Here is a 115,343-nt window from a genome sequence, read left to right on the forward strand (position 1 = left end):
AATTTCATTAATTAGGTGGTCTACTTTATACGCAGGAAAAATGGCCAAATATAAGGCATTTATTTAATAACTAGTTGTTCTAATTATTAAATAAATAACGCAGTAGTTGGTTATTTTAACCAGTAAAAATGATCAGATAATTAGTGAGATTGGTATAACTTGTGCCTAGATGCACCTAGCTAGTTATTTTTTATTTATATTCAAAAATTTACTGTTGGGATTAAACAGAAAAACGCTCATCCATGTGAACGTTTTTTATTCATTATTTTTTATTCATTGTTATGCGGTTTAAATACTGACTCGACGATATTGACGATATTGAGGTGTCCAAAAATTACGCTCAATATTTTGCATCAGTTGTTCATCCGATAGTGGCAAGGCTAGATTTTGCTCAAAAGCGACTTTACCAACAGCAAAGGCTATTTTTTTACTTAAAGCAGCAATTTCTACTAAAGGAGGTAACAACTCACCAGTACCGGTATTAGCTAACGGTGAGGCTTGCGCTAACATGGCGCTTGCTGCCATTAACATTTCATCGGTAATGCGATTGATCTTTGCTGACACCACACCTAAACCTATACCTGGAAAGACGTAACTGTTATTACATTGGGCGATAGGAAACATCTGACCTTTATATTCAACCGACTCAAACGGGCTACCTGTGGCAATAATCACTTCACCTTCGGTCCAGTTGATCACTTGCTCCGGTGTTGCTTCTACCTGACGACTTGGGTTACTCAGTGGGAAGATTATTGGCATATTACAATGTGCTTTCATGGCCTTAATCACGGCTTCAGTGAACAAACCCGGCACACCAGAAACGCCAATTAAAATCGTCGGTTCAGCGCCATGCATAACCTCCAGTAAAGAAGCGTAGTCACTTTGGACATTCCATGGTGCTACTGCTGATTTTTGCTGGACCAGTTTTTCTTGAAAGTCACGTAAACCCGGCATACCTTCAGTTAATAAACCCAGACGGTCGACCATAAATATTTGGCTACGCGCTTGTTGCTCACCAATCCCTTCACTGACCATTTGTGAAATAATTTGCTCGGCAATACCGCAACCCGCAGAGCCGGCACCAACAAAAACTACACGTTGCTCTGATAAGGCTGATTTTTTGGTACGACAAGCCGCTAATAAGGTACCGACAGTAACCGACGCTGTACCTTGAATATCATCGTTAAAACAACAAAGTTCATCACGATAACGGTTTAGCAAGGGAGTGGCATTGGGTTGAGCAAAATCTTCAAACTGTAATAAAACATCAGGCCAACGATTTTTAACAGCGTTAATGAACATAGCTAAAAATTCGTCGTATTTATCTTGTTCAATACGACGATGACGCCAGCCCATATACATAGGATCGTTTAATAACTTTTCATTATTGGTACCCACATCAAGCATTACAGGCAAGGTATAAGCTGGGCTAATACCACCACAGGCCGTGTAAAGCGACAGTTTACCTATGGGTATACCCATGCCACCAATACCTTGGTCACCTAAACCCAAAATACGCTCGCCATCAGTCACCACAATAACTTTAACTTTGTTTTTTGTCGCATTACGCAAGATATCGTCAAGCTGATGACGTTGGTCATATGAAACAAACAAACCCCGAGAGCTGCGATAAATATCTGAAAACTGCTCACAAGCATCACCCACAGTTGGGGTATAAATAATTGGCATCATCTCAGCCAAGTTCGCTTGCACTAACTTAAAAAACAGGGTTTCATTGTTATCATGAATGGCGCGTAGGTAAATATGCTTATTTAAGTTAGTTTCAAAGCTACGATATTGCATGTAGGCACGTTCAACTTGCTCATCGATAGTTTCAAAACGTGGTGGTAATAACCCAGTTAAATTAAAGTGTGAGCGCTCTTCTTCGCTAAATGCGCTACCTTTATTTAGTAAAGGTGTTTCTAGTAAACTAGAACCTGCGTAGGGGATATATAATGGCCGTTTATTTTTTTCAGATGTCTTTTCAGATGTCATAGTTGCATGCTTTTTTTATATATTGAGTGAATGACGAAGATTCATCATAAGAATAATGATGATGGGCACATTATAGCCAAATATCACCTTTTGAATAGAGATAAAGTTTAATCATTCAGTTTTAATTACCTATTATTGCTGCTAAATAGTTAAACCTATAGTTAAACCTGTAGTTAATCAGCTTCTGAAATCCAGGCTAACTGAATAGCTTCAAGTATGCGTTCGCCGCAATGTTTAGGGTCATCGTCAAAATTTTCTAACGCTAACACCCATTGCATTAATTCTGGAAAATGTAATTTCATCGGGTCTACATCAGGATATGCTTCGATTAAATCAAGTGCAATCTCAAGTGAGTCGGTCCAACGATAAGTCATAGTATTACCTCTTTATTTTGTTAGTAAATAATTAAACCAAGTTGATTAATTATCTGCTCATTTTAAATGGTTAACATGAAAAACCACCGCGTTATAAAATTTATAAGTAACATCACTACTAACTAAGTTTTATGTCTTATATTTAGCTATTTTTCCTGATGAAAAAGGTGATCACTTGCTGAGTCAAATGGGTATTAAACCAAACCACAAATTATCAGCAATTAACATCAACGCCAACCATAAAATAATCATTCTTGATTTACGGCAAAACGAACAGTCTGTTTGCCACCATTGCTTAAACGACGATTTATTCACAGTGTTATACTTAAATTAGTTTTCATCTGCTGAGTATATACCCCAATCACTGTAATATATTCACTTCAGTGGTCATTAAACACGATTTAAACAAGGCAATTGTTTTGAGGTATTGTCATTTGCTAATCAAAAAATCAACATCGCATAAATACTTTTTACATCCTAGTGCAAGGGTTATCACAGGAATATACTTTCTGCGTTATAGCATTTAAAAATGCAGCAACATTGACGTGGTAAAACAGAGTAACGCAGGAGCACATTTCTGCAGTGCTAGTCCTTAAAGTTAGGACCTAGTAAAAGGAACAAACATGCATCTTGCAGTGACTTGAGTATAATGCCAATTAATTAGGTCATTTGTTATTCTAGGAAAACGTATTTATGTCGCCAATAAAATTTACCCGCACCGAAAAGTCGCTATTAGTCGACAAGCTACAAGGCTACTTTACTAATGAATTAGAGCAAGATTTAGGGCAATTTGATGCTGATTTTTTACTCGACTTTTTTACTGAAGAATTAGGTGCTGTATATTACAATCGCGGTTTGTATGATGCTCAAACATTGATGGCAGAAAAACTGGAATTAATTGCTGAGCAGATTGTTGAATTAGAATTACCCGTATCCAAATAACCATTAAAAATATTAAATAACAATCCTTTACTTGATTTACCCCAAAGTAATACTGATTAATTGCTTTATGATGACCACAAGATAAAAATTTAGGATGGCACCTGTGACGCAACTTTCTGATTTAGAAAAAGCTGATTTAGCTGATTTAGAAAAAGAACAGCAAATAATACCCTTATTTAGACTCGGCTTTCGTCCTTTCTTTCTCGCTGGTACGATATTTAGTATTATCGCTATGCTCTTGTGGCTAATGCTCTACCGAGCTGAGCTAAATTTTCAGCCTTTCGGTGGTGGTTACTGGTGGCATATTCACGAAATGATTTTTGGTTTTGGTTGTGCCATCATTGCCGGTTTTCTATTAACCGCCGTACAAAATTGGACTGGGTTGCCCGGTGTACAAGGCAAAATGCTCGCCGCTTTATTTTCTTTGTGGTTACTCGGCCGAGTTTGCTTAATTTTTCCTGATTTACTGGGCACAAGATTAACCACAATAGTAGATTTGGCCTTTTTGCCTTGTATCGCTTTTGTTTTAGCCAAGCCGATATTGGCGGTTAAACAGTATCGCAACTTATTCTTTGTGCCTTTATTAACCATTTTCACTATCGCTAATGTCCAAATGCACGCTAGCCTATATTACCCAAAATTGGTCTCTATTCAATACGCAGGCTATGCCGGTGTAATGTTAATGACTTTACTTATTTCAGTGATGGCCGGTCGCGTAGTGCCCATGTTTACCGCAAATGGTACTCAAACACCCAAAGCAACCACGCTACCTTGGCTTGATAAACTCACTAATGGCTCGCTCGCCCTGATCACTATACTGCTGCTACTGCAGCCAGCTGTTGGCTTAAACCATTTTTATCTCGGTGGCCTATTAATTTTTGCTGGCATTTTTCAAGCCATCCGATGGTATAGATGGCGCCCTTGGATCACCTTAGGCGTGCCATTACTTTGGTCATTACACTTGGCAATTAAAGCCTTGGCCTTTGGTTTGATATTGCTTGGCCTGAGTTATTTAATCCCTGAAATTCCCAGTAGCCCTATTTGGCATTTAATAACCGTAGGCGGGATCGGTGGTGTTATTCTTGCTATGATTTCACGGATATCTTTGGGCCATACAGGCAGACCATTACAAGCGCCTAAGCTGATGTCATTGGCTTTTGCTACGCTAATATTAGCAAGCTTAGTACGGTGTTTTGGCCCTTGGGTATTGCCAGAAAAAACCATGATATTTATTGATATTAGCGGCTTACTTTGGATGGTCAGTTTTATGCTGTTTGCCATCTGTTATGGACCTATGCTGTTAAAAGCACGGGCTGATGGCCGCTCGGGTTAGAGGTTGTAAGCGGTTGTTCGGTGCGTTTAAACGCCTTAATTTGCTGTTTTCATAACTTGCTATTTTATTAATTTTCTATTGATAGTCAGGCGTTGAGCTTTAATGTAATAAAATAAGCATTGATTGAGTCGCGCATTAGATGTGATATAAACTGAGTAAAATTTTCATCTTGAGTAGATAACATGCGCGCGGTATTTTTAGACTATCAAACCTTTAGCCCTTCACTTGACTTATCTGTGCTTCGTCAGACGGTTAGCAAGTTAGATTTATACCCGGTCACAACACCAGCACAAGTATTGCTACGTAGTATCGACGCTGAAATTGTTTTAAGTAATAAAGTGATACTTAACCGTGCAATATTAAGCCAGTTACCCCATTTAAAACTCATTTGTATCACAGCCACGGGCATTAATAATGTTGATATTGATGCCGCGCGTGAGCTTGGCATTGCGGTAACTAATGTCAGTGGTTATGCAAAAAACTCTGTCGCTCAATATGTATTTGCTCAACTACTGGCCTATTACAGCCAAATAGAAGATCACAATAACAATACCCGTACTGGCCAATGGCAAGCTAGTGATACCTTTTGCATGCACGGTAAAGGCAGTGATGAATTAGCAGGAAAAACCATGGGGATTATTGGCTACGGCGCATTAGGCAGCAAAGTAGCGACAATCGCTCGCGCTTTCGATATGCGTGTACTCATTGCTGAAAGGCCTAAGGCAGTGACAATACGTATCGACCGAGTGGCGTTTGAGCAGGTAATTTCTCAGGCTGATATCATTAGTTTACATTGTCCACAAACAGCTGAAACTGAAGGCTTGTTTGATAAAAAAATATTCAACGGCATGAAAGATAGCGCAGTACTTATTAACACCGCCAGAGGCGCTTTAATTAATAATCATGACTTATTAGCGGCATTAAATAATAACCAATTGGCTTGTGCTATTTTGGATGTATTAGAGCAAGAGCCGCCACCAAAAGATCATATCCTGTTAGCGGCACAGTCAACTAAATTGAAAATAACCGCGCACATCGCTTGGGCAAGCCAACAAGCACAGCAAGCCTTACTTAATTTAGTCGCCGCGAATATAAAGGCATTTAAACAAGACGAGCGCACTAACCGCATCGATTAAACCTGAGGTAAAAATTTACTTTACAGTTACCACGCTAAAACCAAGGGTCTTTGATTTTAGCTCAATGGGCACTTAAAACCACTGATCTTTTATTTTACCGTAATGAAAATAGCCCCATTGCCCTGCTCGTCGTAATGGAGCAAATGGAAATTTAGGTAGTGCTTTATTATACAGAGGTAAATTAGGCACTGGCTTTTCAGCCACTTTTTCAGCTAAACGTTTGCCTGCTTGTACCGAGAACGATACGCCACTGCCACAATAACCCATGCTGTAAAATACCGATTGTTGGTCATTTTGATGAATGTGTGGCAAATCGTCCAACGCCATACAAATCCAGCCTGACCAAGCGTAACTATAAGTGATATTAGCTAACGCTGGAAAGCTGGTTTTTAATACCGTCAGTAAACGTTGTGCATAATAAGGGTCGTCAGCACCTTTACCGGTTATAGCCCCGCGGCCACCAAATAATATTCTATTGTCAGGTAACTTACGGTAATAATATTTTAATGCTCTCGTGTCCATCACCACATTCGAGGTTAAGAAATTACACGCGGCTATTTGCGCTGCACTCAACGGCTCGGTAACGATAATTTGTGAAAGTACCGGCAATGTTCTATCGGTTGTTAAGGGATGAAAGTTTTTTGGAGTGTAACCGTTGGTAGCTATCACCACTTTTTGTGCACTAACAATACCATTAGGCGTATGAAGTTGTTGTTTATTGCCTTGTGATTGCCAGTGGTTAACCGGTGTCGCACAATGCACTTTAGCGCCTGCTTGTCGCGCCAACTTTTGGTAGCCCCAAGCAAGTTTTAACGGATTTAAACCAAAACCGTCTTGATAACGAATAGCCCCATAAGCATTACGATCGTCCATGTATTGCTGACGTACTTCGTTTTGTGAAAGAATTTCAACATCATAGCCAAACATTTTCTGCTGCAGTTTTGCTAGCTCAACTAATTCTTTGAGTTTATTAGGTTTATGGGCAACTTTAATATAACCCGCACTTTGCTTATCGCAGTCAATGCCTTCATTTATCAGTGAATTGACGGTTTCAACACCCGCGGCCATTTCTTGATAAATGCCGCGCATAACCTCTTCACCCCATTGCTTAGCCATTTGGCCATAAGACTTGCGACCTGAAGATTTCAAAATAAAACCAGCATTACGACCGCTGCAACCCCAGGCGGTTTGGTTAGCTTCTAACACATGAGCTTTAATACCATGCTCACGAGCCAAATGTAGCGCGCAAGATAAACCGGTATATCCTGCACCAATAATAGCCACGTCAACATCAAGATCAGCGATAACGGCGCCATCGTGTTCCGGTGCTATGCCTGAGACATTAGCCCAATAACTCTCGGGGTAGGCCTGATTACAGCCGGGTGATAAATCGTGTAAAGGATCGTACATTTTCACATCCAAAACCTAATAGGTTTTTATATTAATTTTTTATCGTGTTTTAAACACTAGCGCGCTTAAAGTATCTCAAAAAAAACAGTACAATGCTGTAATAACTCACCCAATAAAAATAATTTTATGACCATCACCCTCAACTATCAAGCATTAACCCCTGCTGACTTTGATAAAGTTATTCAATTAGCTACCGAGGTTCACGGTGCCGGTTATCTTGATCAAACCAGCATGCAAATTTGGTACGATAAAGGACTTAAAAATGGTATTAACGCCGGTTTTGTGGTTTATCATGATGAAAAATTGGTTGGCTTTAGAATTACTTATGCCTCGCAGCAATGGCAGATAGACAAATGGTGTTCTACTGAACTATGGCCAGTGCCTGCCGCACAAGTTTGCTATTTTAAGTGTAATACGGTTGATGAGCATTACCGTGGCCATGGTATTGGTGGTGAGCTACTAAAGCGCTCAATTACAGCCGCTATGCAACAAGGTGCCATTGCCGGCGTTAGCCACTTATGGAAACAAAGCCCAGGCAATAGTGCGGTAAAATATTTTACTAAATCGGGTGGTATATTAATTAAAGACCACCCAGACCGTTGGCATGAATTAAGCTTAGCAGGCTATGAATGTACGATATGTCATCATAACTGTCATTGCGAAGCTGCTGAAATGATGGTTGTTTTTGAGCAATAATACTATGCCCGAAAGAAATTCTGCTGGGTGATTATTGTTATTAATCACCCATCAACCTTTAATCCTTTAATCCTTTAATCCTCTAGCCAAATATTTTCCGTAATATTGATGGTGTTTCTCGCACTTTATTTCTAACGGCTGAGCCAGGTTCTGGTAAGGCATTAAAGTCAGATAAACTCGGAAAATCAACCTCTGGTTTACCATGTTCGTAGTCACCAGACGCTGGGTTAAAGCGGTACTCTTTGCTCCATAGCGCTATATTTTCAGTCACTTGATTAATGGCCTCAACCACAAAGGCAACTTCTTTATCTGAGGTGGTAGGATGAAATGAAGCTCGGATCCAACCGGGCTTTTCGGCAAAGTCACCTGAGTCGATTTGCTGGGTTATTTTTGAGGAGGTATCTTGGTCCACCTTTAATAAAATATGACCATAAGTACCAGCGCATGAACAGCCGCCACGGGTTTGTACGCCAAATTTATCATTCAGTAACCGCACGACTAAATTATAATGAGCACCCGGCACATAAAACGAAACAATAGCTAAACGCTGACGTATATTAGGCTCAAGCATCACCACATGTTCATTCTTAGCTAAGTTATCCATAACATATTGGCTGATTTGAGCTTCACGTTGCTGAATGTTTTCAACGCCCATGGCATCTTTTAATTTGATCGCTAGCGCGGTTTTAATACATTGTAAAAAGCCGGGGGTGCCGCCATCTTCCCGCAGCTGTATATTATTAAAAAAACTGTGTTTTCCCCAAGGATTTGTCCAGGTTACTGTGCCACCACCAGGGTGATCTGGCACTTTGTTTTTATAAAGTGCTTTATTAAAAACCAATACCCCTGAGCTGCCAGGACCACCTAAAAATTTATGTGGCGAAAAGTAAATCGCATCTAATGCTTGCTTAGGATTACTCGGATGCATATCAATATCAACATAGGGTGCAGAAGCCGCAAAATCAACAAAACACAAACCACCCTGTTGATGCATAATTTCTGCAAGCTGATAATACGGGGTTTTAATACCGGTAACATTTGAACAAGCAGAAAAAGAGCCTATTTTCACCTTACGGTTTTGGTATTTTTCTAACAATGATTCTAGGTGCGTTAAAGAAGGTAGACCCTGACTATCAGGCTCAACAATTTCCAAGGTGACATCGCATTCATACCAAGAGGTTTGATTAGAATGATGCTCCATATGGGTAATAAAAACCACAGGTCTATCGTTTTCTGCAAACGCCACTTGCGCTTGCATACGCTCAGGAATTCGCAAACCTAAAATTCGTTGAAATTTATTAACAACAGCCGTCATACCCGCGCCAGCTGTAATCAACACATCATTGTCGCAAGCGTTTACATGGCGTTTAATAATATGTTGGGCGTCATGATAAGCATGGGTCATGGCACTACCGGTTAGATTAGTCTCAGTATGCGTATTGGCGACATAAGGTCCTAACTCTTGGGTCAAATAGTCTTCAATGGGTTGGTATAACCGACCACTTGCTGTCCAATCTGCGTAAATAATATCAAGCTGTTGACCATTAATTTGATGTTGTAAATTTTTACCAATGACATGTTGGCGAAAGGGTAAAAAATAATTTTCCAATGACATGCTGTATACTCTTCACTTTCTATAATGAAAACATACTAGCACCATTGCTACTTTGTAAAAATAAAAACCAATAAAACAAGATTAATAGCAAATTAAATTTACAAAAAAACATATTACTAAAAAAATTTACCTTTAATAATTGATTTTAAGCCTTATCTGAAAATAAATGTTAGTAATCGATATAAAGTGAAATTATTTTCTTAATAGCGAACAATAATAATGACTTTTTAATCGCTAATTTGCCAATTGATGGCGGTTTTATTCTGTGCTTTTAACCATAGGTTAGCTTTAGAAAAATGTTGGCAACCGAAGAAACCTCGATAAGCGGAAAGTGGCGATGGGTGTGGCCCGTTTAACACTAAGTGTTTTTGCTGATCAATATTTTTACCTTTTTTCTGCGCATGACTGCCCCAGAGTAAAAATACACAGCCGGTATTATGCTGATTAATTTCAGCAATAATTTTATTGGTAAACTCTTCCCAACCCAATTTAGCATGAGAGTGTGCTTGTCCCTGCTTAACGGTCAGCACAGTGTTAAGCAGTAAAACACCTTGTTGTGCCCACTCATTCAAATAACCATGATGGGGTGTGCTAAAGTCAGTAATATCTTGCTTAAGCTCCTTGTAGATATTAACTAAAGAAGGTGGCACTTTAATGCCTTTTCGCACCGAAAAAGCTAAACCATGTGCTTGTGACTCACCACTTTTACCCAGGCCATGATAAGGGTCTTGGCCTAGAATAACCACTTTCACATTGGCTAAATCAAGGGTAGAAAAAGCATTAAAAACATCCTCTTCAGCTGGCAGTATCACCTCACCATTCGCTCTTTGCTGAACAATTTCTTGCGATAATTGTTGAAAATAATCTTGTTGTTGCTCATGAGCTATTATTTTTTGCCATTGCGGTTTTAACTGAGACATATTATTACTCTTTAAGTAGCGAATATTTTAAATGACGTGCGAACAGGCACTCATATCGTAACGCCACGTATGGCAATGAATAATGCAATCATTGTTTTATAGCCTATTGAGCGGTATGACTAGCTACATGACTAACGGTATCACTACCGGCATGGTTACCTGCATAACTACTGGCATAACTACCGGCATAGATAGCGAGCTACAATAAGCTGCCTTAAACATCAATTGGCCTTATTTTGCTTAGCTGCCTTTGGGCACTAAAGCCTATTTGTCTACAAAATGAAAAAGCCAAAGAATACATTCTTTGGCTTTTCTAGTGATAGGTTATTGACTGATTATTAGCTTAATAAAAAATTAGCATCATACAAGCCCAAGCCGCAATACCCGCGACTATATCGTCAAGCATAATACCAAGTCCACCATGGCAATTTTTGTCAATATAGGAAATTGGCCAAGGCTTGAGAATATCGAAAAAGCGAAATAAGATAAAACCCACCAGTATTGTTTGCCATGTTAATGGCATCAAGAACATAGTGATCAAAAATCCAACAAATTCATCCCACACTATCGCGCCATGATCAGGAACCCCTGCATCGGTTGCTGCTTTACCACAAATATAAATACCTGCGACACTCATCACCACCAACAAGGTTAAATAAAGCGTATAGTTAAGCGGTGCAAACAGCAAAAATAATGGAATTGCGGCTAAGGTACCAAAAGTACCCGGTGCTTTAGGTGCTAAACCACTACCAAAACCTAGCGCCAAAAAATGGATGGGATTTGATAGTCTAAAATTTGCCGTAGAATTTTTCATCATCACTCTTTAGTGCTAGAAAAGTGTTCAAAGCTTTTAGTCTTAATAGCGACAGCTTTACGGTTTAAAGTGGTGGTTATTTTTTCACTACGATTAATCTGACCAATGCACGTTATAGCGTTACTGGAATTTGCTAAAGCCGTTTCAATGCCGACTTTGTTGTCTTCAGATACCGTAAATAACAATTCATAATCATCACCACCCGTAAGTGCCATTTCAAAGGCTTTTTCCATCCCAACCGTAGCTTGTAATGCCTTAGAAATTGGCAAGTGATCTAATACAATATTAGCACCTACCTTAGAAGCGCTACAAAGATGACCTAAGTCTGAAATAATACCGTCCGATAAATCTATCGCCGCACTGGCATAGCCACGAAGTGCCTGTCCAGCCAAGATCCTCGGTGTTGGAAAATCTAAACTGTTCTGCACACTTTCTCGATATTCAGGTGCAACATTTACCTCATGTAAAATATGCTTTAGGGCTAATGCCGCATCACCCACTTCACCAGTAACATAAATCCAATCACCAGCTTTAGCGCCTGAACGGGTCAAATGCTTATTTATCGGTACTAAACCTTGGGCGGTAACAGTAATACTCAAAGGCCCTTGCGTAGTATCGCCACCAATGAGTTGCACATTATAATATTCACACAACTCAAAGACACCAAGACAGAAGTCTTCAATCCATTTTAGATCGACTTCTGGCATGGTGATCGCCAAAGAAATCCAACTAGGTTCAGCGCCCATTGCCGCTAGGTCTGATAGATTCACTGCTATTGATTTATGGCCAATAGCGCGAGCGCTAGTTTCATGAGGAAAATGAACGCCAGCGACTAAGGTATCTGTGGTTATTGCAATATTTTGACGCTCAGCAGGACTGACTATAGCGCAGTCATCACCGATACCAAGTACCACATCCTTGCGTTTGATCACCTGCTCACTAAAGAAGTGTTTGATCAATTCAAACTCTTTCATATTACAACCAAATTATGACTATTCGTTCGGGCGAACAAGCTTAACCACTTTATCTAAAACACCGTTGACAAACTTATGACTATCATCTGCACCAAATGATTTTGCTAACTCAATGGCTTCATTGATAATGACACGATAAGGTACATCTAGGCATTCAGATAATTCAAACACAGCGACGCGTAAAATCGCTTTTTCAACCGGGTCAACATCTTTTAGTGGACGGTCAACATGAGGAGATATTTTTTCATCAATACTGCTAATTTGTGCTGAAATTCCACGGAACAGTTGTTGAAAATAGGGAATATCAAAACGACGAGCACTATTTTCAGTCAAAAAATTCAGTTCAATTTCAGCAATGTTGTTGTTACTTAGTTGCCAAGAATACACTGCTTGTACTGCTAACTCTCTGGCTTTTCTTCTAGGTGATGGTTTCACAAAAATATCCTGTTATAACTTATCGAGCACGTTAACCATTTCTAAAGCACTTAATGCTGCTTCAGCGCCTTTATTGCCTACTTTAAGGCCGGCACGGTCAATAGCTTGCTCAATAGAGTCGGTGGTAATAACACCAAATGCTACTGGCAGAGTATATTCCATAGCAACTTGTGCTAGGCCTTTATTACATTCGCCAGCAACAAAATCAAAATGCGGCGTTCCGCCACGAATAACGGCACCAATAGCAATAATGCCATCGTATCCACCTTTCGCAGCAACTTTTTTAGCCGCTACTGGTAACTCATAGGCACCAGGAACACGGATGATGGTAATGTCACTATCGGCAACATTACCATGGCGTTTAAGTGTATCTACGGCGCCTTCAAGTAAGTTTTCAACAACAAAACTATTAAAACGAGAGACAACAATCGCGAATTTCTTACCGGTTGCATCAAAGTTAGCTTCTATGATATTCATTTAAAAATCACCTACTGATAAAAATTGTCGCAATTCTAGCAAATTGCGCGCGACTGAGGAACTCGTTTTGACAATTTTATCAGAAACTTTGCATCTAAAGTCGATATTTTACCTTTCTTAACCACTGATGTAGCTTAGGCTCAAGACCATCGTTTTTATTTAGTATTTCTACAGGGACTTGTCGGCTAATTTATCCGCTCACTTAATGGCATAAATCTTGGTTTACAAATAGTGTTGAGGGAAGTTTTAAGTGATTAGCGCTTAGCTTTCAGTCAGGCTTTAGTGCTCATAATGACGAGTTCTATTATAACAATGTTTAGTGTGCTTTACTGATAGCTCAGCGTTACTTTTTTACTGCTCGCTGCTAACTTAAAGTTTACCGCTATCTTTTTACTGTTAGCTTTGTACTGTTAGCTTTGAGTTAAAATAAACAGCAACTATATTAATAAATCACTCACTATCGTATTTGCCCATGGCACATTTAGTGTCATTTTTGTATGATAGCCCTACCTATAGTTTGAGCGCATATTTATTTGAAATTTTATGACTATTTATTTTTCTACCAATAAAATACCAGCCTTGCAGGTATTTAGCTTACATCAACGACAAGCTATTCTAGCCTTAGCACAAGCAAAACTGTCTCCGCCTGAAAAGTTTATTTTGAATATGATTAAGTTATCACTGCTGATACCACCATTTTTCTTTATCGCAAATCTACAAGGTTTTGCCTTGGCAGCATCCGTTGTAATAGTGCTGATTGCCTATTTTTTGCTGTTAAGACCTATTATGTTATTTTTTACCCAAAAGCACCTAGATAACGCCGTTGCTCAATACCAAAAAAGCGAACTTTAGTTCGCTTTTTCTTCAGTTTATTCCTAGCATCAGTCTTGATTAAAAATATTAAGGCTGCATATTTTCAAGCTCTTCTAGATAAGCGTCAATATTGGCCTCTTCTGCTTGGTTAACTTCAATAGGTGGGTTTCCATCATAAACTCTAAACTGCATATTTTGAAAGTAGGCATTTTTAACAAACTCATAAGGATCTATGGCGTCATTCAAAATAGCTTCTTGATCAGCAAACGACGCTCGGGCTTCCAAGCCTAAAACGCCAGCGCGTAATATATTAGGCCAAAAATCGATAACGGCAAGTGGCCAGTAATAGCGGTCAACAAAATCACCTACCTCTTCACGTACCGATGAAGGACCAAGCGCGGGAACAACCAAGTAAGGACCGTCACCTACACCATAACTGCCAAGTACCTCGCCAAACTCTTCTTGTTTTCGGTTCCAACCAAAATCACTTGCTGGATCAAAAAAGCCTAATAAGCCGATGGTAGAGTTCAAAACAAAGCGTCCGGTGGTCTTTGCTGCATCAGTAAACTTTGCTTGTAATAAATCATTAATGATTGTTGAAGGTTCATTTAGATTCAGTGCCATATTATGAACACCTCTGCGCAAGTCTGTCGGCATATATTCAACATAACCTTGCGATGCCGGTTTGAAGACGTATTTATCTGCATAATCCCAAGTAAAAGTCCAAAAAGGTCGGTTAATCACTTCTAGCGGATCTTTTGGATCAGATAGCGTTTGCTCTGACGAAGGCGTTGTCGAACAAGCCGTTAAAAAAAACGAAAACATTAGGGTTAGCAAGAGTTTTAAGCTAAGTATTGATCGGGTTTTCAATGCAACTTTTTTTATTCTGTTCACTACAGGATCCTTGTCTTATAACCATTAAACAATATATAAGTTATAAAGCTAAAAATAAAATTTCTCTATCGTGCAGTTTATCACGAGAGCGTTTAAGGTTTTACGTAAAAATGTAACGTTTAAATACGGTATTTTATAGTAATGGTACTATTTTACAGCTTTTCTTTGATGAATAGAAAGCAACATTTCAGCCTCAGCTCTAGGGATATCACACTCTCGTATTATTTCAGCAAGATCTGCACCCAGCTCAACCAATTTTTGTGCTCGAGTGTATAATTTATCTTCAGGTTGCTGATGTAACACTTGTTCGATACTTTGAAATTGATTACTAAACTGTTCCTGAGTCACTTTAATACGGTGTTCTAATTGCTTGCTAACTTGTTCGTTTTCTATTTGCGACTCAGTACAGTGTCGTTGATTGATTTCTAACTGCGATTGCTGTCTGGCAAGTAAATCTTGTAATTCTAACAGTTGTATTTCTTGACTATTTACTTGTTGTTGTAATTCATCTATTTGTTGGGCAAAACGATTTTTTCGCGCCAATATTCGCGCCACTAATAACAGGACAAGGAGTATCACAATGACGAATGTAATTAAGCTGATCAGGTTAGTAGATATATTTTCCATAAGTTTAATTGGCTTCGCTGGAAATAAAGCCTACTTATAGCAGGCTTATTGGCTAAAATTAGAATTGCTTTAGTTCATCCCACTCTTCGTCAGAGAGTAATTGATTTAGATCAACCAAAATTAGTAATTCACCATCTCGGTTAGACACGCCTTGAATAAACTTAGCGCTTTCGTCATTGCCAACATTGGGTGCTACATCCATCTCTGATGATTTTAAATAAACAACTTCCGCAACGCTATCAACTAAAATGCCAATAACTTGTGTTTCAGCTTCAATGATCACGATGCGAGCATTGTCGTTTATTTCAGCCGACTCAAGCCCAAATCTTATACGAGTATCAATAACGGTAACAACATTACCACGCAGGTTAATGATACCCATAACATATATTGGCGAACCCGGTACAGGTGCTACTTCAGTGTAACGTAACACTTCTTGCACTTGCATAACGTTGATACCGTATGTTTCTCGATCGAGTTTAAACGTTACCCATTGTAGTATTTCATCATTGATGTTTACACGTTCACTTGCATTGCGTCTTTCATCAGACATACTGCTGACCTCTTTAAATTTTAGTTATTATTCTAATGACCAGAACACTTAGGCTCTTAGTATACTGGCAAGTTTACATTCATCAATTATTCTTGAGTTATATTTACGCCTTTTTCCAATAACTTAATTAAAGATTCAACGTCTAACAGCACACACATCCGGTTTTTTACTAACCCTGCCAGCCAAGGACGCTTGTTTTGGGTATCTAACCATTTAACATCTTCTTGCTTGAGCGTTACCGTATCAACCAACTTCTCAGCCGACAAGCCCCAAGATGAATCATTTAACATGATAATATATTGGTAGTTAAGTGCTGAAATTAATGCTTCATCACACTTTTCAGGCATAACCCATAAAGCGGTATCAACCACATTAACTTTTGCTGCTCGGTGAAGCATAACACCTTTAAACCAATCAGGCTTACCCATCAGCGGTGTGATTTTATCTGTGTTATGAATACCACCTAACTCGATTAGCGGCACGGCAATCATTAAGCCAGCAACCTCGAAAAACATCACCTGAAAGTCGCCCTTGCGATAACTCTGTAGTTGAGTATCTAACTCTGCATCAGTACTTTTACGGGTTGTAATTAGCTTTTCATTAAGGTCAGCTGGGTTTATTACTGGCTGTCTCAGTGCAACTTTAGCTGCTACTTTTTCCGATATTGTTTCCCCCCCTGCATGACTTAAATCACTTATATCGCTTTGGCTAATCGTAGCGTCTTGAACTGAACTTTGACTGTCAGCTTTAGTTGCACTTAATTTATCGATATCGTTTGATGCAAAAACCTTTGGAAAAGTAGCACTACTCAGTAACTTTTCAAGTGGCTGATATTGTCTTTCTTTAACCGGCAGTGCTGGTTTTTGCTCTACTTCTTCTTCAGTAAGCAATTCTGACAAATAAGTCTGCATAAGTTTTTTACTTGCAGCTAAAGACTTTGGCATCGGCTTACTTACTCTTTGTGTTTAAGTTAATGAGATATTTTAATAAATTTTTATAAGCAATTATACCACGAGATTTTGCGGCATAATCTGAAGGTACCTTCTGAGCGACACTGGCATTACGAAAATTAGTGTCAATTGGCACAACTGAGGGCCAAAGAAATTCACCGTAAAGGTTTTGCAATTTTTGGTAAGTCATTCTTGATGCTTTAGTGCGTTTATCAAACATGGTGGGGACAATGGTATATTTAAACGGCAAAGGATGTTGAGCTTGCATAATTTCTAAGGTTTTCATCATCCGGTCTAAACCTTTTAGTGCCAAAAATTCAGTTTGAACTGGTACTATAATTCTATCACTAGCCGCCAATGCATTTACCATCAACACCCCTAAAATGGGTGGGCAATCAATCAATACATAATCATATTCACCTTCGATCGCAGACATCACTTTTTTTAGCACTAAGCCCATGCCGCCTTTATTGCCAAGTGCGCGGTCAAGTGTTGCTAAACCCATTGTGCCAGGGAGTATGTCGATATTACTATAATGCGTAGGACATAAACTTTGCATGATCTGTTCTTTGGTAGACACCTGTAAAAACAAATCATAAACACTGAGCTCTAGGTCTTCAGACTCGATACCAAAATAATAACTTAATGAAGCATGAGGATCGGTATCAACTAAAAGCACGCGCTTTCCTTGCTCGGCTAATAAACCGGCTAAGGCAATAGCTGTGGTCGTTTTACCCACACCACCTTTTTGATTTGCAACTGTCCAAACTACCAAGTGGAATTCCTATTATTCATTAGTTTTTTCTTGTGATGGCTTAGTGGCTTCATTTTTAGCGTTAGTCTCAGCTCGAGTGGTGATGCGAATACCACCATTATCAAGTTCGATAACACGGATTTCATCATCGGCCATTGGAGTGCTATTACGGTTAATTACGGCTACATTTTCTGCTGAAATAGTGGGGGTGGCCACTACATCGGCTTTTTCTAAACCGTATTTAGAAAGCGCAATAACGACACGACGATTTTTGGCCCGCCCTGCAGCTGTAGTATTGTCAGCACTTGGATAATACTGACCGTAACCTTCAATAGCCATTCGAGCCGGGTTTAAGGTCAAGGCTTCTAAGGTCCGTAAAATTGCAGTTGCTCTAAATACTGATAATTCCCAATTAGAGGAAAAAATTTCGGTCTTAATCGCTTGATTATCGGTATAACCTCTAACCCTAATATAGTTGTTAGTATCGGCAATAACTTGATAGATAACCAATAAAATATCTTTTGCGCCATTGGTCGGTGACGCCGAGCCACTTGGAAACAATAAACTGCTGTTTAATTCAATTTCCAACCAATCACCATCAATTAACAGTTGCGCGTAACCGGACTCTACTAGTTCATATAAGGCTTCATGAAGATCTTTTTCTAAAGAGCTTAAACTGCTACCCACTTGAGTACCTGAGACAGTAGATAAATTTATCTTACCTGAAACAATGTCAGGTTCAGCGACATCTACAATAGCATCACCAAATAATATCTGCTTAGTTTTAGCACTATTAACCGGTAAGATGTCATCGCCATGACCACGATTTTTAGTTTTTTCTTCCTGCGCTTGAAATACACGACCTAGAGATTCTGTCGCGGTTTCAAACGGTTTTTCATTGACGATCGCCATGGCATATAACACAACAAAAAGCGCAAACAATAAGGTCATATAGTCGGCATATGATATTAACCAACGCTCAACATTTTCATGCTCTACTAGGTGACGTCTTGCGCGTTGGCGGCTCATTGCTCTAACCGAAATGCCGACAGTTTATTTTCAATGGCATGTGGGTTTTCTGCTAAGGCAATAGCAATCAAACCTTCGGTCATCATTTCACGATACATAGTTTGCTCGTGTACTATGGCTTTTATTTTATTAGCGACCGGTAAATAAAGTAAGTTGGCAAAACCTACGCCATAAATAGTGGCAACAAATGCGGTGGCGATGCCTTGCCCCAATAGTTGTGGGTCAGCCAAATTCGACATGGCATGGATTAACCCCAGCACAGCGCCTAAAATCCCTATGGTTGGACTATACCCCCCCATAGACTCAAAAACATGAGCCGAGCGTAAATTATGTTCACGATATAAATCTAAATCAAGTTCTAATGAAACCCTTAGGTTGTCAACCTCTACACCGTCAACAAGTAAATTTAAGCCTTTGTTAACGAAAAAGTCATTTTCTTCTTCGGCAATATATTCTAATGACAAAAAACCAGATTCTCGTGCTTTTTCAGCCCAAAGCACAATCGATTCAATACCCTGTTCAATGTCGTATTTAGGGGGCACAAACAACCATTTTAGTAAGCTTATGGCGTGAAAAAACTGACTTTGTGATGACTGCAACATAACAGCCCCAAGCGTACCACCAAAAACAATAATGAAGGCGGGCAGTTCCAGCAATGAAGATATAGCACCACCATCAATAACAAAACCGAAATAAATAGCGAAAATGGCAATAAGAAGCCCGGCTATACTCAGTTTATCCATGCTGAATTTCCTTAAGAATTGCCGCTGGAAAGCTTTCAAGGCTCAATGATAGTTCAGAGATCCCGGCAACCTTAACCGCTTGCGGCATTCCATAAACAACACAAGAATCCTCATCTTGTGCCCATATAGTTGCGCCTTTATTTTTTAATAATCGTGAGCCTTCGCGACCGTCCGCACCCATTCCCGTCAATATAATACCTAAAACATTGCCACCAAAAATTTTAGCCGCTGAAGCAAAACTAATATCTACACTCGGTTTAAAAGCCGTTCGTTCAGAGTTATCTTCAAGTATTCTTAATTTTGCAGCATTTCCTGTACCATCAATGATCATTTGCTTACCACCTGGCGCTAAATAGGCATGACCAGGTTTTAAGATGTCACCTGAATTCGCTTGGCTAACCTTTATCTTGCAGATATTATTTAAGCGGTTAGCAAAAGCTAAGGTGAATGCAGCCGGCATGTGCTGCACCATAATGATAGGTAGCGGGAAGTCTTCAGGTAATTGAGTTAACAACTTTTGTAATGCTACAGGGCCTCCAGTTGAAGTGCCTATGGCAAGTAATTTATATTTTTTGCCAGAACTTTTTCTAAAGGTCAGGTTTTGATGTCTGATAGTTGTTGTGGCCACCTTTGGGCTAGTTGCATGACTAACCTTAGCTTTTTCCTCAACAACAGCCTGTGAGCGAAAGTTTGAAACTCGCGCGGCTCTAGCCATTTTTTTTCTAGCTAATTGCTTAACGCGTTGACGTAATACACTACTGGCGTCTTCGCTAGTTTTAGCTATTTCGTTAAATTTTTTCGGCAAAAAATCTAACGCGCCTGCATCTAATGCTTCAAGCGTCGCTTTAGCGCCGTCATGGGTTAATGAAGAAAACATAATAATGGCCGTTGGTGCTTTTGCCATGATCTGTTTAACCGCTTCAATGCCATTTAATAACGGCATTTCTATATCCATAGTGATTACATCAGGCTTTAAAGCAATAGCTTTTTCTACTGCATCAATACCATTAATAGCAACACCGATAACCTCAAGGTTAATATCTTTATTGAGGATATCTGTTACTCGGCGTCGAAAAAAACTGGAGTCATCAACTACTAATACTTTAAATGACATTTACAATCTATTTCCTGTCATGATTATGTGTTTACCACAGGCTATTACCCATGGATATTATGAACGTAACTTATTATTCACTGACGCTTTTTTTGCGTAAAACTTAAGCATATTAGGTACATCAATAATTAAGGCAATACCTCCGTCACTGGTTATTGTTGCTCCAGCCATACCTGGCGTACCATTTAATAATCTGTCTAGTGGTTTAATAACCACTTCTTCTTGACCAATTAAACTATCAACAACAAAGCCAACTTTCTGGTTGCCTAACTGCACAATAACGACGTGACCCAGCTCTCGTGGTTTTTCAACATAATTACGTACTAACCACTGATCAAGATAAAATAATGGGATGGATTTTTCACGAACAATGATCGTTAACTGTCCATCAACTACATTAGTTTTAGTTAAATCAAGGTGAAATATTTCATTAACCACGGCCAAGGGTAAGGCAAAAGTCTGTTGACCAATCACCACCATTAAGGTTGGCAATATGGCTAACGTTAATGGCACTTTAATTTCAAGTATGGTACCAACACCCATTTCTGAGTCGATACTGATGGTGCCATTTAGCTGAGTGATTTTTGTTTTCACCACATCCATACCTACGCCACGGCCTGATACTTCTGAAATTTCGGTTTTTGTTGAAAATCCAGGGGCAAAAATTAAACTAAAAGCTTCTTTATCAGACATACGCGCTGCAGCGTCGGTATCCAAAACACCACGATTTATGGCTATTTCTTTTAATTTTTCAGCATTCATGCCAGCGCCATCATCACGAATGGTGAGCAGAATATGGTCGCCTTCTTGTGATGCTGACAATAGCACAATACCTTCTCGTGGCTTACCAGCGGCTTCACGTGTATCAGGGGCTTCAATACCATGATCAACCGAGTTGCGCACAAGATGCACTAAAGGATCGGCTAAAGCTTCAACTAAATTTTTATCTAAATCGGTTTCTTCACCTTCAAGAATAAGTTTAATTTCTTTATTGAGACTACGGGCTAGATCTCGTACCACACGGGGAAAACGTCCAAAGACTTTCTTAATGGGTTGCATACGCGTTTTCATTACCGCGCCTTGCAAGTCAGTAGTGACCGCATCTAGGTTTGACAAGGCCTTAGTTAATTCTTCATCTTCTTTTGTCATGCCTAGACTCGCTAGGCGGTTACGCACTAAAACTAACTCGCCGACCATGTTCATGATCTGATCTAGTCGTTTGGTATCAACCCTCACCGTTGTTTCGCCTTGAGCGGGCTTTGCCGGTGCGGTTTTTTTGTCAGCGCTTGCTGATGCTTGATTTATTGCCGGTTTAGCCGCAATGTTATTCGTCGCAGGATCACTTGTCGCTTTTGTAACGGCAGTAACAGCTCCAGCAGGTTTTGCTGGTACTTGAGCTTTAGGTCGTTGATTTTTGCCGTGCAGTTCATCTAATAACGACTCAAAGTCATCATCATCTATTTCATCAGCCGATGCTAAATTTTCGGTGCTAACTTGCGCTGGAGTCACCGCAGGAGCAAATGCACCCTGACCATGCAATTCGTCCAGTAACGATTCGAATTCATCATCCGAAATATCATTACTACTATCACTATCACTACTAAATGTTGTTGGCTGCTCAACTACAGGCGCACTGGCTTTTTTTACACCACTACCATGAAGTTCATCTAATAGCCGTTCAAATTCATCTTCTGACATTTCGTCACTTGAATTACTATCCGCTGCCGGTATATTTTCCTCAGACGTTCCAAGCGCATTTTCTGCCACAGACTCTGCTTGTCCTTCCGGCTGAGATAGTCGATGTAACTCGGCTAACAAACTTGGCTCTGCCGGGCTTAATGGCGCTTTATTTTGTACTTGAGCAAACATTTCATTAATGGTGTCAAGCGCTTTAAGAATAACATCCATTAATGAGGAGGTAACTGATCGTTGCTGATTTCTTAAGGTATCAAAAACATTTTCCGCACCGTGACAGGCATCAACTAACTCGGCAAGTGACAAAAATCCAGCACCACCTTTTACTGTATGAAATCCTCTAAAAATAGCATTGAGCAATTCCGCATTTTCAGGATCATTTTCAAGCTCAACTAATTGCTCTGACAAGGTCTCAAGTATTTCCCCAGCTTCAATTAAAAAATCCTGAAGAATTTCATCATCTTGTGCAAATGACATTTAGTAACTCCTATTAAAAACCTAAGCTTGATAATAAATCATCAACGTCGTGTTGATCTGAAACAACATCCTTACGATTTCCAAGATTAACGATCGGACCTTCAACTAAGTTTTCACCTAATTTTGGTAAGTAATTCGATTGCTCTTGTTTGGAATCCATACCAAAGGCTGTCAGCATATTGATTAAGCTGTCTTCAACCTCACAAACTAAATCGATAACTTTGCGAATAATTTGGCCGGTAAGATCTTGAAAATCTTGCGCCATCAAAACATCCGTCATTAAGCCATGAATTTTGCTGGTTTCTTTTGCTGTTGTTGTCAGTAAAACATCGATATCTCGACATAATACTTTAAAATCAGTAACATCAAGATCATTGTGCATTAGTTTATGCCACAACGGATTAACGTTATTGATTTGTTGTTGAATATTACTAACCACCGGAAAAATTGATTCAACAACATCCATGGTTTTATTAGCCGCTGCTTCGGTACGATCAATAACAAAATTCAATCTTTCTTTAGCGTCTGGAATGTCCGCAGTCGCTAAATCATTCAAACGTGAATCAAAATGAAAGTTATTCAATGAATTATGCAATTCGCGAGTTAACTTACCTATTTCTTCAAACAATGCAGTTTGAACTGGATTTTGAATTTCTGCAATTAACTCATCCGCTTTGTTTTGCTGATCTGCCTCAAGGTATTTAACCAACAATTTAGCCTGCTCTAAAGAAACATGGATACTAGTATATTTACTCATATAACAGCCTTGTGTAAAAAAGTTGGTGACTAACCAAGACGTTGGAAGATTTTATCAAGCTTGGCGCTTAACGTTGCAGCCGTAAAAGGTTTAACGATATAACCATTAACTCCGGCTTGAGCTGCCATGACGATTTGATCTTTCTTCGCTTCTGCAGTCACCATCAATACCGGAATATGAGATAATTTTTCATCCGCTCTAATGGCTTTAAGTAAATCTATCCCTTGCATAACCGGCATATTCCAATCGGTAACAACAAAATCAAAATCACCAGTTTTAAGCATTGGCAGCGCGGTATTACCATCATCTGCTTCTGATATATTGGTGAAACCTAAGTCGCGTAACAAGTTTTTAATTATACGTCTCATCGTTGAAAAATCGTCAACAACAAGCACTTTCATATTTTTTTCCAAGACACCCTCCGGTGATAGCATTTAAAATTTTACAATATTTTTAATATTCTACTTAACTTTGCCACGATTGCATACGAGCTTTTAATCTATGCATCGCTTGACTGTGTATTTGACTTACCCGTGATTCGCTCACATCCAGTACTTGGCCTATTTCTCTAAGGTTTAGCTCTTCGTCATAATACAAAGACAGTACTAAAGCTTCACGCTCGGGTAAAGAAGAAATACACTCGGCTAATGACTTTTTAAAGAAACTCTGTTCAATGTTAGCGTAAGGTTCATCTTGCTGATGACTGTGGGCTATTTCAATCACATCGTCACTAACACCTAAATCATCAAGACCGAGAATTTTCCCTGAACTCACGTCATTAAGTATTTGATGGTATTCATTGATTGAAATTTCAAGTTGTTCAGCAACTTCAACATCGGTAACATCGCGGCCATATTGCGCTTCTAAGCTTTTGATGGCTTCGCTGATCATACGACTATTTTTATGCACTGAGCGGGGAACCCAGTCACCGCGACGAATTTCATCAAGCATGGCACCACGAATACGAATACCCGCGAAAGTTTCAAAGCTAGCACCTTTGCTATTATCAAAATTATTTGACGCCTCAAGTAAGCCTATCATGCCTGATTGAATAAGGTCATCAACCAAAACACTGGCCGGTAGTCGGGCAAGTAAATGATAAGCAATGCGCTTCACCAGTACTGTGTGTCGCTCCAGCAAAGCCGATTTATCAACACTATAAGTATGTACTTTTAACACGATAACTCACTTGTTAGTTAAATAGGGCCTGTAGATTTTTCATTGTAGTCTCGGCTATAGGTCACGTTTCAGTTAACAAGGCGACAGGAGTATTAGGTAGATATGCTAGTTTTCACTTGTCAACGGTATTAGCTAAAAATTAACTATAGACATTTAACCGGCGATAAAAAATCTACACTATTGGCATAGCTAAAGCTTGCTTAACTCATGCCAAAAAAAACACCACAGATTGTTCAATTGCAACCCTGCTTGTAGTTATGTCCATACATAACTACAAGCTAAAAGCTCAACAGCTTTAGTGTTCTAGTAATTGCTCAATAAAGAATTCTAAATGCCCAGAGGCTTGTTGTGGCACTGGCCAGCTAACAATATTTTTGGCAAGAGCTTTAAGGCCAATTGACGCTGGCGAGTTAGGATATGCCTCGACAATCGCTTGTTGTTTTCTAACAGATTTACGAATATTTTCATCATAAGGTATAACGGCAACCAGCTCTAAAGTGACATCCAAAAATCTGTCAGTGACTTTCGCTAATTTCGCAAATAAATTTTTACCTTCATTCGGGGTGCGCACCATATTTGCCACCACTTTAAACTTGAATAACCCGTGATCTCGGCTTAACAATTTCATTAAGGCATAACAGTCAGTAATTGAGGTGGGTTCGTCACACACGACTAATAAAACATCTTGTGATGCACGGCAAAAACTTAATACCATATCTGAGATACCTGCAGCGGTATCAACAATTAAAATGTCAAATTTGGTTTGCATATCACTGAAAGCACGAATAAGCCCGGCATGCTCAGCTGGGGTTAAATCCACCATAGATTGAGTGCCTGATGTCGCAGGAATAATATTAATGCCGGCAGGACCTTGAATAATAATATCATCCAATTCACATTCGCCCGATAGCACATGCGACAGGTTACGTTTTACGCGCAAACCTAGCATAACATCAACATTAGCCAAGCCTAGATCGGCATCTAGCACTAAAACCCGCTTACCTAATTTAGCTAAAGAAATTGCAGTATTTAATGAGACATTAGTTTTACCAACACCCCCTTTACCACCAGAAACGGCGATGACTTTTATGTATTGGGGATTTTGCATTTTTCTTAAGCCACTCGCTTGATCTATCATCTATATAACTTCTCTATGTATATCAATTGCAATAAATATATGCTCTTGAATATTTATGCTAACTGCTTACTTATAACTGCTTACTTAATTCAATTGGTATAATTGCTCTGCCTAACTATACCGCGACGGCTGATACCGGATTACGCCAAGAAACAGTCCCTGAGTTTTGATACTTAGCAGCCATTCTTTCAGCTAGCGTAACCAATTTTTCAGCATTTGCAACCTTAATATCTTCCGGAACTCTTTGTCCATCAGTAAGATAAGCAATAGCTAAACCGTTTTGTAATGACGTGGTTATAATTTCACCCACACTTAGGCTTTCATCTAATTTCGTATAAATGCAGCCCGCTAAAGGAATATGTTTAAAGCGCTCAACATTTTCTTGCATAACACGCTGCTGCGTATTGGCCGCTAATACTAAGTAATTACGAATTCTAACACGTGCATTTGAGATTAAGGTAGTCAAATGCTCAGTTAGACGCATATCTCTTTGTCCCATACCAGCAGTATCGATCAATATTAATTTTTTTTGTGAGAACTGTTGTAATAAGCTATCTAGCTCTTTACCGTCTTTAGCCAACTTAACCTGGCAACCAATAATACGACCGTAAGTAGCAAGTTGTTCAAAACCAGCAATACGATAACTATCTGTAGAAATTAATACCACTTGGTCGGCGCCGTGAATCTGAGTAAAGCGGGCCGCTAATTTCGCAATAGTGGTGGTTTTACCCACGCCTGTTGGCCCAACAAGAGAAACCACGCCACCACGTTGAATAATATCATTGTTAGTGGTGTTTAATTGTTGCGCTATAATATGTTTTGCTTGCTCAACTGCATCTTTTTCAAGGCTATTGGCTGGAATGTAACCCGCAATTTGATCAGCCACTTGTTCATTAAGACCCATCGCCATTAATTTATTAACTAACACAGCGCGCATCGGATCTTTTTGCGCCATATCTTGCCACATTAGCCCTGACATTTGATGTTCTAACAGCTGACGAATAGATGACATTTCTTTTTGCATATTATCAAATTCACTGCCACTTATTTGACGTTCGCCACCCGAAGCCATTTGCTCAGGTTCAGGTGTTGATGAATCAAGCGAGTTAGTAACCTTTGTACTATTTGCCCCATGCCCAGAAGTATCTGCTCCTTGGTTGCCCGCGTGATCAGCTGAGTCTACGTCAGTAGTTTGCGCTAAACGCGTAGTGAAATTTTTAAACTGTTGTTCAATATCTTGTGGTGCAGCACCAGGCTTGTTGTCCGCTTGATGATTAACCTCATGAGTTGAGCTGGCTATTTGACTATTAAATGCCTGGGTTGCTGGCGCTTTGTCATAGCCATTTTGTTGTACTTGTCGGCTTAGCAACGCGGCTAAGCTATCGGCTGGCAAAGTTGTTGACGCTTCTGCTGACTGAGGTGCGCTACTAATGGCTACCGTATCTTCAACACTGTCGAATCGATCAACGCGATCAGTCGGCTGGGTATTGGTAGCCGTATTAGCTTTGCTGTGCTCAGATACTGATGATTGGGCAGGCTCAACACTTTCGTTATAGTCAACCGCTGCCATTAACTCGACACCTTCAGCAATTTTTTTATTAGACATAATCACGGCATCAACACCCAAATCTTCTTTAATTTGTGCGAGTGCGCTTCTCATATCTTTTGCTACATAACGTCTGATTTTCATCGCCAACCCTTATAATTCAGTACAACTTACTTTCAAGTGTTTTTTACTGGCCGATAGCGCTAACAATTTTGATTTGCTTATCATCTGGAATTTCTTGATAAGAAATCACCCGTAATCCCGGGATGGTATATTTAACAAATTTAGCTAAAACTGCACGTAAAATGCCTGACGTTAATAAAATTGGTGTGTCGCCAGCCATTTCTTGCTGTTGTGCACCATCGGTCAAAGATTTCTGTAGTCTTTCTGCTAAACCTGGTTCGATACCTGCGCCATCATCTCCAGCCATTTGCATAGACTGATGCAACATTTGTTCCAACTCTGGTGACAAAGTTATGACAGGTACCTCTACCACAGGTCCAACTAACTCTTGCACGATGAATTTTCGCAAGGTTATCCGAACCGCCGCCGTTAACACTTCAGGGTCTTGAGTCTTAGGACCATACTCAACTAAGGTTTGAATAATGCTACGCATATCACGTACAGGCACCCCTTCATTCATTAAGTTTTGTAGTACTTTTACAATAGTGCCTAATGGCAATACATCAGGGATCAGACCTTCAATCAATTTAGGATAACTCTTAGCTAACATATCAAGTAAGTTTTGAACTTCCTCATGCCCTAATAGTTGCGCCGTATTATTAGTTAAAATTTGACTTAAATGTGTTGCTAATACCGTGGCTGAATCAACCACCGTATAGCCTAATGATTGTGCGTGTTCTCGTTGCTCTTTTTTTATCCACACAGCATCTAAGCCAAACGCAGGGTCTTTGGTTGCAACGCCATCAAGCTTGCCAAATACTTGACCTGGATTAATAGCCAGTTCTTGATCGTGGCGAATTTCGGCTTCACCTACCGTGACGCCCATCAGTGATATCCGGTAACTGTTAGGATCTAAGTCTAAATTATCGCGAATATGAACGGCTGGTACCAAAAAGCCAAATTCTTGCGAAAGCTTTTTTCTCACGCCTTTAATGCGATTAAGCAGCTCTCCACCTTGAGCTTTATCCACCAAAGGAATTAAGCGATAGCCTATTTCGAGGCCAATAATATCAACATGATTGACATCATCCCAACCTAGGTCTTTAACTTCGGCTTCTTGTTGCTGATTTTCAACTTCGGCCGCCTGACCTTGTTCAATTAATTGTGCCGCCGCCGCTGCTTTATATTTACTATTAAAAAACGCCACCCCCGCGATTAATATCGCAAAGGTTAAAAAAGCAACGTGTGGCATTCCAGGCACAATGCCCATAACAAACATCACACCTGCGGCAATATAAAGTGATTTTTCTTGGCCAAGTTGACTACTAACTTGCTCGCCCATGTCTTGAGAGGTGTTTTGGCGGGTAACCACGATTGCCGTGCCTACTGATAGCAATAGCCCTGGAATTTGTGCAACTAAACCGTCTCCAATCGTCAGTAGGGTATAAATTTCCACCGCACTGTCAAACGAAAGATCATGCTGCACCATACCAATAATTAAACCACCAACAATATTGATAAAGAGAATTAAAATCCCCGCAATGGCATCACCTTTAACAAATTTACTCGCACCATCCATTGACCCATAAAAGTCGGCTTCACTGGTGACCTCAACTCGGCGTTCTCTCGCTTCATCTGCGGTTATAAAGCCGGCATTTAAATCAGCGTCAATCGCCATTTGTTTACCTGGCATAGCGTCTAAAGTAAAGCGCGCAGTTACCTCAGCAATACGGCCTGCACCTTTGGTAACAACCACAAAATTGATGATAATCAAAATAGCAAAAACGACTAAACCAACCGCATAATTGCCTCCAATAACAACCGAGCCAAAGGCTTCAATAACTTTCCCTGCTGCATCGGGGCCTTCATGACCCTCAAGTAATACCACTCGGGTACTGGCAACATTGAGCGCTAAACGTAAAATAGTCGCAATCAGCAATACCGCTGGAAATGAACCAAACTCAAGCGGTTTTAAGGTATAAACCGTGATCAATAAAACCACCAGAGACAAGGCAATATTGAAGGAAAATAGAATATCCAACAAAAATGCCGGCATAGGCAAAATCACCATACCGAGCGCCGCCATCACGAGGAATGGCGTACCTAAACCCGAAAGTAGGTTAAGTTTTTGTTTCTTTAACTTATTAAAAGTTGCGGCTAACTGCATGAGTGCTTAAGATAATTTTTTGACGTGTCTTGTAATCAGCAATAATCAGACCAATATTAATATTTCTGTAATTTAATCGTTTTTATTTTACATTGTTCAGTATTATCATCTATCAGTCCTTGTTCATATAAAAACAAACAGTAATGCATAAACGACAAATTTTTATTGTAGGCCACATATTGTAGGTCGGCAGTTATGCCAAAAATGGTTGAATTTCATTTAACTAGATGGACTAAAGTCCAAACTAGACAGCGCCTATGGCTGCTCATGTGGATTTAGGTGCTTGGTGGCTTAACACTGTCCAATATTTTTTACTGACAGCTGATGGTTAATTATTTTACTAACGGCCGACAGCGATGTTTTTTTACTGCAAGCTGAAAGCTAAAAGCTAATCCCAACCTTTTTACCTAAGCTTGTTTAAGTCAAGATTAATAGCGAAATTCATCTGGAATAGGTAAGTTTTTGGCTACAGGTTTGGGTCGGCGCGCCTGACCTTTTTTATGGGCACTCAACTGAAAAATAAATGCCAGTATTTGTGCTACTGCCGCAAATAATTGTTCTGGAATTTCTTCATTGGGCTCGGCGGTGTAATATAAAGATCGGGCCAAAGCCGGAGATGCCACCACCTCAATATTATGCTCTTTGGCAATGGTACGAATATGTAAGGCCATTTCATCTATGCCTTTAGCGACTAATACCGGTGCGCCACCCGCTTCAGTGTCATATTTAAGCGCTACTGAATAATGGGTTGGGTTAGTGATCACCACATCAGACTGTGGTACGTCTTGCATCATGCGCCGTTGTGACATTTCATATTGCGCCCTTCTAATCCGACCTTTTGTTTCTGGGCTACCTTCAGAGCTTTTCATTTCATCTTTAATTTCTTGCATACTCATTTTTAATTGCCGATTATGATTCCACACTTGATATGGCGCATCAATCACCACAATAATGCCAATTGAAAACGCTAAGGCTAAAAACATCCACATCAGTAATGACACCGCATGAGCAAAATTATCTGGAATATTCTCCGTACTTAAACTCAATATTTGACCAAACAAACTACTCAGTAATAAATACGCTGAAATAAAAACCACAAAAAACTTAAGAATTGACTTAATAAGTTCAACATAGGATTGCACACCAAACATGCGTTTAAACCCAGCCATCGGCGAAAGTTTACTGGCTTTTGGTGCCATGGCTTCCCAAGAAAAACTGATACCGCCCAGCAGCATGTTGCCAATAAAGGCCGCAATAACAATAATAATATGTATCCAAAGAAAAGGCACCGTTATCGCGCTGATACTATCACTGATCACTTGATATAAGGCATGCACATCCATGGTTTCTTTCCGACTTAGACTCAGCAGACGAGTCATCATCTTTGCTAGGCCCTCAACCAAAGAATTGCCCATCAGCATCAATGCCGCCGCACTGCCGACTAAAACAAACATAGTGCCTAAATCTTTTGAACGCGCTATTTGGCCTTTTTTTCTCGCGTCAGAAAGTTTTTTCGCCGTGGGTTCTTCGGTTTTTTCACCGCTATCAGATTCGGCCATTAGGGCGCGGCTCCACAATCGATAAGATAACAGCTAAAATCTAAAGCCCGTTGCCATTGCATCACAAAATGACTATAAAAATTACCCATGGTTAACCACATAATTAATAATCCTGCACACATGGTGACAGGAAAACCAATAGCGAAAATATTCAATTGCGGCGCTGCTCGCGTCATAATGCCAAATGAAAAGTTAATTAATAACATCGCTGTTAAAGGTGCAATGGCGAGTGACAATGCGGTAGCAAACATCCATCCACCCCATTGGGCGATTTCTTTAAATTTGATACTGGAAAATTCTGGGGCAGGAATAGGAATAGTGTCAAAACTCGCGACCACAAACTGTAAATAAGCTAAGTGGCCATCCATTGTCCAAAACAATAATGATGATAAAATTAAAAAGAACTGACCTACAGCCGGCACGCTTGTACCGCTGGCGGGGTCAACAAGCGAGGCGAAACCTAAGCCCGTTTGCATCGCGATAATTTGGCCCGCTAAGGTAAAAGTATTGACCACCATCACAGTGACAAAGCCGAGCATAATGCCGATAATCATTTGCTCACCAATGAGCAGTGTGGTCGCCAATGAAAACATATTATCAACGCGAGCAGGCGGTAATGCTGGCATAACCGCGACCGTAACGGCCAAGCAAAAAAACAATTTTACCCGTCCAGGAATCGCTTTTGCCCCTAAGCCTATCATTGACATCACCATGGCTGAAATACGCGTAAACGGCAGCAAAAAATCAGCCATGCTTTGATTAATAATTGACTCAGTAAACTCCATGGTTAACTGACTACGCTAGGGATGCTACCAATGAGTCGAATGGTATAATCCATTAGTTTTTGTACCAACCAATGTCCGCCTATAATTAAAGACAACAAAGTCACAATTAAACGCGGTAAAAAACTCAAGGTTTGTTCATTTATCGAGGTAGCGGCTTGGAATACTGCCACAACCAAACCAATAATCAGGCTTGGCACAATAACGGCACTCACCAGTACAATCACTAGAAACAGTGCATCTCGTAAAATATCAACAAATACCTCAGGACCCATTACGTGGCTCCCATACCGTAACTTGTTGCCAGTGTGCCTATCACTAAATTCCAGCCATCAATCAGCACAAATAGCATTAACTTAAACGGCAAAGATACGATCATCGGCGATAGCATCATCATCCCCATCGCCATTAAGATACTGGCCACCACTAAATCTATGATTAAAAAAGGGATAAATAACATAAAGCCAATTTGAAATGCGGTTTTTAACTCACTAATAACAAAGGCTGGAATGATCACTGTCATGGGTAAATCTGTCGGTTTATCAACTTGTGTTATACCCGCCATTTGGGCCAAGGTATCCAGATCTTTAATGCGAGTTTGCTCTAACATAAACGCCCGTAATGGCACTTTAGCTTTATTAATCGCTTCAACCGAGGTTAATTGGTCTTGTAAATAAGGTTGAATCGCACGGTCATTAATTTCGTTATAGACTGGCGTCATAATAAATAAGGTCATAAACAAAGTAATACCAATAATGACCTGATTAGACGGCGTTTGTTGTAAACCAAAAGCTTGCCGTAAAATCGCCATAACCACCACAATGCGGGTAAACGACGTCATCATGATCACCGCTGCCGGTATGAAACCTAGCGCGGTCATAAAAATTAATATTTGTAAGGTAACTGAGTATTCTTGCGAACCATCCGGATTAGTGGTCAAGGTTAACGCTGATAATGAAAGGCCATCGGCGGCAAAACTAGTATTGCTAATGAGTAAAAACGACAACATCGTCAACAGTAAAGTGACGATTTTGTTTAACGATAATAATGATTTTTTATTTTTTTTTATCATAGGTTTTTATAGCTTTCTGTTTGAATAGTTTTGCTAACGACTGAGCAAAATCAACACTGTTTTCTTTAGCATTCACCAAGGGTTCATCAAGGGTTTCTAACAAGGTAACTTGCTGTGTGGTGACCCCAAGCAACAATTGTTTATCTCCAGCTTGCACCACCACTAACTTCTCTTTTGCCCCAAGGTGTAAACTTGTGACTATTTTTAAGCCATGGTGAGTTTGACCTACACCTTGAAAACGTTTTAATATCATGGCACTAATAACAATCACCGCAAGCACCATCAGTAATGACATAATCATGCTCATAGAATTCATATTAGCGGCAATATGCTTACCCACTTCAACCGGAGCATCCTCAGTTAAAGCAACATCGCTAACAACCTCTTGTGCATGGGCAAAGGCTGCAAAGGCTAACCAGCTAAAAAGTCCTGATAAAGTTTTTTTCATTAGTGACTATTTTAACTTTTTAATACGTTCCACTTGGCTAATAACATCAGTCAAGCGAATACCAAATTTATCGTTAACCACAACCACTTCACCATGAGCAATTAAGGTCCCATTAACCATCACATCTAATGATTCACCTGCAACGCGGTCAAGTTCAACAACCGAGCCTTGGTTCAGCTGTAGCAAGTTTCGAATACTAATATGACTGCGCCCTACTTCCATAGAAATAGTGACAGGTATGTCTAAAATCGCATCGAGCTTACTCTTTTCTACACCTGAAACATTACCACTATCTTCTTGTAACTCTTCCAATTCAACCGCTTTAGCCGTTTCTGCATTAGCTTGCTCATCCATCGCTTCATCCCACATACCTAATTCATCTTTGTTTTCTGTACTCATACTATTTTTCCTCAATTTTCATCGAGTAGCGTCACAATACTTACACTACTCGTTTGTTATTTTCTATTATGCCGTTATACAACTTTTACACTACAGTTAATCAATCTTGTTTTATCAATCCGGTTTTATTAATATGATTTATCAATATAATTACTCAGGCTTGTTATAAATAATCGTCTAATAAATGCAGCTCTGCATCACTGTCTAAACGCTTACCACCTTTAGTCAAGATAGTGAGCTCTGATTTAACTGATTCCGGACGCTTAATTTTTGATTCTATTTTCAGCGCTAAATTATTACGACTTTGACCAAGTTTAGCCCTAAATGACGGTAATTTTTCTACTAACACAGTAATATGTTCAGGCATCACAATGGGAATAATGTCACCGGCTTTCAGGTCCATAATTTTTTGTAATGGCAAGGTCACTTCGATGAATTTAGTTGATATCTCGACCGACACGTCCATAATTTCATCACGCAGGGCCTTCGACCAACGCATATCAGTATCTTCTTTGTCAGATTGTAAACCGGCATCAAGTAATTCACGAATAGGCTCTAACATGGCGTAGGGTAAAACCACATGAAAATCGCCACCACCACCATCAAGTTCAATATGAAAAGAACTAATCACCACCACTTCAGTTGGGCTAACAATATTTGCCATCGACGGGTTAACTTCTGAATCAAGATATTCAAATGAAACATCCATCACCGGTGACCAGGCTACTTTGTAATCTTCAAAGATAATTTTTAACAACATTTGCACAATACGGCGTTCAGTAGGGGTAAATTCACGACCTTCAATTTTTGCATGATATCGACCATCACCACCAAAAAAATTGTCCACTAATATAAAAACTAGTCGCGCTTCCATGGTAATTAATGCGGTGCCTTTTAAAGGCCGAAAGCGCACCATATTTAAACTGGTTGGCACAAATAAAGTATGTACGTATTCTCCAAACTTGATCATTTGGATACCGTTAATAGAAACTTCTGCGGTGCGACGCATCATATTAAATAAACTAATACGCATATGACGTGCAAAACGTTCGTTGATCATCTCCAACGTTGGCATACGACCACGAACAAGGCGATCTTGCGAAGAAAAATCGTAATCAGAGGTCTCTCCTGAATTGGCAGAGTCCTCTACAGTTTCATCTTCTTCAACATCATCAACACCGTGTAAAAGTGCATCAATTTCATCTTGAGATAATAAATCACTCACTCAATAGTCTCTTTATCTTGTTAGTTTAGTTACACTGTTCACAAACCATAGCCGTTAACTTAAGCAAAAGTTTAATCAAAAATTCAATCAAAAGCTTCAATCAACCAAGCAATCTATCAGCGGCTATTTTTCTTCAAAGGTATTACTGCATGACAAAGCCGGTAAAGAGTACTTTTTCAACCACTGCACTCCCCTCGATTTCAGTCATTATTTTCTGAACTGCCACTAAAGACTTTTGCTTTAAAGCTATTTTTCCTGCACTTGTTGCTAGATCATCAGCATTCGACGTTGAGAAAACACCTAACAAGGCACTTTCAATTAAGGGGACATGTTTTTTAGCGGTTTCTTCATTTTCAATACCTCGTACCAACAGCTGTACACGAATTTCAACAAAGCGATCGCGAGCGGTTCCCGGTGCATTAAAGCGAAAATGTCTTGGCATAGGCACATACAAAGCTGAGCCAAGTTCAGCACCTGCGCCTTTTACCTCTGTGTTTTCAGCGCCTGTGTCTAAAGCGGCATCTATCTCAGCTTGTGAAATGTCATTATCACCACCAAAGATAAAAAACGCAGCCACACCGCTAGCAATAGCTAAAACGGCAACAATAGCGATAATGATAATCAACTTTTTTTTCTTATCTGGGTTATCCAGCTTAAGTTCTTTTTCGTCGGCCATGGTTCCTACCTGTGAAGAATTCTTATATCTATTGTTAAACTATATCGTTGAATAGCTGCTAATCCAAAGGGTTTATCAAGTATTGTCAGTGTATTAATGAATTAAGCATAGTAATCGATACCGGTTGACGAAGCTTTGAGCACATTCACCATGGCGTTATCATTTTCACTAAAATTATCTTCAGCCGACTGGGCATTTTGACCACTGTTAGACTGGCTGTCAAAACCATGACCATTTTGCTCTTTTGCTTCGCGCTGTTCGATATTTGCCTCCCCAACATCAACACCGTTTTCAGCTAACATATCGCGTAACTTGCCCATGTTTTGCTCTAAAGCCTCTCTTGCTTGCTGGTTTTGCACCACAAATTGCACCGCGGCTTGCTCATTTTGTAAATTCACTCGCACATGAATATTGCCCATCTCTGGTGGGTCAAGTTGAATTTCCACTTGTTGAATTTTTTGGTTGATCATCACCATCACTTTATCTTTAACAGCGTCAGCAAAATCTTTACGGTAAATAGCAATAGTCTCAGTCTGCATAGTGGCAAATGATTTTTGTGTGGAGACAGTATTTGTCGTTAATTGATTAACCGTACTTTCAAAACTTTGCTCTTGCTGGGCAGCTAATTCCGCAGCACTTGTCAGCGGCTTGGCTTGATCGACTAAGGTTTGATTAAAAACTGACGGCACTTTCTCAACTTGTGGTGTTAGCTTATCGCTCTCAGTTTTAGAGGTTTTTTGTGCATCAAGCATGGCACTGGCTAATTTATCAAAGTCTTCATTGATCACTGTTTTCTGAGTAACATCAAGTTTTGCATCTGTAACCGATGTCGTTGCCACAGTCGCTGTACTTTGATTAACGAGGTGAGTTTGTGGTGCTTCGATATCGCTACCAAGTTTAAATTCACTCGCTTTATCGCTGGCACTATTTTGTAATGCGCTATTGTTAGTTATTTGGTCAATATCTTGGGCTTTATCTAAGCCGGCATTGCCTTCTTCAGTTAATGCTTTTATGCCGGCTTGCTTTGCCATTAGCTCGGCATCATCAATGCTACCTTGCTCACTCTTTAATGGCGTTGTGCCAGCAGTTGTTGTTTGCATATAGCCTGATGTAACGCCGCCGCCCTGCACTGTCCCTTCAACAGCATTATTTGCTGTAGATTTTGTCAATAATTGCTCTGCTCCACTTAACATTTTTAATAAATCAACCGCGTCATCATTTTCAACATCGGTCGCTAAGCCATTTTGGGCTTCGGCTTGATGTTCAGTTTGAGTTTGAAAGCCAAGATAGGATTTTAGCTCAGCGTTTGGCGCAGAGAGAGTCTCGGCATCGTCTATCGGTAAAGGCACAGGTAAAGTACGGGCATCATCAGCCTCATTACCTTTGGATAAACGCTCGCGTTTTAAAGCCTCTTGGTGTTGTTCTGCCGCTTTAGAGACAAAATTGCCATATGGCTCAGTATTTCCTTCTGATTCTTCCGCTTTTTTTCTGGCATAGTGTTGCTCCATCGCATCATTAAATGCGTTGCTTTTAGCTTGACTTTTTATTGACAAACTACCTTTAGCACCAGAGGTGTCGGGGCTTTGGCCAGCATCAGTAGACAATATATTTATTTGAGACATAACAGACCTTTCTTAAATGTAGACTTAAGCGCAATTTAATAAATTATTTCTATAGTTAATTAAGCAATATTCATTCCAAAACTAACTTTCAAAAGAGCTGACAATACAATAACAACATAAATCTAGGCGATAAATCTTAAAATTAACTGAGTATATAAACATCAATAACAAACCTTGAGTTTATATCTTGATGCTCATGGGTTTTACTCAAGTACTTAATCTATTGTCTCTAGTATGAACATCGCGGAGTTTAGCGACGGCGACGAACAAATTGTTGTGTCGCCATTTCATCAAACATTTTTTGTTCTTTTTTATTCGCGACTAATTGCAGGGCAGCAAGCTTTTTATTACGTAGTAATTCTACCGCTTGTATTTTTTGCCTTTGCTCTAACCATTGTTTTTTTCGCGTATCAACTAATGCTTTAGCTTGATGAACCGCAACTTTAACCTGTTGAGAGGCGTTATCTAGTTTCGCGATAAAAGCATGAAAATGGCTATATGTTGCACTATCAATACCCTCGATTGAACGCTGATTAAGCCGGCGCATATATTCTAAACGATAATCGCTAACACTTTTTAAACGCGCTTTGTTTTGTTCATAATCGACCTCTGCCACTTGTAATGCTTGTGAGGCTTTTTGTTCTTTATCAAGTTCATACTTATATAAGGTGTTCAACTGTTTCATCGGTTTAGTGACCTATGCGTTATTGTGTCTACTGATTTTTATTGGCATGAGCTTGCGCTGCCGCTAATACTTCCTGCAGCTGAGTTAAACTTTGATCATAAGGAATAATTTCAAGCGTTTTTTGCTGCAAAAAAAATTGAATTACGGGTTGCAAATCAATCGATTGATCTATTCTTGGATCCGTACCTCTGCTGTAGGCGCCAATGGCAATCAAATCTTTATTTTCTTGATATAAGGCATAAATCTGCCGCAGTTGCCTGGCAAGTTGCTGATGTTCTTGGCTGGTTACCATCGGCATAACTCGACTAATTGAGCCTTCAATATCAACCGCTGGATAATGCCCAGCATCAGCTAATTTTCGTGACAAAACAATATGACCGTCTAAAATGGCACGGGCAGCATCAGCAATCGGGTCTTGTAAATCATCACCTTCGGTTAAGACAGTAAAAAATGCACTGATTGAACCTTGGCCCTCCCCGCCATTGCCAGCTCGCTCAACGAGTTGGGGTAATTTAGAGAAAACTGATGGCGGATAACCTTTCGTTGCTGGTGGCTCGCCTACCGCTAGTGCTATTTCGCGCTGCGCTTGTGCATAACGCGTCAGTGAATCTACCAGTAATAAAACATTTAAACCTTGGTCACGAAAGTATTCGCTGATTTGCACTGCGGTTTCACAGCCCTTAAGCCGCATTAACGCTGAATTATCGGCAGGTGCTGCCACCACCACAGAACGCGCTCGACCTTCTTCACCCAAAATTTCTTCAATAAACTCTTTAACTTCTCGTCCACGCTCGCCAATTAACCCTACCACAATAACATCAGCGTTTGTGCCACGTGTCATCATACCTAACAGCACACTTTTACCGACACCTGAGCCCGCAAACAACCCCATTCGTTGCCCAACACCAACGGTTAGAAAACTGTTAATCGAGCGCACTCCAACATCTAGAGGCTCTGTAATGGCGCGTCGTGATAGAGGATTGATCGGTGTACTGTCATATTGATAACTATCAGAGGCTTTAATCGGCCCTTTACCGTCAAGCGGTTTACCAACACCGTCAATAACTCGGCCTAATAAGTCCATTGATAAGGGTAAACGTGCTTTAGTCGACAAAGGCACAACTCGTGCGCCAGGTAATACCCCTTGCAAGCTTTGTTCTGGCATTAAAAACGTTATCTCTTGGGCAAAACCAACAATTTCTGCAATCAGCTCGCCTTGTGATGTTTCCACCAAACATTGGCTACCAACTGCGGCTTTAACACCGACCGCTTCTAAAGTTAAGCCCACCACACGCACTAAACGCCCAGCAACAGAGACACTGTGCGGGTGAATAAACTTTTCACTATTTTTTAAACGTTCAGTTATGCGATTTATATCAACCATAGAAATTTTTACGCTTATTAATAGAGTGTTAACAGGACAATATCTGTCGCTACACAGTTAATGTGTGTCGGGTTTATGTTTGTAAGCTTCATGACTTATTTTTATTGAGGTTCGCTTTATTGATATAAAGCGTCTTGCAAAAACGAGTCCAAAACCTCATTCAAGCGTGACTTAACACTTAGATCAATATTAGAGGTACTGTTTTCAATTTGGCAACTCCCGGGGCTCAATTGTGGAGCAGCCAATAAACGCCAACCTTGTTCTTGGATATGTGCTGCGCCAAATTGTGCTTCTACTAACTTAATGTCTGTGGGATGCAATAAAATTTGGGTTTGAGACTCTTGTGCCGGTAAGGCTTTAATACCTTCAGCGATCGCCGATAATAAAATATCTGGGTTAGTTTTCGCTTCGTGCTTAGTCACCGCTTGGGTTAGTTGCACGACTAACTGTAATAGTTGCGCTTCAACATTTTTTTCAACATTAAGCAAAGGCTGATGTAATTGGTCTAATAGGATTTGCATCGCTGCGATTTGTTGTTCGCTGGTTTCTTTACCTTCAGCTAAACCTTGTATCACACCTTCTTCACTACCTGAAATAAGACCCGCTTCATGACCACTGGTTTTACCTTCATCAAAACCTTTAGCAAAACCGTCTGCTTTCCCCTCATTAAAGCCTTCTTCAAATGCGGCTTGGCGAATGTCTTCTATATCTTGTGCCTTTAACGGCACAGGCTCATTCACTTCTGTCTCTTCTGGTGGCTCATAACGCCAATTCATTGACTGGCCTAAGGCATTAGTTTTACTAACGTTTGTATCTTCGTCTGGTTGCACATTAGGTGCTGACCAGGTATCAACTTGTTCAATTTGTTTTGCGGGCATCGCCCCAGTGCTTGGCTCAGAATCTGCTGCCATTACTTTACACTCTCTGATGTTTGATTATAAGAATTCATCGCCGCCACCGCCGCCACCAAGCATAATTTCACCGGCATCAGATAATCGATGTGCAACCGCCAAAATTTCTTTTTGCGCTGCTTCAACTTCACTAATGCGTACTGGGCCCATCACTTCAAGATCATCCGCTAGCATTTCTGCAGCACGTTTAGACATATTGGCCATAATTTTTTCTTTTAAGGCTTCGTCAGCACCTTTTATTGCTTTCATTAGCGCATCTTGCTGAACTTCTCTTAAAATGGCTTGGATACCTCGATCGTCAACATCAGCAAGGTTTTCAAAGACAAACATAAGGTCTTGTATTTGTTGGCTCATTTCTTCGTCATGTTCACGAATTGAAGCCATCAACATACCTTCAACATTATTATCTAAATAGTTCATAATGTCTGCAGCCGCTTTCAGGCCGCCCATTTTCGCGGCTTGTGCACCCGCTTGACCGGCAAATTGTTTTTCCATGATCTCATTTAATTCTTGTAATGCCGCGGGTTGAACTTCTTCTAAATTAGCAATACGCATCATAAGATCCAAGCGTACTTTGTCGGCGAACTGGGTCAGTATTTCTGCTGATTGATCCGGTTCAAGGTAAGATAAAACGATGGTTTGAATTTGAGGATGTTCATTACGAATAATGTTCGCCACTTGCTTCGAGTCCATCCATTTCAAAGAATCAAGGCCCTTAGCACCACCACCTTTGACAATTTGATCAATAAGGTTACCCGCTTTATCTTCGCCTAATGCTGCGGTTAATGCTTTGCGAACAAACTCTTCACTTTTGAAACCAATAGTAGAAAAATTTTGAATTTCGTTAATAAATAACTTATGCACGGCGGTAATTTTTTGTTGAGTGAAATCTTCCATACCGGCCATGATCATACCCACTTTTTGCACTTGCTTCGGCTCTAAGTGTTTGAGTATTTGTGCAGCATCTTCTTCTGAAAGGCTCAACAATAAAATCGCAGCTTTTTCGGCGCCGTCAAGTTTATTGACGTCATAGCTAGACGATTGTTGCTCTGCTAGTTCTTGGTTTTCATCACTCATTTTCGGTTAACCAACTTTTAACGACTTGCGATGATAATTCTGGCTCGTTTGCCACTAAGGCCCGTACCGCCTTTAATATATCGCCATCACGATGTAAATCAGGCAATTGTAAACTACCATCAGGAGCAAAGCCAATTGAGCTAGCATCTAACTCAGATGACAACATATCCATGGTTTCATCACCCAAATCGACATGACTATCAAGCGACTTATCACCGTAATCACTCGGGGTTTTTTCCGGGTGAATTAGGCGTTTTAACATCGGACGCACCACCGCAATAAACAGAATAGCAATTAAGATAACCGCCCCAAGCAATTTTGCATATTTATAAATAGTAGGATCTTTCCACCAGGCTAGTGGAGCCACAGCTATAATTTCTGGACGAGAAAACGGTAAAGTAACCACCTCTAATGAATCACCACGTTGTAAATTAAAACCAATACTGCCTTGCAATAAACGACGAATATTGGCCATTTCTTGTACAGAGCGTGGTGTGGGTACAGGCTCACCTTCAGCATTGAGCTCAGACAAGTAATCTAAGGCAACAGAGACACTAATGCGATGAATAACGCCAGTTTGTTGTTTGGTATAGCTAATAGCCTCGTCGAGTTCATAATTACGTGTCGACTCTGTATGTTTGCGGCCCGGCATGGTTTGCTGTTGAGCATTGCCCGTAGCATCTTCGGGAATATTACTGTCCAGTGGTGGTTGATTAGTTAACGCACCTGGAATACCACCCAGTAAACCACCAATGGTATTATCTTCAACTTTCATTTCGCTGCGCAAAGCTGGTAAATCTGAATTATAACGTCGTTGAGTTTCTTCGGTATTGGTAAAGTCCATGGCCACGTCAACTTGTGCGGTAAAGTTACCTAAACCTACTACTGGAATTAAGATCGAATCAATCTTATTCATATATTCTGCTTCGCGTTTTTGTTCAATTTCGAATTCTTTACGTGAGCGTGACGACACAGAATTTTGTGAGCCAGAATTTAATAAACGACCATTTTGGTCAGTCACCGTGACCCGATTGGGCGATAAACTTTGCACGGCCGATCCGACAATATCTACTACAGCGTCAACTTCTTCTTCAGATAGCAGACGACCCCGACTCAAGGTCAGTACCACAGTAGCTGACGGGTTTTTCTCACGTTTAGCGAAAACATTTTCACGCGGAATGGCTAATAAAACTCGAGCGCGTGAAATAGATTTTAACTCTTCAATGGTTCGGGCAAGTTGCTGCTCTCTAGAATGCTTTAAACGTTCAGTTTCAAGCCGTTGACTCACACCAAACCCCATATCTTGCATAAGAATTTCGCTGCCTTCAGAAGGCGCACCACTTAGGCCGCCACGAGCTAGCATCAACTTAACATCTTGGTATTGGTTACTTTCTACCGATATTGTGTTGTTTTCTTGACGGTATTCAACTTGCTTGCTGTCCAGAAAATCCATGGTTTTAATCAATTGCTCGGTCGGCAATTTAGTTAAAAAACGATATTCGGCTTCATTGGCTAGCATGATAACAAACACAGCAATCGCGAAACAAATCGCTAGCGCAATCACTATGGTCATTTGACGTAGAAAATCAACATTACCCATAGCAGCGGCTAAACCTGACTTTTGTTCACCAACATCATCTGAACTATCATTGGCGACTAAATCATTGTTACCATCTGCCAAGGTTAAATTTGTGTTGTTTGTTGAATCTGCCACTTACTTCTCTCCGCGTCACTATCGTTTTATGCTTAACCACTGAGCCGCTATACTGGCATGCTCATAATTTCTTTATAAGCTTCAACAAACTTATTACGCACCTGAACGGTCGCATCGAAAGCAATACCTGCCTTTGACGCCGAAATCATAGTGTCAGCCAAAGTAACACTGCGATCGCCAAGTTCAAAAGCGGTACGCTTTGCACCCGCATCTTGTTGTAGCTCATTGACATTATTTACAGCATCTTTTAACAAGCTACCAAAGTCACTACCGGCTTTGCTCACCGGTGGTGTGCCCATGCCATTTGCTTCACCTATGGGTAGTTTATTACCCATAGCTTCCATCGACATGCTTTGCATTTGGGCGTATAAAGAATTAGTTTTAATATCCATGGCTATCTCGCTTTCGTCAATTTCTTGTTACTTAATGTTACCTAAGACTAAAGCAAGCATAGTGCCAAGCTAAATAATATCGCAAAATATTGAAAAAATCACCTGATAAAAAAGCTAGAATATCTTTTAAAGTTTTTAAAAAGACTTTAAAATCAGATAGAAACTGAAAATAAATAAATATAGTAAATATAAATAAATAATTAATGAAACGAAAAAAACGACGTTAAAGCGTCGTTTTTTTGTTACAAACAGGTACTAAGCCTATTTTTTTAAAGTGGGATATTAATACCACTATCACGCATACGCGCAATTTTATAACGTAAGGTGCGTGGACTAATACCTAAACGCTCAGCCACATCTTTACGACTGCCGCGACAAGCATGCAAAGTGTCTAATATTATTTGATGTTCTTGTAGTTTAAGTTCACTGCCGAGTTTGTCGTTTTTTTCAGCGTCTACTGCCTCACTTGCTACCTTGTGGGTTTCAAAATCATCGATCAATAAATCATTCGCATCAATGCAACGATCACTTTGTAAAATTAACGCCCGTTGAATAACATTGTCTAACTCTCGCACATTACCCGGCCAGTCGTAAGCCAGTAATTTACTACGCGCGGCGACGGTGAATTCAGGAATAACATTACCGTCTTTTTGACAAATACGGCTAATAAGATGTGTCGCCAAGGGCAGAATGTCATCTCGGCGTTCATTAAGTGGCAACCAGGTTAATGGGAATACATTCAGTCGATAATATAAGTCTTCTCTAAAAATACCACTTTGCACCGCGGCTTTTAAATCGCGATTACTGGTGGCTATTACTCTGACATCTAAGCTGATGGTTTTACGTCCACCTATGCGTTCTACTTCTCGCTCTTGCAACACGCGTAAAATTTTGGCTTGTAAACTTAAGTCCATTTCTGTTATTTCATCAAGTAAAATAGTGCCGCCTTGCGCTTGTTCAAACTTACCCGGACAAGCTTGAATAGCGCCCGTAAAAGCGCCTTTTTCATAACCAAATAAAGTGGCTTCAAGCATATTTTCAGGAATAGCCGCACAGTTAATCGCGATAAAAGGCGCTTGGCTACGTGGTGAGTAATTGTGAATATATTGTGCCAGCACTTCTTTACCTGAGCCACTAGGTCCCAAAACCATCACAGAGGCGTCAGTATTTGCCACTTTTTTGGCGAGCTTTAATAACTCAAGACTTTGCGCATCAGCCACAACAGGATCACCACCATCATTCACTTGTAACGGCACATACTGACTGACCATATTCAGTAAAACTTCTGGCGCAAAGGGTTTGGCCATATAATTGCGTGCACCGTCTCGCATGGCCTGTACAGCATCATCAATAGTGCCATAGGCGGTCATGATCAATACTGGCAATTTTGGATAGTTATGGCGAATACTTTTCAATAACGACAGGCCTGACATGCCGCCCATATGTACATCACTCACCACTAAATCGACGTTATGCGACTTAAGTTTTATCAGTGCGTCTTCGCCTGAGTCTACGGCTAAACATTGATAGCCCGCTAACAGCAAAGTATCAACCAGTGCCTCTCTCAGTCCGGCATCATCTTCAACAACCATTATTTTACTTGTGCTCATGACTAAGCTCCTTAGACAAAAATGCCGTGTTAGTCTCTTCACTGACCAGTAAAGGTATTTTCATACAAAAATGTGCCCCTTCACCTGGCTGACTTAACAAGCTCACTTCACCTTGGTGTGCATTAGTGACAGATTTTACCACCGCTAGGCCTAAACCTGTGCCTTGGCTTCTTGAGGTATAAAAAGGTTCGAATATTTTATCGGCTAGCTCACCACTAATGCCAGGGCCATTATCACGCACACTAATATAGGCATATTCGTCCTGACAGTAAGCACTAATGTTGATAACGGCATTGGCTTTAATGACAGATAAACTATTGTGTATTAAGTTGTGAATTGCCCCCGACAAAGCACTCATATTGCCTAAAATTTCACAGCCTTGTTGGCAAAAGTGCAGATTAACTTTTGCGCCAGCTTGACTCACTTGCGGCTCAATGGCTTGCTTGGCTTGCTCAATCAGTTGGTTGATATTAAGCGGTTCAACAACCGCTTTACTGCCACTTTTAGCAAACAACAACATGTCATTAACTTGCTGCTCTAAGTCATGTAGGCGTAACATTAATTTGTCTTGAAAATTAACCCGTGCATCAGGGCTAAGTTTTTTATTGCGTAGATTAGCGCCATACAACATGGCAGCCGATAAGGGCGTACGAATTTGATGAGCCAATTTTGACACCATACGCCCTAAAGACGATAGTCGCTGTAATTGGCCAAGCTTATCTTGTAAAAGTCGCGTTTCGGTTAAATCAGTGATCATGATCAACTGCCCAGGTTGACCACCTAAAGTGGTAATTTCTAATTTTACCCGGCGACCATCATTTAACGAAACCTCGTGCCAATCATCAGCGCGGGGTTTAAAAGAGCGTTTAATCACACCAAACCAAGGTTGACCCAAAATGGGCTCATCAAGCAAACGTTTAGCGCTGTCATTAATTTTCACCACAATACCGTTGCCATCAAGCATGATCATCCCCGTTGGCATAACATCAATAACGTGTTGCAGTTGTTTGTTTTGTTGACGTAAGTACGCCAATTCACCCGCGTAGTTTTCGCTTTCTAGTCGATTGGATTGCTCGCGTTTAAGACTAACCTCATCAAATGAAGTTACTACACGATTCAGCGCAGAATTGGCTGAAGAAGAATTGGTCGATGTCGAATAGGCAAGTGCCATAATATTTTACCCGAGTAAGGAAGTACACTCGAACAAAGCATTAAGCATGCCAACCAATTAAACTGATATTATTCAGTAACTAAAGCACATTATTTCGATTAAAATTGGCTGTCAATAAAATGGCTAACATCATCAAAGCGTTAAAAGAACACTGAACGGCGAGCTAAAAGCGCTATTACCATCTGTATTTAAACAATGTCTATTTAAACAATGTCTATTTAAACAATGCGTATTTAAACAATGGGTATAACTGACTTTATTGGCTGAGCTAAAAAGTAAAACGCCCTTGAAATAATCATTATTTCAAGGGCGTTTTACGCAATCAAGCTAACAAAGCAGCGCTAACTTGTCTTGCTGTTACCTAGCGCTGATAGCTATGAATGAATAATTAACTGACTTTCTGGAGATTATATTTACGCATTTTCTCTACCAAGGTAGTGCGGCGCATACCTAAAAGCTCAGCTGAACGAGCAACAACCCAATCATTTTTACCTAAGGCTTGGTTAATCAAGGAAATTTCTAAATCAGCTAAATACTCTTTTAGGTTCAGACCATTATTGGGCAACACATCAAGGATATTGCCACTATCAGCGCTCGCATCTGCTGAGCTTGTTTGTGCTATAGCCTCTTCTTCATCGTCATAATCAGCACCTGAAAACATTTCATTAATCGCTTCACGTTCTTGTAACTCTTCAGGATATTCAGGTTGATAATCATCTATGTCTAAGTGTTGATACTTCAACGGTAGTTGTCCAACATTAACCACCTGCTCGCCATACATAATAATCATACGTTCAATTAAATTGGAGAGTTCTCTCACATTACCGGCCCAGGTATGCTCTTTTAACGATTCAATCGCTTGTTCAGTAAAGCGCACTGACTGCCCTTGCTCAGCAGAAAATCGTGAAATAAGCTCTTGCAACAAGAGTGGAATATCTTCTTTTCGCTCTCTTAGCGACGGAGTTTCGATAGGAAAAACATTTAATCGATAGTAAAGATCTTCACGAAAATGATTAGTTTTAATCATGTCTTCTAAATGTTGATGTGTCGCTGCAACAATTCGCACATTAGCTTTTAAACTTTTAGCACCACCTACCCGTTCAAAGGTTCGTTCTTGTAACACACGTAATAATTTTACTTGCATGGGTTGTGGCATATCACCAATTTCATCGAGAAATAGTGTGCCGCCTTCCGCCATTTCAAAGCGACCTTTGCGCGTAGAAATAGCACCGGTAAATGCCCCTTTTTCATGGCCAAACAGTTCACTTTCTAATAAATCAGCGGGAATAGCACCACAATTAACCGGCACAAATGGCCCTTTGCTTCGCTCTGACAAGTTATGAATATTACGCGCGACCACCTCTTTACCTGTGCCCGACTCGCCTAAAATCAAAACACTGGCCGAAGTAGAAGCCACTTGTTCAATTAAAAATCGTACCTCTTGCATTGCACTACTCGTACCCACCAAAGAGCGAAATAAAGAGTTTGGACGATTAAAACCACGTTTTGACGGCAGGTTATTATGGTACTGGTGACTATGGTGCACTAACTCGGTCAATTGTGCATAATTTAGCGGTGTGGTTAATTCACCAATCACGTTGACATAACCACTCAATTGTTTTTTATCAATAAAATCATGATAAATAAAAGGATAGGTTGGCTGAGATTTAATAATATTTTGTAACTTTTCAGAAACGTCACCACATAAAATAATGGTCAGAACATTCGGCACTTCAGCTAGATATTGATCAATTTCTTCTTCAGCAAAAACATGAAAATACTCGCCAACAAAAGCTAAAACTGTTTCTATTTGGTGGCGTCTTGTCGCATCATTATCGACGACTAAAATATATTTTTTCTCTTGCATTGTTTGCCTTTGTATTTGTTGACTTCACGTTTGCTCATCTTGCGTTTTTTGATCTTACTTTTGACCTTACGTAGAGCCTAACAAGTCATTTATTATTATAAGCTGCCGCCATTATTCACTTGCTGCCGTGATTAATCAACAATAAATTGACACTTGTCTGTCATTTTATTGTCAGTTAAAGTAAAAAAGAAGCCAGCCGATACAGGGTAAACAACGAAAATAGCTTGCGGTTAATACTCACATGCACACAAGTAAAAAACGCCCTATTAACGCCATGTCAAAAAAACAACAACTAAGCTTACCTATAATCACTTGAATGATTTTGGTATTTAAACAAGCAGATAATTGCTTATATTTCATTACAATACTGTTTTTTTTAAGTCTAAATCAAAAGTGGCATGAAATAAGCTTGTCTGAGCAACACGATTAGAAATAAAATTTAGTAGGAATATTCGATGTTAATTATTAATGGCACAGCTGAGCTTATGAAAGATAATGGCAGCTTTCAAAAAGGCGACAGATACGAGTTCAATATGTTCTCAGTAAATATGCCGCTAGAAGAGCAGCTTGTGCAGATAGAAGACTATTTAGTAACACGCGGTTGGGACAATATTGAAGTGGCCGATAACGGCATAGTTGCAGACCCTAAAGCCATTGAGCACGGTGTGTTACTCGCCGCTTACGAAAAGGCTAAAAGCGAAGGTTTTGCAGTCACCATTAATAACCAAGCTTTACTATAATTTATAATATTCAATTTTAAATCTAATGTATTTTAGTATAATAGATTATTGTCTTACAGCTGGAGATATCTATGATTCACGCGTCATTAAAAAAATATCAACAAGTTAACAAAAGCACAGCTCAACAAGCGTCACCTTATCAATTGGTTGCCATGTTGTTTCAAAAATTACTCGATAACATTGCTACCGCTAAAGGCGCTATTAACCAAAAAAATTACGCTAAAAAAGGCGCTGAGATTTCAAACGCCATTTCCATTATAGGTGTATTACAAGCCTCACTTGATTTTAAACAAGGCGGAGAAATATCCAATAATTTAGCCTCTATCTACGTTTATTGCTCAGAACAATTACTAGCCGCTAGCTTAAGTAATGATATTGATAAACTTAATGAAATTGCTCAAATATTAATCCCTATTAAGTCAGGCTGGGATAACATACCCCTTGATACTCAACAAGAAGTAAGCTTCTAGTGGCTTTAACAGCCATTGAAAATTTAACTGATATTATTGAGGTATCTAAACTGCTCCTTAAGCTTTTAGATACCGCAGATATTCAGGGTCAGAGTGAGAATAAAGTAGAGAGTGGAACAGAGGGCAGAATAGAGAGTGGAATAGACAGTGTAGGAGAGAATAAAAAGTCGATTGCAGAGTCAACCAGCCACGATAACAGCGAGCAAATTAATACAGCAAAGCTGCTTAAATTAATAAAGCACAGAGAAGATAAAATTTATCAGTTATTCGAACACTTTAGCCCAGAAGAATTGCAATTACACCTTGCAGAACTGCAAACTATGGCGGCACTCGACAGCCAACTTATTGAAAAAGTAAATCGTACTCAAGAGTCAGCCAAGTCAGAAATTTTGACCCTAAAGAAAAACAGAAAAGCGATAAACCTCTATCAAAAACGGTAAAGATACTCAGCAGATAACACTACTATTACCATGCCACCTTTTCTAAACTGATCAACAACATAATGCCTGCTGCAGGGGTTTGTTGGCCTATCAGCATAATCACCCGCTTATCGGTTGTCAGACTGAAGTCCGACCTACAAAACAATTGCCCAAGGCTATATTTTCACTCAAAGTCATTATGTAGATTTAATCTAGGTTTAATCTAGGTTTAATCTAGATTGGAGGTGGGCTGGATGTCGGTTATATTTCGGCTGGATGTAGGTTGGACTTCAGTCCAACAAGTTAAATAAAATTTAACCATTTTCAACATAAAAACAGATCAACAACATAATACCCGCTACAGGTTTTATTGGCCTATCAGCATAATCACCCGCTTAACGGTTGTCAGACTGAAGTCCGACCTACAAAACAATTGCCAAAGCTATATTTTTACTCAAAGTCACTATGTAGATTTAATCTAGATTGGTTGTAGGTTCGATGTGGGCTTGATGTAGGTTTAATCTAGGTTGGTTGGATGCTTGATGTAGGTTGGACTTCAGTCCAACAAGTTAAATGAAATTTAACCATTTTCAACACAAAAACAGTTCAACAACATAATACCCGCTACAGGTTTTATTGGCCTATCAGCATAATCACCCGCTTAACGGTTGACGGACTGAAGTCCGACCTACAAAACAATTGCCCAAGGTTATATTTTCACTAGATGTGACTATGTAGATTTAATCTAGGTTCGTTGTAGGCTAGAGATAGGTTGAATGTGGGATTGATATCGGTTCGATGTAGGTTGGACTTCAGTCCAACAAGTTAAATAAAATTTAACCATTTTCAACACAAAAACAGTTCAACAACATAATACCCGCTGCAGGTTTTATTGGCCTATCAGCATAATCACCCGCTTAACGGTTGTCAGACTGAAGTCCGACCTACAAAACAATTGCCCAAGGCTATATTTTCACTCGAAGTCACTATGTAGATTTAATCTAGGTTCGTTGTAGGCTAGAGATAGGTTGAATGTGGGATTGATATCGGTTCGATGTAGGTTGGACTTCAGTCCAACAAGTTAAATGAAATTTAACCATTTTCAACATAAAAACAGATCAACAACATAGTCACCCGCTTAACGGTTGTCAGACTAAAGTCCGACCTACAAAACAATTGCCCAAGGCTATATTTAGCGCTTGTTAATTATTGTTTCTTACCACACCTGGCAAGTTATCAAGCTGCTGTTCTAAATAACTACTGGTCGCATTCAAATTAGATACAATCAAGTCCATAGCATTATACTGTGCGAATAATCGTGTTTCTAATGAATCGATACGACGAGTAAAGTCAATGCGTTCATCATCTATTGTTGTTAATTGATTAGTTTTACTGTCAATACGCCCCTCAATTAAACCACCTGACTCAGTGTAAAAGTCAGTTAAGGTTTTAAGTGATGCAGCAAAACCTGGGGCATCGTCAGAGCCAACAAAAAAGTTTTCCACCCCGCCAACATTCAATGCTATTTGTGCATTTAAATCTTCACTGTCTAGTTCTAATTTACCAAAGCGGTCTGCACGAATGCCTAATTGGTTCAAGGTTAAATTGTCACTGCCACTACTGGCAAATGAGGTACTCAGCTCTTGGCGTAGTTTACCCATTACACCACGTAATAATGAATCGCCCGCAAGTGGTCCTACTCCATCTTCGCTTGACGCACCAAGTTGCTTGCTAAGATCAACCAGTTCGTTATAACTTTTTACAAAGCCTTCAATACCGGCTTTAATATTAGTATTATTTTCAGAGACACTTGCCTTGCTGATACTGTCATCAACATCATGCACTTTTTTTGCTGTAATAGTTATGCCGTCGATAGCATCAACAAACTCATTGCTACTGTTGGTGACCACTAATGCACCATCTATGGTTATTTTTGCGTCTGTTGCTGCACTAGTTTCTGAAAGATTTGTGGCAAAGGTAGGCGAGCCTGAGTCAGCATCATAAGCTAAACGAGATAAACCCGCATTGTCCGTATTGTTGCCGTCAGAAGCATCGTTGGTCGTCACTTTAATGGCGTTAGCAAGACCGGTTTCTTTGCTGGTAAAAACAAGATGTTGGCCGTTATCATCGGTAATAATAGTGGCGGTAATTGCGTCGTTATCTAGGCTGTCGTTAACCGAGTCGCGAATATCGCTTAATGTTGCACTGCTTGATACGCTAATATCAAAACTGTTACTACCTGAAGCAAAAGTCAAGGTACCTTCACCCACAGCTTCGCTGCTGTCAATGCCCGCCGAAACGAGTTTATGCGTGCTGGCGAGTTGGTCAACCTGAACAGAATAACTGCCCACTTCGGCAATTTTTGTACTGCTTAGTGCAACAAAACTATCAGAACCGCTGATATTTCTTTGTTGATATTTATCTGCACTGGCTAAATTTTCAATAGCGTCGGCAACATTTTGCAAGCCACCTTTTAGCGCACCAACGGCAGAAATATCCGTGGTTATTATGGCTTCGCGACGATTTAAACGACTTTCAAATGGTGCCCGTTCAGCGCCGACAATCGCGTCAACAATTTCAGAAACTTGAAGGCCTGAGCCTATACCTGTAAAGGCAATATCTACCATAATCCCACCAATTTTTGTTGCCGTAAGTGCTAGCTAACAGTATACCTAAATAAATAACGGCCATTAAAAACAATAACTCATAGGGCGTCAATAATAGCCGTTAATATAACTGTCAATATAACTGCCAATCGAGCTTATATTTCTGTATCTATTAAGTTACCCGTCGCATTAGACAATTTAGAAATAATGCCCAACACTTCTTCCGATGGATATTGCTTCACTAAATCGCCGGTGCTTTTATCAAGCACTTTAATCACATCGCGTCCTGAGTCTTTATCGACTAAAAATTCTAAACTTCGATTCATTTCACCCATAAAATCTTGCAATTGTTGCGCCACCTTTTCCAATTGCTTGGGTGTCATCGCTGGTGTATTGCTTGCTTCACTGATACTGCTTTTACTTTGCTCTTCAATACGGGCTGTATTTTTTGCTAAATCGTTTTCAGCCTCTGCTTTATGTAAAGCTGATCGCTCAGTTTTATTACTGGTTAAGTTACTTGAATTAACCAGGCTATTGTCGCTATTAGTTACATTCATCTCTGACCCCTTTTTATCACCTAAACACTTGACGTTACTGTCTATTATTAGTGTTACTTTTAGGTGGAATTTCATTCACCATAAAACGCAAAAAGGAAGGAGTAATGGCCCCTTCCTTCACTTATGCCACTAAGATAAAATCTATCCTAGTGTGAGTTGGAGACCTAACCTAACAAGCTTAATGCCGCTTGTGGTAATTGGTTAGCTTGCGACAAGATTGAGGTACCTGCTTGTTGCAAGATTTGGTTCTTGGTCAAGTTAGCGGTTTCTACCGCAAAGTCAGTGTCTTGAATACGGCCACGTGACGCTGATAAGTTTTCTTGAATATTAGATAAATTACTGATGGTATAGTCAAAACGGTTTTGCACCGCACCTAAATCAGCGCGTTGGCTGTCAACTTGTGCTAATGCGCTATCGATTACCGCCAAGGCATCTTGTGCACCTTGCTCTGTACCTAAGTCTACATCTGATATAGCATCAATATCTACCGTTGCCGTTACTGTGGCCGCTAATGTTTTAGTATCTGTTGAAGCGATTGAGAATTCACTCGTTCCTGTTAGTTCAATGGTACCTGCAACTCGCGCAGCATCAGCTCCTTCAATATTACCACCACTACCATCATCTTTATCGTCTGTTAATGTTATCTGCCCTTTAGTAGTTCCAGCGCTATCTAAATAGTCTAGGGTAACGGTATCCTCTGTAGTACTAGAGGCCAGATTACTGGTATTGTTATAGCTCTCAATCGTAATATCTGCGCCTGTCTCATTTGATAAGGTAATTTCACCGTTAGTTGCGTTATGCGTTGCTGTAACACCATGTGTGCCTGTTGTTTCATTAATTTTTGCTGCAAGGGCTGATTGATCTGTAGCTGCAATCGTTGTTGCGGCAATAGATGTTCCGTTTAGATCAAAACTTACATTACCACTGACTGCTGAAGCCATCCCCATGACTACTGACGTTGAGGCTGTTGCTGTAACACCATGTTCGCCTGTCTTATCGTTTATAGCCGTTGCCGCTGCTTCAGCTGAAGAGCCAACTCCAACATCAACCGTTGTTGTATTGGCACCTGTGGTAAAATCAAGTGTTGATGCATCAATAACTGATGCTGGTAATGTTGTAGCTGCATCACTAACACCGCCAAAACCGGTATTATCAGCCCCTTCTATCGTCGCTGCAGAGGCGCTAACTCCAATATCTTCAGCGGCTGTACTAGTCATAGTAATAGCAATAGTCTCATTGGCATTAGAACCGACTTGGAAGTTTTTAGAGCCAAAACTACCGTCTAATAATTTTTGACTACCAAATGAGGTGGTATCAGAGATACGGGTTAATTCAGATTGTAAAGCTGACACTTCTTTTTGCATGGCGTCACGGTCATCAGATGAGTTAGACCCGTTAGCTGATTGCAAGGCGAGTTCACGCATACGTTGTAAAATATCAGTAGAGGCCGACATAGCGCCCTCTGCGGTTTGCGCCATTGAAATGCCGTCGTTAGCATTTCGTTGCGCTACGCCTAAACCATTAATTTGTGAAGTTAAACGGTTTGAAATTTGTAAACCAGCCGCATCATCTTTGGCGCTGTTAATACGCATACCCGATGATAAACGTTCCATTGAGGTGGCTAAATCATTACTAGATTTAGACAAGTTACGTTGTGCGTTTAATGATGCCGTATTGGTGATTACTGAAATAGCCATTTTTAAAACTCCTGATTACAATATGTAATACGTTAGTTAAACAATTTAATAAGTCAGGAACTTCAATTTAGTAGTATTTAAATTTTAAAGCACCCGTTCTAAATACTTTAACGGCAGCTCTTCAAATAACTTTAAACTTATTATGAATTTATTTAATAATTAATGTTTGAGCCCATTTTGGCGACTGTAGGGGCGAATTTATTCGCCTGGGGATAACATTGAAGAATAATGTGTGCGTTTTAATACTCGGGGTTTGGCGACTGAAGTCGCCCCTACAGGTCGCCCCTACAGTCGCCCCTACAGAACACACGAATGATGAACTTGTCGGGGCGAATTTATTCGCCTGGGGATAACATTGGAGAATAATGTGTGCGTTTTAATACTCGGGGTTTGGCGACTGAAGTCGCCCCTACAGAACACACGAATGATGAACTTGTAGGGGCGAATTTATTCGCCTGGGGATAACATTGGAGAATAATGTGTGCGTTTTAATGCTCGGGGTTGGGCGACTGAATTCGCCCCTACAGTCGCCCCTACAGAACACACGAATGATGAACTTGTAGGGGCGAATTTATTCGCCTGGGGATAACATTGGAGAATAATGTGTGCGTTTTAATGCTCGGGGGTTGGGCGACTGAAGTCGCCCCTACAGTCGCCCCTACAGAACACACGAATGATGAACTTGTAGGGGCGAATTTATTCGCCTGGGGATAACATTGGAAAATAATGTGTGCGTTTTAATACTTGGGGTTTGGCGACTGAAGTCGCCCCTACAAAAAGCCCAAAACGCCATACGAATTATGAGCCTTGTAGGGGCGAATTTATTCGCCAGTTTCATCTTGTAAGTACACTGAATCCCAAAGCGGATAATTACCTACATGATCAACTAAACCTGCGCGTAATGGATTCGCGACAATATAACGTGATACGGCTAATAAATTTTCTTCGGTTCTGATGGCGTGATCATGAAAACCGCGTTGCCATGAAAAACCTGCGCCCTTTTCATACCGATTAATCGCCCTTGAACTACGCCCTTTTAATGTTTGAATAACTTTTGATAAATTGTTATCTGACGTTAATTGAAATAACCAATGTAAATGGTCTGGCATAATTACCCAGGTAATAGAGCTTATCTCTTGTTTCGCTACTAATGTCGTCATTTCATTTATCAAAAGGCGAGCGTATTGGAAGTTATGAAAAAAGGGCTGACGATTTTCTGTACATGCTGTTATGTGGTAAATATTATGTTTGAGTGATGCTCTGCCTTTCATGAGGTTATTACGTGACATAGTCAAAATCCTTTTGATGCAATGTATTTTTATTATAGTCGGATATGTGGATATAATTTCTAAAATGTTATTTGGCATCTGGCGACTGAAGTCGCCCCTACAGAATTTCCTACATACCACGCGAATTATGAACCCTTGTAGGGGCGAATTTATTCCCTGAGTATAAATGGAATATAGAGGGTATTTTTATTTTAGCTCTCTGGCGACTGAAGTCGCCCCTACAAAAGCCCTGCACGCCATACGGATTATGAGCCTTGTAGGGGCGAATTTATTCGCCTGGGTATAATCGGAATAAGTGGGTATTTTTATTTCAGCTATCTGGCGACTAAAGTCGCCCCTACAAATGCCCTGCACGCCATACGAATTATGAGTCTTGTAGGGGCGAATTTATTCGCCTGAGGATAAATGGAATATAGAGGGTATTTTGATATCTGCTATCTGGCGACTAAAGTCGCCCCTACAAAAGCCCTGCACGCCATGGGAATTATGCGCCTTGTAGGGGCGAATTTATTCGCCTGAGCATAAATGGAATAAGACGGTATTGTGATATCTGCTATCTGGCGACTGAAGTCGCCCCTACAAATGCCCTGCACGCCATGCGAATTATGAGCCTTGTAGGGGCGAATTTATTCGCCTGAGTATAAACGGAATAAAGAGGGTATTTTGATATCTGCTATTTGGCGACTGAAGTCGCCCCTACAAAATGCCCTGCACGCCATGCGAATTATGAGCCTTGTAGGGGCGAATTTATTCGCCTGAGTATAAATGGAGTAAAGAGGGTATTTTGATATCTGCTATTTGGCGACTGAAGTCGCCCCTACAACAGCGCTGCACGCCCTACAAAAAAACCTACACATCACGAAGCATTAAATCATAAAAACAAAAAAACCGAACGTAAGTTCGGTTTTTTATTAAGCCTATTAATGCGGCTGATCTATTTGTTAACGGATGAAATTAACCACCAAGTAAACTAATGGCCGCCTGCGGTATTTGATTCGCTTGCGCTAAAATTGAGGTACCCGCTTGTTGCAAGATTTGGTTCTTGGTCAAGTTAGCTGTCTCTACCGCAAAATCAGTGTCTTGAATACGGCCACGTGACGCTGATAAATTTTCTTGAATATTAGATAAATTACTGATGGTATAGTCAAAACGGTTTTGCACCGCACCTAAATCAGCGCGTTCGCTGTCAATTTGTGCTAATGCGCCATCAATCATAGCCAGAGCGTCTTGTGCACCTTGCTCTGTAGCTAAATCAACATTGATTACCGCATTTACCTCTGAAGCTACGGCATCAGCGCCGGTTATTTTTGGATTTGCACTATCTAGGGTAAATGGCTTTGTTGATGTTATTTCTACCGTTCCGACAACTCTTGCAGCGACATTAGTCGCAGTTATGTTTACAATAGAATTAGAGTCACCGTTAACATCAACTGAGGTTAAAGTAGTAGTAAAAGCACCTCCTGTACTATTATCATAGTCATCTATTCTTATATCCTCACCAGTATCATCAGCCAATGAAATAGTACCATCAGAGTTATGAGTTGCTGTAACGCCTGTAGCTTCGGTAACAGCATTAATAGCATCGGCAAGTGCAGACTGGCTACTCGTACTCACAGTAACCGCTGCAATAGGTTCTCCGTTTAGCACAAAACCTACATCACCACCTACGCTAGGTACACCTAATGTAACTTCTGTTTTTGCTGTTGCAGAAAAGCCATCTGCTAAACTTATCTCAGCAGCCGCAGTTTCAGCCGAAGAGTTAGCAGCAATAGTAACCGGTGTATCCACATCACCAACACTAAAGGTAATATCACCATCCGCCGTAATAGGACTGTTAGGTACTGAAACGCCTACCACAGCACCACCAAAACCTGTGTTATCAGCACCTTCTAACATGACTTTAGAGCCACCTATAGCATCAGCTGAGGTATCACTCATAGTGACTGAGATAGTTTCATTAGCATTAGCGCCGACTTGGAAGTTTTTAGTACCAAAACTACCGTCTAATAATTTTTGACCACCAAATGAGGTGGTATCAGCAATACGGGTTAATTCAGATTGTAAAGCTGACACTTCTTTTTGCATGGCGTCACGGTCTTCAGATGAGTTTGACCCGTTAGCCGATTGCAAGGCGAGTTCACGCATACGTTGTAAAATATCAGTAGAGGCGGACATGGCGCCCTCTGCGGTTTGCGCCATTGAAATGCCGTCATTGGCGTTTCGTTGCGCAACGCCTAAACCATTAATTTGTGAAGTTAAACGGTTTGAAATTTGTAAACCGGCCGCGTCATCTTTGGCGCTGTTAATACGCATACCCGATGATAAACGTTCCATTGAGGTGGCCAAATCATTACTAGATTTAGTTAAATTACGCTGAGCATTCAATGATGCCGTGTTGGTGATTACTGATAAGGCCATGATAGACTCCTAGAAATTAAAATTATCTTTAACATAGTGATGCATTAGGTTATGCGTTAGTCGATTTGCTTTGTGTGTACAAACTGCTAACACTGTAGTTTTCAGCCCGTGTTTATCATTACTAAAACTTATCAATGCTAAAACAACTTATGGCTAAAACAACTTATTCAATGCATTTGGGCTTCATTGCCCTTAGTCGCCATGATTTTTTCGATTAAGCCTTACAAGCTGAAACCGCCGACTTTATGTTTTTATTTATGCTTAATACTTCTACCAAAGCATAAAGCAACATCTGTACCAAAATTAAGCAAGCTAATATAAACACCACGTTTTAGGCTAAATTTAGCCTTAACTAGTGCTTAAAATAGTACTTAAAAGTGTGATTAAATATAATTAAACAAAGTCAAACCTTGTACCTGAGTAAAGGTTTGCTGCGCCGCTTGCAGCGCTACTTTCGATTGTTCAAAAGTAGAATAAGCTTTAGCAATATCTAAATCTTCAATCGATGATTTACCTGAGGTTAAATACAACTCAGTATCTAAATGGTTACTTTTTTGACGGTCGATAACTTGTAAGTTAATACCCGACTCTGCTCGGCTAGACGTTAGGTGGTTAATTGAATCACCTAATTGGTTAAGAATTTGATTATAGTCAACTTGCACTTGTGGGTCATCTTTGCCACTGGCCTTGTTGTTAATCCAATCAATGGCGGATTTTATTGTCTCAAAAACACCGACATTTTGTTCCGGTGTTAGCGAGAAGTTATCGCCCGGCAACGGGTTGCCACTTAATTTAACCTCAATACCGTTAAAGGCAATGGTTTGCCCTGGTGCGTAATCCGCGATATTGGTCACGTTACCGGCGCCGTCCGTAATGCTTAAGTCAGTGGCTGTGCTAAAATTAAAGGTGAAGTCTGCTGGATTTGCCGCACTATTATAACTACTCGCATCAGCGACAACCGCCCGTTCAACCGCTATGCCTGAAGTATTGTTATTATAAGTGGCAGAAAAGTCGCCAACAGCATTGGGCACTTTTTCAAACACCTGCTCACCACTTTGATTAGTGGCTATGGTAACGTTTTTGGCTATTTGTAATTCTCTAACACCATTATCACCGCGATAGTTCACCGAGTTATCGGCTTGTAGAGCAAACGGGGCATCGTCAATTTGGTAACCGGCAAAAACATAACTGCCCGATTGATCTTGGGTATTGGCAATGCCGAGTATTTGCTGCAAACTTTGGCTGGCCTGTTGGCCCATAGCGGCAAGGTCATCGGCGGTGTAGGCACCATTATTAGCTTGTAGCATTAAGTCTTTTAATTCATTTATCATGCCTTCAGCACTGGCTAGCGTGGTATCAATTAAACTGTTGTGATTTTCTGCTTGGGTAATATTACGTTGATACTTATCAATATTGGCCAAATCATTTTTATAACCGGCTAAGGTGCCATAGGCTACGGCGTCGTCTTTGGCGGTTACAACCTGCTTACCACTAGAAATTTTATTAGCTTGTTCGTTAAGGCTAGACTGCTGATCAGACATTTTTAAGCCACTTTGAATATAAAACTGTGCTGTAGAAACGCGCATAATAACTCCTATCTAGTGGCTGCTAGTAATGTGTCGAAAATGGTATTTGCCACTGAAATTATCTGTGACGACGCTTGGTAGGCTTGTTGGTATTTCAATAAGTTTGCCGCTTCTTCATCAAGATTTACCCCTGACTTAGATTGATTGCGGTTATAGGCTTGGGTGTACAGTGCCTGCGCTGTGTCAGCAACAAATTCAGCCGAACTGGCATTTGACCCTACATTAGCGCTGGCCGTGGCTAATGCTTGGTTAAAGGTTTGTTTACCGCCGCCTAAAATCTGTTGTTCTTGCGTGGCCGCCATTATGCTGGCGTTGCTGGCATTACCTGAGCCAAAAGCATCTGAGATAGTAAATTTTTCCCGAGCAAATTCCCCTTGCCCAACGGGTAAACCGGCAATTTCTATTTGAAAAGCAGGGGTTGCTGGCGATGGTGGCATGTCAATAACCGCTGATGCGCCAGCGGCAAAGCTACCATTGGCTAATGGCGCCGCCGGTGGTGGATTCGCCGCGTTATAAACCCGGTATTCGAAGGTACCTGGCGCACTTTCATAAACATCTACGGTTAATTGTTCATTGCTGCCTTCGGTAAAAGTGCGGGCAATTTCTGGGTTAGTTACATTGACAATATTTACAGCGCCATTACTGACGTTATTATCATTCGCCGCTATCGAAATTGCAGAGCTTGCGGCTATGCCTTTAGGATCGTTAAGCGTGACATGCATTAATGCGGCGCTGTTTTCGGTTGGGCGCAGCGTAAAACTATCATTAGCATCGGCTGCGCCTGAATTAACACTAAATTCAAAGCCAAAATCGGTTGAGTAAACCCCAGAGCCCAAAGATGACTCGGCTAAGGTAGTTTTGCTACCATTAAGTTCATTGGTCATAATATAGTCTGAGCCGTCATACTTAACGCTAAATTCATTGGTAGGCACTAATGAAATGTCAGTGATTTTTATGCCCGCTTGCACACTGCCTGAATTTTTTGATGAGGCGAGTACGCGTGAGTTTTGTAGGCTGGTGCTGTTAATATCAGTAAAGATATCTTGGCCTTGCTTGCCATTTAAATCTAGCCCTTGTGCTTGGGTTTGATTTAAGGTTTGTGACACTGACATGGCTAAACGATTGAGTTCGCTGCGCGCTTTGGCAACATGCTCATCACGATATTCTATTTTGGCGGCAATAGCGCCACCCAACTTAGCGCCATCAAGTGCGACCGAGCCATTGCGACTATTTAACTGTAATTTTGTTTGTAATGGGTCCGGATCGCCCGCTTGCACACTTACCGTCAAAGCCGTAGTACCGGCAACAAGCGTTGCGCCATTACCGATCATAACGGTCATTACCCCGTTAGAGTCTTCAATGGTATTAACCGAGGTGTATTCACCCAGTTGACTCACTAATTGGTCGCGCTTGTCTAATAAATCATTGGGTTGACCGGTTTGATCTAGGTTTTTATTGTCTAATATTTGTTCATTAACTTTGGCTAAATCAAGAGATATTTGCGATATTTTGTTCGCTATTTGCTCGATTTCGCCGTTAGTCGACTTTTCAAGCTGGTCTAAATTATCATTTAAGCTATTAAAGTCTGTTGCTAATACCTCGGCTTGGCTAAGGGCGATATTACGTAAACCAATGTCACTTGGGTTGTCAGCAATACCATTAGCCGCTTGATAAAACCGATCAATAGAGCCACCAATCGCCTCGTTTGAAAATGACATTATTTGATTTAATTGGTTCAGGTCAGTACTAATTGAATCTGCATTACCCAAGTTACTTTTATTGAGTAATTGTTCTTTATAAGAGAATTGATCGTAGAGCCGAGTAATGTCTTGAACATAAGTACCCGCGCCAATAAAATTACCGCTGTTAGCATTTCCTGCCATTGCGGCTTGTTCAGCACGTTGGCGGGTATAACCTTCAGTATTAACGTTAGCAATGTTATGACCTGTAGTGCCCAACTGCTGCTGCGCGGACAGTAAACCACTAACACCAGTTTGATACAGATTAATCGACATGACCTAAACTCCTACAGTAACGTTAATTTCAACAGTGAAATTAGCGGTAAACTTATTGATTATTTATCTAATAAGCTGGTTACTGTCCGAAGTGTTCCTATGATTTTTTTAGCGTAATCAGGATCGGTGGCATAACCAGCACTTTGTAGGTTATGCAAAAATTGCTCCACATTGGCTGAATTTTCTAATGCACCCTGATAACGTTCGCTTTTGGTCAATAAATTTAAGTAGTCATCAACACTTTGGCCGATAGATTCGTAAACCCTAAACGGTTCACGCTTTTTCACCATAGCGCCATTTTCAAACTCTAAGGTTTCTTTGTGTGTTTTCTCGCCAGCCCAGCGGCTATCCGCTTTAATATTAAATAAGTTATTCGAACTTTCACCTGAATTAGTTTTGATTATTTTTTGACCCCAACCGGTTTCTAGCGCGGCTTGGGCAATAACAACTTCAAAGGGTACGTTGATTTTATCTTGTACACGTTTAGCATCAGCGGTTAAGGCGCTAACAAAATCTTTTGGTTGTTCAAAGGTTGGGCTTTGCATCATGTTGGCCGCTTGGGCAGCAATAGAGCCATTTGTTTGACGATCTTTACTAGGATCCTGATGCCCTGACGAGTCATTGACTGTGCTGATATTGCTGAGCAATGCCGGCTCGCTAATACGCAAACTGCCACGACTATCGAGATTGCCATCGCTACGTAAAATATTATGTGGGGTAAAGTTTTCACTGTCGCCACCTAGCTGGCGAACAATAAGTTCAGAAAGACCTAAGGCACCATTATTAGACAACTCTAATGACATTTGTTGATCATGCATGTCACGATAAAATTTTGTCGATTCTGAATTAAATGGGCTGTCAGACTCCAACACTTCTTGCGCTTTACGCATGCTTTTCATCAGCATTTGCATAAAAATAGCTTCAAACTGTTTAGCTGCCTGCTCTAGTGCATCTTTTTTACCGGCTTTATCACCCGATTTCGCGTCTTGGCGAATCGAGTTTAAGCCGTTAACGTCTAAAAAGTTTTGTGCGTCTGCAATACGTGTTGTCATAAGCTTTATTTGTTCATTAAATAATGATCAAATCTCCGCGTAATGCACCGGCTTGGTCTAAGGCTTCTAATATCGCCATAACATCACCAGGGCCAGCGCCTACTTGATTGATAGCCCGCACTAGTGCGTCTAGCGTAACGCCGGGGTCAAAAACAAACATACGTGAGTCATCTTTCTTAACGTCAATAATCGATTGATTAGTCGCTACCGTTACCCCTTCAGCAAAGGCATTGGGCTGTGAAACAGCCGCCACTTCATTAATAGTGACGGTAATGCCGCCATGGGTAATGGCCGCCGGTAATAGGCGAACATCAGCGCCAATAACAATAGTACCTGTGCGTGAGTTAACAATAATTTTTGCCGCTGGCGAGCCAGGTTCAAATTCTAAATTTTCTAATACTGACAAAAAACTCACCCGATCCGCAGCATCTCTGGGCGCAGTCACTTGTACCGATGCAGCGTCAATGGCGCGTGCTGAGCCAGAAATTAAGTTATTAATGGTGTCAGAAAGACGCTTTGCGGTGGTAAAGTCAGCGTTATGAAGATTAAAAGTAATATGGTCACCTGAAGCAAAGGGCGATAATACTTCACGCTCAACCATAGCACCATTGGCGATACGACCGACGGTTGGGGTATTAGCAATCACTTTTGAGCCGTCTAAGCCTTCAGCGCCTAAGCCACTCACAATCAAGCTACCTTGGGCAACCGCATAGGCATTACCGTCTAGTCCCATTAAAATAGTTTGTATTAAGGTACCACCACGTAAACTTTGTGCGCTACCCATAGACGACACGGTAACGTCAATGGTTTGCCCTGGTTTGGCAAATGCAGGTAATTCCGCATGGACCGCTACAGCAGCCACATTTTTAATTTTTGGTTTTAAATTCGCCGGCATTTTAATGCCAAAATTGCTTAACATGGTTTTAAAACTTTGCTCGGTAAAAGGACTTTGCTCACCCGTACCAGGTAAACCCACCACCAAACCATAACCAATTAATTGGTTGCTGCGCACACCAGCAACATCAGCCAAGTCTTTAATGCGTTGGGCATTGGTTTCTGGCAATAAAAGCATCAAGGTTAAACAAGCAAAGCTCACTAAATATTTTTTCATTCTATTATCCTACTGCTATTACCTACTAAAGAGGCCACCATGAACTATTGAAAAACTTCGACAACCAGCCTTGCTCTTGCACGTCAGCGAATGCGCCGGTGCCAGCATATTCAATACGGGCGTTCGCCACTTTACTCGAGGTAACTGTGTTATCTGAACTGATGTCTTGCGAACGAACAATACCCGTTAAGCGAATATATTCATCACCATTATTTAATGACATCCATTTTTCACCACGGATCATCAAGTTACCGTTGGGTAAAACTCTCAAGACATGAACCGAAATATTACCGGATAAACTGTTGCCCTGATTGGCTTTTGAATCACCTTCAAAATCTGAGCTTTGGTCGTAACCAAATTGTATCGCTTTGTTATTGAAATTTACCGCTGCACCACCAAAACCGGTAATAGGATTGAGCGTGGCACTATTGGCTTTTGAAATCTCTGTTTTGGCACTTTTTTGCGCTTGGGTACTTTCACTTAAAATCACGGAAATAATATCGCCAACCCGATGCGCTTTAGAGTCTGAATAGATGTTATTAACATAATTGATGTTAAAGAGAGAGCCCGTTGGCACTAAAGATTTATCCTTCACTTCGGGTAAAATAGGTGCAAAATCAGGATCATTAGGCAAGGTTTTTTCCTGCTCAGTGCTAGCACAACCCGTGAACAATAGCGCGACCATACTGACGGTAAATACTGTGCTTAATAACGAAGCTCGATTGCTTTTCATAATACCTTCCTCAACGTTATAGTTGCTGATTAATGTAGCTAAGCATTTCGTCAACCGCAGAAATGACTTTTGAGTTCATTTCATAAACTCGTTGGCTTTCAATCAGGTTAACCAGCTCTTCGGTGGTATTAACATTTGAGGTTTCTAACGCTCCTTGCACTATCATGCCGTAACCTGCTAAACCTGGCACACCCTCTTGTGCCGCACCACTTACTGCAGTTTCAATGTATAAATTCTGCCCGATTGGCTGTAATCCGGTCGGGTTGACAAAGTTAACAGTATTAATTTGTCCGACTACAGCGGGTTCAGCTTGGCCTTGTAAGGTGACGGAGACTTCACCGTCTTGCGACACAATAATACTCAAGGCATCTTCTGGCACGGTTATTTGTGGTTGCATTAAATAACCCGCGCCTGGGGTCACTATGCTGCCTTCATCGTTCATGGTAAATTGACCATTACGTGAATAAGCAGAAGAGCCGTCAGGCATTAAAATTTCAAACATACCTTCACCTTGGATCATCAGATCTAAGGCATTGTCGGTATTAAGCATGTCACCTTGGGTGTGAATTTTTTGTGTTGCTACCACTTTGGTACCCGCACCTAACATTAACCCTGATGGCATTTCAGTGTCTTGTGCTGAACGCCCACCCGGCTGGCTAATATTTTGATAAAGTAAGTCTTCAAATACCGCGCGACTCTTTTTAAAACCTATGGTACTGGCGTTGGCTAGATTGTTGGAAATAACCGCAATCTCTTTGGTTTGGGCGTCTAAGCCTGTTTTACTGATCCATAATGCTGGATTCATACATCACCTCGAAAAATTTTATTTAGAACGCTTTTAATAATGAAGCGGCACTGGCGTCAATTTCTTCTGCGGTTTTCATCATTTTCAACTGCATTTCAAATTGACGCTGTAGCGCGATCATATCGGTCATTTCACTGATAGGGTTTACGTTACTAGACTCTAATGCCCCACTCGCCACTTTTACCGTGACATCGGCCGGTTCATTGTTGCCGTCTTGACGACGAAATAAACCATCACTGCCTTTTTCCAGCAAGCGATTATCTGGGTTAACAAATTTAATTCTGCCCACTTCTTCTTGAGCAGAGCTTGGCGCTCCTTCAGGCTGAACCATAATGGTGCCGTCAGACGTTATATTGATATTACTCACAGGTAGAGGTAAAAAAATGGGCCCGCGGTCGCCAATCACTATGTCACCTCTTGAGGTTTCAAGTGCCCCATTGTCGTTTAACTTCAACTGACCATTGCGGGTATAGGCTTCATTACCATCTTCGGTTTGTACCGTTAACCAACCTTGCCCTTTAATGGCAATATCAAGATCACGTCCTGTGGTCAATAAAGCACCAGTGTCAAAGTTTTGGCCTGCTCGTTCGGTCATTGAAAATACCCGAGAAGGCATGCCTTCACCAAAAGCTTGCATGGATCTAGCATTGGCTAGATCCGCTTTAAAGCCCGTAGTTTTGGCGTTAGCGAGGTTGTTAGCATTAACTGATAAGGCTTGCATGTTTTGCTTTGCACCACTCATAGCGATATACAGCATCTTATCCATAATGAACTTCACTCAATAATATTAATAATAATAAAACTGTTGCAAATAGAGTGCCAAAAATTAAGAAGGCTTAATAAGGTGGAATACGAATGGCGTTAAACTTATGATCTTATGATTTTTTTACTAATAGCTATTTTTCACTGAAAGCTGACAGCTTATGACTGAAAGCTTTTTATTGGCCGCTATTGCGTTAAGGACTGCTCGTCCTGAGCATAAAAAAGCCAGATATCAATGGATGATTATCTGGCTTTTTATCTTTATTATGCACAGTAATTAGCGCTGAGCGCTATAAATTAATCTGGTAGCTATGAGCAATTATTGTCTATTGCTCTTAACCACTATTGAGATTAACCACTATCGAGGTTAACCACTATCGAGATTATCGAATTTGTAAAATGGTTTGGTTTAACTGATTATCAACTTCAAGTGCTCTAGAGTTAGCTTGGAAATTTCGTTGCGCCGAGATCAAGTCAATTAACTCAGAGGTTAGATTAACATTAGATTGCTCTAATGCTGAAGAACTTATCGAACCAAAGGTACCCGATCCCGCTTCACCCGCTAGCGCTTCTCCTGAGGTAATACTTTCTTTCCAGCCGGTGCTGCCAATCTGTTTTAAGCCCTGATCATTGGCAAAACTTACCATAGAAATACGTGATAAAGGCTCTGAAGTGCCATTACTGTATGTCGCCCTTATCAAACCATCACCACCGATATCAATACCGGTTAATCGACCAACCGCTAGTCCATCTTGTTGTAACGAGGTGACTTCAAAGTTGGAAGCAAACTGTGTGGGTTCATTTGGATTCGGACCTGAGATATCTAAATTAAAATTAACACTGATGGTCTGATCAGGATCTGCACCGTTCGATAAGATGGTGTCGCCAAGGGCGCGAGTAGTTATTCCGCCGTCAGCTAAGCTTGGCACTATGCCAGTAAAATCACCTACTGAATTAAAGGTTAATCTGGCACCAACAACTCCAGGCGCTGCCCCCGCAATGGGGCTAGTCTGTCCAGGATCAGCCTCTAAATCGACCATTTCACCATCAACAGAGGTAAACATCATCCACTCATTCGCATTATCAATTGGATTATCTTTGACAAAATAATAAGTCATAATATGACTGTCACCGAATGAGTCAAATACCGTTGCTGATGTTGAATGATTAAATGTTGATGGCTTAGTGGAGTCAAAGTTTCCTGGCGCACCTTCAATATAGGCTTCACCTGCGGGTAAATTCATTCTCAGTTCAACTTCCGAGGTTTTCTCTGGTGCACCTGAGGCGGTTGGAATACGAATAGGCTCAGCGGTACTTAAACTGACTGAGGTCGATGAACCGTCGGCATTAACAGGAAAGCCCAATAAGTGCCCACCTTGAGAATTAACAATAAAATTGTCTTGGTTCAATTTAAACTGACCCGCTCGGGTATATGAGGTATCTAAACTACCCACTTCTGGTACGGTAGCAAAAAATCCATTACCGTTAATCGCTAAATCTAAGGAGTTGTTGGTAAACTTAATACTACCTTGTGAAAACTGTTGCGCCACATCAGACGTCAAAACACCGTCACCCACTTTAGTTTTACCGGCTGATAAAAGTGAAGACGCATAAACGTCAACAAACTCTGCTCGTGATTCTTTAAAGCCAGTGGTGTTTACATTGGCAATGTTGTTGGATGTTATATCCAAATCTTTCTGAGCTGCGTTTAATCCGCTCAATGCTATATTAAATGACATAATTTCACCTCATACAAAAAATTGTTTAATTAACCTTGAGAAACTTCTACTACATCAGAAAGCTTCATGGTGCTACCACCGTTAAGATTTAATAAAATACTTCCGCCGTTGCCGGCCAAAGTGACACTGTCTACCTTACGATAAGTCATCGCTTGCAATTCTGATGCATTGCCATCGACTAAACCGGCAACACGAAAACGATAAGCCCCTTCTGGTGCAGATTCGCCATTGGTGTCTTTTCCGTCCCAAGTAAAGGTAAAGTCACCGGCGGATACGTCACCTACAGGTACGGTTTGAATAACTTCACCGGCAACATTTTCTACATAAATATTGACATTACTTGCCGCTTGGTCGGTCACTAACTTACCTTTTACCGCTTGACCTTCTTCCGCACCAAAGACGTTGTCTTCAACTAAAACACTACGACCAACCAGCGACGATGCCTGCAGGGCTTGGCTAGACGACATTGAAGCAGCAAAACTAGAAAATTGATCGTTTAACTTTGTCACGCCATCAGTGGTTGAGAATGCGGTCATCTGAGATATCATCTCATTATTTTCAACCGGCTTAGTCGGGTCTTGATTGGAAAGTTCTTGGGTGAGCAAGGCAAAAAAATCTTCCTGCGTTAACATACCGCGAGCGTCATCGGTCTCAGGAGTTGAATTCTCTTGCTGCCAACGAATATTATCTAATAGGCTAGAGCCCGATACTGTTTCCATGATAAGTCCTATTTAACCTTAGCGTTGACCAAGTGTTAGCGTTTTATTCAGCATGTTTTTTGCTGACTCCGCTAGTTGCACATTGGTTTGATATGAACGAGAAGCAGAAATCATGTTGGTCATTTCTTCAATAACATTAACATTCGGCTTGTAAATATAGCCCTCGCCGTCAGCCATTGGATGATCCGGAGCATATTCAACATTAAGTGGCTTATTACTTTCAACAATGCCAAGGACTTCAACACCTACCGACTCATTTTGCCCACCGGCAGCTTTTTGCATCTCAGCGGCAAAAACTGGATGGCGGGCACGATATGTTTCACCGACACTACTGCTAACACTATCAGCGTTAGCAATATTACTCGCGGTGGTATTTAAGCGGACAGATTGTGCGCTCATACCTGAACCGGAAATAGAAAATACATTAAATAGGCTCATTATTATTGCCCTCCAGTGATTGCTTGTTTCAAGCCTTTAATCTTACTAGTAAGAAATTGTAGGCTTGCTTGATATTCCATAGAGTTTTCTAGATACAAGTTTCGTTCCACTTGTACGTCTACGCTGTTACCGTCACCTGTATCGGCTTGATCAGGCACACGAAAACCGACACCGTTATTAAGTTCCATACGCACATCGAAATGTTTCTCGTTGGTACGGGTCATACCGGTTTGTTGTTTTGAGGCGGCTTGTGCTAATGCGGCTTTGAAGTCCATGCCTTTGGCTTTGTAGCCTGGTGTGTCGGCATTGGCAATATTACTGGCAATAAGTTCAGCGCGTTGAGCACGCACTTGTAGACCTTGCGGGTGAATACCGAATGCTTTATCGAAACTAATAGCCATAAAAAAATACCTCCAGAAGAATGAAGGTATTTATTCAATATTTATGCCAAGGTTATACGCAGAGGTTATTTTTTTTGGTAAAAAATACCAGGATTACAGCGGATCATGTTAAAATCTTGGCTAATACCTGACAGTGATTCTGAGGCACCCAAAAATAAAAAACAGTCTTTTTTCAACGTACCGTGTATTTGAGAAATTATTTTTGATTTTAGTTCAGGGGCGAAGTAAATCAAGACGTTACGACAAAAGACCAAATCAAACTGGCCCAGTAAACTATAACTATTTAACAAGTTAAGTTGGCGAAAACTGACCATTTTTTTAATCACATCTTTCACCTTTAACATGCTATTACCACTGCTTTCAAAGAACTGTCGTTGCCGTTCCAAAGATAAGCCTCGTGATAAGGCTAAACTGTCATAATGAGCATGTTTGCAATGCTCTAACATGCTAGTAGATATATCAGTGCCAATAATTTGAACACCGCCAGGAAATGCGCCTGGGTTACTCTGTTGAAATTCATAAACCGCCATGGCAATTGAATAGGGCTCTTGTCCTGATGAGCTTGCCGCTGACCAAATTTTTAATGGCGCTCGCTGGTTTTTAAAACCTGGCAGTAGATCTTTTTTCAATAGTTCAAAAGGGTAGCCATCTCGAAACCATAAGGTTTCATTGGTGGTCATGGCATCAATAACGGCAGCGCGTAATTGTCGTTTAACTGGATTAAGTGTTTGCGCGACGAGTTCAGACAAAGACGCGACATCAAATTTTGCCATCAGGGGTACTAGGCGACTTTTCACCAGGTACTGTTTGTTTTCACCTAGAACAATCCCGCATTGCTGCTCTAAAAACATTCTAAATTGATGATAGTTTTTATCATCAAGTTGTTTAGTTAACACTAGTTGTAGTCCACCTTATTTAAATACTGCAGACTAAGATTAAGCAATCTCATCATGCTTTAGCCACTTTTTAACCGCAGTCGCTAACTCGTCGGGATGAAATTTAGGAATAAAATCTTCAGCTCCTACTTTCTCTATCATGGCATTGTTAAAAACACCACTTAGCGAAGTATGCAAAATAACCGGCATACCTTTCATGCGATCATTCTGCTTAATTTCTGCTGTTAGGGTGTAACCGTCCATCACGGGCATTTCAATATCAGAAATCAGCAAAGCGACCTTTTCAGTGATGCTGTTTTGACACCCTTGCTCAATTTCCTGTAATTGCTCAAGCGCTTCTTGACCATTTTTTGCTAACAGCATGGTTAAGCCCAAAGGTTCAAGAGCACGTTTCACTTGATTTCGTGCCACGGTCGAGTCATCAGCAATCATAATCACTCGTTCGCCAATAGCCTCTCCAACGCTTGCATCAGCAATACCTTCGCTTAACTCTGTTGAAATAGGGTTGATTTCATTGATGATTTTTTCAACATCAAGAATCGATACCAGTTCATCGTCAATTTTGGTAACCGCTGTAAGGTAGCTTAACTTTCCCGCACCTTCTGGCGGCGGCATAATGTCTTTCCAGCTCAAGGTTACAATGCGTTCGACACCGGCAACAAGAAAACCCTGCACAGTTCGGTTGTACTCAGAAATAATCACAAAACTGCTTTCTGTTTGCACAATTGCCGGACCACCCGTGGCTTTACTTAGGTCAATAACCGAAATAGTTTGACCACGAATATGGGCAACACCTTTAACAAATTTATTTTGCTTAGGTATTACGGTCAACCTAGGACATGGCATAACTTCACGCACTTTAAATACGTTAATACCAAAACGCTGTTTACCAATGAGTTTAAATAACAACAACTCTAGTCGGTTCTCGCCAACTAATTGGGTACGTTGATCTACTGTGTCTAATATACTTGCCATAAAACCTCCTTGGTATGCCAATGAAAGTATAACAAAGGCACGATTCTTGATTGTTTTAACGTTTAAAGCACTAGCATTGCAACAACGTAAATATTTTGACGTTATTCGTGCTAAATTGTACTGAATTAAACTTAATTAAGTTTGGATGTGTATTTTTATTTTCCTAGCAGTCAGATATAACTTATGAACAAATTAAAGATAGTAATAGCAATCACCCTTATTTATTTGGCCAGTATTAACGCTAGTTCAGCCATGACATTCGATCGTGATTATCTCTATAACTTTATCAAATCCTATGTTGAGGACAATGTCAGTTTGCCCGCACGAGGAAAAATGGAAATTGAAGTTTCTGAAATAGATCCCCGAATTACCTTACAGCCTTGTTTATTGCCATTGACGGCAAATATACCTGAAAAGCATATCGGTAGAAACGTAAATGTTAAAATTGTTTGTCCGGACGAAGAATCTTGGCAGTTGTATATCCCCGTACAAATTCACACTATTATACCTGTATTAGTAACACGAATGCGAATAAGTAAAGGCACTTTGCTCAGTAACGCTAATATCGAAATTATATTTAAAGATAACGGGCAAATACGGGGCACTGTACTGACCGACCCTAAAGTAGTGGTGGGTGCTCGTACAAAAAGAAATTTGTCTCAAGGTAGTGCTATTACTAATCAAAACACCTGTTTTGTCTGTAAAGGCGAGCCGGTGAATATTATTGCTAAGTCGGCACACTTTGAAATTAAGTCTTTTGGCATTGCCTTAAATGACGGTAGTTTAGGCGAAATTATATCGGTGCGAAATAGCAAGTCTGGTCGCGTGGTTCAGGGGCAAGTTAACGCTATTAACCAAGTGATAATTAATTTATAATAATTGCTTAAGTTTTCTGCTGTTTTGCCGATAAAAGGTTAGAAACCAATAACTGTTGTAAGTAGGATACAATAATGGCTATTAATATCAACAACTTGAATAACACCACTCAAGTAAAACAAAAACTTGAGCAGCAAGTTCAGACCAAACAGCAAGTTAGCGAAAGTAGCAATGCCTCGCAACAAGCTACATTGGCAACGCGTGATTCGGTATCAATTACCCCGCAAGCAAAACAAATGAATGAGCTGCAGAAACAAGCGGCTGATTCGCCTGTAGTCAATGAGAAAAAAATTGCTGAATTAAAGAGTGCTATTGCCTCTGGCGATTATAAAATAAATCCAGAAAAGCTAGCGGCAAGTATCGCCAATTTTGAATTTGAACTTGGCTAACTTGTCACTAAAGTGGAGTACATAGTGTCTGAAAAACTAACACCGCAACAATTGGTTTCTCAACAATTATCGCAATTAACGCAATTAGAGACGTTATTAGACACTGAGAAAGATGTACTGCAGCAGCAAAACCCTGATGCACTTATTCATCTTACCGCAGACAAAAACGACCTGCTTTTGGCGATTAAGAGAATTGACAATGCTATTGGTCAAAGTTTTGAATTCAAACAAGAAAAACTGGCGGGCAAGTTCACCAGCCTGTTATCAGATATTGAAGCCATTTTAGTGCGCTGTAAAAAACAGAATCAAATTAATGGCCTGATTATTCAGCAATCACAATTATCTGTAGAACGCATGAAGACCTCATTACTAGAGAATCATAATAAGTCATCCATGACCTATAATAGTAAAGGAAAAACCTCTGGCGGACTCAGTAGCTTAGGTATAAAAGCTTAGCTTTGTATATTTTATGATCACTGCTCCTTCACATCCATGTGATCGCACCATACCGTACATCCTGTACATAAAAACCAGCAATAGCTGGTTTTTTTAATGGTACTAAAATACAGCGCTATTCAATGACGCTAGTAATATGAGATATGCTTTATTTCTTTGCGGTTAGAAGTTGCGATATAAATTTCATAAACATCTTTAAAATCTAAACTCAACTCAGTGGTATAACTGTCACCCACCGGATAGCTTTTAACGACTTTTGCGCCACGAATAATGCCTTGTACTGATGCCTGTAATTGTTGATTATCAAGCACTAAATTAGACATGGTGGTGCTACCATTAATATTTTGACCATAAACTTGTTCAGCTAACTCCGCATAAGCAGCAATTTTTGAAGCTTTTATTGCCATCAGCATACGCTGGGTTTTGTTTTGAGAGTTCTGCAAGCTAATCGGTGCTTGCCCTATGGCGGTTAATACAGGAAATTGTTCAGGTTTCACGTTTTGCCATTCAACCTGTTTATCAAACACCGAAGAACATGCACTTAACACTAAAGCGCTTAAAAAAACCCCAATACCATTACGTAAAGTATTCATACTCACCTTAGACATTTGTTTGATAATATTACTTTTGTATCGCAATGGCACGTGCATCGTCGGCTAGCGTGGTACTGTCACGCAAGATCATGCCATCTTTCATTTTAACATTTTCATGGCGATTAAAATCATCGCCAACAACCCAAGCAGGAATAAAAGACTGCGCCGTTGCCACCACAACTCGAGATTGCATGCCAATCATTCGTGCGTTGACTAACACGCCTTCATTTTGTTGCATCATAGTGCCGGTAACAACATAGTCAATTATCTGACGTTCTGGCAATTCTTTCCAATCGCGACTGAAAACATAATCACCATCGGCCGTTACACGAATATGTCCAGTGGTTTTAAAATCAATAACAACCAGGCCATGTCGTTGCATTTCATGGATAAAACTTTCTGACAGTTGATTGCCTAACGAGTTAGTTGATTCTAAATTTTTTAAATCGACAAATGATGCAACAGCAATTGGCGTTTTAGGCGTAACAAAGGTGCTACTTTCCAGCATTTGATACGCAAGACCTTTCACCACGTCATTTATCGCATGACGAGGTAACTTAAAACTGTCAATTTCTTCTTTATCGGCATAAGAAGATCGATAAAAATCATCTTTGGTTGTCACAGAACACGACATCACTGTCGGTATTATTATTGCTATAAGCCAATTTTTCATTTAGCTCTCCTCAATTAATGCTAATGTCGTAAAATTAATGAAAATAATTAATAAAATTAATAAAGCATGATCCGCGCCAATATTTTTATTTCACCTCAACTTGGTATAATACAGGGTAGACTAAAACTATACCCCTAGATTATTGGCTATAGTTTTAGTCTAATTGTTCTGCCTATTTACACTTTTTTTCAGCACTGATTCTGTATCACTTTCAAAACACCTTTTTATCCAATCACCAGACTTTACCAAACCAGATAGGGTTTTTAATGCCTGATAAAACCCTACTACTTTTATCGCTATCAGCAAGCTAATACCGATAAAAGTAGTTTGTTGGGCCACTTTACTTATCTTGAGTTGAACTTTTATTTGAAATAGGCACAAAACCTGCATATTTAAAAAAGAGATTGATTCCCTATTAAAAGAGACCTTTATGCGTTTAAGTTTATTTTACCTTTGCTGTGCTATATATAGCAGCGCTAGTGTCGGACAATGGTATGAATCGCAAGGTGTGGCGAGCATAATAAATGCTGATAATAAAACAGCAAAAACACAGGCTATGCACAATGCGTTGAAAAAAGCCTTACTGGTTGCCGGTGCTTCAGTGTCAAGTGTTCAGCAAGTGGTTAATGGTTTACTCACCCAAGACGAAATTAGCATCCGCGCTAGTGGCAGTGTTAATTCATTAGAGCTAGTCAGTGAACACTATAGCGACGACTTAGTCACTGTCATCATAAGGGCTGATATTTTTCCACAAGAAAAAAAGTGCTTCGCGGCTGATTATAAAAAATCTATGCTGTTAACTCGCAGTAATATACTACACCGTGAACAAGCTAATGTTGGTAACATCTACGCTATTGATAGCACCTTAATCCAACAGCTCGCTAATAAAATACAGCAGCAAGGTATCTATTTGGAGACTAAACTGGCCTTGCAAACTAAAACAGAATTTTCACGTTATAACCAAAGCCTGCAAAGCCAAAATTTAAAAGAATTAACCATGTCATTAGCCAACATGACAGATAGCCAGTATGTTTTGTTTTCAGAGATACAAGATCTTTCTCTAGCAAATGACGAAAATAATAACTGGCAGTTTTGGCAAACAAACGTCTATCAACGCCAATTTAATCTTGCCCTTTATATTCACGACGGTACTACAGGTGAAAGAGTTTTGGCTAAACACTATCAAAGCTCTGCCCCGTGGCAATTCGGTAAGCGCAAACAAGTTGACGTTACTAGCCATAACTTTTGGCAAAGTGACTATGGCCAAAGCATTAGTCTAACCTTAGACAGCATAGTCAGTGATATTGATGAGAACATGATGTGTCAGCCTACCCAGGCTAGAATTGTGCAAGTACAGGGTAACTCACTGACTTTTAACTTAGGAAAAAGACACGGGGTTAAAATAGGTGATGAATTCTCTTTGCTACATTTCAATAATTTTATCAGTGATGATAAGCGCTCTTATTCAGCTTTTAACATCAGTCCTTATAAAGTTATAGTAACTTCTGTCAGTCAAGACAGTGCCCGGGCAACCACCACTGAGCAGCACATATTAGACAACATCCAAATTAACGACTTGGCGGTAAGGTATTAGCAAATTTGATAAACGCTACAAATTATGACCATTAATTAAATAGTTATCAGGTGTAAAGTGTATTTTTTTGAATACTAATTTATAAAATAGCTGTAGCATAGGCTAGCACGATAATTATTTGCATTATGTCCTCATAGTTTAACTGGATAAAACTGCGGCCTCCTAAGCTGCTGCTCCAGGTTCGAGTCCTGGTGGGGACGCCAGTAATTATTTATACAAAATTTGCAGGGAAGTACTTGATAACTAGCGGTACTGAGGTTTTATAGTGAGTTGTTTTATCTAGCCTGATGCTTGACTAATATGCGGGTAAATAGCAAAAATATTAATATATTGATCTTGTTTTAAAGCGATAGGTTACTAGGGGCTGCTGTCCACACAATATAATGTAAATTGTGTATGTCGTGTTAATTTTTCACCCCGACTTCTTGACTTACCTTCAGTGTAATAGATTGTAAAATAAGATATAAACTACGTCATACACCCTATAAAATTATGTCCTATCACAGCGATACACCTTATTAAGCGCGCATAAAAAACCCCGCGATTGCGAGGTTTTTATTATTAAATGAGCTAATTTACTAGTTCACTATCTGCTTTTTCTCTTACAACATCCTTGTCGTCTGCTGCTGAGCCAGTGCTCAACAATGCTGATATGGCTAATACTAATACTGCTAATATTACCGTAGTCAGCTTAATTCCACGTGACGAGCTGTTCATTACTTAATCCTATGTCAGCTTGTATGTTTTTATTAAGTTGTTATTTTTTTTACATACACGACATCAACACTATAGGATCCTAATTTTAATTTCAAGAGCTTACTTGGCCAATTCAGCTTTTATTGTCGATTTAATCACCAGATATATTCACGACAGTTAAAGCGGCTAATTAAGCCTTAATATCTTTAAATATAGCTAAGTTAAAAATAATCATAGAAAAATGCTAATAACATTTGCAGTTAAGGGGTAGTCTAGGCGAAAATAAGCGCAATTTATATCCCATCAAATCTTATAATAACTGGAGCAAATATGCCGTCGCGTCAACAACTAGCCAATGCAATTCGAGTTTTAAGCATGGATGCCGTGCAAAAAGCTAAATCAGGACACCCTGGAGCCCCAATGGGCATGGCAGATATCGCTGAAGTTTTATGGCGTGACTTTCTAAAACATAACCCAAGTGATCCACAGTGGGTTGATCGTGACCGTTTTATTTTGTCTAACGGCCACGGTTCTATGTTGATTTATTCACTATTGCACCTTACCGGTTATGACTTGCCAATGAGCGAATTAAAAAACTTCCGCCAATTACACTCTAAAACACCGGGTCATCCTGAATACGGCTACACGCCAGGTGTAGAAACTACCACGGGTCCGTTGGGCGCAGGTCTGTCTAATGCTGTAGGTATGGCAGTAGCTGAAAAAACTTTGGCGGCACAGTTTAACCGTGACGGTCATAACATTGTCGATCACAACACTTATGTATTTTTAGGTGATGGTTGTTTGATGGAAGGTATTTCGCATGAAGTTTGTTCATTAGCCGGTACCTTAGGTTTAGGCAAATTAGTGGCCTTTTGGGATGATAACGGTATTTCAATTGATGGTCATGTTGAAGGTTGGTTCACTGACAATACCCCAGCACGATTTGAAGCTTACGGTTGGCATGTGATCAGCGATGTTGATGGTCATGATAGCGCAGCTATCACGGCTGCCATTGCCGCAGCAAAAGCCGTCACCGATAAACCTACTATGATTTGTTGTAAAACCGTGATTGGCTTTGGTTCACCCAATAAATCAGGTACGCACGATTGTCACGGCGCACCATTAGGTGACGACGAAATTACGGCAACGCGTGAATTTCTTAACTGGCCTCATGCGCCATTTGAAATACCGGCTGATATTTATGCCGAGTGGGATCAAAAAGAAAATGGCGCCACAGCACAAGCCAACTGGAATGATAAATTTTCCGCTTACCAAGCTGCTCACCCAGCCTTAGCTGCGGAATATGAACGTCGTGTGATTAAAGGTGATTTACCTGCCGAGTTTGAAGAAAAAGCCAATGCCTACATTTTAGCCTGTCAGGAAAAAGCTGAAAATGTCGCTTCACGTAAAGCATCACAAAACACCATTGAAGTCTTTGGTGCTATGTTACCTGAGTTATTGGGCGGTTCAGCCGATTTAGCCGGTTCAAACTTAACGCTTTGGTCTGGTTCAAAAGGCATTCAAGATGATGCGGCCGGTAACTACATTTACTACGGTGTGCGTGAATTTGGTATGAGCGGTATCATGAATGGTGTTTCATTGCATGGTGGTTTTATCAACTACGGTGCCACTTTCATGATGTTTATGGAGTACGCTCGTAACGCGGTACGTATGTCTGCACTTATGGGCATTCAAAACATTTTTGTCTACACCCATGATTCAATTGGTCAAGGTGAAGATGGTCCAACGCATCAGCCTATTGAGCAGTTAACTAACCTACGTACCACGCCTAACATGGTGACTTGGCGTCCAGCCGATGCCACCGAGTCCGCTGTGGCATGGAAAAACGCGGTTGTTCGCCAGAATGCACCAACATCATTAATTTTTTCTCGCCAAGGTTTACCTGCATTAACACGTACCAGTGCGCAAGTAGCTGATATTGCTAAAGGTGGCTACATCTTAAAAGATAGTGTTGGCACACCAGAAGTTATTTTAATTGCTACCGGCTCTGAAGTGTCATTAGCGTTAAAAGCAGCTGAAAGCTTGGGTGATAATGTCCGCGTTGTTTCTATGCCATCAACCAATATTTTTGATGCCCAAGATAATGACTACAAAGCATCGGTATTGCCACCAGCAGTAACCAAACGTGTGGCGATTGAAGCCGCACATACTGACTTTTGGTATAAATACGTCGGCTTGAGTGGCAAAGTTGTTGGCATGACCACTTTTGGTGAGTCAGCACCGGGTAATGTCTTACTTGAATATTTTGGTTTTACCGTTGAAAACGTAGTTAACACAGTCAACAGCCTACACTAATCACCTTTGCCACAAAAATGGCATTTATAGCCAGTTAACACATGCTTAACTGGCTATCTTCTTTACCAAATTCGTGATAATAAGAGTCAAAAACATGTCAATTAATATCGCTATAAATGGCTTTGGCCGAATCGGCAGAAATGTTGTTCGTGCACTATATGAAAATTCCAGCACCAACGAATTTAACTTAGTCGCTATTAATGAACTTGCCGAGCCTGAAGGCATAGCTCACCTATTAAAATACGACTCAACTCATGGTCGTTTTTCATTTGCGGTGCAACAAAGTGCTGGAAAATTATTTATTGCTGGTGACGAAATATCGTTAAGCCATGAATCCGAGTTAAGCAATCTTCCTTGGCAAGAGCACAATGTCGATATTGTCATTGATTGTACCGGTAAGTTTGGCAGCCAAGCAGATGGCCAGTTGCATATTCAGCAAGGCGCAAAAAAGGTCTTGTTTTCACATCCTGGCTCACAAGATTTAGACGCGACCATTATTTATGGTATTAACCATCAACAACTCACTGCGGCTGAAAAAGTGGTGTCAAACGGCTCTTGTACCACCAATTGTGTGGTCCCTGTTATTCAGGTTTTAGATCAAGCCTTTGGCGTTGAAAGTGGTGCCATCACGACCATTCATTCTTCGATGCATGATCAACAAGTGATTGACGCTTATCATCCTGACTTACGCCGTGCTCGTGCCGCTAGCCAATCGATAATACCGGTTGATACTAAATTGGCCGCCGGTATTGAACGAATATTGCCCAAGTTTGCTGGCCGCTTTGAAGCGATAGCCGTGCGAGTACCCACTATTAATGTAACCGCTATGGATTTAAGCTTAAACTTATCAAGTGACGCTACTATTGCACAAATTAATCAAGCCATTGTTGACGCTCAACACAATGGGTTGGCGGGCATTTTAGGTTATACCACTGAACCGTTAGTTTCCATCGACTTTAATCATGACCCACACTCAAGTATTGTTGATGGCAATCAAACGCGGGTTAGTCACAAGCGCTTAGTTAAATTACTTATTTGGTGTGATAACGAATGGGGTTTTGCTAATCGTTTACTAGACACCGCTTCTGCTATGGCAAAAGTGGGTTAATTGAGCATAGATGTCGTTAACAAATACAATCACTTAAACTTTACTTAACCGTTAAACTTCTACCAACAGGGAATAAACATGTCAGTAATCAAAATGACCGACTTAGCATTAAACAACCAACGTGTGCTCATTCGTGAAGACTTAAATGTACCCGTTAAAGAGGGTAAAATCACCTCTGATGCGCGCTTAAGAGCGGCCTTACCTACGCTGAGATTAGCCTTAGATGCGGGTGCTAAAGTGATGGTTATGTCGCACTTAGGTCGTCCAACGGAAGGCGAATATAATGCCGAGTTTTCTTTACAGCCTGTAGCAGATTATCTCAGTGCCGCACTTAACGTACCGGTTCGTTTAGTCACAGATTACCTTGATGGCGTAGAGGTTAATATTGGCGAATTGGTGATATTTGAAAACATTCGCTTTAATGTTGGTGAGCAAAGTAATGATGATGCTTTATCGAAAAAATTAGCCGCGCTTTGTGACATTTTCGTTATGGACGCATTTGGCACGGCTCATCGCGCACAAGCCAGTACACATGGCGTCGCAAAATATGCAGCAACTGCCTGTGCCGGCCCACTGTTAGCGGGTGAATTAACCGCGTTATCACAAGCACTTGATAACCCTGCCCGTCCATTGGTGGCGATTGTTGGTGGCTCAAAAGTGTCAACTAAACTTACCGTGCTAGACTCATTGGCAGGTATTGTTGATCAACTGGTTGTTGGTGGCGGTATTGCCAATACTTTTATTGCCTCACAAGGTCACAATGTGGGTAAATCATTATTCGAAGCTGATTTAGTCGATGAAGCAAAACGCTTAACTAAACAAGCTAGCGACAATAACGGTTCAATTCCAGTCCCCACCGATGTGGTGGTTGGTCAAGAATTTTCTGAAACCGCTGTAGCAACACTTAAAAATGTTAGCGACGTAGCCGATGGCGATATGATTTTTGATATTGGCCCAGAGAGCGCAAAAGCCTTGGCAGATATTATCGCTAATGCCGGTACCGTAGTATGGAATGGCCCCGTTGGTGTCTTTGAATTCGACCAATTTGGTCAAGGCACTGAAGTTATCGCCCACGCTATAGCCAATAGCAAAGCATTTTCTATTGCCGGAGGTGGTGACACCTTAGCCGCTGTTGATAAATATGGTATTGCCGATAAAATATCTTATATTTCAACCGGTGGTGGTGCTTTTCTTGAATTTTTAGAAGGCAAAAAATTGCCTGCAGTAGAAATTTTAGAAGCGCGCGCTAAAGCATAAATTCGCTCGAAAAATAAATATTTTATCTTAAAAAGCTGACAGCACTTAATTGTGCTGTCAGCTTTTTTTTCACTTTTTTTTCAATAAGACTTTCGTTAGGTTATTTATTTTCAGTGACTAAAATTAAGCATAAAAATATTATTCAATACACCGTCTATTTCGTAGTAAATTTACACCAATACTACAACTTATCATGCTAAAACCTGCTTAAAACACCATTACTTACGTAATTAATATACAGAAGCGGTAAATTAAAAAAAATTTATATTTTAAGCAATATTGATCCTTTTTTTCTCGTGCAAATTACTAAATTCATCTGATATACTTACGTTACGAAAGCAATAAGTTTCACAGTGAAACTTGTTAACAGTCAATTTTGTCACTATTTACAATCACAGGAGTTAGTTCATGGCTTTAGTTTCTATGCGCCAAATGTTAGATCATGCGGCCGAAAACGGTTACGGTATCCCAGCCTTTAACGTTAACAATTTAGAACAAGTTAGAGCTATCATGCTTGCCGCTAACGACACCAACAGTCCGGTAATTTTGCAGGGTTCAGCAGGCGCTAGAGCGTATGCCGGCGCACCATTTTTACGGCACTTAATTTTAGCTGCTATTGAAGAATTCCCTCATATACCTGTGGTAATGCACCAAGATCACGGCACCTCACCGGGTGTTTGCCAACGCTCAATTCAGTTAGGTTTTTCATCTGTGATGATGGACGGTTCATTAATGACTGACGGTAAAACGCCTTCAAGCTATGAATACAATGTTGATGTTACTCGCCGTACTGTTGAAATGGCGCACGCCTGTGGCGTTTCAGTTGAAGGTGAATTAGGTTGTTTAGGTTCGCTTGAAACGGGTGAAGCTGGTGAAGAAGATGGCATTGGCGCGGTCGGTAAATTGACCATGGAGCAAATGCTAACTGATCCTGAAGAAGCCGCCGACTTTGTGCAAAAAACACAAGTTGACGCCTTAGCTATTGCCTGTGGTACTTCTCACGGTGCTTATAAGTTTACCCGTCCACCAACGGGCGATATATTAGCGATTGATCGTATTAAAGCCATTCATAGCCGTATTCCTAATACACATTTAGTGATGCACGGTTCTTCTTCAGTGCCACAAGACTGGTTAGCTATTATTAATGAATTTGGTGGTAAGATACCAGAAACTTATGGTGTACCGGTTGAGCAAATTCAAGAAGGTATTAAAAATGGTGTGCGCAAAATCAACATAGATACCGATTTACGTTTAGCGTCTACGGGAGCTGTTCGTCGTTTCTTAGCCGAAAATCCAAGTGAATTTGACCCACGTAAATTCTTAAAAGCATCAACACAAGCTATGTACGATATTTGTAAAGCACGTTATGAAGCCTTTGGCAGCGTTGGCCATGCATCAGCAATTAAGCCTATCTCACTTGATAACATGTTTATGCAATATTCTACTGGCAAATTGGATGCTTTAATTAAGTAATTAAAGTTAAAAATAACGACAATCAATTAGTCGTATTTAGTTTAATAAGCTAGCAAATAATCCGATGGATATTATTCATCGGATTTTTTTCGTCTACTTTTTAACGATCATTTTTAAAGACAAACGCGCATAAAAAATCTAATCAATTGAAATATAAGTATATTGTTAATAAGTCGCTTAATTTATTAACAATATAATGATATTTCAATTGATGTTTATTATAATTAGACTTTTATCAGAATACTTAGGATACATAATGGACACTATTCAAAACTGGTTTGTCGATAACCAAACATTGTTGATCGATTTTGCGATTAAATTAATCGTTGCAGTAGCCATCATTATCGTCGGTAAGTTTATTGCCAAAATGGTTCGCCAAGGCGTAATCAAAGTTATGCGCCATAAGGGCATGGATGAAGCGATTATTTCCTTCATCAGTAGCTTGCTTTACGGTATGTTGTTTTTCATTGTTATTGTTGCCGCTATATCACACTTAGGCTTTAACACCACGTCATTAGTCGCTATCGTTGGTGCCGCCGGTTTAGCCATAGGCCTAGCGTTACAAGGTTCATTATCAAACTTTGCTTCGGGCGTATTACTGATTGTTTTTAAACCCTTTAAATCAGGGGATTTTATCGAGGTCGCTGGTGTTGCGGGTATGGTTGAACAAATTTTAATATTCTCCACTCAATTAAGAACAGGTGATAATAAAACCGTTATTATCCCAAATGGTGCGATCACTGGTGGTACTATTACCAATTACTCAACCAAAGCAACCAGAAGAATCGATTTAATCATCGGGGTAAGCTATGAAGCCGATCTGGCAAAAACTAAAGCACTGTTACTCGCTATAGCCAGTGCCGATGAAAGAGTATTAAAAGACCAAACAGTAACCGTAGGTGTATCAGCACTTGCTGACAACAGCGTTAATTTCGTGGTAAGACCTTGGGTTAACTCTGAAGATTACTGGCCAACTTACTACGATTTACTAGAAAAAATTAAAACTGAATTGGATGACGCAGGTATCGAAATCCCATTCCCACAATTATCTATTCATATGAATAAAGAGGAAAAAAATGAGTCATAAGTTATTATCAGCCGCATTATGTTGTGTATCACTAACAACGCTAGCAGAAGAAGCAAGCTCACCAACAGTAGAGTCACCTTATACGGCTTCGGCAGAGTTAGGTATGCTTTTTAAAACAGGTGATACTAATAGTGCTGATATTAAATCCGGTTTTGATTTTACTTACGAAGTTGATGATTGGAAATCCACGGTAACATTGGGCTTACTGGTCAAGAAAAGTGAGCTAGAAGATGAGAACGGTGAAGAACATTTTACCACCAGCGATCAAAAATGGACTGCTGTTGGCCAAACAAATTACAATCTTGATAAAGCGAGCCCAAACTATATCTATGGTAATGTTTCTTATGAAGATAATCGTTTTAGTAATTTCAAAAACCAAAGTTCAGTTTCAACCGGTTGGGGTCGTCGTTGGTTCGAATCTGAAAAAGCAACACTAGATGCCGATATTGGCCCAGGTTACAAGCGCGACGTTATTCGCCAAACTGACCTTCAAGCAGAACAATCTAAATCTGCTTTTATTATTCAAGCCCAAGCTTTATACAAGCGTCAAATAAATGAACACGTTTTATTTAAGCAATTAGTTGTCGCTAAGTACGCACCAAAAGCAGACGAAAATAGCATTTATAAAGCGAGAACATCAATTACAACCAAGTTACTTGAAACTTTGCAGCTTAAGTTTAGCTTTACCTTAGATTACAACACTGATGTGGAAGATGACAAAGAAAATATGAATACCGAAACTGCCATGACTCTGGTCTACAGTTTCTAAGCATTAAGCGCAATTAGTGATAGCTTTGTTTTATAAAGCCAGCATGTTCAACATGCTGGCTTTATTATTTTTAGGTATTAAAACATCACTGATTTTTTAATACGACTTTACTGACTAACCTAAAAACTACCGCACTTAAGGCTAATGTCGCCACAATCGCCGCACCACTGGGTAGATCAAAACTGGCTGATAAACACAAACCGAATAAGTAACCCACTAAACCCACGCCATAAGCCCAGAGTAATACTCGTTTTGTCTGTAACTTATTAATCGCCAGTGCGGGTAATATTAAGGTACTAAAAACAAGATAAACGCCAACAAGCTCAACCGATAATGTTATCACCAGCGCAAATATAAGATAGAAAGCTGCGCCATCTAATATCTTAGGCTTATAAAATATTAGCGCCAGAATCGCACTATAGACCACAGTAGGTAACAACAATTGTTGCCAACTTACCCATAGAATTTGTCCTGACATTAGCTGTTTAAGCAGTTCAGCGCCATGGGGGTCATTAGCTAACACCAACATAGCGGTCACGGCTGATAAGACGTAAAAACACCCTATCATGGCTTCCAATTCTTCTGCCATATGCTTGGCTAACCAAGCAATAATGCCCGCTCCCGCTAAAGCAAATAGCGCTGGCATCCAAACATGTGCATAGGCAAGTTCAGCAATATCATGATCCATACGCACAACAATAGCGCCTAAAGCAGCAACTTGTGCGATAGCTAAATCAATAAAAATAATGCCACGCTTTAATACTTGCTTACCTAGCACAACATGGGTTGAAAGCACTAAGATGCCCGCAGCAAAAGCCGGCAATAATATGGTCAGTAATTCATAATCCATCAAAGGTACCTCTAACAGCTAATGCTATTTTTGTGCGCGATATGCTTGCGTCAATAAATCTAGAGTACTGTCATATAAGCTAAATAAATCATTACTTTGCTCATTACCACCAACCGATAGTGGCAATACAATAACGGGTAAATTAGATTTTTCTGCTAACCAATTCGCGCCACGTTGGTCTTGATAAGACGCTATAATAACTGCCGCTATATCACCTTTGTCAGCCCGTTTTAATAAGCTTGCAAGGTGGCTACTCGTTGGCGGCAAACCGGGTTTAGGCTCTAAGTCTGCTACTTGTTCAATATTGGCAAAGTCAAACAAATAACGAAAACTTGAGTGATAAGCAATCACTTTCATGCCTTGCAAACCGCGCGCTTTTATTTGCCACTGGGTCATGGCTAATTGCCAACGTGCAGTAAAACGACTTAGCTGCTGTTGATACCCAGCACTTTGCTTTTCATCAAGTTGAATTAACTTATCGGTTAACGCTTGAGCAATAGTTAGCATACGCGGCGGCGAAAAATGTACATGCGGATTACCTAGTCTATGTACGTCACCCATACTACGGTCGACGTTGCTCATTTGATCTAAGGTTTTTACATGCTCTGTCGCAAAAAACAAACCTTTGTCTGTGCTACGCACTTGCACATTAGCCGCTTTCATTTGCAACATAGGTAACCAACCAACTTCTAATTCAGCACCGGCGCAGATCACCAGATCTGCTTGGCGCATTTTAGCAATCAAACTTGGCCGAGCTTGTACTTGATGTGGGTCTTGCATCGCGGTTGTAGCTGAGTATATGCGAGCATCTGGCGCAAGTTCCTTCGCTAAAGCGGCATATTCAGGCTCACAAGCAAAAATATTCATTTGCGCCAAAGCACCGTGACTTAAGGTCAGTAAAGCACTGCCTAATAGTAATTTAAAATTGATGCGCATTGTGTGCTCCCATTGTCATAACATATTGTAAGGTCATAACGTTGTCATTATTCACATTTTCAAAACCAAGATTACTCTGATGGCTAAACTCTAATCTCACGGTAGAAAAGTGACTATTGTGCCAAGCAACGCTGAGCTCAGTTTCCTTCAGTGTTTGTTGATCAAAATGTCCTTCATGTTGCAATTGACTATCTAACTTGCCATAACGTAATCCTGCCGACCAATTCGGTGAGAATTGATACACACCACTGACGTACCAAGCTTGATGATAATCTTTACTATTAGCGTCCTCGTCATGATCTGCTGCTCCAGAAAATTCTTCATGCAGCTCTGGAACCATAAAATCACTGACTCTAAAGTATTCAGCACTGAGGGTTAAATGTTGATATTTATAATTACCATCAGGTGCCCACTTATAAACAAAGTCAGTTATAAAAGTATTCTTCCCGGTATAACTTGCGCCATGGCTATGATCATCTCCTGCTTCTTCATGAGCCGCTTCTTCATGAGCCGCTTCTTCATGTTCTTCTGCTGTTAATTGGCCATTTTCATTACGTAAATAACTCACCCCTAACTGCCATGAGCTTTCAATGGAGATATCACCACCCATTTTAGTAAATGCGGTATAAACACCTGTGCTGTCAAACGCTCGTTCACCATGCTCATCAGCTGCTCGAAGACTATCACCTGAAAAGGCTTCTACGCCCATAGTCCAATATAAATCTGTGGGTGCAATGTAACTAAATCTCAAGCCATCGTCGAAGTAATGTCCACCTAAAAATGCTCGATAAGCACTAGGTCTACTGGTAAAAGAGTCACTATGAAGGTGTTGGTTATTTAAATAGCCAATATCTGATAGAAAACGACCTGCACGTACTGTAAAGCCGTTGGGTAAGGCCATAGTTTGAACAAAGGCTTCCTCAACATTCACTTCACTTTCACCATCATTTGATTCGAAAACTGTGGTGAGTTTGCCAAAAAACATATCATCAATACTGGCACTAAATGCCAGCTCAGTTTCACCAATGCCAAAACCTTTTGCTCGTTCGGTCATCAGGCGATCTTCACTTTGATAATAACCATCTAAAACCGCACTGACGGTTAGGTTAGAAAGGGTTGGTGTTTGCGCTTGTGAAAGCAGAGGGAAAAAGCTAGATATAACCATTGCTGCGCTTAATTTTATCGGCAACTTTGCCGAAAAGCAGGTAGGTAAAAATTGAAAATTTTTCATTGTTAAAATCTCTAAAATAAATTAAATACGAATACACAAATCGCGTGTTAATTGAAAACAAGCGCTTGGTAAAACTTTAAATTGTTAAAAAATACCGGTTTGATTATTAATGTTATCAACTAGGTATAAGATGTTTTAGAGTGTGAGAGGAGGGGCACGACTAAGGTAAGTAACACTATGAGTGAGTGTTAATATTGGTCGAATACTAGTAGTTTGTTCAATTGGTTGAGAAATAAACCCAAGTTTGACGTCATGCTGCGGCAGTACTTGATCAAATTGATGCTGGTGGAAGCACAAAGTACAATGAGTTGTAGCACCATCATCAATATGTTCAACACTATGTGCAGCAGCAGCCACAGACAAAAATAACAATATAGCACTGAGCCATATTGCGATAAGTCGCCTGTTAGTTACTGAAAAGTACATTTGTGCTACCCAATGAGTGAATGAATCAAATTCGGAGATAGTGTACGCGACTTAGAACTTATCTTGCAAGCAGAGCGCGTACCGTTTAACACAATTAACGGTACTTCTATCGCAAGTGCTTAAGTAACCACACGGTTCAGCTCGGTACAATGCTAATTTTTCTGGCTCTCATCACTTATTTTGTGCAGTGACTAACTCATAGGCGGCTTGAATGTCTTGCGCTTTTTGTTTAGCCGTCTCCATCATTTCAGGGGGTAAGCCTTTCGCGACTAATTTATCAGGGTGATGCTGAGACATCAGTTTACGGTAAGCCTTTTTAATCTCACTGGCCGAATTTTTATCCGTCACACCTAGCACCTTATAGGCATTTTCCAGTTGTTTTCCTGACTGGGCAAAACTGTGACTTGAGCCACCTTGGCCTTGTTGATGAAAGTTTGCACCCGCAATAATCATTTCTAATAATTTATCTAACTCTTGCGCTGAGTAGCCTAAACCATTAGCAATTTGGTGTAGTGCATCACGTTCATCTTGCTCTAAACTGCCGTCGGCAAAGGCTACTTGAATTTGAATTTCTAAAAACAACAATAGTAAATCTCGGCGATTACCTACTGCAGACTTTAATTTCTTTAATTGCTCGCTCAGTGGAAAACCGGTAGTTTTACCGTCTCTAAATGCTTCTTGGGCTTGTTGGCGTAAGGCATCTTTTAACCCCAACTTATCCATGTATGCGTTGGCAAAAGCAATTTCATGTGGCGAAACCTGACCATCTGCTTTGGCCATATATCCCATAACTGAAAAGCTACTATAAAAAAATGCCGCTTGACGGTCGGTATCACTTTTACCGCCACCTAAAGCACTAAAATCCAGCCCTATGCCTTTATCAAAACGATGTCCAATCCATGCCCCTATTAGCGCACCAATAATACTCCTGCTCAGCATAAAACCAAACAAGAAACCTAAAACCTTACCCCAAATTCGCATTGTAAAACTCGATAATTAATTAACTGTAAAACTGTTTTAAATAGTGTTTAGTCTAGCTAAACGTTCAGGTGTGCCAACATCAGTCCAGGCTGTATCTGTCACACTCGCTGATATTTTTTGCTGATCAGCAGCAGCTCTTAACATCGGCGCTAAAGGTTGCACTGCTTGTTGTGCAATTAAGGCTTTATGCCCGCTTGTGCTTTCTTGCTCAAAAAATCTTTTTCTATAAAGCGCAATGCCGCTAAAAGTGTAAGTGGCTTGCTGGGTACTTTTGGGATTAGCTAACATCCCCTCAACAAGTACAAAGTCGCCCTGGCGATTGTGCTCTGGATTTTCAACTAACAGCAAGTGTGCGTTACAATTAGCGGATAATAATGGTAATTTTTTTAAATTATAGTCACAATAAATATCTGCATTAATCACCATAAACACGTCATCTTCATGCTCGGTTAACATCGGCAGTGCTTTAATAATCCCACCGGCAGTTTCCAGTGCCACCGGCTCTTCACTGTAGCTAATATTAGCTGCAAATTGCTTACCACAGCCAAGGTAATCAACAATTTGTTGACCTAGCCAAGCGTGATTGATGACAATATTTTGAATACCCGCCGCGACTAAATTTTTGATGTGATATTCAATCAAGGGGATGCCGTTAACTTGCAGTAATGGCTTAGGGCAATCATCCGTTAGGGGCCGCATACGTTCACCCCGGCCTGCGGCTAAGATCATTGCTTTCATGAAAAATCATCCAAAATTTAATTTAAAATCCACTGCGTTTATTTACTGCGGGTATTACTCGTTTAGTGACTAATTCATGCAAAAAACTGAGTTTATCATATTGTGCGCTAACATCTTGTATGTAGGTCAAAGTAAGTGGAATATCCGCTAAATACCCTGATTTATTGTCTCTGTGATGCAAGCGGGCAAAAATACCGCTGGCTTTTATATGGCGTTGTAGTCCGGTTAAATCGAACCAATATTGCCACTTTTCTTTGCTTAGGTTTTCATCAGGAAAATAGTCTTGTACTTGTTGGCGATAATCTTCCATCAATGGCGTTATTAACTGCTTAGGCCAACGTACGTAACAATCCTTAAGTAACGACACCAAATCATAAATAACCGGGCCTTTTACCGCATCTTGAAAATCAATCACCCCCAGCTTATCATCAGCCGACAGCATAATATTTCGACTGTGATAGTCACGATGCATAAAAACCTTAGGCTGTGCAATGATGGCAGAAACCAGAACATCAAAACAAGCGCTTAATGTTATTTTTTCATCAGCCGTTAAATAAATCCCTAAGTGTTTTTCTAACAACCATTCGCTAAATATTGCCAATTCAGTCAGGATAAATGCTGCATTGTAATCAGGCAATTTTGCAACGACTGCTGCTTTGCATTTAAGCATCTTGCTCAGCTCAATAATCGCGTTGGCATAATAATGCTGCATGTTTTCACTTGTTAGTCTTTCAGCCAATACCGTGTTACCAAAATCACTCTGACAAAGAAAACCGGCTTCAAGATCTGCCGCGATAATATTAGGCACATTTACCCCAAGATCCTGCAAAATTTTCTGTACATCGACAAATGCTTGGTTATTTGATAATTTTACTGGTGCATCAACCGCTATATAGCACTGACTTTGATTATGATTATGAAAGCGAAAGTAACGTCGAAAACCTGCATCTCCAGTCAAAGGTATTAGGCTAATATTTTCCGCTGGAAAGTGACTTTCTAGCCACTGTAATAAATCTCTAGTTCTTAAGTTATTCAATGAAATATCGCTCTAAAAAAAATTATGCCAATGATTATGCCAATATAACTAATTAGCAGACTAATGAAAATTGCTATATTATTGCTATTAGCGGTAAAATGCCGTTCTAAATCTAGGCTTTGTATTTTTCAAGTTAATTACCCGGACCATAAATGCGCTTTTCCCTAAACAAAATTATCTTTGTCTGCCTAATATCGTTTACATTTGGTAGCAAGGCGCAAAATACTGCAATAAGTACTGAAATAAATACTAATCTAGCCAGCCAATGCCCCATTCCATTCTACGCAAATATTGCTGACGAAACCGGTAAGCAGGCCAACGAAAACTTTACGATTATCTCTACAACTTCAACCATCAAAAAAGGTCAATATGCGGCCTTTTCCGGTGGTGTTACTTTATTAAATCAAGATAAATCAGTTGTTGCTGATCAATTAACGGTCAACCGCGATACAGCTACAGTCGATGCAAATGGCGACATTCACTTTCAAAATAAAGGCATTGATATATTTGCCGACTCACTCAATATCAACCAGCTGCAACAAACGACCTCACTGAACGCAGCTTCGTATCAACTCAATGGCTCTGCTGGCCATGGCAATGCAAAAAAAATCAACATTAATGGCAATGGCAAAACCTTAAGCTTTCTCGACTCAAGCTTTACTACGTGTTACGACGCCGTACCTGATTGGCAAATGCGGGCCAGTGAAATTACCATTTCATCAGATAAAAAATCGCTTGAAGCTTATCATGCACGCTTTAGCCTTTTCGATATCCCGATTTTATATATCCCCTATTTAACTATGCCACTCAGCAATGACCGAGTGTCAGGCTTTTTATACCCAACAATCAGTACCTCAAATAGTTCAGGTTTAGAGGTTGAGGCCCCCTATTATGTCAACATAGCAGAAAACATGGATGCGACCATCACACCGCGTTATATGTCACGAAGAGGCACACAATTAATTACTCAGTTTAGGTATTTACAGGACTTACAATCAGGGCAAATTGATGTTGAATATCTCAATAAAGACACAAAACTGACTAATAGTGATAATGCGCGATATTTAGCACGACTTCAGCATATTGGTACATTTTCAGAGCGATTTAGGGCCCATATTGATTACACCGCTATTAGTGATGATAATTACCTGGTTGATTTAGGCAGTAATCAATTTAGCGCCAATGACGCTTATCTTTATCAAATTGGCGAGCTTGCCTATTTTGCAGATAACTGGCAAACGACAATAAAAATGCAAGATTTTGAGCTTTTGGGAAGCCATCAACTGAGTTACAAGACCTTACCGCAAATAGAATTCAGCCTTCAGCAATCATTAGCTAATTTTGATGGTATTTTTGATCTTTATTCTGAATTTTCAAGTTTTGATACCGCGGATAAAACCAAGCCCACCGCACAAAGGTACCATGTAGAAGCGGGCTTGTTATATCCCATAGTTACCCCTGCCTGGTTTTTAAATTCAGAATTTAAAGTACTTCAAACCAATTACAGTCAGAAAAACATTCGTAGTGGTAGTCTGTTAGAAAAAAATATTAGCAGAACTTTACCAAAAGTACGTCTCCATGGTGGAGTAAACTTTGACCGCAACCTAAGCTTATTTAATCAAGGCTATAACCAAACATTAGAGCCACAATTACAATATCTTTATATTCCAGATAAAGAGCAAAAAAATATCGGTATTTACGATACAACAACCTTGCAAGACGACTATAACGGCTTATTTCGCGACCGCCGTTTCAGCGGCATTGATCGCATAGCACAAGCCAATCAAATATCTTGGGGGGTAACAAGCCGACTATTGACTGCAGATAATACTGAAGTGCTGCGCCTTAGTTTAGGACGAATCGTTTATTTAAACGATAGTAAATTTGACGATAGCGACCAAGAGGCTTTAGTGGATAAATCAGCATTCGCTGCCGATATTTTTATCCACATAAATCGCCAGTGGCAATTTAGTTCTGACATTCAATACAATAACGATTTAGGCGTGACTAATAAAAGTCAAACCTCATTTGATTATTTATTTTCCGATAATCAAACAATTCAATTGAACCATCGATATGCGCGTGATGTCTCAGGAGAGTCATTAGAGCAAATGTCTTTAGCCACTAATATTAAGATTGCACAGCGCTGGCAAATTGTTGGCCGATTTAGCCAAGACTTACAGGGTAAACGCAGTATCGAAAGTTATGCTGGCCTTGAATATAGTAGCTGCTGTTGGGGTATTCGCTTTACCTACCATCGCAATATTAATTCGACCATTGACGACACGAGTAACATAAACGAAAATCGAGATGCATTTGATAGCAGTTTTAATATTCAGTTTGTATATAATGGTATAAATAGCAATAAATCGTCCAACAGTGTTGGAGATATGTTTAATTCAAGTATATTCGGCTATAAACGCCCTTACTTCCTCAATAACTAATTAAAAGAAACCTACGTTACATGAAAAATTCATTGAAATTATTACTGCTTAGCTCGGTGTTTATTTTAAGCTCACTTGGGAAATGTATGGCCATTGAGGTTGAACTTGACCGAGTAGCAGCGGTAGTTAATAGTGGTGTGGTATTAGAGTCTGAAGTTAAAGACCTGATCGCCTCTGTTACTATACAAGCAAACAAAAATAACCAAACCTTACCATCAGATCGCGCTTTACGTGTTCAAGTAATGGAAAAGTTAATTAATGACGCGATAATCTCGCAACTGGGTGAGCGCATGGGCGTTCAGATCAGTGATGCCCAACTTGATGAAACCATATCAAATATGGCACAGGAGAATAAGCAATCACTTGAAGAATTGCGCCAATCACTTGTTGCAGATGGCCTAGATTATGAAAAATATCGTGAGAGTATTCGTAACGAGTTAATTTCAGGCGAAGTTCGACGCGCTAGTTTACGTCGGCGCATTTATATCTCACCACAAGAAGTCGCTAACCTATTATCGGTCATGAGAGAACAAACTAATGCTGATATAGAGTATCGTTTAGGTCATATATTAATTGAGTTTCCTAATAATCCAAAGCAAGTGGATATCAGCGCGGCTAAAGTACGTGCTGAGAAAGTGCTTGAATTATTAAATAACGGCAGCGACTTTACTAATATTGCTATGACCTCATCTGGCGGCGGAAGTGCCCTTGATGGTGGTGATTTAGGTTGGAAAACCATTAATGAAATGCCGACCTTATTTTCTGAAATAGTTGATGGTCAAGAAAAGGGCAGTATTTTTGGCCCCATACGTACTGGCTTAGGTTTTAGTATCGTCAAATTAGTCGATATTCGTGGTCGTAAAACCATGGAAGTTGAAGAAATAAAAGCAAGCCACATCTTAATTAAGCCTTCAATTATTCTCAGTGAAGCCAAAGCAGAAGCTTTATTACAAGGTTTTGTCGAAAAATTAACTGCTGGTGAAGCTGACTTTGCTGAGCTTGCCAAAGAGTACTCTGAGGGTCCTACCTCTGTTCGTGGTGGCGACTTAGGTTGGTCAGATCCAAGTAAATATGATCCCGCCTTTGCCGAAGCATTGGCAAGTTTAGATATTGATGAAGTGCATAAACCTTTTCGTTCATCGTTTGGTTGGCACATTGCTAAATTAACCGGTCGTAGAACATTAGATGCCACTGAGCAAATGAATGAGAACCGCGTCTACCAACTGCTTTACAACCGTAAATTCGGCATGGAAGGCGCACGTTGGATCAAAGAATTGCGTGATGAAGCGTATATAGAAGTTTTAGAAATAGGTAAAAAATAGTGTTAAAACGAATAGCAATAACACCAGGAGAGCCAGCAGGTATTGGCCCAGATCTGATGATAAAAGTCGCGCAGCAAGATTGGCCTATACAAATGGTTGCGGTTGTATCTCCTGAGTTATTAATGGCACGGGCGAAATTATTAAACTTGCCACTGATCATTAAGCCCTATAACGCCGATGATGAAGTAACCGCGCATAAAGCCGGAACACTAATTGTATTACCGGTAGCATTGGAAGATATTTGCGAGCCTGGTGTACTTAACGCTAACAATGGTCGCTACGTAGTCGAAACCTTGCGTATTGCCAGTGAGAAAAATATTTCTGGCGAATTTGATGCGGTAGTTACTGGCCCTGTTCATAAAGGTTTAATCAACAAAGCCGGCATCGCGTTTAGCGGCCATACCGAATATTTTGCTAATCAAGCAAACTGTTCTGATGTGGTGATGATGTTAGCGACAGAAGGATTAAGAGTTGCGCTAGTCACTACTCATATACCTTTAGCCTATGTATCCAAAGCCATCACACACGAAAGGCTGCAAAAGGTTACGCGCATATTACATCGAGATTTGATTGATAAATTTGGCATTCATGATCCTAAAATTTATGTCTGTGGCATCAACCCGCATGCCGGTGAAGACGGCCATCTAGGCCGTGAAGAAATCGATGTGATGATCCCCGCTTTAGACGAATTGCGTTTAGAAGGCATGAACCTTATTGGACCATTACCTGCTGATACCATTTTCCAAGCTAAATACTTGGATGATGCTGATGCCATATTGACTATGTTTCATGATCAGGGGTTACCGGTACTTAAATATAAAGGTTTTGGCTCTTCGGTAAATATTACTTTAGGACTGCCATTCATCAGAACATCTGTTGATCACGGTACCGCCTTAGATTTGGCTGGCACCGATGAAGCAGATGTTGGTAGTTTCAAAGAAGCGATAAACACAGCGATAACCTTAGCTAACAACCATGCAGAAGATTAATTCGAGCAAAAAATACTATGAGTAAAAATTCCCATTTGGGTCATCAAGCCAAAAAACGCTTTGGACAAAACTTTTTACATAATGACGCCATCATCAGCAATATTGTTGACGTTATCAACCCTGAGCCCAATGAAAATTTAGTTGAAATTGGCCCTGGATTAGGTGCACTGACAGAACCGGTTATCGAACGTGCGGGGCAACTCAGCGTTATTGAGTTAGACCGAGATTTGGCACATAGATTACGCCATCATCCATTTTTAGCAGCTAAGTTAACTATCTATGAAGAAGATGCTTTAAAATTTGATTTTGCCCAATTAGCCAGTGCCGAAAAACCATTACGTATTTTTGGTAATTTGCCTTATAACATTTCAACCCCGCTGATTTTTCACTTACTGACTTTTAAAGACAAAGTGAAAGATATGCACTTTATGCTGCAAAAAGAAGTGGTACAACGCATGGCATCGGGTGAAAACTGTAAAGCTTACGGTCGTTTGTCCATCATGACACAATACCAATGCCAAGTTATACCTGTGATGGAAATAGGCCCTGAAGCCTTTAAACCCGCACCTAAAGTGGACTCGGCCATTGTCAGATTAATACCGCATAAAGTGATTAAAAATCCTGTTAAGGATATTAACTCGCTCAATAAAGTTTGTTTAGCGGCATTTAATCAACGTCGTAAGACTATTCGTAACAGCTTTAAAAAACTGATTTCTGCTGAACAGTTAACGGCGTTAGGTATTGACCCTGGACTGCGTGCTGAAAATTTAGCCTTAGCCGATTTTGTCATGTTAGCTAATTTTGTTACTGACAACCCAATAGAGCTTAACAATGAATGATAACCAAGTAGCAAGAGTTGCTGATATTGATGTCAGTGTCGTTAGTGACTATCTCGCGCAACAATCTATCGAAGCCGAACAACAATTTGTCTTTAGTTACACCGTCACAGTAACAAATAACAGTGATGAAACTGTGCAACTACTCAGTCGCTATTGGTTAATTACTGACGCTAACGGTGAATCTAGCACTGTCGCCGGTGAAGGTGTTATTGGTCAGCAACCTTTTATTAAGGCCGGCCAAAATTTTACCTATACCAGTGGCTGTGTATTAAAATCGCCCTTAGGTAATATGCAAGGGCATTACCAAATGCAAAGAAAGTCAGCCAAGTTAGTGCAAGTTGAAATCCCATTGTTTCGCTTAGCAAAGCCCAATATATTAAACTAGAGAGCACTAATGGCTGTTTATTTCGTCGGTGACATTCAAGGCTGCTACAGCGAACTAAAGGCCTTACTAACTCAAGTGGGCTTTTCCAATGTTAGCGACCAACTTTATGTTGCCGGTGATTTAGTCGCCCGCGGGCCTGATTCTCTTGAAACCTTGCGCTTTGTTAAATCGCTTGGGCAAAGTGCTAAAGTGGTTTTAGGTAATCATGACTTGCACTTACTTGCCGTTTATCACGGTATTAAAAAAGTGAAAAAGCAGGACCATCTAGCGCCATTATTATCAGCTCCAGACGTAGCAGAATTAATGCATTGGCTAATTCAGCAGCCACTTATTCAAAAACTGCCTGATGAAGAAACTTATATGAGCCATGCTGGGCTTTCCCCGCAGTGGACACCTCAACAAGCACTTAAACAAGCCAAAATAGCACAACAGCATCTAACCTCTTCAGCAAGCCATACATGGTTAAGCAAGATGTATGGCGAGCAACCTATCAGTTGGCTAAAGGCTGACGATGAACTTGCTCGTTTTAGATTTACCATCAATTCGCTAACCCGTATGCGCTATTGCTTCGCTGACGGTAGTTTAGATTTTAGCTGTAAAGAAAGTCCCAGCAGCGCCCCAAAAGCATTATCACCTTGGTTTGATTTTGGGCATGTTAATGATAATACCCAATGGATATTTGGCCATTGGGCTGCTTTGATGGGTTACTGCCCCGCCAATAATATATATGCACTTGATACTGGCTGTGTTTGGGGACAACACCTGACGATGCTGAGATGGCACGATAAAAAAATATTTATTGAACAAGCACATATAAAAACAAAATAATGCATGGCATTGGTTTAAAATGTAATTGAGCTTGTTATACTAACCAAAAGATATATGTACATTCCTTTGTAGTCTAATAATAATGAATGATCACCTAGATAGGTAATAACGCTTATTATCTATTATGTGATCTAAGTATGATTTAATTTATATATTGGTGGGATCTATGAACTTAACCGTAGCAACAAAAATAATTGGTGGCTTCACCATTATTTCGCTTTTACTCATTTTAACCAGCGTAATATCATGGAATAGTTTAAATACTATTGGCGATGCGACAAAACAGCAAAATGAACTAGCGATACCGACGTTAAAAACAAGTAACAAGTTAGCGAACGATCTAACCCATATTGGTAACCTAACGCTGCGTGCATATTACCAAACAGCACTAGCGCCATTGGCAGATAACTTTAACGCTTTTGATACTGAAAAAAGTGAATTTAGAACTCAGCTCAAACGTTTGAAAGATATTGTTAAAAACGAGGCTAGTTTAATCGAAAATTTACGTCAAGTAGATCCGGTTTACAATAGCTTAGAGAAAGAAATCGACACGGTACTTCGCAATAGAAAATTTGCCATAGAGCAACACCTCACCTTGCTAGATAAAATATATATGATCGAAGAAAAAGCCGACGACATGGCGACTATTTTATTAGATCTTGGCGACCATAAACTTGCAACAACAAAATTACAACGTGCAGTTAGTTTAGCCAGGCGCTTAGAGACTTTACTCAATAGCATGGTGAGTTCATCACTGAATTATCATGACATTAAAGATCAACAATCTGCATCACTGGTTGCCAGTCAAATCGAAAACACATTTAATGACATTGATAAATCAATCTATGATGTAGTCAATGAATTAAAACAACAAGGTGTGACTAATATTGCTGATGAGTTAACCGATAGCTTTTCAGCATTGCAAGATTACCTCACTGGTAGTGGGAGAATATTTACCCATAAAAATAATCAACTAAACGCAATTGCTAAGGCAAAGGCAAGTTTACAACTGGCAGAAAATGGTATTAGTAGTGCTAATACTATATTGGCCACACAAGTAAATTTAGCTAATAAAACAGCCATTGCAACCGGCGATTTAGTGAAAAAATCAGTATCTGACGGCACACTTAATACCCTTATTATTACCTTAATTTCTATTGTGCTGGCTATAGTGATCGCGTCGGTAACGTTAACAAGCATTATTCGTCCATTAAGACGCGTAAATAAAATGCTCAATATTGTTGCTTCTGGTGACTTATCTCACAAACTAGATGAAAGTGGCAATGATGAGTTCGCTCAGCTTTCCGCTAACTGCAACTTATTAATCGATAGTTTACGTAACTTAATTCAAAGTATTGTTAGTCGTTCAACTCAGCTAGCAACAGCAGCTGAGCAAACATCCACAGTAACCGCCCAAAGTACCAAAGCTATTGAAGAGCAACGCACGCAAGTAGAACAAGCGGCGTCTGCTACCACTGAAATGAGCAGTACGGCACAAAGTGTGTTATCCAGTGCGAATGATGCCTTAGTTGAAATCAAACATGCTGATGACGAATCTGAGCGGGTTAAAGTTATCTCTGGTCATAACCGCCAAACTATTGAGCTATTAGCTAATGAAGTAGAGTCTGCTTCGCAAGTCATTAATAAATTACAACAAGATAGCGCATCAATTGGTGGCATTCTTGATGTGATCAGAGGTATTGCAGAGCAAACCAACTTATTAGCACTAAACGCGGCGATAGAAGCTGCTCGTGCCGGTGAGCAAGGTCGAGGTTTTGCTGTGGTCGCTGATGAAGTGAGAACCTTGGCGAGCCGAACTCAAGTCTCTACCCAAGAAATTCAAAATATGATTGAAGTACTACAAACCGGTGCAGAAAAAGCCGTGTTAGTGATGGATACAGGTAAAAAGCAAGCAACGAACTGTGTTGAGCAAAGTATTCAAGCCGAACAAGCACTTGATACTATTACACACGCGGTTCATGAAGCCTTTGACCGCAGCTCGCAAATAGCAACAGCCGCAGAGGAACAAAGTGTTGTTGCTCATGAAATAAGCGAAAACTTAGAGTCAATTGTCACTATTGCTGAACAAACAACAGCTGGCTCAAAGCAAACGGCAGAAGCCAGCAGTGAAGTTGCCCGCTTAGCTGAAGAATTACAACAATCAGTACGAGAATTTAAGCTTTAACTTTACTTAACCTTAAAGCTTAAATAACAAAAAAGAGCGCTTAGGCGCTCTTTTTTATGTCTAAAAATATTTATCTCAAATGGCTATAATTTATTGACCGCTGAATAATAGTTAATCCCTTAGCTATTATTCTCAGCTTAGCTTTAAACTTTTTCATACACCGAGAAATCTAACTGATATGAATTTTTTTCATCACTGGGGCGAATATCACTAGCCACTTTTTGCCAAACAGTTAAATCATATTCAGGGAAGTAAGTATCGCCATCAATATCCGCATTAATATGAGTAATATAAAGTCGTTGCGCCGCCGCTAAACAATGTTGGTAAATAGCGCCGCCACCAATTACCATAACTTCTGCGCTATCAACAACTAAAGCCAAAGCGGCATCAACAGAATTAACCACCTCAACGCCCTCGGCTTGAAAGTTATCGTCACGGGAAATAACAATATTTTTCCGCCCCGGCAAAGGCCGACCAATAGATTGATAAGTTTTTCGCCCCATAATAATGGGTTTACCTAAAGTAGTTTTTTTAAAATAGGCCAAATCGGCCGGCAAGTGCCAAGGCATGTCATTGTTTTTACCGATTACACGGTTATTGGCATGCGCCACTATCATTGAAAGTATGGTCATAGGTTTTTTTACTTTATCGGACAGCTAAATTTTAAAAGATTATACGTTATTACTGACAACAAAAAAGCGGCAATTGTATTGCTACAAAGCAGGGTTAGAACAACTAATAAAAAAAGTAGCACAACTCATGATAAAACTTATGGAAGAATTTTGAAGATATTCAACTACGCCCTAGTATAAATACAAGTTACCCGATAACACATCTTTCGCTCTCAGGGTTTTATATCAAGCTTAGATGCAAATAATAAGTCAATAACTTGCCACTAAAAATGAAAGCAATACGGCACGGTAAAAATCAGTTACAGGCTCAAATGTGCTTATACAACTCAGTTTAGTGGCATAAAATGTACTATTTAAACAACCCCATACTTCTATCGGTTAAGGCCTCACGCCAACCACCAAGCCACTCTGACTTAACGTCGGTATTCTGGTACGGGCAATGTTTCTTGGTTCTGCCACAAAGGCCCGCTTGATAGCCATTTGAATGTGCTCTACCTAATTTATCGCGTTTCTGTCTTTTCATCTATAACACCTCACCGTTAACTGTTTTATAACCGTCTAATACTTTATACAATAACCAAAAAAATACCGCTGAAAGTTTATGTATTATGCTTTCTAGGCTTTCTCTAGGCCTTCTTAGTATTACTTCAATCAACAGTTAATTTAAGAACAACAATACGGTGAATACAAGTCAATACTATAGTGAATTACGCAACTTTTATCCTTGATTATCGACAAAATAGTCCAGTGTAAAACACCGTAATTAACTATTTATTGCAAAACAATTCGTTATAAAAATCACATATAATTAACAGTGCTTAAAACCATAAATTAGATAACAAATTAATGTAAATAAGGCTACAACTGCATTAATGACATGACGCTATGAGTAACGCTAGTCCCTTAATAAAGGTTTTAGCATAGCTTCTAAACCATTAAGTTTAACTTCGTAAATGAGTGCCAACTGTTGACCTAACTTTCCTTCTGGAAATCCCTTACGGTGAAACCAAACTAAATAAGGCTCAGGCAGTTGCAGCAACTTTCTCCCACTATATTTTCCAAATGGCATGACCTGATTTACCGCCGCAATTAAATCTGCATTATTATTTATCGACATAAGTTACCCATGCTCAGTTGAACCTCTAGATGTTATTAGTTATTGCTCATGCGTTGACATAAAAATGTCACAGCGAGTGTTTATAGTTTTACTCATATTTACAATTTAACTGGTATCAAGATGATACCTAAATTTTTCTTTGGGGAATTATTATGTCAATGGTTAGGAAACGCAATGCTGCAGTAAAAGCTTATATACCGACTAATGCCCGTGACAATCAGTATATTTTGGCCGAATTCACCTTAACAGAGCAACTGCTTTCGCAATTACCGACACAGGTTAATCACAGCGGCAATATAAGTTATTATGCTTGTTATCAAACTTTGGCAAACTTACTGTTTACCTTAAGTAACGACTATGGCATTAAAAACAGTATATTGGTTGCCAACGACAAGTTGGTCCGTGTCCGTTACAGCCAAGAAATGCACCAATGGCAAACAAAACAACAAATCATCTTTTATTACGATCCAAATCAGCATGTACTGCAAAATGCATTTTTTGATGCCAATATCAAAGCAAAAAAAATTACCTTAGTATTTTTAGCATCTGGCCCTGATATCAGGGCCGAAGCGGCCAAATTCCATCAAGGGGTTAAAGTACTATTAGAACATTTTGCCCAGCAAATAGACTTACCCATAACAAGTATCCGCATGCGCGACCACCAACATCTTACTTACGACATTTTTGCTAAAAATAAAGGTTACAAAACTAGCCAAGCTCATAAATTTAGACCAATAAAACAAAGGTATGCGAGCCAAAACGTTACATTAGCAGAAAGTATGTCATCAATCACTTACGCCATAGTCGACTTAACCCTTGATCATAGGATTTCTGAGTTGGTTGATATAGATCCCGCAGCAACCGATCCCTATAACCCACTTTATACTTATTTAACCGACACTTTTTCATTGGTAGCAAAACATTTTAATTTAAATAATGGTGCACTTATTGCCAATGGTTTAGTCCCCATTGTTAGGCATAGTTTGCATGATTTAGTCTCGAAAGTTGGAGAATTGCAAATGTTAGGCTACAACCCAAAACAAAGCCCCTGTGGTATTGTCAGTAGATGGCAAGCGCATGAATTGGTTGATAACGTGCAACTGATCTTTGTTGCTAATTGCCATAATGGCGAAGAACAAAACTATGCGAAATTTGTCAATCAAATAGAACAAGCCATGCATCTATTTGCCAAAGAGCTCGAAATTCCAACCGAAAAAGAGCAATTAACCTTACGCTTTCATCAACACATCGCCTATAACTTATCGCATAATAACTGATAGTTATAACACCTAGAGCTAACTACCCTCTAGCTCTAGGTCACTTATTTACTGGTAACCAGATTACTGTAAACATTCCATCATCAAAGCTTAATAAAATCACCACAGACCATACACAATATTCATACTCATATTTCATGCCGATTAACCAGACTAACCGCATAACATCAGCTTATGACGATAGTTAACGACATATATAGTTAACTTATGTTGAATGATCTCATACTAAACCCCCCATAGCTGTCTACCTGCCTAAAAACCATATCAACACTACTACTGACTCGGCTAATACCGACAATAACTTAAACAATAAAAGGTATAGACATCTAAACGTCTAAGTGTTATCTTTTGAAAAATAAATAGTATAGACGTCTAAACGTCCTTATGTCGTACTGAAAATCCACTTTCAGTCACACTAAGCGAAATTTAACAAGGAAATGAGCATTGAGCATAGAAACAATTACCTTAGGCGCCGGCTGTTTTTGGTGTGTTGAGAATATTTTTAGCCGAATTAAAGGTGTGCTATCGGTAACCAGCGGTTATGCAGATGGCGATATTATCAACCCAAGCTATGAGCAAGTTTGTAGCGGCATCACTAATCACGCAGAGGTAGTACAAATAACGTTTAACCCATCGCAGTTAGCTGTTGAGCAGCTCTTAACGGTTTTTTTTGCTATTCACGACGCGACAACACTGAACCGTCAAGGTGATGATATTGGTAGTCAATATCGCTCAACAATTTTATGTCACACCCCTGCACAGCAAGTGGTGGCGAAAACAAAAATTGCTCAATTGCATGCACAGCAATACGCTGAGCAAACGATAGTCACTGTCGTTAAAGCCGCCACTAATTTTTACAGTGCGGAAGACTATCATCAAGATTATGTCACCAACAACCCAGAAAATAAGTATTGTCAGCTGGTGGTAGCAAAGAAAATTCAAACGTTTTTAAGCGAGTTTTCATACTTATTAAAAAATTAAACTTATACCAATTTCATTAATTAGGTGGTCAACTTTATACGCAGGAAAAATGGCCAAATATAAGGCATTTATTTAATAACTAGTTGTGCTAATTATTAAATAAATAACGCAGTAGTTGGTTATTTTAACCCATAAAAATGATCAGATAATTAGTGAGATTGGTATTAATCGCTGTAGCAATATAACATCAAGTAATTTAACTCGCCTTGTCTGAACAATAATAAAAATTTGCTCATAAAAAACGCATAACAATTTACTTGCTATGCGTTGAGTAAAAGCCAGTATAAGTTCGGCTAACTTAGTTTTAAATCCGCGCTAGATTAAGCTAACGACTTAATACATCAAGGTATAAAGCTTACGTCTATATTTACTCGCCAATGCATCACCCTCAGGTAACGATTTAAGCACATCAAGCAGTAAGTCTTTACTAGCGATGTCGGCGCCATCTTTTTGCACTAACAAAAACAGTATCGTCAGTGCATCGTCATGGCGATTAACTTGGCTATATTGCGCCGCCAATTTTTGTTGTAATTGGACATTATCAGCATCATTGGCTAACTGTTGCTCAAGTGCTTGAATTTCAGGAGAGTCTGCGGCTTGCGTAGCTAATTCTAATTTTGCCATTAATGATTGATAAGCACTGTCTTGATCGATCATTTTAATACTTTTGAGTAGTGTCTCTGCTTCAGTAATCTTACCGGTTTGAATATAAACATCTGATAGCACTAACTTAATATCAGCACGTTCATTATCAAGCTGATAGGCTTGAGTGATAATAGGAAATGCTTCCGACACTTTATTTTCTGCTAATAGTGTTTTCGCCTCTGCTAATAAAACATCTTGCTGTTTCGGTAAATATTTATCTAAAAACTCATTAATTGTTGCATCTGTTTGGGGTCCAGTTAGCCCGTCAAGTGGCTGACCATCTTGTACTAAAATTACCGTTGGTAGGCTTTGAATACCAAACTGCTGAGCAATTTGTCCCTGGCTTTCGCAATCGACTGTGGTAAACAAGAGCGTGTCACTACAATTAGCTAATGCCATCGCCAACTTGTCGCGTAATTCAACACTTTCTGGAATTTGCTGAGCCCAAAAGCTGACCAATACCAGTTTAGTTTTTGATTCTTCAATAATAACTTGTTGAAAGTTTTCTAAGTTGATCGCAAGAGAATTTGTCATCATGCCGTTCCAATAATAAAGATATATGTTTTTAAATTGGGGCAAAGCACCAAAGATACAAGCAACTAGGCTAAATATTTATAATGACTCAACAAAGAACAAGTCAAAAACAGACAGTTGAGGATTACAGCGTGATAACACAACTTTTAGCTCAGAGCATACGTTACAGGGTCAAAATGTTAAACATTAAATCTTAAAGCGCTAACGTTTAAAACCCTAAGACTTAAACTGCTAAGCCTTAATGCTCTTATATGAGCATTATTTATACTGCTGCACCCGCTATAATACCAACTGTTAAATAGCGTCAGCTTTGCTTTGCACATCCTGATGTAGTCGGTCTATTCACCTATAGAATAAACATAAAAAACAAAGATAAAAAAACGGACATCAGCAAAGCTAATCTCCGTTTTAAATCACCGATGTAAGCACTTAGATTTTTTGCAATAACTCTCGAGCAATGATCACTTTTTGAATTTCACTGGTGCCTTCATAGATTGATGTTACACGCACATCGCGCGCCATACGCTCCAGTGGATATTCTCTAATATAACCTGCCCCACCCATAAGCTGTAAGGCGTCATAACAAGCTTTATTAGCCTTTTCAGCGGCAAACAACTTAGCCATTGAGGCTGCCATACCAAAGGGTTGACCTTGATCTTTAGTATAAGCGGCTTGCATCAAGAGTAATCGTGCAGCTTCCATCTCGGTATAACGTTCTGCTAACGTCCACTGTAAGCCTTGAAAGTTTGACAGTGCTTGACCAAACTGTTTACGCTCAACAATATGAGCTTTAGCATAATCAAGTGCAGCAAGGCCAATACCTAAGGCTAATGACCCGATACCGATACGACCACCAGCCAACTCACCCACGGCAACACCAAAGCCTTTATTTTCAGCGCCCATCATGGCCGATGCTGGCACACGACAACGGTCAAAATGCACTTCATTGGTTGGTGACGCTTTTTGACCCATTTTTTCTTCCGATTTACCTATGGTCATACCGGCAGTACCGGCTTCAACAATAAAGCACGAAATACCCTTACCTTTTTTTGCTGAAGGGTCGGTAACGGCCCAAACTACAAATACATCAGCAAACGAGCCACTAGTAATATAAATTTTACTACCGCTAATAAGATAGTCATCACCGTCTTTAACGGCTTGCGTTTTCATGCCAGCGGGATCTGAGCCTGCCGCCGCTTCACTTAAACAAAAGCCACCCGCACGATACTCACCACTGCAAATTTTTGGCAAGTATTTACTTTTTTGTTCATCATTACCTACCGCTTGAATAACTTCGGCGACCATATTAGTCACTGAAGTTGTCACCGCTGTTGATGCACAAGCGCGCGCTAATTCGGTAATCGCCAAGCTAAAAGCAACACTACCTGCTTCAACGCCACCATATTCAGCTTTAATATTTAGGCCCATAAATCCGAGGGCATTGAGTTGCGCTAAATTTTTTAAAAATAAACTTTGATCTCTTGTTTCATCAAGCTGTGCAGCTACAGGTGCTAATTCACTATCGGCAAATTTTCGGGCCATATCTTGAATCATTATTTGTTCTTCAGTTAGAGACAAATCCATCAAACTTCTCACTTTTTATTGGCTGAATATCTATCACTATATTAATTGCTAAAACTTACTAGCAACATTAAAAAGTACAATGGGCATTAGTACGACTAATAGTGATAAAAACAATACCAAAAGCGCTAGCAAACTACCCTTTTGGTATCTAAAAAATACATGTAGATATGAAAAATGCGCTAAAGCGCATTTTTCATAAGTTGAATATATTATAACAATTAACCGGCAACAAACCAAAGCAGACCAGCACCAAGCACTAAGCGATAAATAACAAATGGCATCATGCCGAACTTACCCACTAAAATAAGAAAGTAGTGAATACAGGTATAAGCACTAACAAACGCTAACACACTGCCTAAGCCCATGGCTGACCAATCTACCGTGCCGGCTTCCAAAATCAACTTCAACGTTAAATAACTGCCCGCCATGGCAATGGCTGGAATCGACAATAAAAAAGAAAAACGCGCGGCATTTTCTCTGCTTAATCCTAACATCAAACCGATAGTCATGGTGATACCAGAACGTGATGTGCCCGGTATTAACGCGATAGCCTGTGCCAAGCCGATTAACATGGCACCTTTAAAACCTAAATTTTCAATGCTTTTATTTTGTTTAGCTTTAATATCAGCAAAGCCAAGCAAAAAACCAAATAATAGTGTAGTGGCGGCAATAACAAGTGCACTGCGTAAATGCTCTTCAATAAAATCTTTACCGAGTAAACCAAATAAACCGGCGGGGATGGTGGCAAAAATAATCCACCAAGCCAATTTACCATCAAAATTATTTCGCTCACCTTTTAAAGTGGCAAACCAAGCCACAGCCATGCAGCCCACTTCTTTGCGAAAATAAAGCACTACCGCCAGTAAACTGCCAACATGCACGGCAACATCAAACGCTAAGCCTTGATCTTTCCAGCCGAAAACTACTGAGGGTAAGATTAAATGTGCTGAACTAGAAATAGGTAAAAACTCAGTTAAACCTTGAATTAACGCTAAAATAAAAACTTCAATTGTGCTCATCGGGGTTATATTTCCTTATTTTTCTTATTTTTTTGGCCAAATAAAAGCCACTGTTTTTAACTTTTGTTGGCTTTTATCATATTGTTGCCATAACTCGTCATAGCACTGGCCAATAATCGGGTGAGCCAAATGCCCTGCAACTTCAGCTAACGGGCACAATACAAAAGCATTTTTGCTAATTTCATCACGCGGTATTTGCGCTGGAGAGTCAGCAATAATGTCATCATAAAGTAATAAATCTAAATCTAATGTCCGCGGGCTAAATTTTTTAGCGTCTTGGTTTCTACCGTGCGCAAACTCTATTTCGCGCAGTGTTGCCGCCACTTCAGCCAAAGTAAGCTCAGTACTTACTCCAGCCACCATATTGTAAAAAGCTTTACCGGCAAAGCCGACAGCCTCACTTTCAAATAATGAAGATAAGATAAGTGAGCCAAATACATCAGTTAAAGCATGCAAGCCTTGTTCAATATAATGTTGACGATTTATGTTACTACCCAGCGAAATATAAATTTTAGCCATTACAATGTTTGGCCTGACAACTGTTCGCCACGCTCTATTTCAACACCTACCGTAGTCGCATTATGCACCGCCGTTGGTTTCATTACCTTTAAGCGCAGCCAAGGAATTTTATATTCAGCGATAAGAAAGCCAGCAATACGTTCGGCAAGCGTTTCAATTAAATCTACCGGATTAGCGTTAGCAAACTCAACAATCGCTTCAGAAATTGTCGCGTAATCAAGTGTTTTAGCTAATTCGTCATTTTCTGCTGCTTGCGCCGTATTCCAGCCCATCACTAAATCAATAACAAGTGTTTGCTTTATTTCTTTTTCCCACTGGAAGAAACCGATGGTTGTTTGAAAGGTTAACCCTTCAATATAGACTTTATCCACACTAAAACCCTTACATGGCTTGTTAGTATTTAGCCATTGCATTATCGAGATAAAATCGAGATAAACCCCGCAATCGCCACAACATACTTTAGAAAATAAATAGCGAGTTTACCTGTGCAGGTCTAGAAAAACTAGTAAACATCGCGCTACAATGTCAAAAAGCTAAAAAGAATAAAATTTTTATAACTTTGCTAACACCTGTTTGAGAAGGAGCTTAGTATCAGTAGTTTACTTGTAACGTTTTTAATGGTGGTTATGGCTTACTTAGTAGGTTCAATTTCGAGTGCCATTTTACTTTGCAAATTACTGCACTTACCAGACCCCCGCTCAGCAGGTTCAAAAAATCCAGGTGCGACAAATGTCTTACGTATAAGTAATAAATTTATTGCGTCATTTGTGCTGATTTTTGACATACTTAAAGGCACATTACCGGTTTGGGGTGGTTATTTCCTCGGCTTAGAACCCTTGTATCTAGGTATGATTGCTCTCGCCGCTTGTTTAGGCCACATGTACCCGATATTTTTTAATTTCGAGGGAGGTAAAGCGGTTGCTACGGCATTTGGCGTGCTATTACCTATTGGTTTAGACTTAGGCGGGCTACTTATTTTAACCTGGTTGTTGGTCGCTAAAATTAGCCGCTATTCGAGTTTAGCCGCTATTGTTACCCTATCAATAGCGCCACTGTATACTTGGTTATTAAAGCCCATTTATGTCTACCCTGTATTGATGTTATCAGCGCTGATCATATTTAGACATAAAGACAATATTGTTAGACTACTACAGGGCAAAGAAAGCAAAATATCATTTACCAAGAAGTAGCCTTTATTACCGGTTTTAATCGCCAACCTGCAAGCTTAAACCGGCTCTAAAGTATCTAAGGGCCAACGTGGTGTTGCCTTAAAGGTTAAGTCGGTATCAACACCCGCTTTTAGGCGTTGTAAACCCGCGTAGGCAATCATGGCGCCGTTATCAGTACAAAACTCAGGCCTAGGATAGAAAACTTCCCCACCTAACTTCTTGGTAATTTCTGCTAATTTCTCTCTTAACGCTGTATTGGCACTCACACCACCCGCAATAACTAAACGATTTAAATTGCACTGTTTTAATGCCCGTTTACATTTAATGGCCAGCGTATCAACGACCGCTTCTTGAAAGGCATAAGCGATATCAGCTTGCATTTGTGCTTTTTGCTCAGGTGTTAATTCTGCTTTTTCTTCTTTTCGAATGGTAACAGCGGCTGAGGTTTTCAAACCGCTGAAACTAAAGTTTAGCCCAGGTTTATCCGTCATAGGTCTTGGAAATTTATAACGACCTTTTCGACCACTTTCCGCCATTTTCGCTAATACGGGTCCGCCAGGGTAATCAAGCCCTAGTAATTTAGCTGTTTTATCAAAAGCTTCACCTGCGGCATCATCAACAGATTCACCTAATAATTCATAGTGACCGATACCATCAACGCGCACCAACATGGTATGACCACCAGATACTAATAAAGCAACAAAGGGAAAGTCAGGTACATTCTCTTCTAGCATTGGCGCTAGTAAATGTCCTTCCATATGATGCACAGGCACAGCAGGTAAGTTCCAGCCGTAAGCTAAACTGCGACCAATTGAACAACCCACAAGTAAGGCGCCCACTAAGCCTGGTCCAGCCGTATAAGCCACACCGTCTAAATCAGCAGGGGTTAAATTAGCTTCAGCTAGGACTTCTTTTATTAAGGGAATAGTTTTGCGGACATGATCACGTGATGCCAGCTCAGGCACTACCCCACCATAATCAGCATGAACGGCGATTTGACTATATAACTTATGTGCAACTATACCCGCGGGTAGATCGGCTTGCCCATCATCATAAATCGCAATACCGGTTTCATCACAAGAGGTTTCAATACCTAAAATTCGCATAATTTTTCTTTACCTAGCCCTGTTGCATCAATAGTGAATTCGACTATTCACTTATATTAAGCTGCAGCCGTTATTTGGTTGCTGATTTTACCTATGCCCTAGGCAACTTTCAATTTATAGCGCATAAAGATAACCAAAATATTTTAAAACCATCATTTAACCTTTAAAATTCATGACAAAAAAATTAGTGATAAATTTTGTTAATATGACAGCAGCTATTTACACAGCGACTAGTATTACTGTGTTCAGGCCGCTATTGAGCTAATAAAACCAGTGAAAAAATCAATTCCACTTTACATTACTATGGCCTTCGCATTAGAATACGTCACCAATTTTTAATAGAGTGGGTGAAGATGAGGCTATTTAGCTGAAATCAGACACCATTTAATATAGATTCCTAACTAAGGTAAAATAGTACATGCCAGTAATTAAAGTAAGAGAAAACGAACCATTTGACGTTGCATTACGTCGTTTTAAACGTTCATGTGAAAAAGCAGGTATCCTTTCAGAAGTTCGCCGTCGCGAATCTTATGAAAAGCCGACTTGGGAACGTAAGCGTAAGAAAGCAGCCGCAGTAAAACGCGCAGCTAAAAAAGTTTCTCGTGAGAACGCTCGTCGCGTTCGCATGTACTAAGATACCTTAGTAAATCCTAAGTCAACTGAGTTAACTTAAGCGTAAATTAAATTATGAGTCTACTTAGTCAACTGCAAGATGAAATGAAAAATGCCATGCGTGCCAAAGACAAACTTCGTCTTGGTGTAATTCGTATGGCACTCTCTGCGATAAAGCTAGCAGAAATAGATCACAAAACAGAAGCAACTGATGAAAATGTCATTGCCTTGTTAACTAAAATGGTTAAACAGCGCAAAGAATCTATCAAAATGTTTACTGAAGGTGGTCGCGATGAACTGGCAGCTAAAGAAGCTGCAGAAGTTATCGCTATAGAATATTTTTTGCCGCAACCCTTATCTGCAGATGAAATTAACCAACTGATTACAGAAACAATTGCCGAAACCGGTGCAGCCTCAATGGCTGATATGGGTAAAGTAATGGCGATATTAAAACCGCTAATGCAAGGTAAAGCTGACATGGGCGCAGTAAGTGGCCAAGTTAGAGTAATTTTAAACAGTTAGTTAAGCTTCCTTTTGAACTTCAATGTTCATGCTGAATATAAACCGCGATAGCTTAGGCCTCGCGGTTTTATTTTAACTAGAATATAAGAAGCTACTATTTTCCAAGCCTTATTGGTGTAAAATAGAGTTTTATCTTGATGTAATGGTATTTATGGCTGGCATGATCCCTCGACAATTTATTGATGACTTATTGGCTCGAGCCGATATTGTCGAACTCATAGATTCTCGCGTGCCATTAAAAAAAGCCGGTAAAAATTACCAGGCTTGTTGCCCTTTTCATACTGAAAAATCCCCCTCTTTTAGCGTTAGCCAAGATAAACAATTTTATCACTGCTTCGGTTGTGGTGAACATGGCAATGCGATTTCGTTTTTGATGGAATTTGACCGTTTAGAGTTTCCTGATGCCGTTGAAGAGTTGGCTTCCCATTACAATATGGACGTGCCACGCGAACAAAACACACGTTCACCTGCACAACAAAAACAAGATCAAAAAACCTACATTCAAAAACAAGATGACTATGAATTAATGGCGCAAATCAGCCGTTTTTTTCAACAGCAATTAAAAGTTGCCACTGACAAAAATGTCGCGATTGATTATTTAAAAGGCCGAGGCTTAAGTGGTGAAATAGTTAAGCGTTTTGGTATAGGTTATATTAGTGATGCTTGGGACGGCATGATGAAAGTATTTGGCCGCAGCGGCCAAATAAATCAGCAACTTGTTGATTTAGGCATGGCAGTTCAAGGCGATAAAAACAAACCTTATGACAGGTTTAGGGGCCGCATTCAATTTCCTATTCGCGATAAACGTGGCCGAGTTATCGGTTTTGGCGGACGGGTATTAAGTGATGGTACGCCCAAGTACCTCAACTCGCCAGAAACGCGAATTTACCATAAAGGCCAAGAGTTATATGGCCTTTATGAAGCAAAACAGGCCATTAAACAACTAACTCGCCTAGTGGTGGTTGAAGGCTATATGGATGTAGTTGCACTAGCTCAACACGGTGTTGACTATGCGGTTGCCTCACTCGGTACGGCAACAACGCCTGAACAACTACAAACCCTATTTCGCACCGTTAAAGAAGTTATTTGTTGTTACGATGGAGACCGGGCTGGCCGTGATGCCGCATGGCGTGCTCTGGATAATGCCCTACCGTTAATTCAAGATGGTTATAGTCTCAAATTTGTTTTTTTACCTGATGGCGAAGACCCTGATTCGATGATCAGAGAACAAGGCCAGGCGGCTTTTGAAAGCATATTAGATAATGCCACGCCATTGTCACAATTTTTGTTTGAGCATTTGCTAAACCAAATCGACATGAGTTCTCCTGAGGGAAAAGGTGCCGCTGTCAGCGCTTTTCAGCCTTATTTAGCCAAACTACCTGACAGTAATCTTAAAGACGCCATTGTCACTAAGCTTGCAAATCAATTTGGTGCAAGTAACGAAATGCAATTAAAAAAATTACATAAGAGTTTTGCTAACGTCGCTGAAAATAAAGCTAAAGCTAAGCGGCCTAAAATCACGCCCGTAAGACTCGCTATTGCATTACTACTTGAGCATCCCCATATAGTAGAGACACTACCAGACTCGGCAATTTTAAATGAATTAAATATGCCAGGTATACCTTTGCTCAATACGTTACTCGCATTGTGTAAGCAAAACCCAAAGGTAAATAGTGCACAATTAATTGAGCATTTTAGAGGCCAGGAAGCCGGAAAACAACTAACAAAGCTGCTGTGTTTAGAGCATTATGTTGAAGCAGAAAATGCCGAAAGCATGTTTTTGGATTTAATTGAAAACTTTTTAAATGTTTTTATTGAACAACGCACAGAGCAATTATTAGAAAAAGAACGTAGTAGCGGCTTAACCTTAACCGAAAAGCAAGAATTGCACGGTTTACTAAGCGCATAGAACAATATCGTTTAAGTTATACTTAGAACAAGCAGAAGAGCAGTTTACTGCTGGTAATTTAGTAATTATTTCGCTATAATTGCCTGCTAACTGTTGTAATTTTGATAGCCATAAATAGGTGGACACTCGTCAATGGATCAAGCCCCTCAATCTAGACTTAAAGAGTTAATAGTAAAAGGTAAAGAGCAAGGTTATTTAACTTTTGCACAAGTTAACGATCATTTACCTCAGGATATTATCGATTCAGATCAAGTTGAAGACATCATTCGAATGATTAACGACATGGGTATTCAGGTGTTTGAAAACGCTCCTGATAACGACACGTTAATGATGAGTGAAGCAAATACTGATGAAGATGCTGCTGAAGCTGCTGCGCAAGCGCTTGCGACCGTTGAAAGTGAAATTGGTCGTACTACAGATCCCGTTCGCATGTACATGCGTGAAATGGGTACGGTAGAGCTACTCACGCGTAAAGGCGAAATTGTTATCGCCAAACGCATCGAAGAAGGTATCAAAGAAGTACAACGTTCAGTTTCTGAATACCCGCCAGCAATTAATTACTTGCTTGATCAATGGGATAATTTTGAAGCTGAAGAAGTACGTCTAAGCGACATTATCGTTGGATTTTTAGACCCTGATGCCCAAGACGAAGAAATTCCAGCAGCAGCAACTCATATCGGATCAGAGCTTTCTAAAGAACAGTTAGCTAATGAAGATAAATCTGATGAGGATGAGGAAGAAGAAGATACTGGCCCTTGTCCTGAAGAAGCCCGTGAAAAGTTTACTGCTTTGCGCACAGCCTACGAGCTTGCTAACAAAGTCATTAAAACTAAAGGCCGTGGCCATACTGATGCACAAGCAGCAATTGATGCATTAGCTGAAGTATTTAAAGAATTTAGAATCGTACCCAAAGTATTTGACCGCCTAGTGAAAAACATGCGCAGTGTTGTGGACCGTTTACGTGTTCAAGAACGCTTAATCATGAAACACTGTGTGGTTGGTGCCGGTATGCCAAAAACTACTTTCATCAAAATATTTCCGGGTAACGAAACCTCAAAAAATTGGTTTGAAGAACAAAAAGCAGCTGGCCTACCTTACTCAAAGAGAATGCCTGACATCGAACTAGATGTTGAACGCTGTATTTATAAACTGAACATGCTAGAAGAAGAGACTTATCTCAATGTTCACGGCATTAAAGACATTAACCGTCGTATGTCGATCGGCGAAGCGAAAGCTCGTCGTGCGAAAAAAGAAATGGTCGAAGCTAACTTACGTTTAGTTATCTCAATTGCGAAAAAATACACTAACCGTGGCTTACAATTCTTGGATCTTATTCAAGAAGGTAACATTGGTTTAATGAAAGCAGTTGATAAGTTTGAATATCGTCGTGGTTATAAGTTCTCAACTTATGCTACGTGGTGGATACGCCAAGCGATTACTCGATCAATTGCCGATCAGGCACGTACTATTCGTATTCCAGTACACATGATTGAAACGATTAATAAACTTAACCGCATTTCACGTCAAATGTTACAAGA

Annotated in this window: 112 protein-coding genes and 1 tRNA gene (1 of these 113 running past the window's edge); 34 read left to right on the forward strand and 79 right to left on the reverse strand. The window is 40.1% G+C overall.

The annotated features are described in order from the left end of the window. Window positions 1-288: 288 nt before the first annotated feature. Both H4J59_RS05645 and iscX read right to left on the reverse strand, forming a co-directional pair. Window positions 289-1,995 carry an NAD-dependent malic enzyme gene (locus tag H4J59_RS05645; RefSeq protein ID WP_182237585.1) on the reverse strand — a complete coding sequence of 569 codons (1,707 nt, stop codon included), beginning with the start codon at window positions 1,993-1,995 and terminating at the stop codon, window positions 289-291. Window positions 1,996-2,168: 173 nt separating this feature from the next. Next, window positions 2,169-2,369: a Fe-S cluster assembly protein IscX gene (gene iscX / locus H4J59_RS05650; RefSeq protein WP_182237587.1), complete on the reverse strand. Its 201-nt coding sequence runs from the start codon at window positions 2,367-2,369 to the stop codon at window positions 2,169-2,171. Window positions 2,370-3,062: 693 nt separating this feature from the next. Between iscX and H4J59_RS05655 the strand changes: the two genes are divergently transcribed. The 3 genes from H4J59_RS05655 (at window position 3,063) to H4J59_RS05665 (ending at window position 5,780) form a co-directional block, all read left to right on the forward strand. After that, on the forward strand, window positions 3,063-3,311 hold the full coding sequence (locus H4J59_RS05655; RefSeq protein WP_182237589.1) for a DUF2164 domain-containing protein: 249 nt from the start codon (window positions 3,063-3,065) through the stop codon (window positions 3,309-3,311). A 103-nt stretch (window positions 3,312-3,414) separates the two neighbouring features. Then, complete coding sequence (locus H4J59_RS05660) at window positions 3,415-4,644, forward strand: NnrS family protein (protein ID WP_310733166.1); 1,230 nt, start codon at window positions 3,415-3,417, stop codon at window positions 4,642-4,644. 182 nt (window positions 4,645-4,826) lie between these two features. Further along, a complete protein-coding gene (locus tag H4J59_RS05665; protein ID WP_182237593.1) occupies window positions 4,827-5,780 on the forward strand; it encodes an NAD(P)-dependent oxidoreductase in 954 nt (317 codons plus the stop codon). A gap of 72 nt (window positions 5,781-5,852) precedes the next feature. On the opposite strand, the gene H4J59_RS05670 is transcribed toward H4J59_RS05665, so the two are convergent. Then, complete coding sequence (locus H4J59_RS05670) at window positions 5,853-7,190, reverse strand: FAD-binding oxidoreductase (RefSeq protein WP_182196827.1); 1,338 nt, start codon at window positions 7,188-7,190, stop codon at window positions 5,853-5,855. A 126-nt stretch (window positions 7,191-7,316) separates the two neighbouring features. Between H4J59_RS05670 and H4J59_RS05675 the strand changes: the two genes are divergently transcribed. Then, complete coding sequence (locus H4J59_RS05675; RefSeq protein WP_182237595.1) at window positions 7,317-7,886, forward strand: GNAT family N-acetyltransferase; 570 nt, start codon at window positions 7,317-7,319, stop codon at window positions 7,884-7,886. A gap of 82 nt (window positions 7,887-7,968) precedes the next feature. On the opposite strand, the gene H4J59_RS05680 is transcribed toward H4J59_RS05675, so the two are convergent. Both H4J59_RS05680 and ung read right to left on the reverse strand, forming a co-directional pair. Next, window positions 7,969-9,501 (reverse strand): aminotransferase class V-fold PLP-dependent enzyme, encoded by a 1,533-nt coding sequence (locus H4J59_RS05680; RefSeq protein ID WP_182237597.1) that lies wholly within the window; start codon window positions 9,499-9,501, stop codon window positions 7,969-7,971. Between the two features lie 227 nt (window positions 9,502-9,728). Further along, the gene (gene ung, locus H4J59_RS05685) at window positions 9,729-10,421 is read right to left on the reverse strand and encodes a uracil-DNA glycosylase (protein WP_182237599.1); all 693 of its coding nucleotides are present in this window, start codon (window positions 10,419-10,421) and stop codon (window positions 9,729-9,731) included. Window positions 10,422-10,503: 82 nt separating this feature from the next. Between ung and H4J59_RS19335 the strand changes: the two genes are divergently transcribed. Continuing rightward, on the forward strand, window positions 10,504-10,629 hold the full coding sequence (locus H4J59_RS19335) for a hypothetical protein (RefSeq protein WP_259369400.1): 126 nt from the start codon (window positions 10,504-10,506) through the stop codon (window positions 10,627-10,629). 135 nt (window positions 10,630-10,764) lie between these two features. Here H4J59_RS19335 and H4J59_RS05690 read toward each other — a convergent pair whose 3' ends face one another. The 4 genes from H4J59_RS05690 to ribE are packed head-to-tail and all read right to left on the reverse strand — an operon-like array spanning window position 10,765 to window position 13,121. After that, window positions 10,765-11,235: a phosphatidylglycerophosphatase A gene (locus H4J59_RS05690; protein WP_182237601.1), complete on the reverse strand. Its 471-nt coding sequence runs from the start codon at window positions 11,233-11,235 to the stop codon at window positions 10,765-10,767. Window positions 11,236-11,237: 2 nt separating this feature from the next. Beyond that, window positions 11,238-12,209 carry a thiamine-phosphate kinase gene (thiL, locus tag H4J59_RS05695; protein WP_182237603.1) on the reverse strand — a complete coding sequence of 324 codons (972 nt, stop codon included), beginning with the start codon at window positions 12,207-12,209 and terminating at the stop codon, window positions 11,238-11,240. An 18-nt stretch (window positions 12,210-12,227) separates the two neighbouring features. Further along, on the reverse strand, window positions 12,228-12,644 hold the full coding sequence (nusB, locus tag H4J59_RS05700; RefSeq protein WP_182189937.1) for a transcription antitermination factor NusB: 417 nt from the start codon (window positions 12,642-12,644) through the stop codon (window positions 12,228-12,230). Window positions 12,645-12,656: 12 nt separating this feature from the next. Continuing rightward, the gene (ribE, locus tag H4J59_RS05705; protein WP_182134850.1) at window positions 12,657-13,121 is read right to left on the reverse strand and encodes a 6,7-dimethyl-8-ribityllumazine synthase; all 465 of its coding nucleotides are present in this window, start codon (window positions 13,119-13,121) and stop codon (window positions 12,657-12,659) included. Between the two features lie 543 nt (window positions 13,122-13,664). Here ribE and H4J59_RS05710 point away from each other — a divergent pair. After that, complete coding sequence (locus H4J59_RS05710) at window positions 13,665-13,973, forward strand: DUF6170 family protein (RefSeq protein ID WP_182237605.1); 309 nt, start codon at window positions 13,665-13,667, stop codon at window positions 13,971-13,973. A 48-nt stretch (window positions 13,974-14,021) separates the two neighbouring features. Here the strand turns inward: H4J59_RS05710 and H4J59_RS05715 are convergent, their stop codons facing one another. The 33 genes from H4J59_RS05715 to H4J59_RS05875 all read right to left on the reverse strand — a co-directional run bounded on the left by H4J59_RS05715 (window position 14,022) and on the right by H4J59_RS05875 (window position 48,274). Then, complete coding sequence (locus H4J59_RS05715) at window positions 14,022-14,759, reverse strand: VacJ family lipoprotein (RefSeq protein WP_182237607.1); 738 nt, start codon at window positions 14,757-14,759, stop codon at window positions 14,022-14,024. Window positions 14,760-14,975: 216 nt separating this feature from the next. Then, on the reverse strand, window positions 14,976-15,455 hold the full coding sequence (locus H4J59_RS05720; RefSeq protein ID WP_182237609.1) for a DUF2802 domain-containing protein: 480 nt from the start codon (window positions 15,453-15,455) through the stop codon (window positions 14,976-14,978). A gap of 58 nt (window positions 15,456-15,513) precedes the next feature. Further along, window positions 15,514-16,008 (reverse strand): chemotaxis protein CheW, encoded by a 495-nt coding sequence (locus H4J59_RS05725; RefSeq protein ID WP_182237611.1) that lies wholly within the window; start codon window positions 16,006-16,008, stop codon window positions 15,514-15,516. Window positions 16,009-16,094: 86 nt separating this feature from the next. Beyond that, a complete protein-coding gene (locus H4J59_RS05730; protein WP_259369401.1) occupies window positions 16,095-16,952 on the reverse strand; it encodes a chemotaxis protein CheW in 858 nt (285 codons plus the stop codon). A gap of 4 nt (window positions 16,953-16,956) precedes the next feature. Continuing rightward, window positions 16,957-17,733 (reverse strand): ParA family protein, encoded by a 777-nt coding sequence (locus tag H4J59_RS05735; RefSeq protein ID WP_182237613.1) that lies wholly within the window; start codon window positions 17,731-17,733, stop codon window positions 16,957-16,959. 12 nt (window positions 17,734-17,745) lie between these two features. Further along, complete coding sequence (locus tag H4J59_RS05740) at window positions 17,746-18,741, reverse strand: flagellar motor protein MotB (RefSeq protein WP_182237615.1); 996 nt, start codon at window positions 18,739-18,741, stop codon at window positions 17,746-17,748. Beyond that, complete coding sequence (locus H4J59_RS05745) at window positions 18,738-19,484, reverse strand: flagellar motor protein (RefSeq protein WP_182237617.1); 747 nt, start codon at window positions 19,482-19,484, stop codon at window positions 18,738-18,740. The genes H4J59_RS05740 and H4J59_RS05745 overlap by 4 nt, the downstream gene beginning before the upstream one ends. Next, window positions 19,477-20,598: a chemotaxis response regulator protein-glutamate methylesterase gene (locus tag H4J59_RS05750; RefSeq protein WP_182237619.1), complete on the reverse strand. Its 1,122-nt coding sequence runs from the start codon at window positions 20,596-20,598 to the stop codon at window positions 19,477-19,479. Before H4J59_RS05750 ends, H4J59_RS05745 begins: the two co-directional genes overlap by 8 nt. Before the next feature lie 57 nt (window positions 20,599-20,655). Further along, window positions 20,656-22,770: a chemotaxis protein CheA gene (locus tag H4J59_RS05755; protein WP_182237621.1), complete on the reverse strand. Its 2,115-nt coding sequence runs from the start codon at window positions 22,768-22,770 to the stop codon at window positions 20,656-20,658. A gap of 13 nt (window positions 22,771-22,783) precedes the next feature. Further along, window positions 22,784-23,527, reverse strand: a complete 744-nt coding sequence (locus H4J59_RS05760) for a protein phosphatase CheZ (protein ID WP_182237623.1) — start codon at window positions 23,525-23,527, stop codon at window positions 22,784-22,786. Between the two features lie 29 nt (window positions 23,528-23,556). Further along, window positions 23,557-23,940, reverse strand: a complete 384-nt coding sequence (gene cheY / locus H4J59_RS05765; RefSeq protein WP_182237625.1) for a chemotaxis response regulator CheY — start codon at window positions 23,938-23,940, stop codon at window positions 23,557-23,559. 52 nt (window positions 23,941-23,992) lie between these two features. Further along, window positions 23,993-24,709, reverse strand: a complete 717-nt coding sequence (locus H4J59_RS05770) for an RNA polymerase sigma factor FliA (RefSeq protein ID WP_404852005.1) — start codon at window positions 24,707-24,709, stop codon at window positions 23,993-23,995. Between the two features lie 292 nt (window positions 24,710-25,001). Continuing rightward, complete coding sequence (locus H4J59_RS05775; protein WP_182237629.1) at window positions 25,002-25,844, reverse strand: MinD/ParA family protein; 843 nt, start codon at window positions 25,842-25,844, stop codon at window positions 25,002-25,004. A 115-nt stretch (window positions 25,845-25,959) separates the two neighbouring features. Beyond that, window positions 25,960-27,534: a flagellar biosynthesis protein FlhF gene (gene flhF / locus H4J59_RS05780; protein WP_182237631.1), complete on the reverse strand. Its 1,575-nt coding sequence runs from the start codon at window positions 27,532-27,534 to the stop codon at window positions 25,960-25,962. A 43-nt stretch (window positions 27,535-27,577) separates the two neighbouring features. Next, the gene (gene flhA / locus H4J59_RS05785; protein WP_182237633.1) at window positions 27,578-29,680 is read right to left on the reverse strand and encodes a flagellar biosynthesis protein FlhA; all 2,103 of its coding nucleotides are present in this window, start codon (window positions 29,678-29,680) and stop codon (window positions 27,578-27,580) included. Window positions 29,681-30,108: 428 nt separating this feature from the next. Beyond that, window positions 30,109-31,239, reverse strand: a complete 1,131-nt coding sequence (gene flhB / locus H4J59_RS05790; RefSeq protein WP_182134820.1) for a flagellar biosynthesis protein FlhB — start codon at window positions 31,237-31,239, stop codon at window positions 30,109-30,111. Next, window positions 31,239-32,024, reverse strand: a complete 786-nt coding sequence (gene fliR / locus H4J59_RS05795) for a flagellar biosynthetic protein FliR (RefSeq protein WP_182189953.1) — start codon at window positions 32,022-32,024, stop codon at window positions 31,239-31,241. Before fliR ends, flhB begins: the two co-directional genes overlap by 1 nt. A gap of 2 nt (window positions 32,025-32,026) precedes the next feature. Continuing rightward, window positions 32,027-32,296: a flagellar biosynthesis protein FliQ gene (gene fliQ, locus H4J59_RS05800; protein ID WP_146880882.1), complete on the reverse strand. Its 270-nt coding sequence runs from the start codon at window positions 32,294-32,296 to the stop codon at window positions 32,027-32,029. Next, window positions 32,296-33,030 (reverse strand): flagellar type III secretion system pore protein FliP, encoded by a 735-nt coding sequence (gene fliP / locus H4J59_RS05805; protein ID WP_182237792.1) that lies wholly within the window; start codon window positions 33,028-33,030, stop codon window positions 32,296-32,298. Before fliP ends, fliQ begins: the two co-directional genes overlap by 1 nt. Window positions 33,031-33,076: 46 nt before the next feature. After that, window positions 33,077-33,541 carry a flagellar biosynthetic protein FliO gene (gene fliO, locus H4J59_RS05810; RefSeq protein WP_182237635.1) on the reverse strand — a complete coding sequence of 155 codons (465 nt, stop codon included), beginning with the start codon at window positions 33,539-33,541 and terminating at the stop codon, window positions 33,077-33,079. 6 nt (window positions 33,542-33,547) lie between these two features. Further along, window positions 33,548-33,940 (reverse strand): flagellar motor switch protein FliN, encoded by a 393-nt coding sequence (fliN, locus tag H4J59_RS05815; RefSeq protein WP_182237637.1) that lies wholly within the window; start codon window positions 33,938-33,940, stop codon window positions 33,548-33,550. Window positions 33,941-34,103: 163 nt separating this feature from the next. Continuing rightward, window positions 34,104-35,165 (reverse strand): flagellar motor switch protein FliM, encoded by a 1,062-nt coding sequence (gene fliM / locus H4J59_RS05820; protein WP_182237639.1) that lies wholly within the window; start codon window positions 35,163-35,165, stop codon window positions 34,104-34,106. A gap of 142 nt (window positions 35,166-35,307) precedes the next feature. Continuing rightward, window positions 35,308-35,841 carry a flagellar basal body-associated protein FliL gene (gene fliL / locus H4J59_RS05825; RefSeq protein ID WP_182237641.1) on the reverse strand — a complete coding sequence of 178 codons (534 nt, stop codon included), beginning with the start codon at window positions 35,839-35,841 and terminating at the stop codon, window positions 35,308-35,310. Between the two features lie 101 nt (window positions 35,842-35,942). Then, window positions 35,943-37,463, reverse strand: coding sequence for a flagellar hook-length control protein FliK (locus tag H4J59_RS05830; RefSeq protein ID WP_182237642.1), 1,521 nt, complete (start codon window positions 37,461-37,463; stop codon window positions 35,943-35,945). Window positions 37,464-37,713: 250 nt separating this feature from the next. Continuing rightward, a complete protein-coding gene (fliJ, locus tag H4J59_RS05835) occupies window positions 37,714-38,148 on the reverse strand; it encodes a flagellar export protein FliJ (RefSeq protein WP_182237644.1) in 435 nt (144 codons plus the stop codon). Window positions 38,149-38,176: 28 nt separating this feature from the next. Continuing rightward, window positions 38,177-39,532, reverse strand: coding sequence for a flagellar protein export ATPase FliI (gene fliI / locus H4J59_RS05840; RefSeq protein WP_182237646.1), 1,356 nt, complete (start codon window positions 39,530-39,532; stop codon window positions 38,177-38,179). A 116-nt stretch (window positions 39,533-39,648) separates the two neighbouring features. Then, complete coding sequence (gene fliH, locus H4J59_RS05845) at window positions 39,649-40,443, reverse strand: flagellar assembly protein FliH (RefSeq protein WP_259369402.1); 795 nt, start codon at window positions 40,441-40,443, stop codon at window positions 39,649-39,651. Window positions 40,444-40,467: 24 nt separating this feature from the next. Further along, window positions 40,468-41,520 carry a flagellar motor switch protein FliG gene (gene fliG / locus H4J59_RS05850; RefSeq protein ID WP_182237648.1) on the reverse strand — a complete coding sequence of 351 codons (1,053 nt, stop codon included), beginning with the start codon at window positions 41,518-41,520 and terminating at the stop codon, window positions 40,468-40,470. Further along, window positions 41,513-43,234: a flagellar basal-body MS-ring/collar protein FliF gene (fliF, locus tag H4J59_RS05855; protein ID WP_182237650.1), complete on the reverse strand. Its 1,722-nt coding sequence runs from the start codon at window positions 43,232-43,234 to the stop codon at window positions 41,513-41,515. The genes fliG and fliF overlap by 8 nt, the downstream gene beginning before the upstream one ends. Window positions 43,235-43,281: 47 nt before the next feature. Then, a complete protein-coding gene (fliE, locus tag H4J59_RS05860) occupies window positions 43,282-43,626 on the reverse strand; it encodes a flagellar hook-basal body complex protein FliE (protein WP_182134796.1) in 345 nt (114 codons plus the stop codon). Between the two features lie 269 nt (window positions 43,627-43,895). Further along, a complete protein-coding gene (locus H4J59_RS05865) occupies window positions 43,896-45,236 on the reverse strand; it encodes a sigma-54 dependent transcriptional regulator (protein ID WP_182237652.1) in 1,341 nt (446 codons plus the stop codon). Next, window positions 45,223-46,407 carry a PAS domain-containing sensor histidine kinase gene (locus H4J59_RS05870; protein ID WP_182237654.1) on the reverse strand — a complete coding sequence of 395 codons (1,185 nt, stop codon included), beginning with the start codon at window positions 46,405-46,407 and terminating at the stop codon, window positions 45,223-45,225. The genes H4J59_RS05865 and H4J59_RS05870 overlap by 14 nt, the downstream gene beginning before the upstream one ends. A 388-nt stretch (window positions 46,408-46,795) precedes the next feature. Next, a complete protein-coding gene (locus H4J59_RS05875) occupies window positions 46,796-48,274 on the reverse strand; it encodes a sigma-54 dependent transcriptional regulator (RefSeq protein WP_182237656.1) in 1,479 nt (492 codons plus the stop codon). Window positions 48,275-48,729: 455 nt separating this feature from the next. Between H4J59_RS05875 and H4J59_RS05880 the strand changes: the two genes are divergently transcribed. The 3 genes from H4J59_RS05880 to H4J59_RS05890 all read left to right on the forward strand — a co-directional run bounded on the left by H4J59_RS05880 (window position 48,730) and on the right by H4J59_RS05890 (window position 49,924). Further along, entirely contained in the window at window positions 48,730-49,014 is a 285-nt protein-coding gene (locus tag H4J59_RS05880) for a hypothetical protein (RefSeq protein ID WP_182237658.1), read from the forward strand. Window positions 49,015-49,085: 71 nt separating this feature from the next. After that, window positions 49,086-49,484: a flagellar export chaperone FliS gene (fliS, locus tag H4J59_RS05885; protein ID WP_182237660.1), complete on the forward strand. Its 399-nt coding sequence runs from the start codon at window positions 49,086-49,088 to the stop codon at window positions 49,482-49,484. Beyond that, window positions 49,484-49,924, forward strand: coding sequence for a hypothetical protein (locus H4J59_RS05890; protein WP_182237661.1), 441 nt, complete (start codon window positions 49,484-49,486; stop codon window positions 49,922-49,924). The genes fliS and H4J59_RS05890 overlap by 1 nt, the downstream gene beginning before the upstream one ends. Window positions 49,925-51,105: 1,181 nt before the next feature. Here H4J59_RS05890 and fliD read toward each other — a convergent pair. The 18 genes from fliD to H4J59_RS05980 form a co-directional block, all read right to left on the reverse strand. Further along, entirely contained in the window at window positions 51,106-52,530 is a 1,425-nt protein-coding gene (gene fliD, locus H4J59_RS05895; protein ID WP_182237663.1) for a flagellar filament capping protein FliD, read from the reverse strand. Window positions 52,531-52,664: 134 nt separating this feature from the next. Continuing rightward, window positions 52,665-53,066, reverse strand: a complete 402-nt coding sequence (locus H4J59_RS05900; protein WP_182237664.1) for a flagellar protein FlaG — start codon at window positions 53,064-53,066, stop codon at window positions 52,665-52,667. 164 nt (window positions 53,067-53,230) lie between these two features. Continuing rightward, window positions 53,231-54,763, reverse strand: coding sequence for a flagellin (locus tag H4J59_RS05905; protein WP_182237666.1), 1,533 nt, complete (start codon window positions 54,761-54,763; stop codon window positions 53,231-53,233). A gap of 821 nt (window positions 54,764-55,584) precedes the next feature. Next, a complete protein-coding gene (locus H4J59_RS05910; protein WP_182237668.1) occupies window positions 55,585-56,052 on the reverse strand; it encodes an REP-associated tyrosine transposase in 468 nt (155 codons plus the stop codon). Between the two features lie 954 nt (window positions 56,053-57,006). Beyond that, window positions 57,007-58,470: a flagellin gene (locus tag H4J59_RS19630; protein WP_182237670.1), complete on the reverse strand. Its 1,464-nt coding sequence runs from the start codon at window positions 58,468-58,470 to the stop codon at window positions 57,007-57,009. 383 nt (window positions 58,471-58,853) lie between these two features. After that, complete coding sequence (flgL, locus tag H4J59_RS05920) at window positions 58,854-60,056, reverse strand: flagellar hook-associated protein FlgL (protein WP_182237676.1); 1,203 nt, start codon at window positions 60,054-60,056, stop codon at window positions 58,854-58,856. Window positions 60,057-60,064: 8 nt separating this feature from the next. Beyond that, window positions 60,065-62,071, reverse strand: a complete 2,007-nt coding sequence (flgK, locus tag H4J59_RS05925; protein WP_182237678.1) for a flagellar hook-associated protein FlgK — start codon at window positions 62,069-62,071, stop codon at window positions 60,065-60,067. A gap of 59 nt (window positions 62,072-62,130) precedes the next feature. Beyond that, on the reverse strand, window positions 62,131-63,123 hold the full coding sequence (gene flgJ, locus H4J59_RS05930) for a flagellar assembly peptidoglycan hydrolase FlgJ (protein WP_182237685.1): 993 nt from the start codon (window positions 63,121-63,123) through the stop codon (window positions 62,131-62,133). 16 nt (window positions 63,124-63,139) lie between these two features. Further along, window positions 63,140-64,234 carry a flagellar basal body P-ring protein FlgI gene (locus H4J59_RS05935; RefSeq protein WP_182237687.1) on the reverse strand — a complete coding sequence of 365 codons (1,095 nt, stop codon included), beginning with the start codon at window positions 64,232-64,234 and terminating at the stop codon, window positions 63,140-63,142. Between the two features lie 25 nt (window positions 64,235-64,259). Then, window positions 64,260-64,967, reverse strand: coding sequence for a flagellar basal body L-ring protein FlgH (gene flgH, locus H4J59_RS05940; RefSeq protein ID WP_182237689.1), 708 nt, complete (start codon window positions 64,965-64,967; stop codon window positions 64,260-64,262). 16 nt (window positions 64,968-64,983) lie between these two features. Further along, window positions 64,984-65,772: a flagellar basal-body rod protein FlgG gene (flgG, locus tag H4J59_RS05945; protein ID WP_182189980.1), complete on the reverse strand. Its 789-nt coding sequence runs from the start codon at window positions 65,770-65,772 to the stop codon at window positions 64,984-64,986. A 22-nt stretch (window positions 65,773-65,794) separates the two neighbouring features. After that, window positions 65,795-66,538, reverse strand: a complete 744-nt coding sequence (flgF, locus tag H4J59_RS05950; protein WP_182237691.1) for a flagellar basal-body rod protein FlgF — start codon at window positions 66,536-66,538, stop codon at window positions 65,795-65,797. Between the two features lie 379 nt (window positions 66,539-66,917). Then, window positions 66,918-68,273, reverse strand: coding sequence for a flagellar hook protein FlgE (gene flgE / locus H4J59_RS05955; protein ID WP_220469729.1), 1,356 nt, complete (start codon window positions 68,271-68,273; stop codon window positions 66,918-66,920). Window positions 68,274-68,302: 29 nt separating this feature from the next. Further along, complete coding sequence (locus H4J59_RS05960; protein WP_182237693.1) at window positions 68,303-68,992, reverse strand: flagellar hook assembly protein FlgD; 690 nt, start codon at window positions 68,990-68,992, stop codon at window positions 68,303-68,305. An 18-nt stretch (window positions 68,993-69,010) separates the two neighbouring features. After that, window positions 69,011-69,430 (reverse strand): flagellar basal body rod protein FlgC, encoded by a 420-nt coding sequence (gene flgC / locus H4J59_RS05965; protein WP_182185619.1) that lies wholly within the window; start codon window positions 69,428-69,430, stop codon window positions 69,011-69,013. A 2-nt stretch (window positions 69,431-69,432) separates the two neighbouring features. Then, a complete protein-coding gene (gene flgB / locus H4J59_RS05970) occupies window positions 69,433-69,831 on the reverse strand; it encodes a flagellar basal body rod protein FlgB (RefSeq protein ID WP_182189984.1) in 399 nt (132 codons plus the stop codon). Window positions 69,832-69,896: 65 nt separating this feature from the next. Further along, window positions 69,897-70,727: a protein-glutamate O-methyltransferase CheR gene (locus H4J59_RS05975; RefSeq protein ID WP_182237695.1), complete on the reverse strand. Its 831-nt coding sequence runs from the start codon at window positions 70,725-70,727 to the stop codon at window positions 69,897-69,899. 39 nt (window positions 70,728-70,766) lie between these two features. Then, a complete protein-coding gene (locus H4J59_RS05980) occupies window positions 70,767-71,702 on the reverse strand; it encodes a chemotaxis protein (protein WP_182237697.1) in 936 nt (311 codons plus the stop codon). 183 nt (window positions 71,703-71,885) lie between these two features. On the opposite strand from H4J59_RS05980, the gene flgA reads away from it, so the two are divergent. The 3 genes from flgA (at window position 71,886) to H4J59_RS05995 (ending at window position 73,423) form a co-directional block, all read left to right on the forward strand. Further along, window positions 71,886-72,578 (forward strand): flagellar basal body P-ring formation chaperone FlgA, encoded by a 693-nt coding sequence (flgA, locus tag H4J59_RS05985; RefSeq protein WP_182237699.1) that lies wholly within the window; start codon window positions 71,886-71,888, stop codon window positions 72,576-72,578. 74 nt (window positions 72,579-72,652) lie between these two features. After that, window positions 72,653-72,967: a flagellar biosynthesis anti-sigma factor FlgM gene (flgM, locus tag H4J59_RS05990; protein ID WP_182237707.1), complete on the forward strand. Its 315-nt coding sequence runs from the start codon at window positions 72,653-72,655 to the stop codon at window positions 72,965-72,967. A gap of 24 nt (window positions 72,968-72,991) precedes the next feature. Next, window positions 72,992-73,423 (forward strand): flagellar export chaperone FlgN, encoded by a 432-nt coding sequence (locus H4J59_RS05995; protein WP_310733167.1) that lies wholly within the window; start codon window positions 72,992-72,994, stop codon window positions 73,421-73,423. 128 nt (window positions 73,424-73,551) lie between these two features. On the opposite strand, the gene H4J59_RS06000 is transcribed toward H4J59_RS05995, so the two are convergent. Next, window positions 73,552-74,016 carry an LPP20 family lipoprotein gene (locus H4J59_RS06000; protein ID WP_259369403.1) on the reverse strand — a complete coding sequence of 155 codons (465 nt, stop codon included), beginning with the start codon at window positions 74,014-74,016 and terminating at the stop codon, window positions 73,552-73,554. A 28-nt stretch (window positions 74,017-74,044) separates the two neighbouring features. Further along, window positions 74,045-74,689: a FlgO family outer membrane protein gene (locus H4J59_RS06005; RefSeq protein WP_182237713.1), complete on the reverse strand. Its 645-nt coding sequence runs from the start codon at window positions 74,687-74,689 to the stop codon at window positions 74,045-74,047. 430 nt (window positions 74,690-75,119) lie between these two features. Between H4J59_RS06005 and H4J59_RS06010 the strand changes: the two genes are divergently transcribed. Further along, the gene (locus H4J59_RS06010; protein WP_182237714.1) at window positions 75,120-76,283 is read left to right on the forward strand and encodes a flagella assembly protein FlgT; all 1,164 of its coding nucleotides are present in this window, start codon (window positions 75,120-75,122) and stop codon (window positions 76,281-76,283) included. Between the two features lie 127 nt (window positions 76,284-76,410). Beyond that, window positions 76,411-76,486, forward strand: a tRNA-Arg gene (locus tag H4J59_RS06015). Window positions 76,487-76,853: 367 nt separating this feature from the next. Here H4J59_RS06015 and H4J59_RS06020 read toward each other — a convergent pair. After that, window positions 76,854-77,000 carry a hypothetical protein gene (locus H4J59_RS06020; RefSeq protein ID WP_182237716.1) on the reverse strand — a complete coding sequence of 49 codons (147 nt, stop codon included), beginning with the start codon at window positions 76,998-77,000 and terminating at the stop codon, window positions 76,854-76,856. 309 nt (window positions 77,001-77,309) lie between these two features. On the opposite strand from H4J59_RS06020, the gene tkt reads away from it, so the two are divergent. The 6 genes from tkt to H4J59_RS06050 all read left to right on the forward strand — a co-directional run bounded on the left by tkt (window position 77,310) and on the right by H4J59_RS06050 (window position 84,989). Next, window positions 77,310-79,295 (forward strand): transketolase, encoded by a 1,986-nt coding sequence (tkt, locus tag H4J59_RS06025; RefSeq protein WP_182237718.1) that lies wholly within the window; start codon window positions 77,310-77,312, stop codon window positions 79,293-79,295. Window positions 79,296-79,389: 94 nt separating this feature from the next. Then, entirely contained in the window at window positions 79,390-80,403 is a 1,014-nt protein-coding gene (epd, locus tag H4J59_RS06030; protein ID WP_182237729.1) for an erythrose-4-phosphate dehydrogenase, read from the forward strand. 78 nt (window positions 80,404-80,481) lie between these two features. Continuing rightward, on the forward strand, window positions 80,482-81,660 hold the full coding sequence (locus H4J59_RS06035) for a phosphoglycerate kinase (RefSeq protein WP_182198457.1): 1,179 nt from the start codon (window positions 80,482-80,484) through the stop codon (window positions 81,658-81,660). Window positions 81,661-82,068: 408 nt separating this feature from the next. Further along, window positions 82,069-83,133: a class II fructose-bisphosphate aldolase gene (fba, locus tag H4J59_RS06040; RefSeq protein WP_182189997.1), complete on the forward strand. Its 1,065-nt coding sequence runs from the start codon at window positions 82,069-82,071 to the stop codon at window positions 83,131-83,133. A gap of 256 nt (window positions 83,134-83,389) precedes the next feature. Further along, a complete protein-coding gene (locus tag H4J59_RS06045; protein ID WP_220469730.1) occupies window positions 83,390-84,220 on the forward strand; it encodes a mechanosensitive ion channel domain-containing protein in 831 nt (276 codons plus the stop codon). Next, window positions 84,210-84,989, forward strand: a complete 780-nt coding sequence (locus H4J59_RS06050) for a YdiY family protein (RefSeq protein ID WP_182237734.1) — start codon at window positions 84,210-84,212, stop codon at window positions 84,987-84,989. The genes H4J59_RS06045 and H4J59_RS06050 overlap by 11 nt, the downstream gene beginning before the upstream one ends. An 85-nt stretch (window positions 84,990-85,074) precedes the next feature. Here the strand turns inward: H4J59_RS06050 and H4J59_RS06055 are convergent, their stop codons facing one another. From H4J59_RS06055 to H4J59_RS06085, 7 genes are all read right to left on the reverse strand, one after another. Beyond that, window positions 85,075-85,842, reverse strand: coding sequence for a metal ABC transporter permease (locus tag H4J59_RS06055; RefSeq protein WP_182237736.1), 768 nt, complete (start codon window positions 85,840-85,842; stop codon window positions 85,075-85,077). 21 nt (window positions 85,843-85,863) lie between these two features. Beyond that, the gene (locus H4J59_RS06060) at window positions 85,864-86,775 is read right to left on the reverse strand and encodes a metal ABC transporter solute-binding protein, Zn/Mn family (RefSeq protein WP_182237738.1); all 912 of its coding nucleotides are present in this window, start codon (window positions 86,773-86,775) and stop codon (window positions 85,864-85,866) included. Beyond that, window positions 86,759-88,006, reverse strand: a complete 1,248-nt coding sequence (locus H4J59_RS06065) for a hypothetical protein (protein WP_404852004.1) — start codon at window positions 88,004-88,006, stop codon at window positions 86,759-86,761. The genes H4J59_RS06060 and H4J59_RS06065 overlap by 17 nt, the downstream gene beginning before the upstream one ends. A 135-nt stretch (window positions 88,007-88,141) precedes the next feature. Next, complete coding sequence (locus tag H4J59_RS06070; protein ID WP_182237740.1) at window positions 88,142-88,432, reverse strand: DUF2607 family protein; 291 nt, start codon at window positions 88,430-88,432, stop codon at window positions 88,142-88,144. A gap of 171 nt (window positions 88,433-88,603) precedes the next feature. Continuing rightward, complete coding sequence (djlA, locus tag H4J59_RS06075; RefSeq protein WP_182237742.1) at window positions 88,604-89,413, reverse strand: co-chaperone DjlA; 810 nt, start codon at window positions 89,411-89,413, stop codon at window positions 88,604-88,606. Window positions 89,414-89,449: 36 nt separating this feature from the next. Then, window positions 89,450-90,151: an N-acetylmuramate alpha-1-phosphate uridylyltransferase MurU gene (gene murU, locus H4J59_RS06080; RefSeq protein WP_182237744.1), complete on the reverse strand. Its 702-nt coding sequence runs from the start codon at window positions 90,149-90,151 to the stop codon at window positions 89,450-89,452. Between the two features lie 22 nt (window positions 90,152-90,173). Beyond that, a complete protein-coding gene (locus tag H4J59_RS06085) occupies window positions 90,174-91,187 on the reverse strand; it encodes an aminoglycoside phosphotransferase family protein (protein WP_182237745.1) in 1,014 nt (337 codons plus the stop codon). Window positions 91,188-91,339: 152 nt separating this feature from the next. Here H4J59_RS06085 and lptD point away from each other — a divergent pair, with 152 nt between their 5' ends. From lptD to H4J59_RS06120, 7 genes are all read left to right on the forward strand, one after another. Beyond that, the gene (lptD, locus tag H4J59_RS06090) at window positions 91,340-93,631 is read left to right on the forward strand and encodes an LPS assembly protein LptD (RefSeq protein WP_182237747.1); all 2,292 of its coding nucleotides are present in this window, start codon (window positions 91,340-91,342) and stop codon (window positions 93,629-93,631) included. Continuing rightward, complete coding sequence (gene surA, locus H4J59_RS06095; RefSeq protein ID WP_404852006.1) at window positions 93,631-94,953, forward strand: peptidylprolyl isomerase SurA; 1,323 nt, start codon at window positions 93,631-93,633, stop codon at window positions 94,951-94,953. Before lptD ends, surA begins: the two co-directional genes overlap by 1 nt. Next, the gene (pdxA, locus tag H4J59_RS06100; protein WP_182237800.1) at window positions 94,950-95,942 is read left to right on the forward strand and encodes a 4-hydroxythreonine-4-phosphate dehydrogenase PdxA; all 993 of its coding nucleotides are present in this window, start codon (window positions 94,950-94,952) and stop codon (window positions 95,940-95,942) included. The genes surA and pdxA overlap by 4 nt, the downstream gene beginning before the upstream one ends. A 17-nt stretch (window positions 95,943-95,959) precedes the next feature. Further along, complete coding sequence (gene rsmA, locus H4J59_RS06105; RefSeq protein ID WP_182237751.1) at window positions 95,960-96,781, forward strand: 16S rRNA (adenine(1518)-N(6)/adenine(1519)-N(6))-dimethyltransferase RsmA; 822 nt, start codon at window positions 95,960-95,962, stop codon at window positions 96,779-96,781. Further along, window positions 96,774-97,166 (forward strand): Co2+/Mg2+ efflux protein ApaG, encoded by a 393-nt coding sequence (apaG, locus tag H4J59_RS06110; protein WP_182237753.1) that lies wholly within the window; start codon window positions 96,774-96,776, stop codon window positions 97,164-97,166. The genes rsmA and apaG overlap by 8 nt, the downstream gene beginning before the upstream one ends. A gap of 9 nt (window positions 97,167-97,175) precedes the next feature. Beyond that, window positions 97,176-97,994, forward strand: a complete 819-nt coding sequence (locus H4J59_RS06115; protein WP_182237755.1) for a symmetrical bis(5'-nucleosyl)-tetraphosphatase — start codon at window positions 97,176-97,178, stop codon at window positions 97,992-97,994. A 166-nt stretch (window positions 97,995-98,160) separates the two neighbouring features. Beyond that, on the forward strand, window positions 98,161-100,179 hold the full coding sequence (locus H4J59_RS06120; protein WP_182237757.1) for a methyl-accepting chemotaxis protein: 2,019 nt from the start codon (window positions 98,161-98,163) through the stop codon (window positions 100,177-100,179). Between the two features lie 143 nt (window positions 100,180-100,322). Here the strand turns inward: H4J59_RS06120 and folA are convergent, their stop codons facing one another. The 3 genes from folA to H4J59_RS06135 all read right to left on the reverse strand — a co-directional run bounded on the left by folA (window position 100,323) and on the right by H4J59_RS06135 (window position 101,928). Then, window positions 100,323-100,811 (reverse strand): type 3 dihydrofolate reductase, encoded by a 489-nt coding sequence (gene folA / locus H4J59_RS06125; RefSeq protein WP_182237759.1) that lies wholly within the window; start codon window positions 100,809-100,811, stop codon window positions 100,323-100,325. Window positions 100,812-101,160: 349 nt separating this feature from the next. After that, the gene (gene rmf, locus H4J59_RS06130; RefSeq protein WP_182135602.1) at window positions 101,161-101,334 is read right to left on the reverse strand and encodes a ribosome modulation factor; all 174 of its coding nucleotides are present in this window, start codon (window positions 101,332-101,334) and stop codon (window positions 101,161-101,163) included. A 372-nt stretch (window positions 101,335-101,706) separates the two neighbouring features. Then, window positions 101,707-101,928, reverse strand: coding sequence for a DUF3820 family protein (locus H4J59_RS06135; protein ID WP_182237761.1), 222 nt, complete (start codon window positions 101,926-101,928; stop codon window positions 101,707-101,709). Window positions 101,929-102,080: 152 nt separating this feature from the next. Between H4J59_RS06135 and H4J59_RS06140 the strand changes: the two genes are divergently transcribed. Beyond that, entirely contained in the window at window positions 102,081-103,205 is a 1,125-nt protein-coding gene (locus tag H4J59_RS06140) for a DUF3083 family protein (protein ID WP_182237763.1), read from the forward strand. Between the two features lie 444 nt (window positions 103,206-103,649). Beyond that, window positions 103,650-104,186, forward strand: a complete 537-nt coding sequence (msrA, locus tag H4J59_RS06145) for a peptide-methionine (S)-S-oxide reductase MsrA (RefSeq protein ID WP_182237765.1) — start codon at window positions 103,650-103,652, stop codon at window positions 104,184-104,186. Window positions 104,187-104,519: 333 nt separating this feature from the next. Here msrA and H4J59_RS06150 read toward each other — a convergent pair whose 3' ends face one another. From H4J59_RS06150 to folB, 5 genes are all read right to left on the reverse strand, one after another. Then, window positions 104,520-105,368 (reverse strand): tetratricopeptide repeat protein, encoded by an 849-nt coding sequence (locus H4J59_RS06150; protein WP_259369404.1) that lies wholly within the window; start codon window positions 105,366-105,368, stop codon window positions 104,520-104,522. Between the two features lie 426 nt (window positions 105,369-105,794). After that, complete coding sequence (locus H4J59_RS06155; RefSeq protein WP_182237767.1) at window positions 105,795-106,949, reverse strand: acyl-CoA dehydrogenase family protein; 1,155 nt, start codon at window positions 106,947-106,949, stop codon at window positions 105,795-105,797. Between the two features lie 218 nt (window positions 106,950-107,167). Continuing rightward, on the reverse strand, window positions 107,168-107,968 hold the full coding sequence (locus H4J59_RS06160; RefSeq protein ID WP_182237769.1) for an undecaprenyl-diphosphate phosphatase: 801 nt from the start codon (window positions 107,966-107,968) through the stop codon (window positions 107,168-107,170). A gap of 24 nt (window positions 107,969-107,992) precedes the next feature. Next, complete coding sequence (gene folK / locus H4J59_RS06165; protein WP_182237771.1) at window positions 107,993-108,487, reverse strand: 2-amino-4-hydroxy-6-hydroxymethyldihydropteridine diphosphokinase; 495 nt, start codon at window positions 108,485-108,487, stop codon at window positions 107,993-107,995. Next, on the reverse strand, window positions 108,487-108,858 hold the full coding sequence (folB, locus tag H4J59_RS06170; RefSeq protein ID WP_182237773.1) for a dihydroneopterin aldolase: 372 nt from the start codon (window positions 108,856-108,858) through the stop codon (window positions 108,487-108,489). Before folB ends, folK begins: the two co-directional genes overlap by 1 nt. 246 nt (window positions 108,859-109,104) lie before the next feature. Here folB and plsY point away from each other — a divergent pair, with 246 nt between their 5' ends. Continuing rightward, window positions 109,105-109,677: a glycerol-3-phosphate 1-O-acyltransferase PlsY gene (gene plsY / locus H4J59_RS06175; RefSeq protein ID WP_182237775.1), complete on the forward strand. Its 573-nt coding sequence runs from the start codon at window positions 109,105-109,107 to the stop codon at window positions 109,675-109,677. A gap of 35 nt (window positions 109,678-109,712) precedes the next feature. Here plsY and tsaD read toward each other — a convergent pair whose 3' ends face one another. Next, a complete protein-coding gene (gene tsaD / locus H4J59_RS06180) occupies window positions 109,713-110,762 on the reverse strand; it encodes a tRNA (adenosine(37)-N6)-threonylcarbamoyltransferase complex transferase subunit TsaD (RefSeq protein ID WP_182237777.1) in 1,050 nt (349 codons plus the stop codon). A 418-nt stretch (window positions 110,763-111,180) separates the two neighbouring features. Between tsaD and rpsU the strand changes: the two genes are divergently transcribed. From rpsU to rpoD, 4 genes are all read left to right on the forward strand, one after another. Beyond that, a complete protein-coding gene (rpsU, locus tag H4J59_RS06185; protein ID WP_011045067.1) occupies window positions 111,181-111,396 on the forward strand; it encodes a 30S ribosomal protein S21 in 216 nt (71 codons plus the stop codon). A gap of 53 nt (window positions 111,397-111,449) precedes the next feature. Next, window positions 111,450-111,896: a GatB/YqeY domain-containing protein gene (locus H4J59_RS06190; RefSeq protein ID WP_182237779.1), complete on the forward strand. Its 447-nt coding sequence runs from the start codon at window positions 111,450-111,452 to the stop codon at window positions 111,894-111,896. 151 nt (window positions 111,897-112,047) lie between these two features. Then, entirely contained in the window at window positions 112,048-113,805 is a 1,758-nt protein-coding gene (gene dnaG / locus H4J59_RS06195; protein WP_182237781.1) for a DNA primase, read from the forward strand. Window positions 113,806-113,937: 132 nt separating this feature from the next. Beyond that, window positions 113,938-115,343, forward strand: partial view of an RNA polymerase sigma factor RpoD gene (gene rpoD, locus H4J59_RS06200; RefSeq protein WP_182237784.1) — the 5' portion only. The gene runs 427 nt beyond the window's last position; 1,406 of the gene's 1,833 nt are visible here — the first part of the coding sequence; the start codon lies at window positions 113,938-113,940; the stop codon falls past the right edge of the window.

It is taken from the genome of Colwellia sp. MB02u-10 (genome assembly GCF_014077185.1).
Lineage (GTDB): Bacteria > Pseudomonadota > Gammaproteobacteria > Enterobacterales > Alteromonadaceae > Cognaticolwellia.

What these genes read in the sequence shown, in the direction of transcription:
- H4J59_RS05645 (WP_182237585.1), bottom strand. Translation starts at nt 1,995, where the DNA reads ATGACATCTGAAAAGACATCTGAAAAAAATAAACGGCCATTATATATC.
- iscX (WP_182237587.1), bottom strand. Translation starts at nt 2,369, where the DNA reads ATGACTTATCGTTGGACCGACTCACTTGAGATTGCACTTGATTTAATC.
- H4J59_RS05655 (WP_182237589.1), top strand. Translation starts at nt 3,063, where the DNA reads ATGTCGCCAATAAAATTTACCCGCACCGAAAAGTCGCTATTAGTCGAC.
- H4J59_RS05665 (WP_182237593.1), top strand. Translation starts at nt 4,827, where the DNA reads ATGCGCGCGGTATTTTTAGACTATCAAACCTTTAGCCCTTCACTTGAC.
- H4J59_RS05670 (WP_182196827.1), bottom strand. Translation starts at nt 7,190, where the DNA reads ATGTACGATCCTTTACACGATTTATCACCCGGCTGTAATCAGGCCTAC.
- H4J59_RS05675 (WP_182237595.1), top strand. Translation starts at nt 7,317, where the DNA reads ATGACCATCACCCTCAACTATCAAGCATTAACCCCTGCTGACTTTGAT.
- H4J59_RS05680 (WP_182237597.1), bottom strand. Translation starts at nt 9,501, where the DNA reads ATGTCATTGGAAAATTATTTTTTACCCTTTCGCCAACATGTCATTGGT.
- ung (WP_182237599.1), bottom strand. Translation starts at nt 10,421, where the DNA reads ATGTCTCAGTTAAAACCGCAATGGCAAAAAATAATAGCTCATGAGCAA.
- H4J59_RS19335 (WP_259369400.1), top strand. Translation starts at nt 10,504, where the DNA reads ATGCAATCATTGTTTTATAGCCTATTGAGCGGTATGACTAGCTACATG.
- H4J59_RS05690 (WP_182237601.1), bottom strand. Translation starts at nt 11,235, where the DNA reads ATGAAAAATTCTACGGCAAATTTTAGACTATCAAATCCCATCCATTTT.
- thiL (WP_182237603.1), bottom strand. Translation starts at nt 12,209, where the DNA reads ATGAAAGAGTTTGAATTGATCAAACACTTCTTTAGTGAGCAGGTGATC.
- ribE (WP_182134850.1), bottom strand. Translation starts at nt 13,121, where the DNA reads ATGAATATCATAGAAGCTAACTTTGATGCAACCGGTAAGAAATTCGCG.
- H4J59_RS05710 (WP_182237605.1), top strand. Translation starts at nt 13,665, where the DNA reads ATGACTATTTATTTTTCTACCAATAAAATACCAGCCTTGCAGGTATTT.
- H4J59_RS05715 (WP_182237607.1), bottom strand. Translation starts at nt 14,759, where the DNA reads ATGTTTTCGTTTTTTTTAACGGCTTGTTCGACAACGCCTTCGTCAGAG.
- H4J59_RS05720 (WP_182237609.1), bottom strand. Translation starts at nt 15,455, where the DNA reads ATGGAAAATATATCTACTAACCTGATCAGCTTAATTACATTCGTCATT.
- H4J59_RS05725 (WP_182237611.1), bottom strand. Translation starts at nt 16,008, where the DNA reads ATGTCTGATGAAAGACGCAATGCAAGTGAACGTGTAAACATCAATGAT.
- H4J59_RS05730 (WP_259369401.1), bottom strand. Translation starts at nt 16,952, where the DNA reads ATGCCAAAGTCTTTAGCTGCAAGTAAAAAACTTATGCAGACTTATTTG.
- H4J59_RS05740 (WP_182237615.1), bottom strand. Translation starts at nt 18,741, where the DNA reads ATGAGCCGCCAACGCGCAAGACGTCACCTAGTAGAGCATGAAAATGTT.
- H4J59_RS05745 (WP_182237617.1), bottom strand. Translation starts at nt 19,484, where the DNA reads ATGGATAAACTGAGTATAGCCGGGCTTCTTATTGCCATTTTCGCTATT.
- H4J59_RS05750 (WP_182237619.1), bottom strand. Translation starts at nt 20,598, where the DNA reads ATGTCATTTAAAGTATTAGTAGTTGATGACTCCAGTTTTTTTCGACGC.
- H4J59_RS05755 (WP_182237621.1), bottom strand. Translation starts at nt 22,770, where the DNA reads ATGTCATTTGCACAAGATGATGAAATTCTTCAGGATTTTTTAATTGAA.
- H4J59_RS05760 (WP_182237623.1), bottom strand. Translation starts at nt 23,527, where the DNA reads ATGAGTAAATATACTAGTATCCATGTTTCTTTAGAGCAGGCTAAATTG.
- H4J59_RS05775 (WP_182237629.1), bottom strand. Translation starts at nt 25,844, where the DNA reads ATGATAGATCAAGCGAGTGGCTTAAGAAAAATGCAAAATCCCCAATAC.
- flhF (WP_182237631.1), bottom strand. Translation starts at nt 27,534, where the DNA reads ATGAAAATCAGACGTTATGTAGCAAAAGATATGAGAAGCGCACTCGCA.
- flhA (WP_182237633.1), bottom strand. Translation starts at nt 29,680, where the DNA reads ATGCAGTTAGCCGCAACTTTTAATAAGTTAAAGAAACAAAAACTTAAC.
- flhB (WP_182134820.1), bottom strand. Translation starts at nt 31,239, where the DNA reads ATGGCCGAATCTGATAGCGGTGAAAAAACCGAAGAACCCACGGCGAAA.
- fliR (WP_182189953.1), bottom strand. Translation starts at nt 32,024, where the DNA reads ATGGAGTTTACTGAGTCAATTATTAATCAAAGCATGGCTGATTTTTTG.
- fliQ (WP_146880882.1), bottom strand. Translation starts at nt 32,296, where the DNA reads ATGGGTCCTGAGGTATTTGTTGATATTTTACGAGATGCACTGTTTCTA.
- fliP (WP_182237792.1), bottom strand. Translation starts at nt 33,030, where the DNA reads ATGTTGTCGTTTTTACTCATTAGCAATACTAGTTTTGCCGCCGATGGC.
- fliO (WP_182237635.1), bottom strand. Translation starts at nt 33,541, where the DNA reads ATGAAAAAAACTTTATCAGGACTTTTTAGCTGGTTAGCCTTTGCAGCC.
- fliN (WP_182237637.1), bottom strand. Translation starts at nt 33,940, where the DNA reads ATGAGTACAGAAAACAAAGATGAATTAGGTATGTGGGATGAAGCGATG.
- fliL (WP_182237641.1), bottom strand. Translation starts at nt 35,841, where the DNA reads ATGGCCGACGAAAAAGAACTTAAGCTGGATAACCCAGATAAGAAAAAA.
- H4J59_RS05830 (WP_182237642.1), bottom strand. Translation starts at nt 37,463, where the DNA reads ATGTCTCAAATAAATATATTGTCTACTGATGCTGGCCAAAGCCCCGAC.
- fliJ (WP_182237644.1), bottom strand. Translation starts at nt 38,148, where the DNA reads ATGAAACAGTTGAACACCTTATATAAGTATGAACTTGATAAAGAACAA.
- fliI (WP_182237646.1), bottom strand. Translation starts at nt 39,532, where the DNA reads ATGGTTGATATAAATCGCATAACTGAACGTTTAAAAAATAGTGAAAAG.
- fliH (WP_259369402.1), bottom strand. Translation starts at nt 40,443, where the DNA reads ATGGCAGCAGATTCTGAGCCAAGCACTGGGGCGATGCCCGCAAAACAA.
- fliG (WP_182237648.1), bottom strand. Translation starts at nt 41,520, where the DNA reads ATGAGTGATGAAAACCAAGAACTAGCAGAGCAACAATCGTCTAGCTAT.
- fliE (WP_182134796.1), bottom strand. Translation starts at nt 43,626, where the DNA reads ATGGATATTAAAACTAATTCTTTATACGCCCAAATGCAAAGCATGTCG.
- H4J59_RS05865 (WP_182237652.1), bottom strand. Translation starts at nt 45,236, where the DNA reads ATGAGCACAAGTAAAATAATGGTTGTTGAAGATGATGCCGGACTGAGA.
- H4J59_RS05870 (WP_182237654.1), bottom strand. Translation starts at nt 46,407, where the DNA reads ATGGCACTTGCCTATTCGACATCGACCAATTCTTCTTCAGCCAATTCT.
- H4J59_RS05875 (WP_182237656.1), bottom strand. Translation starts at nt 48,274, where the DNA reads ATGCAAGAGAAAAAATATATTTTAGTCGTCGATAATGATGCGACAAGA.
- H4J59_RS05880 (WP_182237658.1), top strand. Translation starts at nt 48,730, where the DNA reads ATGTTAATTATTAATGGCACAGCTGAGCTTATGAAAGATAATGGCAGC.
- fliS (WP_182237660.1), top strand. Translation starts at nt 49,086, where the DNA reads ATGATTCACGCGTCATTAAAAAAATATCAACAAGTTAACAAAAGCACA.
- fliD (WP_182237663.1), bottom strand. Translation starts at nt 52,530, where the DNA reads ATGGTAGATATTGCCTTTACAGGTATAGGCTCAGGCCTTCAAGTTTCT.
- H4J59_RS05900 (WP_182237664.1), bottom strand. Translation starts at nt 53,066, where the DNA reads ATGAATGTAACTAATAGCGACAATAGCCTGGTTAATTCAAGTAACTTA.
- H4J59_RS05905 (WP_182237666.1), bottom strand. Translation starts at nt 54,763, where the DNA reads ATGGCTATTTCAGTAATCACCAATACGGCATCATTAAACGCACAACGT.
- H4J59_RS05910 (WP_182237668.1), bottom strand. Translation starts at nt 56,052, where the DNA reads ATGTCACGTAATAACCTCATGAAAGGCAGAGCATCACTCAAACATAAT.
- H4J59_RS19630 (WP_182237670.1), bottom strand. Translation starts at nt 58,470, where the DNA reads ATGGCCTTATCAGTAATCACCAACACGGCATCATTGAATGCTCAGCGT.
- flgL (WP_182237676.1), bottom strand. Translation starts at nt 60,056, where the DNA reads ATGCGCGTTTCTACAGCACAGTTTTATATTCAAAGTGGCTTAAAAATG.
- flgK (WP_182237678.1), bottom strand. Translation starts at nt 62,071, where the DNA reads ATGTCGATTAATCTGTATCAAACTGGTGTTAGTGGTTTACTGTCCGCG.
- flgJ (WP_182237685.1), bottom strand. Translation starts at nt 63,123, where the DNA reads ATGACAACACGTATTGCAGACGCACAAAACTTTTTAGACGTTAACGGC.
- H4J59_RS05935 (WP_182237687.1), bottom strand. Translation starts at nt 64,234, where the DNA reads ATGAAAAAATATTTAGTGAGCTTTGCTTGTTTAACCTTGATGCTTTTA.
- flgH (WP_182237689.1), bottom strand. Translation starts at nt 64,967, where the DNA reads ATGAAAAGCAATCGAGCTTCGTTATTAAGCACAGTATTTACCGTCAGT.
- flgG (WP_182189980.1), bottom strand. Translation starts at nt 65,772, where the DNA reads ATGAATCCAGCATTATGGATCAGTAAAACAGGCTTAGACGCCCAAACC.
- flgF (WP_182237691.1), bottom strand. Translation starts at nt 66,538, where the DNA reads ATGGATAAGATGCTGTATATCGCTATGAGTGGTGCAAAGCAAAACATG.
- flgE (WP_220469729.1), bottom strand. Translation starts at nt 68,273, where the DNA reads ATGTCATTTAATATAGCATTGAGCGGATTAAACGCAGCTCAGAAAGAT.
- H4J59_RS05960 (WP_182237693.1), bottom strand. Translation starts at nt 68,992, where the DNA reads ATGGAAACAGTATCGGGCTCTAGCCTATTAGATAATATTCGTTGGCAG.
- flgC (WP_182185619.1), bottom strand. Translation starts at nt 69,430, where the DNA reads ATGAGCCTATTTAATGTATTTTCTATTTCCGGTTCAGGTATGAGCGCA.
- flgB (WP_182189984.1), bottom strand. Translation starts at nt 69,831, where the DNA reads ATGGCTATTAGTTTCGATAAAGCATTCGGTATTCACCCGCAAGGTCTA.
- H4J59_RS05980 (WP_182237697.1), bottom strand. Translation starts at nt 71,702, where the DNA reads ATGGCAAGTATATTAGACACAGTAGATCAACGTACCCAATTAGTTGGC.
- flgA (WP_182237699.1), top strand. Translation starts at nt 71,886, where the DNA reads ATGAACAAATTAAAGATAGTAATAGCAATCACCCTTATTTATTTGGCC.
- flgM (WP_182237707.1), top strand. Translation starts at nt 72,653, where the DNA reads ATGGCTATTAATATCAACAACTTGAATAACACCACTCAAGTAAAACAA.
- H4J59_RS06000 (WP_259369403.1), bottom strand. Translation starts at nt 74,016, where the DNA reads ATGAATACTTTACGTAATGGTATTGGGGTTTTTTTAAGCGCTTTAGTG.
- H4J59_RS06005 (WP_182237713.1), bottom strand. Translation starts at nt 74,689, where the DNA reads ATGAAAAATTGGCTTATAGCAATAATAATACCGACAGTGATGTCGTGT.
- H4J59_RS06010 (WP_182237714.1), top strand. Translation starts at nt 75,120, where the DNA reads ATGCGTTTAAGTTTATTTTACCTTTGCTGTGCTATATATAGCAGCGCT.
- H4J59_RS06020 (WP_182237716.1), bottom strand. Translation starts at nt 77,000, where the DNA reads ATGAACAGCTCGTCACGTGGAATTAAGCTGACTACGGTAATATTAGCA.
- tkt (WP_182237718.1), top strand. Translation starts at nt 77,310, where the DNA reads ATGCCGTCGCGTCAACAACTAGCCAATGCAATTCGAGTTTTAAGCATG.
- epd (WP_182237729.1), top strand. Translation starts at nt 79,390, where the DNA reads ATGTCAATTAATATCGCTATAAATGGCTTTGGCCGAATCGGCAGAAAT.
- H4J59_RS06035 (WP_182198457.1), top strand. Translation starts at nt 80,482, where the DNA reads ATGTCAGTAATCAAAATGACCGACTTAGCATTAAACAACCAACGTGTG.
- fba (WP_182189997.1), top strand. Translation starts at nt 82,069, where the DNA reads ATGGCTTTAGTTTCTATGCGCCAAATGTTAGATCATGCGGCCGAAAAC.
- H4J59_RS06045 (WP_220469730.1), top strand. Translation starts at nt 83,390, where the DNA reads ATGGACACTATTCAAAACTGGTTTGTCGATAACCAAACATTGTTGATC.
- H4J59_RS06050 (WP_182237734.1), top strand. Translation starts at nt 84,210, where the DNA reads ATGAGTCATAAGTTATTATCAGCCGCATTATGTTGTGTATCACTAACA.
- H4J59_RS06060 (WP_182237738.1), bottom strand. Translation starts at nt 86,775, where the DNA reads ATGCGCATCAATTTTAAATTACTATTAGGCAGTGCTTTACTGACCTTA.
- H4J59_RS06065 (WP_404852004.1), bottom strand. Translation starts at nt 88,006, where the DNA reads ATGAAAAATTTTCAATTTTTACCTACCTGCTTTTCGGCAAAGTTGCCG.
- H4J59_RS06070 (WP_182237740.1), bottom strand. Translation starts at nt 88,432, where the DNA reads ATGTACTTTTCAGTAACTAACAGGCGACTTATCGCAATATGGCTCAGT.
- djlA (WP_182237742.1), bottom strand. Translation starts at nt 89,413, where the DNA reads ATGCGAATTTGGGGTAAGGTTTTAGGTTTCTTGTTTGGTTTTATGCTG.
- murU (WP_182237744.1), bottom strand. Translation starts at nt 90,151, where the DNA reads ATGAAAGCAATGATCTTAGCCGCAGGCCGGGGTGAACGTATGCGGCCC.
- lptD (WP_182237747.1), top strand. Translation starts at nt 91,340, where the DNA reads ATGCGCTTTTCCCTAAACAAAATTATCTTTGTCTGCCTAATATCGTTT.
- rsmA (WP_182237751.1), top strand. Translation starts at nt 95,960, where the DNA reads ATGAGTAAAAATTCCCATTTGGGTCATCAAGCCAAAAAACGCTTTGGA.
- apaG (WP_182237753.1), top strand. Translation starts at nt 96,774, where the DNA reads ATGAATGATAACCAAGTAGCAAGAGTTGCTGATATTGATGTCAGTGTC.
- H4J59_RS06115 (WP_182237755.1), top strand. Translation starts at nt 97,176, where the DNA reads ATGGCTGTTTATTTCGTCGGTGACATTCAAGGCTGCTACAGCGAACTA.
- H4J59_RS06120 (WP_182237757.1), top strand. Translation starts at nt 98,161, where the DNA reads ATGAACTTAACCGTAGCAACAAAAATAATTGGTGGCTTCACCATTATT.
- folA (WP_182237759.1), bottom strand. Translation starts at nt 100,811, where the DNA reads ATGACCATACTTTCAATGATAGTGGCGCATGCCAATAACCGTGTAATC.
- rmf (WP_182135602.1), bottom strand. Translation starts at nt 101,334, where the DNA reads ATGAAAAGACAGAAACGCGATAAATTAGGTAGAGCACATTCAAATGGC.
- H4J59_RS06135 (WP_182237761.1), bottom strand. Translation starts at nt 101,928, where the DNA reads ATGTCGATAAATAATAATGCAGATTTAATTGCGGCGGTAAATCAGGTC.
- H4J59_RS06140 (WP_182237763.1), top strand. Translation starts at nt 102,081, where the DNA reads ATGTCAATGGTTAGGAAACGCAATGCTGCAGTAAAAGCTTATATACCG.
- H4J59_RS06150 (WP_259369404.1), bottom strand. Translation starts at nt 105,368, where the DNA reads ATGATGACAAATTCTCTTGCGATCAACTTAGAAAACTTTCAACAAGTT.
- H4J59_RS06155 (WP_182237767.1), bottom strand. Translation starts at nt 106,949, where the DNA reads ATGGATTTGTCTCTAACTGAAGAACAAATAATGATTCAAGATATGGCC.
- H4J59_RS06160 (WP_182237769.1), bottom strand. Translation starts at nt 107,968, where the DNA reads ATGAGCACAATTGAAGTTTTTATTTTAGCGTTAATTCAAGGTTTAACT.
- folK (WP_182237771.1), bottom strand. Translation starts at nt 108,487, where the DNA reads ATGGCTAAAATTTATATTTCGCTGGGTAGTAACATAAATCGTCAACAT.
- plsY (WP_182237775.1), top strand. Translation starts at nt 109,105, where the DNA reads ATGGTGGTTATGGCTTACTTAGTAGGTTCAATTTCGAGTGCCATTTTA.
- tsaD (WP_182237777.1), bottom strand. Translation starts at nt 110,762, where the DNA reads ATGCGAATTTTAGGTATTGAAACCTCTTGTGATGAAACCGGTATTGCG.
- rpsU (WP_011045067.1), top strand. Translation starts at nt 111,181, where the DNA reads ATGCCAGTAATTAAAGTAAGAGAAAACGAACCATTTGACGTTGCATTA.
- H4J59_RS06190 (WP_182237779.1), top strand. Translation starts at nt 111,450, where the DNA reads ATGAGTCTACTTAGTCAACTGCAAGATGAAATGAAAAATGCCATGCGT.
- dnaG (WP_182237781.1), top strand. Translation starts at nt 112,048, where the DNA reads ATGGCTGGCATGATCCCTCGACAATTTATTGATGACTTATTGGCTCGA.